We start from the raw sequence: 115,343 nt of genomic DNA, 5'->3' as shown, positions 1-115,343 counted from the left end.
GTACGCCCATCAACGCCACATGAAACGCCGGGTGATTGCCAATCCCCACCAGCACCACCGCGTTCGCCGTCGTCTGCTCGTGCAACCGCGCCGCCAGCGCCGCCGCCGCCTCAGCCCACTGCCCCCACGTCAACACCGCCTCCGCCGCGCCTTCGCCGGCGAGGCGCACAGCCACCGCATCAGGCCGACTGCGGGCATGCGATTGAAGTTGCCGGGCTAAAATGCTGGACATGGCACCAATTTAGTGTAGCCCGGAAAGGGTGTCTATCGACCGCCACTGCTCACGCCGTCGCAAGCCGCTGCCCCGCCGCGCCGCGCTGATTCATGCTCGCCAGCAGGCCCGGCCCGGTGACGGCTTCAACCTCCACCAGCAAGCAAGGCCGACACAGGTCCGCGTGGATCACTTCCATCCGCTTAAGCCCGGTCATCCGCGCCGCAAGTGCATCGATAATCCCCGCGCGATCCTCCTGCCGAACGACATACACCCGCACCTCTTCGATATGTCGCAGCACACGATCCTCCGCCGCCGCACCGCAGCCGGCCGCGAGCAGGTGGGCCATGTTCCGCAACGTCTCTTCCATCTGGCCGTCGATGTTGCCGAGGTGTTGGGTCTTTTCGCCCACAATGCTCGCCGTGCCGCCGATCAGCAGCGTGCCGCGCATGGCATCATGTTCCGCATGCCCCAACCCGGTCGCTCGCGCGAAGCAGGGCGGCAGCGGGCCGTAGCTTTCAGAATAGTTGTAAGCGGGAATCTGCCGCGGGTTTTCCAACGGTTGGCCCGGCCGCGTCGAGCCAAGCACCTGAACGACAAAGTCATCACCATGCGAACCCACGCCGCTCGCGGTCGCAAGCTGCCTGCCGAACTCGTTCGCGCCGTACCGCCGCTGCATCGCGGCATGTCGACCCGCATTGAAAACCATGTACCAGTCCAGGCCGTCGCCCGCATCGCGATTGATACCCGGCACGAAGTTCCACCACCGCACGGCATGCGACGCTCGGCAAGCCGACAGCGTCTCCAACGCCAGCTCATACGCCCGCTGCACCTCGCCGCGAAACACGTCAGGCGACATCGCCCGAGCGTTCGGCAAGACGATCTCCGTCAGGCTGAACGCGCCCCGCTCGACGCTGCTGGCGCGCAGCCCCGACACCTGCCAACGTCGGCTCGCGTCAGGCCGATCCATCAGCCGACGAACCCACATCGGCGTCTCAGACCGTTGGAGCTCGCAAATCTCCATGAAACGACTCCTCACCATATAGCCAGCAACTAAATTCTGACCATCACACCAAACCACACACACACGCCCCCCAGCCCGTACCGAGCACGCCGACGATTGCCCCAAAGCCCTATGGCTCTGCCCGGAAATCCCCGGCCGCCACTTCAACGCGACCGCCCACTCCTGTCAACAGGGAGCCTCAAGCAAAGCCGACCGCAAAACTGTCAAATACCTGCCGAAATCATGCCTCCGCCGTGAATCGGCGACATTGATAATATCATAATCGACCAAGAGTAACCTGCACATTCATTTTTCAACCACCCACCCAAAGCCCAAGGCTGAGCGACTTAAAATCGCTCAGCTCCCCCAAGCCCCTGCTCCTCCCCCAAGCCCCAAGCCTCACCGCTCAAGCCCCCTCTGCCTCCCCCACTGCCCGCCGAATCTTCCCGCTCGCTGTCCGCTGCAGCGCGTCGACAAACTGAAACTGCATCGGCCGTTTGTACGCCGCCAGCAACTGCCTGCAATGCGTCGACAGCGACGCCGCCGTCGGCGGCGAATCGATATCCATCGGCACCACCTCCGCCACCGGCACCGTCCCCACATGCGCGTGCCCCCGACCATACACCCGCGACTCGCGCACCTGCGGATGCGCGTTCAACACCGCTTCCACCTCTTCCGGAAAGCACTTCAGCCCCGCCACGTTGATCACCGTCTTCCCGCGCCCGACGAGAAACACATCCCCCTCCGCGTCCCGCCGTGCCAAGTCCCCCGTACGAAACCACCCCTCCGACAACGCCGCCCCCCCCGGCCGCCACGGCACAAGGTACGCATCCAGCATCCCCGGCCCCCGCACATACAACTCCCCCACCTCACCCGCTTCCACCGACGCCCCCGCCTCATCCCGCAACGCCAGCTCAAAGTCAGGCAGCACCTGCCCCACCGACTCAGGCTTCTCTCTCGCCCGTGCCACGTTCACCATCGGCAGCCCCACCTCAATCACCCCAAGCGCCTGCGACAGCGGCACACCAAACCGCCGATCAAACGCCGCCGCCGTCGCCGTCGGCAGCCCCGCCGCCGTCGACACCGCCAGCCGCAGCCCCGGCCACCCACGCCCCGACCCCTCCCCCGCCAACATCGCATGATGAAACGGCGCTGCATACAACACCGTCCCCCCATGCGCGTGCACCGCGTCGAGCACCTTCCCCGCCATCGGCTCACGCACAAGCACCGTCGTCGCCCCCTTCATCAAGTACAGCATCATCGACACCGCAAAATGGTGCGCCATCGGCAGCATCCACACCACCGAATCGCTCGCCCCGATCGCAAGCGCCTTGTTCGCCGCCTCGATCCGCTCATGCAATCGCTTATGCGAAAGCACAATCCCCTTACTCCCGCCCGTCGTCCCCGAGCTGAACCGAATAAACGCAGGCCGCATCGCCGCCAGCGCTTCCTCATCAAACGCTGCCCCCACCTCCTCCCCGCACACACCCACCCGACCTTCGCACGACACTTCCCCCGCTTCAATCGCCACCGCTTCGCCCGGCACGTCTGCCCACTTCGCACCGCGCCCGAGCACCAACCGATCCAACGCTGTCATCTCCACCAACTGCTTCCGCTCCACGCTCGACAGTTCCCCCGCGATCGGCACCACGCACGCCCCCGCCCGCAACAGCGCCAGGCACAGCAGCACATAGTCCGCCCCATCCGGACAAAGCAGCCCCACGCGCGTCGCCGGCGCATCGACCACACCCGCCCGCCGCAACGCCGCCGCCAGCCGATCGACGCAAGGCCCAAGCGCCCCATACGTCACCGTCCGCGGCGCATCACCCGCCTCAATCAACGCCGCCCGCCCCGGCGCGCGATCAACATGCTCAAAGATCAAATCAACACAGTTCATCCACCAACCTCACAAATGCCCCATACGCCTACCCTAATAAAGCCCACGGACATAGCGCAGCGATCCGTGGGACACCCCCCAACCAGAAACTAGAAACCAGAACCCCCCTCCCCCCACCGCTCACTCACAGGCAGCACCCACTGCTCCCGCGCCCGCCGCACCGCCGCTGCATCCACCGCCCCCACATCCGCCCACGTCGCCGACGCCAGGCCCGCCGCCTCGCCCGTCGCCAGGCAGGTGCCGATCACCCGCACCGACGCCTGCGCTTCGTGATCGCATGACATGCATCGCCCCGCCATGAACAGATTCGCCGCCCCTGCCGCATGCAGCGCCCGCAACGGCACATCGCAAGCTCGGCCGTTGCGCGGAAACCGCAGCCGTGCCCCCCGCGCCGTCTCCCGCAACTCACGAGGCCACGTCGCCACTGCCACACCATCGTCAAACGCCGCACCACATTCAAGATCCTCCGCCGTCAGGCAATACCGCCCCACCACCCGCCGACTCTCACGCACGCCCACGCGCGTCGGAAACGCGCTGATCGTGCTCCGCTCAAACCCCGCCGCCTCTGCCCGCAGGTAACCCGCCACCGCCGCCGCAAGCGACCTACCCACCACCTCCAACGCTGACAGACAACTCGGCTGCGTCGGGTCATATGCCCCATCAACATCGCCCGCCAGGTCGATCGTCACATACGCCTCCCCCCCGCGCCCCGTCCCCCGCACCGCCATGCCCAGCGCCCCCGTCGGCAGCCGTCCATCACGCACCGCCGCCGCCACCTGCCCCGCCAGCCGCAGCCTCGCCTCGCCCGTCACCCCTTCCGCCGCCACATCCTGCATCGCAAAGATAAACGCAGGCCGCTGCAACCGCTCGCCCCCCGCCTGCTCGAACGCCAACCCGCCCATCGCCGCCACCACCCCATCCCCGCTCGCATCCACCACCGCCTCCGCCTCGATCCGCCACCGTCGCCCGCGACAGCTCACCTCCACCGCCGCCACACGCTCACCCGCCCGCTCCACCGAGATCACTTCGCTATGCAGGCATACCGTCACCCCCGCCTCACCCACCATCGCATCCGCCACGCACGCCAGCGCCGGCGGATGCTGCATCAACACATCCACCCGCCCCATCCGCGTCGGCCCCCACGCGCCGCCCACCGCGATCAACCGCCCCGCCAACTCCGTCGCCAGCCCCACATTCGCATACGTCGGCCGCCCCGCCGTGCCCGACTCATCACGCAACAGATACAGCCCACAGATCGAATGCACCAGCGCCGCCGACGCCATCCCCCCCAGCGCGCCATGCCGTTCCACCAGCACCACTTTCGCCCCCGCGCGCGCCGCCGCCACCGCCGCCGCCAGCCCTGCGCTCCCCCCGCCGATCACCAGCACGTCACATCGCATCCCCCCAGCTTACCGCCACGTAACACAACCGTCAGCGGCCAGGGGAATGTGAGAGGTGGAATGTGAAATGTGTGCTCATCATCCAAGCCGAGGGATGAGGAACAAAGTGACGAATCCCCGGATCACCCACTCCCTCGAAGCCCACACCGTCACGGCGTGGGTTTCTTCCCTCCTCAAACCACAAAAGTCAAAACCAGTAACCAGAAACCAGAAACTAGAAACTAGAAACTAGAAACTAGAAACTAGAAACTAGAAACTAGAAACTAGAAACCGATTCAATCACCACCCGCCGTTCCACCTCAACCGCCTCCCCCACCAAATCCGCCACGAACTGTTCCACCATTGCCCCCCGCTCCGCCGCGTCGATCACATCACCTCGCCACGAAAGCGTCACATCCATCTCATCCCCCCACTCGCTGACAAACAGCCCCGTGCCCGGCGGCGTGCACACCGTCGGCAGGTGATAGCCATGCAACACCTTCGCACCCGCAAGCTCAACCAGCTGCGGCGCAAACGCCCCCGTATGCGAATGAAAAAACGACGCCACCTCGCCCCGCGCCTGCCAACGCAAAAACGCCATGTACAACCGCGGCGGCAGCCGACGCATCGCGTTCTGCACCGTCGAAAACGCCTGGTCCAACCGATGCCGCATCATCTCGCCAAACTGCGCCTGCACCGCCCGCGTCGCAACCGCCACCGTCTCCAGATCGCTCTGCTCCAACCGCACGAAAAACATCGACAAATGATTCTGAAACATCGGCCCCCTCCCACCCTTCGGCCGAGTCTGCACCGGCATCGTCACCACCTGCGGCTGCTCCAACCCACGCCCCCGAAACACCCGATCATGAGCCCGCGCCGCGCACGCCAGATAAAACGGCGCAGGCATCAACGGACTCGCAAGCTCACCCGCCCGCTCGCGCACGCGACCCGACGCCGCCGCCCCCAACGTCACCACCTCAAAGTTCGCCGCACCCGCTCGCGCCTCGCCGCGCCCCAAGCTCGTGAACGGCGTGCTCATCAACCCACGAAAATGCCGCAAAAACGCAATCCGCCGTTCCCGCCGCTGCACCACGCTCAACTTCACCGGCGATGCACTCGCCAGCGTCGCCGGCATCGGATCATCCACTTGCCCCGTCGCGAACCGCGCAAGCTCCGTCAGCAACAACTCCACACCCTTCCCATCCAACAGCAGATGCGACCACGTCACCACCACCGTCGCCCCGCCCCCCGCACACTGCACCACATCCAGCCGAACGTTCGGCAGCGCATCCTCACGCCCACCCGCCTCCGATCGCAAGTTCAACCGACGCACGCACAACGCCGCCACCGACGCCACCTCCCGCGCCCCATCCAGCCCCAACACGCCCGGCTCATGCCACAACTCCACCACCGGCACCGCCTCGGCATACACCTCATCCGGCACTTCCCATCGCGGCACCCGCCCCGGCAACCCCCGCCTCAACCGCCCCAGCACCAGCGGATACGCGCGCACGAATCGCTGCCACGCCACGCGCAACGCCGGCATCTCCGGCACACGATCCAACTCAATCAAAGTCCCCCCGTAATGCCCGCCCTGACCTGAGCGGCGCATCATCGCATCCATCGCGAGCATGAACCCATCACACGCAAGAATCGGCAACCGACGCGGCGATCCACCCTCACTCGCCATCGCCAACCGACCCCTCCCCCGCCGCCTGCTCGCCCAATCGCACCCGCAACAGCTTCGCGATATCGGTGGGCCGACCGAAGTGCTCCGTCGTCAAATCCGACGCAGGCAACATCACCCCATACCGCTGCTCAATCAACAGCAACAATTGCATCATCGCCATCGAATCCAGCCCCGCGGCAAACAGGTCCGACTCCGCATGCAACGGCTCGCTCGTCTCCAGCACCTGCGACTGGATCAACTCCGTCAACTCGCCCGCAAGCATTTCCTGGTCCGGTATCGTCATCCGCGCGATTGTAGCAACTCCGTCGGTCCGTCCCATCACCCCTGTCACCCTCACCATCGCCACCACCCCACCAAATTTAACCACCTTCCGCTCCCCCTCCGCTTTTGCCCTATCCTTCTTCTCGCTACACTGCCCCTCTTAACGCTTCACCGAGGGGCTCCGGGGGGCCACACGACCCCTACCCTACTTTCCATTAACGAGGTTGAACGGATGCAACGTATCGCTCTTCACGCATGGATCGCCATCGCCGCGCTCGCCATCGCCACATTCTCGCAGTCGGCCGACGCCTGCGAGTCCTGCAACAACTACCAGCTCTCACTCGCCGTCCAGCACGACGACCTCGACCACGCCGCCCGCGAGGCTCGGCACGAACAACGCCCCGCCCCCTTCACCGAAGGCTCGTGGACCCTCGACGCCGTCGGCTTCGCCACCTCCGACGTCAGCCCCGGCGCCAACGCAGACATCTACGGCACCGCCATCGGCGGCAGCTACTACTTCGCCGACGCACTCGCCATACGGCTCGAAACCATCGGACTCGCTTCATACCAGTCCGGCGACGACGCCTACGGCGGCGGGCTCGGCCTACACGGCCGATGGCACTTCCTCCAACGACAAAACTTCACGCTCTTCTTTGAAGGCGGCGGCGGCATGATCTACACCAACGTCAGCCTCCCCGACGGCGACCGCGCCCGTAACCGCGACGGCACACACTTCAACTTCACCGCAACCATGATCCTCGGACTCACCTACCAGCTCACCGAAAACCTCCACCTCAACACCGGCCTCCGATACATCCACATCTCCAACGCGCGACGCAACGGCAAAAAACGAAACCCCGCCACCGAAGCCGTAGGCGGACAACTCGGCCTCACCTGGTCCTTTTAAAACGAATCGCACATAAATCGCGCCCACCCTGAGAAGCCCACGGCTTAAAGCCGTGGGTCCCCCCTCACACCCCCACCACCCCAAACACCCTATACCGCCCCCCGCGCCACCACGCGGGGGGCTTATACTATCCCTCGTAACACGCCCCCACTAACGCACCCCATCACCACCGCCCATGCCCACCCGCGAAGTCAACTACGACGGCATCGTCGGACCGACCCACCACTATGGCGGACTCGCGCCCGGCAACCTCGCCTCACAACGACACGCACATCAAACCTCCAACCCACGCGACGCCGCACTCGAAGGCCTCGCCAAAATGAAACGCGTCCACGACCTCGGCATCCCCCAGGCCGTCCTCCCCCCACACGACCGCCCCGCCATCCACATCCTCCGCTCACTCGGCTTCCTCGGCGACGACGCCGCCGTCCTCGCCAAAGCCCGCCGCGAAGACCCCACCCTCCTCGCCGCCACCGCCAGCGCCTCGCCCATGTGGGCCGCCAACGCCGCCACCATCTCCCCCAGCGCCGACACCGCCGACCGCCGCATCCACATCACCCCCGCCAACCTCCTCCACGCCTTCCACCGCTCACTCGAACCCGACACCACCGCCACTCTGCTGCGAAAGCTCCTCCCCGACGAATCGCACTTCGCGCACCACCCTCCGCTGCCCCCTCACGCCCGCTATGCCGACGAAGGGGCCGCCAACCACATGCGCCTCGCCCCCGCCCACGATCAGCCCGGCCTCGAACTGTTCGTCTTCGGCCGAGCCTGCGACGACCCCATCGAACGCCAGCCCCGCCGACACCCCGCACGCCAATCGCAGCAGGCATCCCAGGCCATCGCCCGACGCCATCAACTCGCCCCCAACCGCGCCCTGCTGCTGCGCCAAAACCCCGACGCCATCGACGCCGGCGCGTTTCACAACGACGTCGTCGCCGTCAGCCACGAAAATGTATTGCTACATCACGAACGCGCCTTCGCTGAGACTGCCCTCGTCAGCGAACGCATCCGCGATGCCTACCGCGATCTCACAGGCAACGCCCCCGTCCGCATTGAGATCCTCCAGGACGAACTGCCCCTCGCCGCCGCCGTCGACAGCTACCTGTTCAACAGCCAGTTGCTCACCCGTCCCGACGGCAGCATCGTGCTCCTCGCGCCGATCGAATGTCACGAAGGCAACCGCGTGCGAGCGTGCATCGATCGCATCATCGCCGACGCAGCCAACCCAATCGCGGCCGTGCAATATGCAAACGTGCGTCAAAGCATGCACAACGGCGGCGGCCCCGCCTGCCTCCGCCTCCGCATTGTGATGACCGAAGCCGAGTACGCCGCCGCCCACCCTCACGTCATGTTCACCGCTTCGCTTTACGAACAGCTCACCACCTGGGTCGAGCACCACTACCGCGATCACCTCACCGCCGACGACCTCGCCGACCCCGCCCTCCTGCGCGAATCACGCGACGCCCTCGACGCCCTCACCCGCCTGCTCCATCTGGGCAACATCTACCCCTTCCAGCAATAAGCAAAACCCCGTCTCTTCCCCTCCCAACCAGAAACGAGAAACCCCAAACCAGAAACCCCGATTCCCCTCAACTCACTGCCGATCCGTACTCTGAAAAATCTTATCCGCCGACTTCGCCACAAACCCGTTGAACAGTTGCCCGTCCGCCTTCGCATACCGCCGCGCGAACTCGTAGTAGCAGCCTGGCACTTTCTGTTCCCCGTCGCTGAACGTCACCGTCACCGGCTCCGCCCGCGTTGACGACTGCTCCAGCAGCACCTCCGCCGAGCCCTTGATCTCACCACCCGCATCGTTGAGCTTGAACCCCTGCGTCTTGAGAAATTCGTTCAACTGTTCCAGGCTTTCAAACGTGTCCAGCGCGTTGACGAAAACCGTAAAGTGATTCGCACGAAACCCCATCGCCGCCAGCCAGCCCGCATACTCACTCTCCTCCGCCAGCGACTGGTACTGCTCGTAACTCAAATCCCATAGCCGACCCGCGACCGGAAAGTCCCACGCCTCCGTTCGGTCCACCGGCACCTGATCCACCAACTGCTTCACAGATCGGCGGAGCTCTTCGCTGAACCCCTCGGTCTTCAGCTCACTGATAAACACCCGCGGCCGATTCGCGTCCGGGTGCTCATAATGACGAGCGAACAGTTTTTTCTCGGGAAAGGTATAGCTGTCCGCCGGCGTATAGCCGTGCGCTTCAAACGCCGTCGCGAGCACGTTGATGCCAATCCGCGGATCGTCAAACGTGCGGAAAGCGATGTGGTCGTTCACCACTGTCTCCCCGCGCTCGCGCAGCAGGTTGCGTACACGCTGGGCGTGCGGGTTCAAATGCGTATAGTCGTCCCACAGTCGGCTAAGCAGATCATCGAGTGTCGGCATGGCTTTCTCCTTTTCGCGATTGTAGCGCGGCACAATCGCCAAAGCCGCTGCCGCCGCCTCACCCGCGAACTTTCTGCCACTGCTTCTCCAGTCGCTGCGGCGAGACCGAGATCGCCGTGCCAAGCTCCTGCGCATACAGCGACACGCGAAACTCCTCCAGCATCCACCGATACGCCGCCAGCTCCGGATCGAACACCCCCCGCTCGGCATGCTCCGCCGACTTCTGCCGATACCGCTGCCAGTACGGCCCGAACCCGGCCTGCAATCGCTGATCACGCTCCACGCCGCCGTTGCTCAGCTTCTGCAACCGCGACGTGATCGCCGCCAGGTATCGCGGATAGCTCGCCAACCACTCCCAAGGCGTACGCGTCAAAAACCCCTCGCCCGTCAGCAACCCCAATTGCGACCGCACGTCCGCCACCGCATACTGCCACGACGCATTCGCCGCCCGCTCCAGCAGCAGCGTCACATGGTGATAGTGCGCGAACAACTGCCCGACCTGTCGGCCCACCTGCTGCGTCACGTTCCCCATCTGATTCCACCCCACCTCAAGCTGCGCATCAAACGCGGCCCGCGTGCGGATGCGCGGGTTGTCACCGAGAAACGCCCGGTCGACAATCAACTCCGCCAACTGCCGCTTAAGTGTTTTGATATCCATCAACGTCGCCGCATGCAGCTGCATCTTGGCCAGCTCCGGCAAATGCTCCACCCGATACGCCACCTCCGGCTTCACCTGCAGGTAAAACAGCCGACGCAGGCCAAGGCGCGTTTCATGCCTCGCACGCTCCGCCGTGTCGAGCACGCGCACCGCCACGCTCTCACCTTCGTCCACCACCGCCGGGTGGCCTGTCATCGTCATGCCCCCCGCCCGCGCGACATCAACCTGCTTCGGCAGCTCATCAAAGTCCCAGTTCGTAAGCCCCGTGCGCGTCAGGCCGTCATCGCCCATCCCCGCGAACCGCTCCGTCGCCGCCGCGCCAAGCTCATGCCGCAACGCCTGCAAATCGCGCCCCTCCGCCAACGTCTTTCCCGCCTCGTCCAGCGCTCGCACGTTCACCCGCAGATGCGTCGGCAGCGTCTCCGGCTTGAACTCACGCACCGGCACCGTCACCCCCGTCAACCGCCCCAACGCGTCCGCTACCGCTTCCATCAACGAACCTTCACCGAAGCGGATCACCTTCAACACCTCGGCCGTGTAGTCCGGCGCGGGCACGAAGTTCCGCCGCAGCGACTTCGGCAGCGAGCGAATCAGCGCTAGCACCTTCTCGCGCAACAGCCCTGGCACCGCCCAATCGAGCTGCCGTTCATCCAACTGATTGAGCACCTCCAGCGGCGCCGCCAGTGTCACCCCGTCATCTTCCTCGCCCGGCTTCAGCTGATACGCCAACGGCAACGCCGCCCCGCCAACCTCCAACCGATCCGGGTACGCATCGGCCGTCACATCCTGCGCGTCGCCCGCGAGCAGATCGCGCTCCGACATGTAAAGCAACTTGGGGTCATCCCGCTCCGCCTGTTTCCGCCACTTCTCAAACTGCGGCAGGTTCGTCACATTCGTCGGCAGCCGCGCATCGTAAAACGCGAACCTCGCCTGCTCGTCCACCAGCAGATCCCGCCGCCGCGCCTTGGCTTCAAGCTGTTCCACCTCGGCTGCCAATTGCTGATTATGCCGAAAAAACGGGGCTTCCAGATGACAATCGCCCTCCACCAACGCGTGATGAATAAACAGTTCGCGCGACTTCACCGTGTCGATCGGCCCGTAGTGCACCTTCCGCCGGGGCACGATCGTCAGCCCCATCAACGACACTTTCTCATACGCCCCGACATGTCCCTGCTTCGGCTGCCAGTGCGGTTCGCTGTAAGACCGACTCAACAACTCCCCCGCGATCGGCTCGATCCAGTCCGGGTTGATCCGCGCCGCCGTCCGCGCGAAGAGTTGGCTGGTCTCGATGAGCTCCGCCGCCATCACCCACTTGGGCTTCTTCTTGAACAGCCCCGAGCCCGGCCAGAGGTACAACTTCTTCCCACCCGTCCCCGCATATTCAAAGCCCTTGCTCAACACCGCCACATGCGACAGCAGCCCGCTCAACAACGCCCGGTGCAGCGCGTCGTAATCGTCCCGCCGATCGCGCACCTTCAAGCCCGCCTCACGCGCCAGGTCGCGCAACTGCCGATGCACATCCACCCATTCACGCATGCGGTTATGCGAAAGGTAATTCTCCTGACATGCCAACCGCAGCCTGTTATGCGAAAGCTTGCGCTTGAGCTCATGATAAAAATCCCACACCTTGAGATAGCTCATGAAGTCCGAATGCTCGTCGGCGAATCGCGCGTGTGCCTCGTCCGCACGCTGCTGCTGGTCCGGCGGACGCAGCCTCGGCTCCTGCACCTCCAGCGCCGCCGCGATCACCAGCACCTCCGCCAGACAGTTCTCCTTCTCACCCGCCATCACCATCCGCCCGATGCGCGGGTCCACCGGCAGCTTCGCCAGCGTTCGGCCGACCGGCGTCAGCTTCTCCTGCTCATCAATCGCACCCAGTTCATGCAGCGTGCGATACCCCGCCCGGATCATCGCCGACTTCGGCGGATCAATAAACGCAAACGACTCGATCCGCCCCATCCCCATCGCCATCATCTGCAAAATCACCGCTGCCAGATTCGTCCGCAGAATCTCAGGCGGCGTAAACGCCTCCCTCGCCTCATAGTCATCCTCCCCATAAAGCCGAATGCAGATGCCCGGCGACGTCCGGCCACAACGCCCCTTCCGCTGGTCCGCCGACGCCTGTGACACCGGCTCGATCGGCAGCCGCTGCACCCCCGCCCGCGCGGAAAACCGGCTGATTCGCGCCACGCCCGTGTCAATCACATGTCGAATGCCCGGCACGGTCAGCGACGTCTCCGCCACGTTCGTCGCAAGGATCACCCGCCGACCACCATGCGGCTTGAAGATGCGGTTCTGCTCCGCCGGCGACAGCCGGGCGTACAACGGCAACACCTCCAACCCACCCTGCCCGCCGGCACCCCCGCTCGGCAACCGCTTACGCAGCGACTTGGCCGTCTCCCGAATGTCGCGCTCCGTCGGCAGAAACACAAGCACATCACCCGGGTCAGCTCGCATCAACTCATCCAGCGCGTCGGCAATGCCGTCGACCGTGTCGCGGTCTTCGACTTCAACGTCCTCCGTCGCCAACGGCCGATAGCGCACCTCCACCGGATACGTCCGCCCCGACACTTCAATCACCGGCGGCCGAACCCCCGCCTCGCCGCCACGCCCCGCCGACGCGAAATGCTCCGCAAAACGCTGCGGGTCGATCGTCGCCGACGTGATAATGATCTTCAGGTCCGGCCGACGCGGTTGCAGCTCGCGCAGATAACCCAGCAGAAAGTCGATGTTCAACGACCGCTCGTGCGCCTCATCAATGATCAACGTGTCATACGCATCGAGATATCGATCACCCTGCGTCTCGGCGAGCAAGATGCCATCGGTCATCAGCTTGATGTAGCCGTTGGGCGAAGTGGTGTCGTTAAACCGCACCTTGTAGCCGACATGCTCGCCCATCGGCGAGTTCAACTCGTCCGCCACGCGCGACGCCAGCGACCGCGCCGCGAGTCGCCGCGGCTGCGTATGCCCGATCAACCCGTGCACCCCGCGCCCGATGTCGAGGCAGAGCTTAGGCAACTGCGTGCTCTTGCCCGAGCCGGTCGCGCCGCAGACGATGACCACCTGGTGCTCGCGAATCGCAGCGGCAATCTCCTCCCGCGCCGCCACGATCGGCAGCGTTTCGTCGTAACTGACGCTCGGCCGACCTTCGCGACGCGCCCGCGCCATCTGCACCGACTGCTCCACCGCCTCGCGTACGCGAGCGAGGCCGTCGTCGGCCGAGTCACCGGCGCGCCCCGCGCGCAGCCGATCGCTCGCCCGGCGCAGCTGCTGCCGCAAGCGATGGCGGTCACGCACCATCGCCTCGTTCAACCGGGCCTGTAACTCGTCGATGGTCGGGTGCAAGACAGCAAGTTTACCCACGACGATCGTGCATGGCGAGATGGCCCCGCGCCACCAAAGTAAAAGCCCACACCCTCAGGGTGTGGGCTTCGATAAGGCATCACATGATCACTCAATCACCCCAACATCAAACGCTCGCCGACGCCGTGCCCGCGGCTGCGGCCTTGGCGGGCTCGTCCGTCGGATGCCAGCGGACGAAGCCTTCGATCGCTTCGTACTCAGCCAGGCCGAGCTGGTCGTACAACTTCGCGGTCGCCATGTTCCGGTCCTCCGCTCGCTGCCAGAACTCGCGCGGATCGATGCCGGGGAACAGCGCCTTGTCCTTCTGCGACTCGTGCTTGAAGATCGCCGTCCGCTTGCGCAGCATCTCCTGCGGGCTCAGCGGCACTGCCATCTCGATCTTCTCCGGCTCCCACTCCTGCCACGCCCCGCGATACAGCCAGACCTCGCACTGCTTCGCCCACGACTCACTGCTCGCCCGACGGACGGCTTCCATCACGGCGTTCAGGCAAGTGCGGTGCGTACCATGCGGGTCCGACAGATCGCCTGCCGCGTAAACCTGATGCGGCTTGATCCGGTTCAGCAGATCGAGCGTCAGCTTGATGTCATCTTCGCCCAACGGCTTCTTGCGAACCTTACCCGTTTCGTAGAACGGCAGGTCCATGAAGTGCAGGTTCTCAATCGGAACCCCACACGATCGGCCGGCGGCACGCGCCTCGCCGCGACGGATCAGCCCCTTCAGCCGCTGCACTTCGTTCGAGTCTACGTGGCCGGGCTTCTTGTTCTTCAGCGCCGTTTCGACGTGCTGCTCCAGTTCCGTGGAGCGCTTGTGGTCGATGCCGAACATCTCATTGAACTCGGCGGCAAAGTCAGCGAAGCGGATCGCGTCATCATCGAACACTGCAATGTTGCCCGACGTCTGATACGCCACGTGCACCTCATGCCCCTGATCGACAAGGCGGATGAGCGTGCCGCCCATCGAGATCACATCGTCGTCCGGATGTGGCGAGAAGATGAGCACGCGCTTGGGGTAGACGTCGTCCGCCGGTCGAAGCACGTCGCCAGGCTCGCGCGCGTCGCGCGGCTTGCCGCCGGGCCAGCCGGTAATGGTCTGCTGGAGTGTGCGGAAGACCTGGCGGTTAATGTCGTACGCCGGGCCGTGCTCAGCGATGAGCTCCTGCAAGCCGTGTTCGTTGTAGTCCTCGTCCGTGAGTTTGAGCACGGGCTTGTCGATGTCGCGTGCCAGCCAGATGACCGCCTGGCGAATGCGGGCGTCCGTCCAGTGCACCGGGCCAAGCAGCCACGGCCGCTTGAAGCGCGTCAGCTCCGCGGCGGCGGCTTCGTCAAGCCAGAACTCGGCCTGCGGATGTTCCTGCAGATAACTGGCAGGCAGGTTGGCCGAAATTTCACCTTCCACCGCGCGGGCGATGACCGGGGCCTTGCCTTCGCCGAACGCCATGAGGATGACGCGCTTGGCGGTGAAGATCGAGCCCACGCCCATCGTGATCGCCCGGCTGGGCACGTGTTCATAGCCGAAGAAATCACTCGCCGCGTCGAGGCGGGTCAGCTTGTCCAGCCAGATGAGGCGGGTCGGGCTGTCCTTAGGCGAGCCCGGCTCGTTGAAGCCGATGTGCCCCGTTCGCCCGATGCCGAGCAGTTGCAGATCCAGCCCGCCGGCCTCCTCGATCTTCCGCTCGTAGTCGGCGCAATACTGGGCAACCTCGTCCGCCGGCAGCGTGCCGTCGGGAATGTGCACGTTGGCCGGGTCGATGTCGACGTGGTCAAACAGGTGCTCCTGCATGAACCGCCGATAGCTCTGCAACGCTTCGGGCTGCATGGGAAAATATTCGTCAAGGTTGAACGTGACGACGTTCTTGAACGAAAGCCCCTCTTCGCGATGCAGGCGGATCAGTTCGTCATATACGCCCACCGGCGTCGAGCCGGTCGCCAGCCCGAGCACACAGGGCTTGCCCGTCTCGGCCCGCTCGCGAATCAGCTTGGCGATCGTGCCCGCCACGGCCCGGTTGACCTCCGCAGGTTGAGCATAAACATGCGCCGTCACGCGTTCACGTTGGCGGGTCGGGTCATAAGTCGACAGGGATCTGGGCATCACGGCCTCCACAAAAGCAAGAGGAGCAGCGGCGGGTGGGTTGGTCGAATCAACGACATAATAACGCGCCGGTTAATAATGAGCAAGCAGCAACCCCAACTCAAAGCGCAACCGCGAACCCACCCCAATACTGGATGTACGCCTCCCCCTTAAAGCCCACGGATATAGCGCAGCGAATCCGTGGGTTTCCCACCAGAAACCACAAACCCAAAACCAGAAACCAGCCTCCCCCCCAACCCCATCTACCGACAATCACCCCGGAACGGCAGCGGGCTTGGGAGCGTCCTCGGTCAGTGTGGGGAAGTAGTCCTGCAATGCGCGGACCTGCCACTGGCCGCTGCGCAGGGCGTCGATCGCCTGCACCGCCGCGGCCGCGCCGGTGACGGTCGTGATCATCGGTACGTTGAAACGCACCGCCGTCGCGCGAAGCTTGCCTTCGTCGGTCTTCAGCCCCTTGCGTGTGGGCGTGTTGATGATCAACGCCAGTTCGCCGTTCTTGATCAGGTCCACCGCGTTGGGCCGACCTTCGCTGATCTTCTGCAGGCGGGTGGTGACGATGCCGTGCTCGTTGAGCAGGCGATGCGTACCGCCGGTGGTGAGCACGTCGAAGCCCATCGCGACAAGCTTCTTCGCGATCGGCAGCACCGCCGGCTTATCACTCTCTCGCACGGACAGAAAGACCTTGCCTTCCTGCGGCAGCTTCACGCCGGCGGACATCTGGCTCTTGGCGAACGCGATGGGGAACGTCGGGTCGGCGCCCATGCACTCGCCCGTTGATCGCATCTCCGGGCCGAGGATCACGTCCACGCCGGGGAACTTCGCGAACGGGAAGACCGACTCTTTCACCGACGTATGCTTCGGCGTAACCTCTTCCGTCACGCCCAACTCGGTGAGCTGCTTTTCGATCATCACCTTCGCCGCGAGGCGGGCCCACGGCATGCCGGTCGCCTTGCTGACAAACGGCACGGTCCGCGACGCGCGCGGGTTGACTTCGAGCACGAACACTTCGTGTTTGCCGTTGGTCTTGCGGATGGCCCATTGCACGTTCATCAGGCCGTGCACCTTGAGGGCCGCAGCAAGCTTGCGTGACTGCTCCTTAAGCTGCTCAACCATCGCCGGCGGCAGCGAGTGTGGCGGAATCGCGCAGGCGGAGTCGCCCGAGTGAATGCCAGCCTCCTCGATATGTTCCATCACGCCGCAGACCAGCGCGGTGTTGCCGTCAGCAGAACCCGCGCGCCCATAGTCCGCCACCACGTCGACGTCGCATTCAATCGCGTCCGCGAGAAAATCGTCCACCAGGATCGGCTGATTCTCCAGATCACTCGCGCCCAGCGCGATCTGCATGTAGTGGCGAAGCTGGTCTTCGTCGAACACCGTCTCCATCGCCCGGCCGCCAAGCACGAAGCTCGGCCGAACGAGCACGGGGTACGCGATCTGCTCGGCCACCTTGACCGCTTCGTCCGCATTGAAGGCGATGCCGTGCTCCGGCTGCTCGATACCGAGCTTGCCGATGAGCTTGCCGAAGCGTTCGCGGTCTTCGGCAAGGTCGATCGAGTCGACACTCGTGCCGATGATCGGCACGCCCGCCTGCTCCAGCCCATGCGCGAGGTTCAACGGCGTCTGTCCGCCGAACTGCACGATCACGCCATGCAGGTTGCCCGGCTCGCCAAGCGGCGCACCGTTGAGCCGTTCGCAGATGTTCAGCACATCTTCAAGCGTCAACGGCTCGAAGAACAGCAGGTCGCTGGTGTCATAATCCGTCGACACGGTCTCCGGGTTGGAGTTGACCATGACCGACTCGTAGCCGAGTTCGTTCGCAGCGAAGGCGGCCTGCACACAGCAGTAATCAAACTCAATGCCCTGCCCGATCCGGTTGGGCCCGCCGCCGAGGATGATGACCTTCTTCTTGTCAGTGACCCGAATCTCATCATCAGCACTTAAAGCCCAGCCATGGCCATGGCTGGGCTTTGCCCCACCCGACTTTGCCTGCCCCGACTCCCCCCCACCATTCATCGTCCGAATCGGCCGTTCATACGTCGAATAATAGTAAGGCGTCGCCGCCTCAAACTCCGCCGCACACGTATCCACCAGCTTGTAAACCGGCTTCACGTCCAGTTCCAGTCGGCGGGCACGGACCTTGAGTATGTTGTTCGTCGTGATCGCGCCGAAGTAAAGGTTCGCAAGCTGCATGTCCGAGTAGCCATACTGCTTGGCCTTGAACAGTACATCCTGCGGCACGTCTTCGAGCTTTTCATATCGCGTGAGCACGTCTTCAAAGTCGACCAACTGCTTGATCTGATCGAGGAACCACGGGTCGATGTGCGTGTGGTCGTGTACGTGCTCGATGCTCCAGCCCATCTTGAACGCGTAGCGGACGTAATACATTCGACCCTGCGATGGCTGAATCAGCTTACGACGGAGCTTGCCGTGATCGATCGGCCACTCCACCCGCGAACCGTCCGCATTCTTCTTGTCCCGCTTGGCATTCAGCCACTTGTCATTCGCATCCAGGCCAAGCCCGAACCGCTTGACCTCCATCGAACGGATGCCCTTTTGCAATGACTCTTTGAACGTGCGCCCGATGCTCATCGCTTCGCCAACCGACTTCATCTGCGTCGTCAGCGTTTCGTCCGCTTCGGGGAATTTTTCAAACGTCCATCGCGGAATCTTCGTCACCACATAGTCGATCGTCGGCTCAAAGCACGCGACCGTCTTGCCCGTGATGTCGTTCGGCAGCTCCCACAGCGTATAGCCCACCGCCAGCTTCGCCGCGATCTTCGCGATCGCAAAGCCGGTCGCTTTCGACGCCAGCGCCGACGAACGCGACACGCGCGGGTTCATTTCGACCACGACCATCTCCCCGTCAGCCGGGTTGATCGCGAACTGAATATTGCACCCGCCGGTCTCGACGCCCACGGCGCGGATGATCGCCTGCGAAGCATCGCGCATCCGCTGATACTCTTTATCCGTCAGCGTCTGGGCCGGCGCGACCGTGATCGAATCGCCGGTGTGCACGCCCATCGCGTCGATGTTTTCAATCGAGCAGATGATGACGACGTTGTCGTCGTGGTCGCGCATGACTTCAAGTTCGTATTCCTTCCAGCCGATGAGCGACCGGTCGATGAGCACCTGCTTGGTCATCGACGCGTCGAGGCCGCGTCGGACGATGTCTTCGAACTCTTCGCGGTTGTAGGCAATGCCGCCGCCCGTGCCGCCGAGAGTGAAAGCCGGCCGAATGATCGCGGGCAGGCCCGTACGTTCGAGGACATCGTTGGCCTCAGCCATGGTGTTGGCCGTGCCCGCCGCGGGCATGGCGAGGCCGATGCCTTCGACGATATCCTTGAAAGCCTTGCGGTCTTCCGCGCGATAGATGACCTCGCGGGTCGCGCCGATCATTTCAATGCCGAACTTTTCAAGCGTCCCGTCGTCGTACATCTGGCAGGCGCAGTTCAGCGCGGTCTGTCCGCCGAGCGTGGGCAGCAGCGCGTCAATGTGGTACTGGCCGTTCTGCTCTTTTTCGATGATCTTCGTGACCGCCTCGGGCGTGATCGGCTCGATGTACGTGCGGTCGGAAAACTCCGGATCGGTCATGATCGTGGCCGGGTTGGAGTTGACGAGCACGACCTGGTAGCCCTCCTCGCGGAGTGCTTTGCAGGCCTGCGTGCCGGAGTAGTCGAACTCACAACCCTGGCCGATGACGATCGGGCCCGAGCCGATAATGAGGATGGTCTTGATGTCGTGACGTTTAGGCATGGTGTTATCGCGCTGGAAAGCGGTGAATGCGGCGGTTCTGGCTTCGCTGGGGCGATGGCCTTGGGTTGAAATTGTAACGTGGCCGAGCGGCGGTGAGGCCCGGCGCGGCGCAAAGTTGGGACAGTTTACTGCAATGGAGCGGGTTACGCGATTCGGCCAGACCGCGGCTCAAGTCGGCAATTCCCCCGTCTCCAAAGAAGCCGAGCGAACAATACGGTAGCCACATTCCGGACAATCCACCCGACTGCCAATTTCCATCAGGCTGTACCCGCATCGCAGACATCGCCCCGCCTGCACTCGCTTGCGATACCACCTTTCCATCCACAGCCACCACAACCAGCCGACCAGCAAGCCAACGGGCATAAAAATGACCAGATTGATGAAAAACCAGCGAAAGCCATAGGCGACAAGCTGGGCACCTTCCAACTGCTCGGCGTGCCCCTGACTGACCACTCTAATCTGAGATGCCGTCATGGCGAACGCCACGAGCAGCCCCCAGCACAAAGCCCATACAATCAGGACAAATCGCTGACCTCGCCTGCGCGTTCGATCCCAACGTGAAAGATCTCGCACAGGTTCCCCCTCTGCCTACTCGTGGATTTCCACAATCTCGGCCTGCATCGTCGCGAGGTCCAGCAGGGCGACGGTGCAGCGGTCGTTGACCCAGCCGCAGCATTCGCCGGGGTTCAGGTACAGCTTGCCGTCCTTGGTTTCGTTGACCACTTCGTGCGTGTGGCCGGTGATGATCACGTCCGCCCCGGCGATGTCGGCGGGCTTCAGCCAGTCGATGAAATGCTCCATCACGATCCGCCGACCGGCGAGCTCGACCTTCAGCGGGCCGTCCTGCAACTGCGGGAGCACACCCTTGAGCCCCTTGCGTTCGCCATCGTTATTGCCGTAGACCACATGGACCGGCACCTTCACCGCAGCGGGGGCGATGAGCTTGGCTGCGAAAGGGGCGATGAAGTCCCCTGCGTGAAAGATCGCCTCCACCTGCATCCGCTGGAACAGGCTCATCGCCCTGCGGAACGTGGTCAGACGGTCGTGCGTGTCGCTGATGACGCCGATTTTCATGTCGGCCAGTATCGCCCACCCGCCCGGCCGACACAACCGCCAAGGCGCGTTAACATGGGGGCATGATGCGATCAGGCCTAGCGGAATCGGTCTCCAGGCGGGCGTACTGGATCGGCGTGGGCACGCTGATGGTGCTCATGATCATCCTCTCCGCATGGACAGGCATGTACAGCTTCGAACGGCAGGAAGGCCGCGACGGCCCCGCCATCGAGAACGTCGACCCCGTGCTCCAGATGATGTACACACCGCTGGGCATGGCGATCGTGCTGCTGATTCTCCAGTTCCTTTTCGCCAACGTGCTGTTCTGGCTCGGCGCGTGGCTTTGGTACCTCGCAACGCGGCGCAGCGGCGAAGACACCGCCCCAAGGTAAGTCGCGGCCCGCTGAGGGGGTCGGGAGATTCTGCATTTCATTATTGCGTCCAAGGATGGCGGTGCACTACACTTGTATTCGCCTGGCGGTGACGCGGACCGCGAGGCACTGTATTGGGGGCGACGCAGGACAAGCCTGCTGACTTTCTCCCTCGTTTCAATTATCGCGTTCGGAAGGAATGTAGAGCATGTTTGGAAAGCAACTCTGGAGCATCGTTTTCGCATTGGGCCTGGCATTCGGCGGCGTGAGCCTCGTCGGTTGCGAGCAGGACGCTGGCGACCATCTGGACGACGCCGGCGACAACATCCAGGACGCCGGTGACGACGTCGGCGACGCCTTCGAGCAAGGTGCCGACGATGCCGGCGACGCGTTCGACTAATTCGAGCGCAGCCGGGCGTGATGCCCGGTGAACAATCAGATCAAGCTGTCGCGTCGACCCCGTCGGCCGACCTTTGGCTGTACAACCCCGCAAGCGGTCCCAATCCGCTTGCGGGGTTGTTGCGCGCCTGCATCGCAGCGCGGCACATTCCAAATCGAGGCGACCCAACCCAGCTGAAGGAAATTTTTCAGTTCGTGTAAAACCACCGCTCGCTCGCCGTGCCTTCTTCTTAGGGCGCGCTACTATGAGCCGTCATGCTATGCCCGGCGACGCCACCAAGGCGTCGGCGGTGCCGACCACGGATTGGTCGGCCGCACGAATCTCACAACCCACCCCGCCGCCAAGGGGCACGCAGGGCGCGTCGCGCACCAACGTGCACCCGTCACGGCAAGCGGGCCGCAAAGGACTGCAACGACCATGGGTATTCGAAGCGCACAACCCAGGACGGCCGAGCGATGTCGCGTATTGATCGTTGATGACCATCCAATCGTCCGCCGCGGGCTGGGCCAGTTGATCGACCGGGAATCCGACATGGAACTGATCGGCGAAGCCGACTCGCCCTCCTCCGCGCTCGATGCGGTGGAAGCGCTTTCGCCGCACGTCGTCGTCGCCGACCTCTCGTTCGAGGGGCTCGACGGCATTGAACTGATCAAAGACCTGCGCGCCCGCCACCCCGGCCTGCCCGTGCTCGTGCTCTCGATGCACGACGAATCGTTCTACGCCCAGCGCGTGCTCAAAGCCGGTGCGATGGGCTACCTCATGAAACAGGAAGGCGTCGAACAAGTGGTCGACGGCATCCGCTCCGTGCGCGAAGGGCGCGTGTTCCTGAGCAACCGCATGTCCCAGGCGCTGCTCTCACGCATGACCGGCGGCTCGAACCGCCCGCCAACCTACGGCGTTGAGTCGCTCACCGACCGCGAGTTGGAAGTGCTCCGACTCATCGGCCAGGGTCGCTCCACCCGCCAGATCGCCGAGCAACTGCACCTGAGCATCAAGACGATCGAAACACATCGCGAAAACATCAAGCAGAAGCTTCGCCTGGAGAACGCATCCCAGTTGATGCAGTATGCCGTCCGCTTTGCCATCGAACCCACATGAGGAAGTAGACGACCACGCAGTCCAAACCCCGAAGCCCACGGCGCGACGCCGTGGGCTTCCGTCCGTATAGACAGCGGCCCCCGGCAGTGTGCCGTCTCTTCCCCATCACCCTGCGCTCGTCGTCGGCTGAATCATCACTCCCCGCCCTCGCCGCGCCCAGTCCCATACGCGTTCGACCGGCAGGAACGCCATGTAGAGCACCATGAACTGCCAGAACGGCGCCGCCTGCAGCGCGAAGATGCCGATGTGCATGCCCAGCCCCATCACGAGAAACCACGGCACGAGTCGACGCCAGAAAAGCACCAGCGGAAACGCCACTTCAAACCCCACCGCGAAAAACGAGATCACCAACGCAAGCCACCACTGCTGCGCAACCCACAACCCCATCGGCCGATCCCAGCGGATCGCGTCCTGAAGCAGATGCATCTGCATCGTGTAGCCGTCAAACCACTGCAGGCCACCCATGTAGATCTTGCACACGCCCGCATTGAGATACGCCAGCGCCAGTAGACATTGAATGCACAGCAGCGGCCACAACGCGTTGCTCGACATTTGTCGTCGCTGCTGTGCGCCGAGATCTGCGGGCACGCCGTCCGCTCGCCTCCGCGCCGCTCGCCATGCATCGACCGACAGTACCGCTCCGCAAGGCGAAAACGCCATGACAAACAGCGCGATCGTGAACAATGCTTCGGGGTGATGCTGGACGCCGTAGGAAAACCCATGGGCCACCAAGGTCGCCGTACCCGCCGCGAGCACGAACAGGCTCGCTCGCGTGAACAGCCCCACCAGCGCCGCCACGCCTGCCAATAGTGTGATGATCCATATGAAAGTAATCATTTCGACCGTGCGGAACATCGACTCGGGCACGATTGCCACGATCATCGCGATCAACACCTGCGGGTCGATGAAACTTTCGTTGTGGCTGACCAGCCGCTGCTGCCTTGCCAGCGATGGGAAGAAAAAGATCAGGTGACAAGCCACGAAGACGATCCGCACCAGCGCCAACCGCATCAACGGTACGGGCTGAAACCACCACTCCCGCCACTCGGCCAGCGGCTGCGTCAGCCACAGCTTCCACGTCAACGGCTTGCTCGGCGGACGATCATTCATCAAGCCCCCCCTCTCCCGCCGCGCTGCTCAGATCGAAGGCGACCCCCTCCAACGTCTCGACCAGCCCCTCGTCGGGCAGGATGTTGTAGCGTGTGACATCGACGCGCATCGACCGCACGGTCACACCGTGCAGCGACGCGATCCGCTCCGCCGCCTCGCGAGCGACCTGCTCGTCGCCCGCCATCATCGGCCGTTCAAAGTTGCGATACCAGCCATGCCACGTCAGCCCCGCCGCCTCGCTGTCGATGCGCATCTCGCTGCCATCGTCCAGCATAGCCGTGACGCTGATCACCACCGTCGAAGGCGTGCCGTAGCTCACCTGCGTGTACATGCAGTAAGCCATGAATGGCCACACCCGCGTGCCCGTCACGAACGTGCTCGCCTGCATCGCCAGCACGCCAACCACGAACATCGAAATGCACCACTGCTTGCCCGTCACGATACGGTTTCCACCACACAGCCCGCCGCAACTTTACCCGCCACCACCCCCCAGGCAAGCAACAGACGATGATCCTTTTCACTCACGAAGCCCACGGCGTGACGCCGTGGGCTTCAACCGCACCTTTTCAAATGAAAAACACCCGCGCACAAACGTGCGCGGGCGCTGGTTGGATTCGATTGCGTCTATTCACTCGCTCAGCCGGTGAGTCCTTCGAACAGCGGCGTCGAGAGATAGCGCTCGCCGAAGCTTGGCGCGATGGTGACGATGGTCTTGCCCTTGTTTTCCGGTCGGGCGGCGACCTGGCAGGCGGCGCAGATGTTGGCACCCGTGCTGATGCCGCCGAAGATCGCCTCCTGGCTGGCAACCTTGCGCGCCCACTCAAACGCCTCGTCGTTCGAGACGACCACCGAGTCGGACACGACCGAGATATCGAGGTTCTTCGGCACAAAGCCCGCGCCGATGCCCTGGATCTTATGCGGGCCCGGCTTGACTTCCTGCTTCTCAAGCGTCTGCTTGATCACCGGCGAATCAGTCGGCTCAACGGTGATCGCGGTGAAGTCGCTCTTGCCCTTATCGCGGAAGTAGCGGGTCACGCCAGTGACCGTGCCGCCCGTACCGACGCCGGCGACGATCATGTCGGCCTTGCCGTTCGTGTCGTTCCAGATCTCCGCGCCCGTCGTCCGGTAGTGCACTTCCGGGTTGGCGGGGTTTTCAAACTGCTGAGGCATCCACGCGTTGTCCGTCGTGGTCACCATCTCGGCGGCCTTGGCAATCGCGCCCTTCATGCCATTGGCGGCCGGCGTGAGCACAAGCTCGGCCCCCAGCGCCCGCAGCAGCGCGCGCCGTTCCAGGCTCATCGACTCCGGCATCGTCAGCGTCAGCTTGTAACCCTTGGCCGCACACACAAACGCCAGTGCGATCCCCGTGTTGCCCGACGTCGGCTCGATGATGTGCGTATTCTTGTCGATCGTGCCCGCTTCCTCCGCGGCCTCGATCATCGCCCGCCCGATGCGGTCTTTCACGCTCGACATCGGGTTGAAGAACTCCAGCTTCACCAGCACCGTCGCGCCCTCCGGCGCCACCCGGTTCAGCTTGACCAACGGGGTGTTGTAGGTCGTTTCAATGGCATTGCTATACGTACGCCCGTGCAACAGACGGGTGTCCTGATCGGCGCTGGTGGTCATGGCTGAAGTCTCCTGAAGTAGCCGGAACGCTCGGCGTGTGGCGCGTTGAGCAACATGCACACAGCCGGGGAATGTCAAAAGGTATGGTAGGCAAGTGCACATGCAGCGCCAAGCCTGCGCAGGCCGAGCGGACGCGGAACGCCAACTTCACGCACCCGCTCGGCCGAGCACGGCCGCGAACGCCGACGGCACCTCCGCCTGCGCCCGCACCTGATCATCCACCGCCAGCCGACAGGCATGCAACATCAACCGCGGCGCAGCCGCCCCCACCTCGGCGTAAACCGCATCGCCCACCACCGCATGCCCCAGGTGCGCGAGCATCACCCGAATCTGGTGCAGAAACCCCGTATGCAGTTCAACTTCAAGCAGCGTCGCGTCAGCGAACCGCTCACGCACCTGCCACGCCAGCGAACAACGGCGGCTGTCGGCGTGCCCCCGCTCGACCACGCGCACGCGGGCCGGCCGGTGCTGGGTAATGGCCAGGTCCATCACCGCCTCGCCGTCGTCACCAACGCGGCCGTGCACGAGCGCGAGGTAGCGCTTCTCGATGCGATGCTCCGCAAACGCCTTGCGAAACTGCTGCCAACGTCCCTCCGTCAACGCCAGCAGCACCAGCCCCGACGTATCCACATCCAGCCGATGGGCCACCCCGCTCCGCAGCCCGCCCTCACCCACGCCATGCAGCCTCGGCCATCGCGCGATCACCGCATTGAGCAGCGTCCGCGTCTCGCTCGGCTCAAGCGGGTGCACCGGCATGCCGCTGGGCTTGTCCGCGATCACCCAGTCCCGCCCCGCCGCCGCCACCTTCAACGCCAACTGCGGATTCGCAATCGCCCGACGCGCCCCCGGCGGCACGGCCGACCCCACCATCACCCGCTGCCCGCCGCTGACCGCCCGCCCCTTGTCGCGCAGGCTCATCACCTGCCCATCGCATTGCACGCCCCCCTCGCGCAGCAGCCCCCACACCGCTCGGCGTGACAGGCCCAGCCGCCGCGCCAACACCCGGTCCAGCCGACCGCCCGCATCCGACGATTCCAGTTGAAGCTGTTGCCTTGCCATTGCTCACCGCATCATAAGGCCACATCAATTCTTGCGATCCACACCCCGCCAGCGATGCGCCATGCCCGCTGGGGATTGTTTCAGTGGATCCCCCACTACCCTTTCCCGCCGGGCACTGATTTCGCATCTTCCCTAAACGACCTACGCTGCTCGCAACCATGCCACGGACGGCTGGTTCATCACGCATGCCTCCCCATGCTCAACGTCGTATAAGGGATTTTATCTGTGAAACTCGTACGCCCCCATCGCGGGCAACGCTGCACCTTTCGGATCGACTGCAACGAAGCTCGCCAAGCCAGCCTGGTGATCGACATCTTCCCCGGCATGCCGCAGATTTTTCCGCTTCAGAACGTGGCCGAGGGTGTGTGGGAAACCGAGTTGCGCCTGCCGCCGGGGGATTACCGGTTCTGCTACCACCTCTACGACGGCCGGGCGTTGCAATACATCACGCCGACCGGCCTGGCAATGGACGGCCTTAAAGCCGTGCTCCACGTCGGCCCGTACACCGAAACCGACAATGACGACGATCCGTTGGCCCAACCGAACGACCCGCTGCGTCGGCGTCGGCTGACCAGCCCGCTGCCCACGCCCGCCGGCCGCGACCCGCTCACCGCCAACCTGTTCCGTCGCGCCGCCGGCTGAGCCGACTGATCCCACCACGCGGTTGACACATGCCCCCCATTTAGCCGCGGTGCTCGCACCCTGCTTTTCGCCTGACGGACCGGCACGCGCGGGCCGGGGCCCGCGGCTAAATGAGTGCACAGATCTCCCATTCCCGGCAAATTTGCGTACAATGGCGGTTTCGATTTTGCCTGGAGATATGCATCCATGACCGCTGTTGATACGCAACTGTCCGCTGAAGAAATCAAGCGATATAGCCGACACCTCATCCTCCCCGAGGTGACGCTCGAAGGCCAGAAGAAGCTCAAAGCCGCCAGCGTGCTGGTCATCGGCTCCGGCGGCCTCGGCGCACCCGTGTCGATGTACCTTGCCGCCGCCGGCATCGGCCGTATCGGCATGGTCGACTTCGACGTTGTCGACGAATCCAACCTCCAACGCCAGATCCTCTTCGACACGAAAGACGTCGGCACGCACAAGCTCACCGCCGCCCGCGATCGCCTGACCGCCATCAACCCCAACGTCCAGATCGACACGTACGAGGCCCGCTTCTCCAGCGACAACGCGCTGGACATCATCAAGCCCTACGACGTCGTCATCGACGGCACGGACAACTTCCCCACACGCTACTGCACCAACGACGCCTGCGTCATGCTCGGCAAGCCCAACGTGTATGGCTCGATCTTCCGCTTCGAAGGCCAAGCCACCGTCTTCGACCCCCGCGAAGGCGCCGACGGCAAACCCAAGGGCCCCTGCTATCGCTGCCTCTACCCCGAGCCCCCGCCGCCGGGCATGGCTCCCTCCTGTGCCGAAGGCGGCGTGCTGGGCATCCTCCCCGGCGTCGTCGGCTGCATCCAGGCGACCGAAGCCCTCAAGCTCATCCTCGGCATCGGCAAGCCGTTGACCAACCGTCTCGTCCGCTACAACGCGCTCGATATGCAGTTCCGCGAGTTCAAGCTCCGCCGCGACCCCGACTGCCCCATGTGCGGCGACAACCCGAGCATCACCGAGCTGATCGATTACGAACAGTTCTGTGGCATCCGCGGCGAAGAAAGCGACACCGTCATCCGCGACACGGAGATCCCCGAGATCGACGTCAACCAGCTCAAAGCCTTGATCGACGGCGATGAGGCGTTCGAACTGATCGACGTCCGCGAACCACACGAGTACGACATCGCCAGCATTCCAAAGGCCAAGCTCGTCCCGCTGAGGCAGATCCCCGCGAAACTGTCGCAGTTCGACAGCACGAAAAAGTACATCGTGCACTGCAAGATGGGCGGCCGATCCGCTCAAGCCGTCGAGCTCATGCGCGAAGCCGGCCTCGACGCCACCAACGTCGCTGGCGGCATCCTCGCCTGGTCCGCCAAAATCGACCCAAGCGTCCCGTCGTACTAAAAGCGGGCTGAATCCAGGTATCGCGTCGAGCCCCGCAAAGTATCGCGTTTAGACCCGCCGCCCACGGCGGGGCATCCGCGCGCTCACAACCAGAAACCAGAAACGATAAACCAGAAACCAGCCCCCCTACGCCGCGTCAGCCTCAACGTCGGTCGGCTCGGCGTCAACTTCCGTCGGCTCCACGCGCCCCTCATCGCCATCGCCACGCAGTTGCGACAGCCGGGCCTCCAACTGCTCGATCCGCTGCGAGATGCCCGAGTTCGGCGAAGCGCCGGTCAACCTGCGAATGCCCTCAACCAGTTGCTTGAGCGCATCAACATCGTCCGCCGCCGCCCGCTCGTCCGCCGCTGCGAACAGCAGATCCATCGGCGAGTCATTTTCACGCAACCCGCTCGCCGGGCCTTCCCCTCCGTCGGCCGCCTCATCATCCGTCTCATGATCCGCAGCGAGTCGCCCGTTGAGCATCGCCTCCGCCGTCTCGATCGCCCGATCAATCTGATGCAGATCGATGCGCGCTCGAATGATCCCGCGCTGCCGCTGCTCGTGCTGCGCGTCGGTCAGCTCCACCTCCAGCCGAGCGAGTCGATCGAAATCCGCAAGCGCCCCTTCCGGTTCGCCGGCCGCGATTCGCAGTCGGCCGCGTGCCAGCAACAGATCCACCCGCTGCCCGCTCGCATTCGACCGCGACGACGCTTCTACCTGCTCCAGCGCTGCCGCGAGCATCCGCCGACACAGTGACGACGACGCCCCCCGCCGTTCCAGATCACGCACCGCCCCGAGCACAACATCGCCCGACACTCGGCCGGCCATCGCCTCTAACGCCCGATGCCAACGCTCCGTCACCTGCTCGCCTTCAGGCTCGAACTGCACCAGCGCCTGAAACGTCACCGTACTTTGACCCCGCCGCGCCGCGGTGAGCAGCGCAATCGACTCAATCCGCGCATCATACGCCCGCTCGACCAGGGGCAGCAGCGGCCGATCCGAGTCAGCCCACGCCCGCGCCGCCGCCTGCTTCACCGCGTCATCTTCCGAATCCAGCCAGCTCTCGATCCGCCGCCAGTCCTGCTCGTCGCCCAACCGACCCAGCAGCAGCACGATCGAAGGCAGCGGCGGTTGGCCCGCGTCAAGCTGCCCGCGCACATGTCGCAACGCCCGCACACCCTGCTGATACGTAAGTCGATCCGCATCCACCGCCGCATTGATCGCCCCCGCTGCCTCATCGCGCAACGCCGGGCTGTTCAGCAACGCAAGCGACCGCTCCACCGCCTCGATCCGCGGCAAGCGTGACATCATCAACAGCTCCGCCCGCAGCACCGCCTCCACATCCTCCACCGCGTCCGCCAACCGACGCGCCACCCGGTCCGCCGCCGGCCCGTCCGCCAGATCGCGCAGCAGCAGCGTCGCCCGCTGCCGAATCGCAGGCGACGGGTCGTCCAGCCGTTTGCGAAGCGTCTCACGCAGCGGCTCGTCAAAGCCGCGATCGTCCACCAGCCGCTGCACCGCCAGGTCCATGCCGAGCTGCCGTACGACGTCCAGCGGATCTTCCAGCAGTCGGATCAACTGCCCCGGCCGATCCTCCGCCGACACCGCCCGGAACAGCGACCGATGGGCCTCCACCAGCCGCGACTCCAGCGTCTGCTGATACTGCCTCGTCTCCCGCCGCTGCTGGGCCAGCGACTCGAACAGATGCTGCCGCCACTGACTTTCCGACAACGGCTCGACCGCCGCCCACCACGCTTGCCACGCCTTCACGTCCCGGCCCATATCATCCCGACCCGTCAGCGTCGCCAGCGCCGCAAACGCCGACGCCCGCAACACCGGATCGTCACTCGTCACCGCCAGCTTCACCAGCGCCCCCGCCGCCTGCTGCTCCCGATGCCGGCCCAGCGCCGCCACCGCCCCCTGCCGCGTCGGCCGTGATGCCTCGCGGTCGTGAGCGATCTCGATCAGCGTTTGCACCAGTTCATCGCTGCCGCGCCGCGCCAGCCGTTCGCCCAGTTCCCGTCGGCCGGCCGAGTCCACCACGTCAAACAGCGGCAGCACCGCGGCGAGCACTTCCTGTGCGTCGGCCTCTTCATGATCCAGCAGCGTCACCGCCGCCGCCTTCCGCTCGGCCGTCGGCAGTTCATCATCGCCCACCATCGCAAGCAACTGCGCCGACTGCCCCGCCTCAGTCGCCTCACCCCCACCGTCCGCCCGCACACCCACCGCAAACAGCAGGCACAGCAACACCCCCGCCAGCCCCGCGCTCCTTAAAGCGATCGGCCAACCACACCACATCAGATTAAGGCGATTCCCGTACACAGGCGATGCCCCAGTATCTTCCCGCAAGCCTAGTATAACGCGACGGCGTAAACAGAGCCCGGCCAATACACTCTATCGGCACATCGGGCGCGAACCACAAGATAAACCGTCGTCGCCGCGCACCACGCCCGGCACGGGTGATATACATGCATACAACCACCGCAACCAGCCCCACGGGACCGACGCCATGAGCGAATGGTCGGACGCCGAGCGACACGCACAACGTGCTCAGCAATTCTACGAAACAGGCCAATGGAGCAAGGCGCTCGAAGAGCTCCGCCAGGCGCTCACCTACAACCCCTTCCAGAGCGAATGGCATTTCGGCCTCGGCCTCACCCTCGAAGCCCTCCAACGCTACGACGAAGCCGTCCGCGCCTACCAGCAAACACTCGACCTCCGCGGCGATGACATGGACGCCCTGCTCCACCTCGGCATCGTCCTCGTCCGCTGCGGCCATCCCCGACAAGCCATCCAGACCTTCGAACGCGCCCAACGCCTCGACCGCGAAATCGAAGCCTGCTACTGCCATCGCATCCACGCCTACAGCCAGCTCGGCGAACACGACAACGCCGAGACCATGTTCTACCTAGCCCGACAGCTCACCGACGAATGCCCCACCTGCTACGACGGCCTGGCCCACAGCCTCGCCGCCCGACGCGAAAACGAACGCGCAATCTGGTGCTGGCAGCAGGCCCTTCGCCTCGACCCGGCCTACCCCGATGTCCACGCCAACCTCGCCACCGCCCACTGGCGCCTCGGCCGACTCGAACGCGCCCGGCAGGACTTCATCCGCCAGCTCCGCCAACGGCCGCGCGACACCCGCGCCATGCTCGACCTCGGCCGACTGCTCATGGAACTCGACCGCGACGCCGAGGCGGGCGAAAAATTCCGACGTGTGCTCGAAATCGACCCCGCCGCCGCCGACGCCTACTACCACCTCGGCGAGCTCGCCCTCCTCGCCGGCCACCTCGACGCAGCCGAGGCACGCTTCATCCAGACCCGACGCCTTGACCCCACGCGGCCGGGCGTACAGCTCGGCCTCGCCCGCGTCGCCCGCGAGCGCGGCCAGCTCGAACGCGCACGCGTCTTCGCACGCGTTGAAACCCAACGCGCCGGCCAGTCACCTCAACAAGTCCTCGAACTCGCTCGACAGCTCATCGACCTGGGCATGCCCGACACTGCCGTCGAGCTGCTGCACACCACCATCCAGGGCCGATCCACCACGCAACTCGACACCGCCGCCCTGCTCGGCGCTGCTTGGGCTCTCCGTGGCACCGCCGAGTTCGCCCGCGGCCGACCCCGCGCGGGCATGTTCGCCTGCCGACGCGGACTCCGCTTCGCCCCCGCCAACATCGCCGCCATGCATCGCCTGATCGAAGCGCACCTCGCCGCGCGCGAGCTTCGCCGGGCCCGCGTCTGGCTCCGACGCGCCCGACACTACGCCCCCGGCAACCCTGTCACCCGCCGACTCACCTTCCGCCTCTGGTGGCGACGCCTGACCGGTGCATGACCAACGTCCCCTCGCCACCAAAACACCCGGCAACTCAATCGACGCCCCCCGCCGCATCATCACCGTCGCCGTTTCTTCCGCTGCTTGAACTTGGGCTTCTGCGCCTTCGTCGACCCCTTCGCACGCGGCATGCCGCCCCGCGCGCCCATGCCCGCGAGGTCCGATCCGCCCATCCCCGCCAGCGCCTTCATTCGCGAAACCCCGCCCATGCCCGACAACTGCTTGCTCATCGTGCCCACCATCTCGAAGCCCTTGACCAGTTGCGACACGTCGCGCTGGTCTGTCCCCGAGCCGCGAGCAATCCGCCGACGACGCGAGTTGGTCAGCTCATCCTCATTGCCCCGCTCTTCTTTCGTCATCGACTGGATGATCGCCTCCGTCCGGTCGATCTGCTTGTCGTCGATCGGCAGATCCTTCAGCTGATTGCCAATGCCCGGCAGCAACCCCAGCAACGACTTCATCGACCCCATCTTGCGGATGCGCTTGAGCTGGACGAGGAAGTCGTCCATCGTCATCTTGCCCTTGGCCATCTTCTCCTGAAGGGCCATCGCCTCCTCTTCACTCACCTGCTCCTGCGCCTTTTCCACCAGCGACACGACGTCGCCCATGCCCAGGATGCGCCCCGCGATTCGGCGGGCATGAAACTCTTCCAGCGCATCAATCCGCTCACCCGTGCCGATGAACTTGATCGGCTTGCCCGTGATCTGCTTCACGCTCAACGCCGCGCCGCCGCGCGTGTCCGAGTCGAACTTCGTGATGATCACGCCGTCCAACTCCAACTGCTCGTTAAACGCCTTGGCCGAGTTGACCGCGTCCTGCCCCGTCATCGCGTCGATCACCAGCATGATCTGATGCGGGTTCACCGCCGACGCAACCTGTCGCAGTTCGCCCATCAGCGAGTCGTTCACATGCAGTCGGCCGGCCGTGTCGAGAATCACCACATCCACCGCCGCCTTCCGACCGGCTTCCACCGCGTTCCGGCAGACCTTCACCGCCGCGCCCACCGCCTTGCCATACTCCGCCACCTTGTCCGGCTCGGAGTAGAACGACACGCGCCCGTTGCCCTCGACCTCATCCTCCACCTGCTTGCTGAGCACCTCAAGCTGATGCACCGCCGCCGGCCGCTGAAGGTCCGCCGCGACCAGCATCACCTTCTTGCCGCGCTTCTTCAGATACCCCGCCAGCTTGCCGCACGTCGTCGTCTTCCCCGACCCTTGCAGCCCCGACATCATGATCACCGTCGGCCCAGGATCGACGTACATCAGCGGCGGCTCCTCCGGCCGAACCGCGTCTTCCTTATCCACAATCGGCTGACCGCCGAACAGCGTCACCAACTCATCGTGCACAATCTTGATCATCTGCTCGCCCGGCTTCACCGCCGCGAGCACCTCCTGCCCCAACGCCTTCTGCTGCACGCTCTCAATGAACTGCTCAGCGACTTCATAATGCACGTCCGCCTCCAGCAAGGCCGTGCGGACGTCCTCCATCGCCTCGCGGACGTTGGATTCGCTGATCTTGCCCTGTCCGGAAAGCTTGCGCAGGGCCGACTCGAACTTGTCAGATAAATTGCCGAACATGGTGGTTCCGTCTTCGGGGTTCCGGGGCTTGTCGTGAAGCTTAAGCTACTATTGTAGGGTCTATGTCCTTCCCCGGCAGTACAGCTTAAGCTGTACTGCCGGAGTGTGGGTCAGTTGGAGAAAAGGAAGAGAACCGAATGACGTTTTCCATTGTTGCCCGCTGTCCGCGTACGAAGCAGGTCGGCATCGCCGCCGTCACCGCCGTGCCCGCCGTGGGCAAGCTGCTCACCTGGGCCTACCCGCGCACCGGCGCGATCGCGACCCAGGCCTGGATCAACCCATACCTCGGCCACGACGGCATCACCAAGCTACGCGAAGGCCTCGACGCCAAACAGGCCCTCGACGCCGTCGTCCTTCAGGACCCCGACCGCGACATCCGCCAGGTCGGCATCGTCGACGGCCAGGGCAACGTCGCCGGATGGACCGGCTCGAAGACCAGCAAATGGGCCGGCCACATCACCGGCCCCGGCTACTGCGTCCAGGGCAACCTCCTCGTCGGCCACGAACCGCTGCACGCCATGCGCGACGCCTTCGAAGCCGACGACGGCGCCCCCCTTGCCGAGCGACTGCTCACCGCCATCGAAGCCGGCGAAGCCACAGGCGGCGACCGCCGCGGCGCAAACTCCGCCACCGTCTACGTCATCGACACCGAAGTCTATCCCCTCTGGGACCTCCGCGTCGACGACCACAAACACCCACTCAAAGAGGTCCGCCGTCTCTATCACGTTTTCGAAGAACTGGTCGTCCCCCACATCGTCCGCCTCCCCAAACGCGACGACCCCCACGGCCAGCCCGAGCCCCAAGCCCTCGCCTGACCCCAAACTCCATTACCAGCCCCCCCGAAGCCCACGGATTCAATCCGTCGGCGTCCCCCCCCACAACCAGAAACTAGAAACTAGAAACTTCCCCTCCCCCTTCCCCACCAGCACGCTCATAAAATGTCACCTTCATCCCCCCATACTTATGCGACGTCGGCCCGACCCAGCCCTTGATCTCCGGCGATTCAACCGGCGTCGGCGTACGCACCACCATCACACCCCCCGCCTCCGCCGTCTCCGCCAACGCCTCAAGCAGCGGCATGAACCGCTCCCAACCGTCCGCCTCCGACATCATCGCGTAAGGCGGGTCCACAAACGCAATCCGCACCGGCTTACGCACCGCGTGCACAAGCCAGCCCGGCGACAGCGCATTCACCTTCAATACGTTCGCCCGATCGCTCAGCCGAAGGGCCGACAGGTTCTGCTCCAGCCCGTGCAGCGCATCACGGTCCATCTCCACAAACACGCACTTGCCCGCCCCCCGCGACAGCGACTCCAGCCCCAGGCTCCCCGTGCCCGCGAACAGGTCGAGCACCAGCCCCCGCTCGTCCGCAGGCTGCTCGTCCGCCTCCAGCGGGTCCTCCGGCAACACCCCCATCGCCCACAGCCGATCGAACAAGCTCTGTTTCACACGATCCGTGATCGGCCGCGTCGTCGTCGCATCCTTCGGCCCGACCAGCCGCCGCCCTCGATGTACACCTGCAATGATTCTCATCCACCCAGCATACCCCAACCAGAAACTCGAAACTCGAAACTAGAAACTAACCATTAACAATTTCTCCGCCGTTGACGTGCAGCACCTGCCCGGTGACGTATGAGCTGTCATCGCTGGCGAGGTACACATACGCCGGGGCGCACTCGCTGGGGTGGCCCGCTCGGCCCATCGGCGTGTCGCTGCCGAACTTCTCAACCTTCTCCTCCGGAAACGTCGACGGAATTAACGGCGTCCAGATCGGCCCCGGCGCGACCGCGTTCACCCGTACGCCTTCCTTCGCCAGGTTCGTCGCCAGCGAGCGCGTAAACGACACGATCGCGCCCTTCGTTGCGGAGTAGTCCACCAGCGAACCGCTGCCACGGTAAGCCGTCACGGAAGTCGTGTTGATGATCGCGCTGCCTTCCCGCCGCTTCAGCGCGCCCAGCGCAGCCCGCGTCGTGTAAAACATCGCGAAGATGTTCGTGCGAAACGTCGTCTCCAACTGCTTCGCGTCGATGTCTTCAAAGTTCGGCGTGGGAAACTGCATCGCCGCGTTGTTCACCAGCACATCCAGCCGACCCAGTTCGCTGACCGCTTCGTCCACGGCCCGCCGACAGAACGCTTCCTTCTGCACATCCCCGCGGATGACATAACACTCCTGCCCCTCGGCCTCGACCAGCCGTTCGGTCTGCATCGCGTCCTTGTCTTCTTCCAGGTACACGATGGCAACGTCCGCCCCTTCGCGCGCAAACGCCACCGCGACCGCTCGGCCGATGCCGCTGTCGCCGCCGGTGATCAGCGCCGTCCGCCCCTCCAGCTTGCCGCTGCCGCGATAGTCCGCCCGAATCACCTCCGGCTCAGGCGTCATCGCCGACTCACGCCCCGGCTGACGCTGCTGCTTCTGCTTCGGCTGTTTCTTCTCGCTCGTTTTCTTCTTGGACTTGTTCGCCATGGATCTGCCTTTCTCCCGTCTCCCGCTTTACTCCCCACCTGACTCTAGGCCCGGAATCGGCCAGGAACAACGCATGCCCGCACAGCGACTGCCCCTCACGCCAAACAAATAAAAAACCCGCGGATGCACATGGCACATCCGCGGGTCTAGTTGTGTCTCTGTTACTCGATGCCTGACGGATCAGTACGTGCCCGCCAGGTCTGCCGCGCCGGTGTTCTTCACCTCGCGCTTCTTGAACGTCGAGTTCTTGATCAGGTCCTGCAACACGCCTTCAAACGCGTTGCGATCGGTCGGCAGGTCCACCGGCTGATGCTTCAGACCCGACATCAACATCGCGTTGCCCAACTCCAACCCGAGGATGCCCTCGGCCGCCGGAGCGATCAGCTTCTCGCCATGCAGAATCGCGTTGATGAAGTTCTCCGTGATCCCACGATGGCCAGGGTCTTTTTCACCGGGCTCGATCGAGATCGTGTCCCTGCTCGGCGTCGCGAAGCGCTCGGGACTGGTGGCCAGGAACTCACGCGTCGGCGTGCCGTTGCGCAGCAGTCGCACCGGCTTGCCCGGCTCGGCGATGATCGTGCCGTTGTCGCCCACGATCTCCAGCCGATTGATGCCCGAGCATTCCGCCGTCGACGTGACAAACGTGCCCGTCGCGCCGTTTTCAAACTCAAGCAGCGCGTTGACCTCGTCTTCCACTTCGATGTGGTGATACTTGCCCAGGCCCACTTGCGCTGCGGTCACGCGCTTCGGCTGCCCGACGAACCAGCAGAACAGGTCCAGGTTGTGCGGGCACTGGTTGATCAGCACGCCGCCGCCTTCGCCTTTCCATGTCGCACGCCACCCGCCCGAGTCGTAGTACGCCTGCGTGCGGAACCAACCTTGGATCGTCCAGCCGACGCGGATCAACTCGCCGACCGCGCCTTCGTCGATGAGGCGTTTCACGGCCCGCCACGTCGGGCTGGTCCGCTGGTTGAACATCCCGCAGTAGATCAGCTCCGGATGCTTCTTGTGCGCCTCGATCGTCTCCTGCGCAGCCTTGGCGGTAACTGCGATGGGCTTTTCGCACAGCACGTGCAAGCCCTTCTCGAAAGCAGCCAGGGTCAGCGGCGGGTGGTCGTAGTGCGGCGTCGCGATGAGCACCGCATCGACCTCGCCGGAGTTGATCAGCTCGTACCCGTCCGTAAAGGCCTTCACGCCATGCTCTTTCACGAGCAGCTCGGTTTCCTTCGGGTCGGGGTCGGCGACCGCGGTGAACTTCAGGCCCTTGACCTGGTCAAAATACTTGACATGCGATCGGCCCATGTTCCCATAGCCGATGACACCCAGACGAACTTGATCCATGTCGATACGCTCCCTCGAGGGTTGAGTACACTGATTAAAACAGTTGGCTTGGCCGACGTTTCTACAACCCGTTTATACCAGTGCCGACCGCCCCGGGCAAAGCCCCGCGTTGCCCGCATGGCACGGGCCAGCTACGCTGTGCGGCTGATTTCCCCCCGCTGCAAGGACCCGACCGATGCAACTTTCCAGCCGTGTGCAGGCCATCAAGCCCTCCGCCACCCTCGCCGTCACCGCCAAGAGCAAAGCCATGAAAGCCGAGGGCATCGATGTCGTCGGCTTCGGCGCCGGCGAACCGGACTTCGACACGCCCGAGCACATCAAAGACGCCGCCAAAAAAGCCCTCGACGACGGCGTCACCAAGTACCAGCCCACCCCCGGCACGCCCGCCGCACGCAAGGCCGTCGCCGACTACATGAACCAACGCTTCGGCTACAGCTTCGGCCCCGAACACGTGCTCATCTCCGCCGGCGGCAAGCACGCGCTCTACCTCGCCTTCGAAGCCCTGATCAACCCCGGCGACGAAGTCATCCTCCCCGCACCCTACTGGGTCAGCTATCCCGAGCAGGCCCGGCTCGCAGGTGCCGTCGTCCGCGAAGTGCCCGGCTCGGTCGGCAACGACTTCAAAATCACACCCGACCAGCTCGCCGCCGCCATCAACGAACGCACGAAAATCGTCGTCATCACCAGCCCCTCCAACCCCACCGGCACGACCTACACCCGCGACGAGCTCGCCGCGCTGGCCGAAGTCATCGCCAAGCATCCGCAGGTCATCGTCTTCTCCGACGAGATCTACGAACGCCTCGTCTACGGCGACACCACCGCCACCAGCTTCGCCTCCCTCAACGAACAGCTCGCCAAGCGAACCGTCACCTTCAACTGCCTCAGCAAAACCTACTCGATGACCGGCTGGCGCATCGGCTTCACCATCGCCGACCCCGCCCTCATCAAAGCCATGGCCGCCATGCAGGGCCAAATGACCTCCAACATCACCAGCTTCTGCTACGCCGCGATCCCCGCCGCCCTCGCCGGCCCGCAGGACGAAGTCGAAAACATGCGCCAAGCCTTCGAGCAGCGCGGCACGCACATGCACCAGCGCATCAGTGAGCTGTCCGGCGTCCGCTGCCCCAAGCCGACCGGCGCGTTCTATGTCTTCCCCGATATCTCCGAAGCCGCGTTCGGCAAGACCGACCCGGCGGGCAAGGCGATCAACAGCGCCGCCGACTTCGCCGAGTCACTGCTGGAGCACGCCAAGGTCGCCGTCGTGCCAGGCGAAGACTTCGGCGCACCGAACCACGTCCGCCTCAGCTTCGCGACCAGCCTCGAACAGATCGACAAGGGGCTGGACCGGATCGCCGACTACCTGTCGAAACTGCGATAGAATAAACTGACGTTTCCCATTAAGCCCACGGATGGCCATCCGTGGGCTTTGGTTTCTCCTGACTTTTACGCCCTAACCGATTGAACGCCACCATGACTGACAGCCCGAACAATTCACCCCTCGCAGCGGAAGGCGTCGCCGACCTGCTTGAGGATCTCAAGGCACGGGTGTTAAGCATCCGTGACTCTCTTTGACTACGACAACAAGGCCAACCGGCGGGCCGAGCTCGAAAAGCAGATGGAGCAGCCGGAGTTCTGGAACGAGCCCGACGCGGCGAACAAGGTCGTCACCGAACTGAAATCGGTCAAGGCCCAGATCGAACCGTTGCGCAAGGCGCAGCAGAAGATCGACGATGCGCTGCTCATGTGGGAGATGGCCGAGGAAGCCGACGATGCCGACACGCGCAACGAAGTCGCCCAGCAGTTGCCCGAGTTGCAAAAAGAACTCGACCGACTCGAAACCGTCTCGCTGCTGTCGGGCAAGTATGACGCGCGCAACTGCTACCTGAGCATCTACGCCCGCGAAGGCGGCACGGAAGCCCAGGACTGGACCGAAATGCTCATGCGCATGTACCTCTACTACTGCGAACGCATGGGCTGGGACGTCACCGAAGTCGACAAAAGCCACGGCGAAGAGGCTGGTCTCAAAGACGTCACCCTCCACGTCAAAGGCCCGCTCGCCTACGGCTATCTCTCCACCGAACGCGGCACGCACCGCCTCGCCCGCGTCTCGCCGTTCAACGCCCAGGGCAAGCGACAAACCAGCTTCGCCAGCGTCGACGTGACCCCCGAGTTCGAAGACACCGGCGCGATCACACTGGACGAAAACGACCTGGAAATCACCGCCTTCGCCCGCAGCTCCGGCCCCGGCGGGCAGAACGTGAACAAGGTCGCCTCGGCGGTGCGAATCGTCCACAAGCCCACCAGCTTGCAGGTCGTCTGCTCGGTACACAAAAGCCAGCAGCAAAACCGCAACATGGCCATGGCCATCCTCCTCGCCAAGATCGAACTGCTCGAAGAGCAGAAACGCGAGGCCGCCCAACTCGAGGCCGCCGGCGGCAAACTCGACATGGGCTGGGGCACGCAAATCCGCAGCTACGTCTTCTACGACAACCGCGTGAAAGACCACCGCACCAGCCACGAGCAAGGCAACCCGCAGTCCGTCATGGACGGCGACATCCACGGCTTCATCGAAGCCGAGCTCAAACGCCGAACCCGCGAACGCGGCGCGAAAAAGTAACCCACCACCAACGACAACCCCACCAACCCGACAACCCCACCAACGACGAAGCCCACGGCGTGACGCCGTGGGCTTCTTTCGTCGAACCCAAGCCTATGTCGTATGACACCCACTCACGCCGCGATCGCCGCCAGCGCGGGCGTGCGTGGCGGGTCGATCGGCCGACTGAGGCAGGCCAGTTGATACAGCTCCGCGGTGGTCGCTTCAAGGCGTGACAACCGGGACTCGAACCAGTTGCGAACGTCTGCCATCCGCACGCTCTGGCGAAACGCCGCGTCGGCCGCGAGCAGCCAGAGCACGAACGCAGCGCTGCGTGCCCGGTCCGCATCGCTGCGGTCGTCCCCCGCCCGGAACAGGCCGTCGCCATCCTGCATCTCACTCAGCGCCGCCAGCGCCCGGTCATGGGCCTCGTCGACCTCCGGCCCCGCCGCGGTCGGGTGATCCCGCCGCACCATCGCCAGCGCCGACACCGCCGCCGCCGTCGCCAGCGGGTCCGGCCGATCGTCCGCCAGAAACGCCCCCGACGCCGACTGCTCCGCCAACAGCGCCGCGATCATCGCCCGGCTAAGCGGCCCCGGCCCATACGTCAGCTCCACCACCCGCCGCAGCCCCATCGCGATCGCCGTCGCCCGCCCCTGCGACAGCCGAACCCGCAACGGCAGCGGCAAACGCAAGCCGTTGTCGAGCACCTGCCGCAGCAGCCGTTCGTGTTCCCCGGCGTGAAATTGCTTTTCGATGCGGTGCAGACTGAGCATGACAACCTCCGTGTGAATGGGTTCCGTTAGGGCTATCATGTGCCGAACACACAAGGCTGTCAAGGTGTTTTTGACGGTAAATGTTCGGGTGTCGACCGCTCACTGACAGGGGGCTGTCAGCGAACGGCCTCATTCTTTAAACGCAGTGCCCCGTCCGGGTTGCGTCCACCCTCCTACTCTAAATCTTAATCCAGGTTCCCACTCTTAATCCAAACCAGATTAGGAACCTGGATTAGGATTAGGAGTAGGAGTGGGAAAGGTCTGGCTCGATGCCAACCGCTCTAGAATCGGCGGGTCGGGTTATGTGTGATGTTGTCGTGGCCGGGGATGATCACGTCCGCGATCTCGATCGCTTCGACCAGACTCTCCTGGGCCTGCTGCGTGTCGTACGCCCCGCGGAGCACGCGCCCTTGTTCGAGGTGCTCGATGGTCGCCACCGCGTCGCCTGCGATCAGCGTCGTCGACCGCGTCTGGCTCAGCAGCAGCCCGCAAGTGCCCGGCGTAAAGCCCGGCAAGGGGAACAGATCAACATGCTCCGCCACCTTGTCCGGCGCAGCCACGCATCGCTTGAGCAGCGCAATCTCCTGTTGCAGCATCTCCCGCGATTCGTCGTCGCTGGCCTGGCGAAACTGCTCGACCAGCGCCGCGCCCATCGCCTCCCGCTCGGCCTCAGACACGATCCACCGGGCCTTGGGAAACGCGAGCAGCCCCATCCGATGCGCCGGGCGGAAGTTGGTCAGAAAGACGTCGGACACATCCTCCGGCTCGATGCCGGCCCGCTCGGACAGCCGCGCTGCGATCACCTGCCCCGGCAGGCCGGGGTCGACGAGAATCGTGCGGTCGCCGCTGCGGATGAGCGTCGTCGTCGCGTGTGGCGTCCGGGCTGCCCCCTGCCGATTCCAGAGTTCGTGCACACTGAGCACGCCGATGCTGATGATGCGATAGTCCATTGATTGTTCGCTAATGCCTGCCTGACATCTGATGCCTGATGCCTGATGCCTGATGCCTGATGCCTCTAATCTTTCAAATGATCCACATGCGCCCAAGGCAGCGTCCCGCCATGCTCCTGCTTCTTCTGCTTCAACCGTTCGATCACCACCGCCGGCAGCAGTCTCCCGAGGCGGTCGATCTCGCCGCCGGCCGCGATCTGCTTGATCAGCGTTGAGCTGGCAAACGCATACGTCTCGCCGGTCATGATGAACACCGTCTCGATGTCCGCGATCGAACGGTTGGTCAGTGCAAGCTGAAACTCGAAGTTCAGATCGCTGACATTCCGCAACCCGCGCACGATGGCGGTCGCGTTAATGCTGCGAGCGAAGTCGACCGTCAACCCCTGGTACACCGCCACCTCGACATGATCGTCACACTCGGCCCGGATGATCTGTTCAATGATCGCCTGGCGTTCGTCCATGTCGAACAGCCGCCGCTTGGCCGGGTTGTGACCGATCGCCACGACCAGTCGATCAAACAGCGCCTGCCCCCGGCGGATCACGTCCAGATGCCCGTTGGTGATCGGATCAAAAGTGCCGGGGAACAGCCCGATTTTCTCACATTTCGACATGGCGGGAGTATAGCAACGTTGCGCGACGCTCTCGCCTGGCCCGATCAATCGTCACAGTCGGCGTGACCGACGCGCGGGGCGAGAAAACCTCCGCTGACCGCTTGCCCTCCTTGGCGATGAATGTGATGCTTGTCCCGGTGAATCGACAACCCGCCCGCGCAGCTGCGGCGGACCAATCTCCCCTTCCTGCCCTGGATCGGGTCTCGAACCGGATCGCCTCCCCGGTCGAGACCCTTTTTTATGCGCGTCGCACGTATTACCCTTTATTTTCGAGGGCTTAATGCGAATTCAGAGCGACCTGTTCTCAAAACGCAACCCTTGTGTCGCCCTACCACCCGAGCCCCATCGCATCGACTTCCTCGCCACGCTCCAGCCATAACAGGCCCAGCAGCAGGAAGCCTACGCCATCGACCGCGTCATAGCGGTCTTCTCCCGGGTGACTGCGGAACATGTTCTGGGCAAATAAAACCGTTACCGCTTCGTTCGCAATTCGATGAGCCAATTTCAGGTATGCCGGCTCATCGAATACGGTATGGCATCCCAGCAGGAAATGAAGACATCGGCCGTAGTGCTCAGCGTAACCGCCCTGGCCGTTACGGGCGGGTAGTTCGCGATCAATCATATCGTGCCAACGCTCGCATGCGGTTCGATAGGTCGGCTTGCTCGTCAGCTGATAAAGCGACAAAGCAGCCTCCGCGCATTGCATCGGGTAGTCGTGGGCGGGGAACAAGGGACGCCATAAGTCAGCGTGATTGCCAGGCTCGTAAGGCGTCTGCGGCGGATCGAAAATCGGCGTTCCATCGGCCACACGCAATCGGCCGTAATACCGGCCCGCATTTTCATCGTACCCCACCGCCAACCAGGCACTCAGCGCCGCGTCGGCCATGTCGATCCACGCCGGCTCGTTCGCAAGGCCGGCGGCACGCACCAGACAGCCGGCCCAAAGCCCTGCCTCAGTGGTCGAGGTCGTCTTGTCCCAACGGTCGACGGTCGGATTGTTTTCGAGTAACCCGGTATTCGGGTGGCGATGTTCGAAGCTGAATCGGGCCATCGCCCGGGCCGGCTCAAGCAGGGCAGGGTCGCCGGTCTTGGCGTACAGCCATGCGAGCGATTCGATCATGGTCGCACCGTGCTCGATAAATGCGCAGCCGGATGTTCGACCTGCGTGACGATCAAACTCGCCAGTATCCGCGTTGACCAGATGCCCCGCCGCCGCGGCGCGGATGGCTCGATCGGTGGCGTGTGGATCTACCCGCCAGAACGTCTCCCACGCCGGGACGATGGGGCGAATTTCGTGCAGTTCGCCGGACTCGCTTTCCGGATCGCAAGGGATCGGGTCTTCGCGGCTTTTGAAGCGCATCACCACGTCGCGGAAGGCATCGTAGTAATAATGATTGCCCCACAGAAAGATGCCGTTCGAGGCGACGCACCGCTTCAGGAAATCGCGCACATAGGCGTCCGCGGCCCGGACATAGCGTTCGTCGTTCACACATCGTGAAAGGGCATGCGCCGCGACGACGGCTGGCTGATCCCAGTACAACGAACAGCCTTTGGGAGCGTCGATGTTGCGGTACACCCGCTTGCCGATGTGCTCGGGGCGCGTGTCGTCAATGGGATACCGGCCGGTGGCGGTATCGAGACTCGCCATCCACATGGCGGTGTGGTCCGGCCCATAGCAATCCAGCCCACTGGCAAGCACTTTGTCGAAATGAGCCTGAACCAGAGCCGAGAGGGTGTCGCAACGGGCGGCATTCGAATGCATTTGGATGGATTCCTGAGCCCCGGTCAATCATGGCCTTCTAAACACACGTCGCGACCTACGTTGGCGCTTGCAGAGCACCCGTAGTCGTACAATCCCGCACCTGTATGGTATACAAAACATTTTTGTATGCATATCAAATCGCACATCGCCCAAGTCTACAATAATACTACGGCATTAATCGCGTTTTTGTTGCATATTATCCGAGAATGCCGTTGACGAAAGCATCACATTGTGTAATGTGTACATACATTATCTTTCGTATTGTAGGAGTCCCTTTGACGACGCTACCCCGCTATATCCAGATTGCCAACGACATGATCGCCAAGCGCCCGGGGCTGAAACGCCCGATGCGACTGCCGGACGAACACACGTTGGCGGCCGAGCACAAGGTCGCGCGAGATACGATTCGCCGGGCATTGAAGTTGTTGCAACAGCAAGAGGCCGTGGTCCGTCGGCCGAGCCGAGGCACGTACCTTCAGCCGTTGATCTCGACGGCGACGAATCTCAAGGGTAAAGCCATCGGGTTCGTTCCGCCATCGTGGGCTAACTCAACCACCCACTGGTACACGTCGACCGTTTTTGAAGGCATCTCGAAGTGGGCTGACGAACAGAATTGCCACATCAGCGTCCTGCACACCAACCCGTATCCCACCAACGAAGACCAATGGCTTGACCGGGTACGGGAGCGGGATCTGGCTGGGTTGATTTGGCTGCACCCGCAGAGTCAGCAGGTTCCGCTGGTGGTGCGCACCTCCAAGATTCTGCCGCTCGTGGTTGCCGGACGCGACGTGCCGAAACAGAACATCCACAGCGTCAAGCCCAATCTGATGCAAGCCGCCGAATTGATCGACCGGCGATTAACCGAAATGGGGCACATGTCCTACGGCGTGGTCGGCAGCGACATCCTCGGCGGCTACAGCCAGAACTGGATCGAAGCGTTTAACGCCGCCTACGCCAAGCGCGGATCGCGATTCGAGCCGACCTTCAACTTCCTCGATATCAAGACGCTCTATCGGCGAAAGCTCGGCTCGCTGCTGATGGAGTACTACGAGCCTTGCCACCCAGACATCAAAGCGTATGTGATGACGCATTCAACATTCATGGCCTATCTGTTCGCCGACCCGATCTTCCGGGAATCCATCGGCAAGCAGCGAAGCATCGTCACCGTGGACTACGGCGTATACCCAATGGCCTCGTATTGGACAGGCCACGAGATTGACCATGTCGTCTGCGACTGGCCGCAGATCGGACGCCGGTCGGCCGAGGTTCTCTCAAGCCTGGTTTCCGACGAAATCGTTCCGCAGGTCGCCACCTCACCTGTCACATTTGTGCAAGGTGAAACCGTCTCAGCCTACCCGTCGAACGAAACCGTCATCGACACAGCCCTGTCTCGATCTGACACGCAGGAACCCGTGTCGTGACAGTTGCTTTGCCATGATCGTGCATCACAACAGGTCACGACGATCAAATGAGTACAGCAGGCCTGCATCAGTCAGCATGAGACGAACATCGAGAGTAACAATCATGGCAACCACGATACATGCCGCCGCACAACCGCCCGCTCCCAGGACGACGTCTTCGAATTATGGCCACGGCGCTCACCGTGCACCAGCCTTCACACTCATCGAATTACTCGTTGTAATATCAATCATTATATTGCTGATTGCAATCCTCCTGCCGACTCTAAGTACGGCGAGGCAGACCGCCTACCGCATTCAGTGCGCTTCGAATCACCGCCAGACCGGTATCGCAGCACTGATGTATGTTGAAGATTTCAACCAGTACATGGCGCCGGTCAGGGCCGTTAGCGATGGAGGAAACTTCTGGTATGACCGCATGCACGTCTACATCGGCCGCGATCTCGGAACCGCCGGCCGATTTGAACGCGACGAGACAGGCCACGTCTGGCATTGCCCGGCGGATTTCGATGCCGATCTGAAGCGCGTCAGCCTGGCGGTCAGTCGTGGCGTTGGCTTTGGTGATGGTTCTGGCGATGACATCTTCGTCCGCTACGGCCAGATGTGGCGGTACGCCGCCAGCCCTTTCTCGGTCGAACCCCTGCTCGGCTCGTTATCGAATACGGGCTGGTTCGCCGATGTCGCACAGCAGACCTATATCCGCCACCCCCAAGCCTCCAACGGCGGCTTTTTTAACTGGGTGCATCCCAACGACACGATCAATGCGGTCTTCATGGACGGGCACGTTGAAAACATTCCGGACCCGGACTTTTTCACCAATCTCGATGCGCGATCCGATCCGTTCTGGGCAAACTTTTTCTCCATGCCCTAGTGGTTCGCCCCACGTGACGAAAATCCAGATCATGCCTCGCAAACAACGGCATTAACCCGGTCTCAATTCATTAGGCGTTTTAGACCATCACAGAAAGAAGGAACAACATGAGACTTCGCGCTTTCAGCGACAAGACTTTTATGACGATCGCCGCACTGGCGGTTCTGATCACCATGGGACCGATGTGGCAGACGTCCCTCCTGGCCGACTCGACCGACCTGACCGACCCGGCCAAGGTTCGGCTGGTGCGTGAGGGCAATCTGAATGACGCCAACGCCGGCTGGTGGGGCTTTAATGAAGAAGACGCAACACAATATCTTCATGCCGCCATTCATTCCGGCGCTGACGTATTGACCGTGCCCAATATGGGTCGGCCGTGGATCGTGGGCCCAATCCGATTGCCCAGCGATATCACGATCATCTTCGAACCGGGCACAATTGTTGAAGCGAAGGCGGGCGAGTTTCAAGGACGAAGTCACAACCTCTTCAGAGCGGACAACAAAGAAAACATCACGCTTCGCGGTCACGGGGCGACCCTGCGAATGCGAAAACATGATTACCAGGATGCCGAGCAATATGAGCCGGCCGAATGGCGCCACACGCTATCGTTCCTCAGTTGCCGAAACGTGACCATTGAAGGGCTACGCCTCGAAAACAGCGGAGGCGACGGGATCTACTTCGGCGTCAGCGGCGCAGTCCGTTTTCTCGGCACCGACCGGGCAAGCGAGGCAGCTAAGCCCTACAACGAAAATATCGTGATTCGAGACGTTATTGCCGACGGCCATCATCGCCAGGGCATGAGCGTCATCAGCGCCATCGACATGCTCGTCGAGGATTCGGTATTCAAGAATACGAGCGGCACGGCTCCGGCAGCGGGCATCGACTTCGAACCGAACGCGCCGACCGACCGGCTTGAAAACATCGTCGTCCGCAACACGGTGCTCGACAACAACGAAGGGCATGGCCTGCTGATCTACCTGAACAAGATGAGCCGTGACACGGAGCCGATCTCCATTCGCGTTGAAAATGTTCACGTGAAAAACAGCGGCACCTATGGCATTTCAATTGGCGCGTTGAAGGACGATGGACCAACCGGCACGATCGAGTTTGTCGATTGTCTGATCGAGCGCACCGCTAAGGCGGGAGCGTATATCTACGACAAAGCGGCGGAACGGATCGACTTGCGATTCATCAACTGCACCTGGCGTGATGTGGCGAGAGGCAACGTGATCAGCCCTCGCATTCGACCGGAACGAATGGCGCCATATCCGATCACCGTCCACCTGCCTCGGCCGGCCTTTCTGGCGGGTACTCACTACTACGGCGGCGTCACATTCGAAAACTGTGTTATCGAAGACAGTCGAGATCGACCGGCGGTAAGAGCATACGCCAACAGTGGCGACCTCGTTCCTTCGAACATTCAGGGCAATATCAAAGTGAATAACCGGTTTGGCGTTCGGTATGACGTCGCTGAGGGAGCGACAAACATCGACCTTGAACTGTCGGCTTCCGATTAACAGGAAACCATGTGGCATAGTTCTGCCTTACCACCAACTAAGTATATGTAGTCGGCCGAGGGATGTTGTTCGGCCAGCAATGCGCTATCACTTTAACAAAGGAGGATCTTATGCATTTGGAACATAACCGAGCCGTGTGTGCTTCGTTGGTAATCGGGCTCGCGATGGGCCTTGCCGTCCCACCGGATGCTGATGCGAGTTACTGGATTGAAGATTTTGAGCAGCCAACCTATACGCCCGGGAATATCGTCGGCCAGGATCAGTGGGATACAGATGCCAATCCCGGCCTTCGCGAGATCGTCACCGGCGGCACGAATGGGCACCCCGACGCTGCCACAGGCAATCAGATGATGATGCTGCAAACCACCGGCAGCACCGCCACGCGTGCCCATCGTCAATGGAGTCCCACGCAGATCACCGACCCGTTCCAGATCGAGGTTTCATTAGCGTATGACAATGCGGGTTCGAATGGGATCAGCGGCTTCGTTTATATTCAAAATGCGGTAGGGTTCAACGGCGTGATATTCGGTTTCTGGGAAGGCAACTTTGCCGGCCGTGATGGTAACGACTGGACGACGATCGATACGAATGGTGTAACGCCGACGGCCGGAACGTTCTATCGCTTCGTCGTCGACATCCGACCGGCTGACATGACCTGGGACCTGACTATTTATGACGATCAGGATCAGGTACTCGGCTCGGCATCCAACTTTGCTTCTCGAAATAGCGTAAATCAGTTCTCATGGATTCGCCCCTACCTCTCCGACCCCAGTGGACCGGAGGCACGGCTGTATGTCGACGGTATCAGCATTATTCCCGAACCGGCGTCGCTGGCGTTGTTCAGCATTGGGGGATTACTGTTTCTGCGTCGGCGTGCACGAACGCGCGTCTTCTAAAGAATGCAGTACAGGCAGAAATTCACGATGCATCTTACGTGTGCTTCGGGACGCGAACCTGGAGGCATGGGCTGAAGTCCAGCGCGCTTTGCTCGCCCCAAGGTCGCAGTGATGCGAATGCTGCCCCGGGCGCACGAAGCCTGCCCGGTGGGCGAACCTCGCATCTGTCACGAAGTCAGCCAAAGCAATCTTCGCCGTACGTTCCACGACACCTGCAAGCGGGCGGGATTAAGCCCTGGGCGAAACGGTGCCACACGCTGCGGAAAAACCGCGAGACCGATCTGGCACAGTGCTTCCCGCAGTATGCCGTGGCCGAGCGGATGGGCCACGGCATCAAGGTATCGGCCCGGCAGTACCTGCAAGTGCCCGAATCGCTCTACTCGGAAGCGTCGGGCGTGGCACAAAATGTGGCACAAAAAAAAGGACTCCCGATCAGGTGATGATCGTAAGTCCTTGTCAGATCAAATGACCGGGGTGGGGCTCGAACCCACGACCAGCGGCTTAAAAGGCCGATGCTCTACCAACTGAGCTACCCGGTCGGGTCTCTGAGGAACGAAGCGGCGAACGTTCGCTTGCAGGCAGGTCGCCGGGCACATCGGCCACGAGTCTGCCCGCACATCTTTCAACCTTCGTCGCCAATCCGCTCGTTCATCCTTGCAACTTCGCTTGGCAAGGTTCAGATCGGCTAGTTTATCGCCAAATCCGCTGGTATCAAATCCAAGGCAAGCGTCTGAGTCGCTCGGCCCCGGATAAGCCGACGCAAACGGTCGGCTGGACAACAGAAGCAGTCCACTAACCATCGATGCCCAGGATCACCTGGCGAGGCAGGTCGATCGTTTTTCGGTCGATATCGTCAGCATCATAGCACTGGCGGGCGACCTCCAGGCCTGCAATGCGGGACGCGAGCGTGTCGGGACGATGTGCGTCCATGGCGAGCAATTGATACCGCCCCTCAGCGAGAAACTGACGTATCCACTTCTCCGCCTGCGGGCCTTCCTCGCCGGTGAGGCAGCGGAAGTTGCCCTGCAGACGGACGCCGCGCGACTGGAGGCTGTCGAGGTGTCGGGGCAGATCGTCGAGGCCGAGCCGTTCAGGGTGGGCGAGGATCGGCTGGTAGTCCCGTTCGATCAGCCAGTCGAAGGCGTCGTCGATCCATCGGCTCCACTGCGACTCCCAGAAGTCGAGCAGCACGAAGCGCGAGCCTGCGAGCGTGGGGGGTTCGTTTTCTTCCAGCCAATCGATGACACCGTCGAACAGGCGCAGCTCGCCGCCGGGCCAAAGTTGATAGTCGAGGCCGACGTGGTCGAGGTGTTTCTGAAGTTGAGCGGTCCATTGTCGGATGCGCGGCATGTCGTTATCGGGGAACAGGTCGGGCCAGATATGGGGCGTACATATCGAGCCGGTATAGCCGACGCGCTGAAGCTGCCGGATACATTCACAGGTCTGTTCGGGCGTTTTGCAGCCGTCGTCCACGCCGGGGATGAGGTGGCAGTGGATGTCGATGCGGCCGACGCGATGCGGCGGGAGCGGATTTTGCGGGTCCGGCTCGGGTCGTGACGCGGATGAGCAGAATTGATGTAACATCAGCTTGAAGAGACCTGTTTGTGTAATTTGGCGTGGTTCCGGGGGTAGCGGCCAATTATAGGGGGGCCGGCCCGCACGCGTCAGTGAGGCGACATTCTGGCGTAATCCGCTTCCGGCCGAAGCAGCCCGATGTTTCCGACAGAAGTCGCCCGGTGTCCCATAAAACCCATACTTAGGAGCCAATACGGGTTGCCCTTATATACGGCCGACCCGGTGCTCAGTAATATGGCTCTACTGAATCGACCCGGCCACGCCCGGTTGATTCAGCAAACCCGGTCATTCGGATTGCTGACTCAGATTTCATTCTCGCCACAGCCAGGAGAGGGAGAGAACGAGAGCTGGCTGGCAAGCGGAAAGGCGCGGTTCGTACGGGCTGGACATGCGACTATAACTGGCAGAGGCAACTCTGCCAAGGTGCACGGCCACGCGAAGGCCGAATGGCCGAAGCCAAAGCAAGCCCCGATCAGACCCGCTGCCGCCCCGTCCCTACCCGAACGGGCGGAACGAAATGAGCGGAAAGAGAAAGCCGGGATTTTGGGGGTTCCGGGGGACGCTGGGGCAGCCCGGGGGGCTCTGGGGAAGCCCGGGGGCAAGGGGACGAGGGGGCGGGGGGCGAAGGGGGATGCAGGGCGAGGGAGATGGAGGGGGTAGAGGAGTCCGGGGGATGTACGGGGGATGCTCCTTGGAGGGGGCAGTGCGAGGGGAGAAATAAACGTCGCCGGGAAACCGGGGAAAGGGAGAGGAATTTAGTCATGGATGCAGGCGAAAAATGGCGATTCGAATTGCAGGACGCTCGAGCGGATCGGATCTTCCTGGTTAAAGAACGTGATGGCGGGTTCAGCTCGTGGATCGCGATGGACCAGGTAAAGGAAGGGCATTGGGAGGCGGTCACCGACCTGCCGCCAGGCCACTACCGCATGCGCTATTTCCGCGCAGAGGGCCAGACCTTCTTCAACGCGGGCTCTTCGGGGCTCGTCGGCGAGCGCATCGCCGGCGACGACCCGGCTGTTACACTCGATTCGCTCCGGCCACTTGTTGCGGTCTGACCCCCTATTCATCAATCAAAAACCCCAGCCACCCGCCACCACGCTGCGAAGGCAATGCCTGCCACCGCTGCGATGTGGCGGGTTGCTTTTTTGGTCCACGTCACGGGCCAAGCCCCTTCGACGTGACGCCTGCCTTGTGTCGCAATCGAAATAAATGCTTGGTCAACGGTGGCCCCGTCGATAGCATGGGCCTTTGATATACAGTTGGACTGACCGCAATTCATTCGTAGCGTTTAGCCCCGCTACCCACAGCAGGGCTCTGGATGCGCCCCCTGAACCGCCCCCCGCACGGGCCATGCCATGGGCTTACGACGATGATGAGCTGGACCGCATTGGCACAGGCAACCGGGTTGACCGGCGTATTCGCGTCGCGCGTTTTCATACCCATCTTTGCCGCGGCCATGCTGCTGCGCTTCGGGCCTGACGTCCCCGGCGTCAACCAGCTCGGCATGCTGATGGGCATCGATCCCGCCGCCGTGCCGACCTGGTTCACACACGACGTCACGCTCTGGATCCTCGGCTCGCTCGCGCTGCTCGAACTGCTCGCCCACAAGAATGCCGAAGCAAGACAACTGCTCAACGATATCGACCCGTACATTAAGCCCATCGCCGCCGGCGCCACTCTGCTCGGCATCGCGACGGTCACGGACATGCAGTTCGTCGAAGAGCTTATCGACCCGCAAGCGCTCGACATGCTCATGGTGCAACACGCAGGCGTCGGGCTTTACATCCTGACCGCCTTCGTCGTCGGCGGCACGTTCATCGTCGCCACCGCACACAACGCGCTCGTACGCAACTTCATCGACATCGACGAAAGCGACGACACCGGCCTGATGAAAATCTTCAGCTGGGGCCAGGATCTCTGGGCCGCCTTCGGCATCCTCTTTCTCATCCTCTTCCCGATCATCATGGCTGTGCTGATCCTGATCGGCATCGGCATCATCCTGCTGTTGCAGAAACGCGCTCAAATCCGCGAAGAGCGATCGAAAGTCCCCTGCCCCGCCTGCCAGGAGCCGATGTACCGCGTCGCCATCGCCTGCGGCAACTGCGGCCACGACAACCCCAACGTCTGCCAACTCACCTGGCTGGGCACGTCCACCGCCCTGCTCACGCACAACAAGCCGGAACATCCGCTGCACCTGATCTCGTTCCGCCGCTGCCGCAAGTGCGCCACCCGCCTGCATAAGCGAACGCCGCATCAACAATGCCCCGCCTGTCAGACGCGCCCGTTCAACGACCCGACGGTGCTCAGCGAATATGACCGTCTGATCTCAAGCCGACTCGGGCCGGTGATGATCATCGGCGCCTTGCTGAGCCTCATCCCGATCGTCGGCCTGATCCCCGGCGTGATCTACTACCGCCTGGCAGTGGTCGCCCCCTACCGCCGATACCTCGGCCGAGGCCGGGCGCTGCTGATGCGCTGGCTGGTGCGAATCCTCGCCTTCTTCCTGATCCTGCTCCAGGTCGTGCCCGGCGTGGGCATCATCACCGTGCCCACTCTCGCCTGGCTTAGCCACAGAGTCTATCGCGGTGCGTTCCTCAAACAGTTGCAAGCCGCGCCGAGCACACCCGTGCCCACCACGCCTGTACCAGCGGCCTAAGCTGCGACATGTCATCTCAACGCAACGGTCGCCAGCGCCCGACCATCTACTTCGACCACGCGGCGCCTCACTTGCACCATTTAGCCGCGGTGCTTGCACCGCGCTCTTCGGCGCCGCACCGCGCTACTCATCGCTACCGCCCTACTCATCCGCCGACTCGCGGTCCGGTAGTGGCGGCGTGATGCCTTCCCATTGCGGCTCCGGTTGGCGGAACACAAGCAGGCTGGCGGTGTGGCCATGCACGAAATTTTCCGCACCCAGCGGGCCCAGCTCGCCCGCGGCGAAGAAGCCGGCCATCGGCACATCGCCCAACGCCGTGCGGACCGTCTCCACATCGACGTTCGGCTGATCAAAAAGATTGCTCCCACGCGACGCACACGTAAACAACATCGCCCCTTCGCCGGGCCCGTACAACCGCTGTGCTTCGAGCAGCATGGCGAAGTCATCGCTCGCGGTCTTCTGATCGCGCACGTGAAACTGCACCGTCTGCCCCACGCGGACCTGCGGGTCGCCGATGGCGATATAGCCCTGCTTCGGATCGACACCCACGAGGCCGCGGATGAGGAAGTCGCCCCGCCCGAAGTGAGATTTGTATTCGTTGACCACGCGGCCGACGAGCAGGCCGGCTGTCTCGACAAGCTCCTGGTCGTGGCCGTCGAGTTCCTGCGCCATTTCCTGTATCACTTCCAGCGCGTTTCGGCCGGCGAGTTGCTGAACAACATGCCGCCTCGCTTTAGTGATCACCAGCGGTTTGCCCACCGGCCGACAGCCCTGGCTCACCGTGGTCTGCACCGCGACGTTGCCGCTGATGGCGACGCCGACCGCGCCTTCGTCGAGCACCGTGCCGTTGAGCAGCAGGCGGTTCTGCTTCGGCCGTTTGCCCCCGCTGGCCATGCCTCCCACCACCGGCACGCCGGGAAACGCATCATTGATCGCCGGCAGCAGCTTCACCAACGGCGTCGAAAACGGGTCCGCCAGCAGGATGATCGCCTTGGGCTCATGCTCCGCTTCGTGCAGGTTCAGCGACTCCCGCATCGCCGTCGGCGACGCGAGCGCCTTCGGCCAATCAAGCTGCTCGTAACTGAACGGCTGAATGTGCGCCTCCGGCAGCGTCGCCGCCAGCACCGACACCGCCGGCCCCGACTCCACCTCACGCGGGCCGCCCAGCACGCCGCCGGCCGTGCAGCCGATGAGCACGCGCGGCTTGAACGTCTGCTGAAGGCGGTCGTAAAGATTCGAAAGATGCTCGCGATGGTCCGGCGTGAGGTAGACCGTCATCAGATCGACCTCGCCCGTCATCTGTCGGCCGAGCGTCTCAACAATCTCATCGCCCGCAGCAAAGGTGTCAGCCGTGCTCGTAAGCGCGGACGCGAAGTGCATACCGGTATGGGACTGAGGCGTACTCATCTCGTGCTACCCATGATAGCCGCGTCGGGGCCGTATGTAGAGCGGGAGGGGCAAAACGCACACCCGCCCAACCCGGCCATCCCGGTCACGCAGCTCTGCCATGAGGTGGAGCGTTTTCAGGCGTGCTTACCATTGAGCCCCCCATCGGCTCCGCCGACGGCCCGCCGACCAGCCGAAGCTTGCGGCACCAGCGTTCGGACACGCCCATCGTTCGGGCCGTGCGATGCGCTGCATGGCGCGTGCGGTCCATCATCCGCCGAGCGAAGACAAACTCCGTCGCAAGAATGCCAAAGCCCGCAAAGATCGTCAACCAGCCCGGCCCGGGCAGCACAAGCAACGCCAGACCGAGCATGACCACCGCCGAGCCGACGATGCCGATGCCAACGCGTTTGAGAGTTCGTGTAGTCACAACGACCATTGTAGTCATGCCGATCGCGGTTGATGTGGCCGACCGGTAGATCCACCCGCTATGATGACATGTCATGCACGCACGCCCCGAACCAGACTGGCAGACCTACCGCGGCAACGACACGCCCCCGCCCCAGGCGGCCGAGCTGCTCGGCAATGACGTCACCAAACGCTTCGCCGACTACGCCCAAGGCAATGCCACCACCGAGCCGATCGCCCTCGCAGCGGTCGACGAGCAAGGCCGCTGGCTCGCCGCGATCCTGCTGCTGATCGAACCCATGCAAGACGCCGACGAAACCGTGGGCTCGATCCATCAGCTCATCGTCCCCCCCGCCAGCCGTGGCCAGGGGCTCGCCGGCCGACTCATCCGTCGCGCCATGACCACCGCCAAAGACGCCGGCGCCGCCCGCCTTCGCTCCACCGCCGGCTGGGGCTGCCCGGATCACCTGGCCATGTACGACCGCCTCCGGTTCGACCGCCTCAACGCCCGCGAGCTACCCTACCTCGTCAGCAAGCCGCTCGACCGCTGACCGCCCGTCGGCCCACCACCATCGCCGCCCCGCCAACGCACCGGCACCAGCCACAACGACAGCACCACCAGCCCGCCGAACAGCGTATACGCCAGCGTGAACACCCACGGCTCCGCGTTGAAAAAGATCAACGGCTGCGACCAGTCCGCCACGAAACCCTGCTCATACGGGTCCTGACCCGCAGCCCGACGAAGATGATTTTCCAGCACCGTCAACGGGCATGCCACCCCCAGCCACGCCTGCACCACCACGATGCCGATCGCCACCAGATGCGCCGCGCGAAACCACACATGCCGCACCCACCGCCAGCCGGCCACACCGCCCACCAACGTCAACACCAGCCCGAAGACCACAAAGCCCACGAACGCGACGTGCGTCACCAATGTGATGTCAGCCAGCACACGATAAATCATCCTTACAGCATAGTGGGCCAACCCACCCCTCGGCAGAACGCCGGACGCAATTAAGGGAAACCCGCAACTCGCACATCCCACCCGGCGTCGCCCCATCACGAGCCTATGCTTCCTTGCAGGGAGGTGCTCGCTCATCTCCCCGCGGGAGCCGCACGGATGCGATTGCTCGTGATCGAAGACAACCTCCATTTGGCGGTCGCCATCGAACAAGGCCTCGCCGAGCAGGGATTCACCGTCGACGTCTCACGCAGCGGCCACGATGGCGAAGAACTCGCCGCCATCGAATCATACGACGTCATCATCCTCGACCTCATGCTCCCCGACCACGACGGCGTCCGCCTCTGCCAGAACCTCCGACGGCGCGGCGTCGCCACACCCGTGCTCATCGTCACCGCCCTCGCCGACACACGCGACAAAGTGATCGGCCTCAACGCCGGCGCGGACGACTACCTCACCAAACCATTCGACTTCGACGAACTCATCGCACGCGTGCGAGCGCTCATGCGCCGCGGCGGACAGGACAGCGCCGCCCGCCTCGAATATGAAGACATCACGATGGATCTGATCCAGCATCGCGTCGAGCGGGCCGGCAAGCCGATCGAACTCACGCGCAAAGAATTCTCGCTGCTCGAATATTTCCTGCGCAACCCCCACCGCCTGCTCACCCGCGCCGCCATCGGCGAACATGTGTGGGACATGAACTTCGATCCGTTCAGCAATGTGATCGATGTATACGTGTCGATGCTTCGCCGCAAGATCGACAAACCTTACGAACACGCGCTGATCCACACGATCATCGGCATGGGCTACTACTTCGGTCTTCGCGCACCGAACGAACCCGAAAGCTGACAAGCGGATTGCCTGACACACGGGCCTCGCGACCCACAATACGCATGTACCCTTGGTAGCTGAAATCAGCAATGGGGAATCCCCCCATACTCACCGCGGCCATCACCCGACCGGCTACCCCTGCTTCACACGCGTGCAGGCGGTTCCCATGCAACACAGACAATCCAGACCCCCAACGTGTGCGTACACTTTGTGAGTCACGAGGCCAAAGTGATCGCGTTTGCCGGCCTTGATCCGCTGGCCAGACCCATGAATGGAGGGACGCGGCATGGAACAGATAATGAGTATTTTTTTACATCAGTTTAAGATTGCTTTCATAGCGCACGCCTACGCTCACAGGTAAGTGGGGATGCATGGTTGGTAATCGGTGCCCGGCCGGGCGAATGCGACAACATCCGAACCAACCATGCAGTCCGTAACACCGAGAGAGGCACAACCACGAACACTCTAGCGAGTCAACACACGGGCCGTTTGGATTTTTACACGAAACAGGATTTGGAAGGAGCTTCACCATGAAACGCACCACGACTACTTTCGCCGCGATGTTTGCCGTAGCCATGTTCGGCGCCCCGGCGCTGATGATGACCGGCTGTGAACCGGAAGACTGGGAACCGACGCAGGAAAGAGAACAGGACCGAACCACGCCTCAACAGCAGCCTGCGGACGACCCGATGACAACGCCTCAACAGGATCAGCCGCAGCAGCAACAGCAGCAGCAGGACCAGTTCGATCAGCCGGGCCAGCAGGACCAGCAGCAGTTCGATGATCAGGATCAGGAAGAGCTCGGCGGCGTTGACGACGCCGACCAGGATCAAGACCGGGATCAGGATCAGAACGACCTGTACTAACGTCCCAATGGTTCGCAACCAGGCCGACCGAAAGGTCCGCGATTTCGACTCCCGGCTCGGTTGACTTCAGCCGAGCCACAAGGAAACGTCACCCGTGCGAGGCGGGCCGGCTGGATTCAGTCGACCCGCCTTTTTCTTTGTCCACTTCTTCTGCCCCCTGTTCTTCAGCCCTTCGGATCACCCTCCCCCGAAGCCCACGGATTCCATCCGTGGGTCCCACCCCCGCTCGAAACGCACGAACAACCGACACACGCTCCTCCCACAAAAAACCTTGACATCCTCGACACAAAAAAAGCCCTCGAACCGAAGTTCGAGGGCTTTGTGTTTCGTGCGTTAAATTGTGGGTCCCGTCGCTTACTCGCTGCCGCCGCCTTCGAGCACGGCCTTGGCGATGTTGTCCGGCACGGGGCGGTAGTCCAGCGGCTCCATCGAGTAGCTGGCTCGGCCCTGCGTCATGCCGCGAAGCTGCGTCGCATAGCCGAACATCTCGCTCAGCGGACACTCGGACGTGATGATCCGCGTGTTGGCTCGCTGCTCGGTGTCCGCGATCAGGCCGCGGCGCTTGTTGATGTCGCCGCTGACGCTGCCGAAGAATTCCTCCGGCGTCGTCACGATCACCTTCATCACCGGCTCAAGCAGTTGCAGCTTCGCCTTACGGCAGCCTTCCTGGAACGCCAGTCGACCGGCCTGTTCGAACGCGACCTGCGACGAGTCGACCTCATGGTACGAACCGTCGAGCAACGTCACCTTCACGCCCACCAGCGGATAGCCCGCCAGCACGCCCGACTTCGCCGTCTCTCGGCAGCCGTACTCGACCGACGGGATGTATTCCTTGGGAATCGAACCGCCGACGACCTTGTTCTCAAACGCCACGCCGTCGACCAGCTTCAGCTCATCCGCCTCGGCCTGCTCAGCGGTGTAAGGCTCAACCGTGATCGTACAATCACCAAACTGACCACGACCACCGGTCTGCTTCTTGTGCGTCCCGCGGGCCTCGGCCTTCTTCGTGATCGACTCGCGATACGCCACGCGCGGCTTGCCGACGTTCACGCCGACCTTCATGTCACGCGTCAGCTTCGTCTTGATGATGTCCAGGTGCAGCTCGCCCATGCCGGCGATGATCGTCTGTCCCGTTTCGTCGTCGTAGTGGCTGCGGAAGCTCGGGTCCTCGCGGCGGATCGTCGCCAACGCGTTGGACAGCTTTTCCTTGTCCGCCTGCGACGCCGGCTCGATCGACATCGAAATCACCGGCTCGGGGAACTCCATCCGCTCAAGCACGATTGGGGCATCCGCCGCACACAGCGTGTCGCCCGTGCCCGAGTTCTTCAGGCCCACCAGCGCCACGATCTCCCCCGCCCAAGCCTGGTCACGGCTGATCCGGTCCTTCGCGTGCATTTCAAAGATTCGGCTGACGATCTCACGCTTGCCGTTGGCCGAGTTCAGCACACGGCTGCCCTTCTCCAACGTGCCGGAGTACACCCGGGCATACGTCAGGTCGCCGTGCGTATCGGAAACGACCTTGAACACCAGCGCCGAGAAAGGCGCTTCGTGGTCGTGCGGCCGCGTGATCTTCTTTTCCTTGTCGTCAACCGCCGTGCCCTGCACTTCAGGCACCTGCTGCGGGTTGGGCAGATAGTTGATCACACCGTCGAGCAGCCGCTGCACACCGATGTACTTCAGTGCCGAGCCGCAGAACACCGGCTGAACCTTACGCTCCAGCGTGCCCTTACGCAGCGCCGCCATGATCTCATCAGGGGAGATCTCTTCTTCCATGATGAACTTTTCAGTCAGCCCCTCGTCCAGCTCCGCGGCCTTTTCGACCAGAGCATGACGCCACTTCTCGACTTCGTCCTTCAGGTCGTCGGGAATTTCTTTCTCTTCAACCTTCGCGCCGAGTTCCTCAGCGGAGAAGAAGTAGGCCTTCCGCGTCAACAAGTCGATGATGCCCTTGAAGTCGTCGCTCGCGCCAATGGGAATCTGCACCGCGACGGGGTTCGCACCGAGGCGTTCGATGATCGTGCCGAACGCGTAGTTGAAGTCCGCGCCCATCTTGTCCATCTTGTTGACGAAGCAGATACGCGGCACGCGGTAACGCTCGGCCTGACGCCAGACGGTTTCGGACTGGGCTTCAACGCCCTCCTTACCGTCGAAGACAACCACCGCACCGTCGAGCACGCGCATCGAGCGTTCGACTTCAATGGTGAAGTCGACGTGGCCGGGCGTGTCGATCAGGTTGCAGATGTAGTCCACGCCATCCTTCGGCCACGGGCAGGTCGTCGCCGCCGACTGGATGGTGATGCCGCGGGTCTGTTCGTCTTCGAGGAAGTCCATCGTGGCCGTGCCTTCGTGGACTTCACCCATCTTGTAGGTCTTGCCCGTGTAGTACAGCACACGCTCGGTGACGGTGGTCTTGCCGGCGTCGATGTGGGCGCAGATGCCGAAGTTACGGGTGCGCTCGATCCGGGATAGCTTTTTGCCTTCGCCGGCGGATGTGGTCGCGGTGCTCATGATGGTTTCTCGTAGGGCGTGGGCATGGCAGCGGTAACAAGGTCGCTGCCGGGCCGAGGTCCGTTCAATCCAATTACAGCGTGAGTAGGTCGTCTTTATATAGTCGGCGTCGGGGATTCCAAGCCGACTCGGCCGTCGTCCGCGGCCACTTCCCGTCGATGCCCTGGCTGGCAAACCAGCAGACTTGCGGTGATTCGTTCTCCCCGCCAGTCGGCCGCAGGCGCGCAGTGCCCGACTCCTCCCGCCGGGGCGGGAAAGACCTGAAAGCATAGCCGATTTACCCGATCCGTCAAGTAGTCAGACACCGCGAAACAGGGCCTCGCGGACACAGGCTTTCCAGGGCGGAGCGACTTAAGTTGCTCCGCCTCAAACCGCTTCACCAAATAACGCCCACCCGCGCGAACCGCCGCCGCCTGCGTGTGGTATCTTTCCCCGTCTATGGCATTACTCGGCATCAGCAACCTGTCGCTGCACTTCGGGCAGCGGGCGATCCTCGACGGCGTAAACCTCACCCTCGAAGCGGGCGAACACATGGGCCTCGTCGGCCGCAACGGCTGCGGCAAGAGCACGCTCATGAAGCTCGTCGCCGGCCTTGAAGCGCAAAAGCCCGACACCGGCCAGATCCAGCTCGCACGCACCGCGACCGTCGGCTATCTCCGGCAGGACCCCAAGTTCGACCCCACTCACACCCTCCGCCAGGAGGCCGCCACCGCCTTCGCCGAGCTTTTCAGCCTCCACGAACAACTCGAAAAAGTCTCGCACGACATGGCCGACGCCGCCGGCGATGAGCTCGACAAGCTCATGAAACGCTACGAGCGCATCGAGCACGAAATCGAAGCCGCAGGCGGCTATGCCGTCGACCACCGCATCGACGAAACCCTCCACGGCCTCGGCCTGACGGACGAATTCTTCAACGTCCCCGTCACCGGACTCTCCGGCGGACAGAAGGGCAGACTCGCCCTCGCCAAGCTGCTGCTGTCCGAACCCGACGTGCTGCTGCTCGACGAACCCACCAACCACCTCGACATCGCCGGTCGGCAATGGCTCGAACAGTTCCTCGCCGGCTATCGCGGCGCGGTCATCCTCGTCAGCCACGACCGCTGGCTGCTGAACCGCTGCGTCGACAAGATCTGCGAACTGGAAGCCGGCGAGCTGGTCGAGTACCCCGGCAACTACGACAAGTACCGCGTGCTGCGAGCCGAGCGATACGTTGCCCAGCAGCGGATGTACGAAAAGCAGCAGACGAAGATCAAGCAGGAGCAGGCGTTCATCGACCGTTACCGCGCCGGCCAGCGCGCCCGCCAGGCGCAGGGACGTGAAAAACGCCTCGAACGTTTCGTCTCCGGCAACCTCATCGAACGGCCGATGGAACTGGACTCGATGAACCTGCGCTTCGCCCCCGCCACCCGCTGCGGCGACATGGTCGCCGAGGCGAACAAGCTCACGATGCGCTACGACGGCAAGACGCTGTTCGAAGACTTCGACTTCAAACTCGAACGCGGCGACCGCATCGGCATCATCGGCGCCAACGGCATGGGCAAGTCCACGCTCATCCGCTGTCTGCTCGGCGAGCAGCCCCCCACCGCGGGCACGACCCGCCTCGGCGCACAGGTCGACGTCGGCCACTACCACCAGACCCACGAGCATCTGCCGCTGCAAACGACCGTGGTCGACTACCTCCGCAAATTCGTGCCCAACCAGGCGGAGCAGCCCGCGCGCGACCTCGCCGGCGCGTTTCTGTTCAGCGGACTGGAGCAGGACAAACCGTTGGGCACACTCAGCGGCGGCGAGCGCAGCCGGGCCGTGCTCGCCGGGCTGATGTCCGGCGGCCACAACGTGCTCGTCCTCGACGAACCGACCAACCACCTCGACATCCCCAGCGCCGAACGCCTCGAAGAAGCGATCGCCCAGTTCACCTCGCCGCCGTCCAGCTATTCCGGGGGCACGCAGCAGAAAAGCAGCGACGGCACACTGCTGCTGATCAGCCACGACCGCATGCTGCTGGAAAACATGGTCGACCAGCTGCTCGTATTCGAAGGCGACGGCACGATCCGCCACTTCCCCGGCCGATACAGCGAGTACATCGAATACCAACAGACCCAGCGCAACACCCAGGCCGACGCAGCCAAACCCAAGCCCGCCGCGAAAGCCAAGCCCAAAGCCGCCGACCCCAAGCCCGCGTCTGCGAAGAAGAGCAATAACAAGTCATCGCGCTTCGGCCACATGAATCAGCAGAAGCTCGAAGCGCGCATTGAAAAACTTGAGTCACGCTTGCGCAAGATCGACGCCGAGCTTTCCGACTCGGCCGTCGTGCGTGACGGCGAGCGAATCAAGTCGCTGCAAAGCGAACGCGAAACCGTGCAGGCCGAGCTCACCCCCCTCGAAGAAGAATGGGCCTCCCGCGCCGAAGAATGATGATCCCCCACAAATTCGATTCCCCCCACAAAGCCCACGGATAGCATCCGTGGGTCCCCCGCTCCCCACCCACCCCACTCCCCCGAATAAAAAATCACCCCGCAGGCTCACCCGCCGCCGCATCAAGCTTCTCAAGCAGCTCGTGAATCTTCACCGGCTTGGCCGCGGACATCAGTTGCTTGCCACCCTTGTCCAGCAGGATCAGCGCGAACCGGTCCGCCTCGACTTCCAACACCTCGCGCAGCTGAACGACGTCCGCTCGGCTCATCGGCATGCTGTCGAGATAGCCCTCGTCTTCACCAATAATGGTCGCAAGCCGAACGTCCCGCTTCGCCAGCGCACCGTGATTCGCTGACACAGCCTGCTGCTGCCACTGCAAACTGCCCGTCTCGCGAAACGGCGAAACGATCAGCAGCAAGCGATGCTCGCGCGTCAGGTCATCAAGGCTCAACGGTGAAGCGGCAGCGGAATCAGTCATCTCAGGCTCCAGCGAACAGGGCAAACGTCATGCGGAAGGAGAAAGTGCATCAACAATGGTACATCGCTCAGCCAACTCGGTCACGCGCTGACGATCAAACCCCGCCACCCCCGCGAGCGCCGCGTTCGACGTCGCGGTCGCAATGCCCCACCGCAGCACGTCCTCCGGCCCCTTGCCCGCCGCCTGCGCATCGAGCATGCCCGCCATCATGCAGTCGCCGCAGCCGACCGTGTTCACCACCTCGTCCGACGACAGCTCGCAATGCCCCCGCCACACATGGCCCTGGTGAAACAACAGCGCCCCCTCCGCGCCCAAAGTCACTACCACCCACGCCACCCGCCGCGCCATCCGCCGACCCGCGTCGATCACCGCCGCCTCATCCTTCAACGCGTCCGCCGGCTGCCCCAACGCCTCCGCCAACTCCGCACGATTGGGCTTGACCATCCACAACATCTTCGAGCCACCCGTGCCCCCCACCGGCTCGGGCTCTACATTCGCCAGCCCCGACATGTCCAGGCTCGTCGAGTCGGCCAGCAGCTTCCCGCCAACGTCCAGCACCACCTTCGCCCCGCCGCCGATGCACACATACAGCAGCGTGTCGAAGTCCGCCATATCCAGCCCCGGCGGAAGCGAACCGGTGAACACCACCATCGACCCCTGCCTTGCCAGCAGACCCAGCTTGCTCACCATCCGCTGCACATCCCGGCGCGTCAGCTCGTAGCCCGTCGTGCGAACGTGCGTGTCCGTGTGGTTTTTCGGATCGAGAATCGTGATGTTCTCACGTGTCGCCCCCCGCGCCGCGAGCAGTTGGCACATCGCTCTGCCGGGCCCGGTCTCACTGAACAGATGATCGAACTCCAGCATCTCCGCCTGCCCCACAAAGCCGGTGGCGATGTTGTCCCGGCCGATCCGCGCCAACGCCCGCGAGACGTTGATCCCCTTCCCCGCCGGGTAACGCATCGCCTCGCGCGCCAGCACGTGCTCGCCGATGTGGAAGTCGTGTACCTCCAGCACGCGGTCGATGGCGGTGTTCAGCGTGACCGTAATAATCGACGTCGGTTGGGGCATGCCGACCTTTCCTGGGGTAAGCGGCGCGTAAAATCGTGCAAAACCGCGCCATCCTGCTTAAGCGTCAACCTCAGACTAACCGATACAACTGTATCCGCCCATCGCCTGCATGAGCGTAAAAGATTTCAGGAGAATCGCCATGCCCGAAGTTGCCACCGAACGACGAGCCGACCGACGCATCCGCACCGCCTGCCCGGTGAAGCTGCGCTGCGATCGCACGGGCGTCCGCTACATCGCCGGCTGGAGCCGCGATGTCTCGGCCGGCGGAACCCTGATCGAGCTCGCCTCCTCCGTCTCGCTCAAGCCAGGCGATCGCGTCTCGCTAGGCCTCGCCCTCACCCCACGCCAGGCGCTCATCCGCTCCGGCCAGGTGGTCGAAGCCGTTGTCGTGCGAAGCCTCCGCCACGAAGCCCGCCAGCACCTCGCCCTTCGTTTCACCCAGCGTCAGCGCCTCGCCCGCGCGGGGTGATCCGGGGTGATCGGCGCCTCCGCGTCACGCCAGCGTCCCAACCGATACGCCTCCACCGCCGCGACCCAATCGCGCAGCGGCATGCCGACGCCTGCCGCACGGTGATATTGCCGGGCGAACCGTAGCCGTTCGCGCAGCGTGCAGCAGGTCACTGCCGTGCGGTCGAGGGTCGCCAGGTCTTTGATCATCTTCCGCTGCCCCAGCCACCGCAGGCCGAACCGTCCGCCGCGCGGGCAGTCGATCCACACCAGTCTTGGCTGGCCGTCGTCCTCAAGCCGAACCAGCACGTTCCGCCAGTGCAGGTCATTGTGCGCAAAGCCCCCGCGATGAATGCACGCCACCTGCTCGGCGAGTTGGTCGATAATCTGCCGACGCAGCCGAGCGTGCGCCGGGTTGCCCGCATCATCACAATGCGTCGGCAGAAACTGATCCATCGGCGGCGCGTCCGGCACGGCCCGCGTCACGATAAACGCCAAGCGAAGCCGACCCAGCACATCCCGCCGCTCGCCACACGCCACCGGCTCGGCACACGTCACCCCCAGCCGAATGATGGTCTGAAGATTGCGAAACTCCCGCCGAGCCTTCGACGCCCGCCCCCAGAACCGCCAACTCGGTTTCGCAAAACGATACTCCTTGTAAAACGTTCGCACCGCCCCCGGACGATCCGGCCCCAGCGTGCCCACGTGAATCCGAACGCTCGGCTCTTCAGAAAACGTCGGCTGCTGCGCAAAGTGCTCGCGCACCGCCACATCATCACGCAACCCAACCTCCCCGAGCGTCTCGCGGTACTGCGGAGCAGCAATGAGCATCAAAAGTTCCCTTCCAGAAACCGAGGCATCGTCCTTGAACGACATGATCTTAATACGACCACGCCGTTTCACACGTGACACATTTAGCCGCGGTGCTCGCACCGCGCTCTTCGCCCCACCACCCATACGCCACCAGCTCACGCCCCCAACTCCCTGATTCCCCACAACTTCGCGACCCGGACTTGGCTTTCGCGCCGCCCTGGTGTAACATCTATCGATCCGGATGAATGGATAGCCCTTCCCGGTCGGCACGGTTGCCGATCGCAGGGTGGCGTATTACGACAACAAGGGTGGTTTCAACCATGAGCAGTAAGTTTCTCAAACAACTCGAGAAGCGTGTGCTTTTCTTCGACGGTGCCATGGGCACGTCGATTCACGAGCAGACGGACCTCGACCTCGACCGCGATTACCTCGGCAAAGAAAACTGCACGGAGGTTCTCGTGCAGACTCGGCCGGAGGTGATTCAGAAGATTCACGAATCATTCCTCGAAGCCGGCGCGGACGGCGTCGAAACCGACACGTTCGGCGCGAACAAGCTCGTCTTCGCCGAGTTTGACCTTGTCGAGCAGACCTATGAGCTGAACAAGATCGCCGCCGAGGTCGCCCGCCGTGCCTGCGACAACTACGAAACCCCCGACAAGCCGCGATTCGTCGTCGGCTCGCTCGGCCCGGGCACGAAGCTGCTCACCCTCGGACACACCGACTGGGACACGCTGCGCGAAAGCTACGTCGAGCAATGCCGCGGCCTGATCGACGGCGGCATCGACGTCTTCCTCATCGAAACCTGCCAGGACATCCTCCAGGTCAAGTGCGCCATCAACGCCTGCCTCGACGCACTCAAGGAAAAAGGCAAGACCGTCAACGACATTCCGATCATGGCCCAGGTCACGATCGAAACCACGGGCACGATGCTCGTCGGCACGGAGATCGCCGCCGCCGCGATGGCGCTCCAGGAGTTCCCCATCGCTTCGCTTGGCATGAACTGCGCCACCGGCCCCGACGAGATGGCCGAACACGTGCAATGGCTCAGCGACCACTGGCCGCACCGCATCAGCCTGCTGCCCAACGCCGGCCTGCCGGAGCTCAAAGACGGCCAGACCGTCTACCCGCTTGAGCCCAAGCCGTTCGCAAAGAAAGTCGCCGACTTCGTCGACAAGTTCGGCCTGAACATCGTCGGCGGCTGCTGCGGCACCACCCCCGAGCACATCCGCGAACTCGTCAAAGCCGTCGGCGATCGCGCCCCCAAACAGCGCAAGCTCAAGCCCCTGCCCGCCGGCTGTACGTCACTCTACGGCACGGTCGACTACCGCCAGGACAACTCGCTGCTGAACGTCGGCGAACGCACCAACGCCTCCGGCTCGCGAAAGTTCAAGCGCCTGCTCGAAGAAGAAAACTGGGACGAGATGGTCAGCCTCGCCCGCGAGCAGACGAAGGAAGGCTCGCACGTCATCGACGTCAACGTCGACTACGCCGGCCGCGACAACGCCAAGGACATGGCCGAGGTCGTCCACCGCTTTGTCCGCCAGGTCAACGCGCCGCTGATGCTCGACTCGACCCAGCCGGCGACCATTGAAGCGGGCTTGAAAAACGCCGGCGGCAAATGCCTCATCAACTCCGCCAACCTCGAAGAAGGCGAAGAAAAGTTCGCCGAGATGTGCGCCCTCGCCACCCGCTACGGCGCGGGCCTGGTCATGGGCTGCATCGACGAAGATGAAGAAGAGGCCATGGCCCGCACCGCCGACCGCAAGGTCGAAATCGCGAGCCGTATGTTCAAGCTCGCCACCGAGAAGTACGGCCTCAAGGCCGAGGACATCATGTTCGACCCGCTCGTGCTGCCCATCTCCACCGGCATGGAGAAGGACCGCCGCAGCGCCCTCGAACTCGTCGAAGGCACGAAGCGCATCGCCGAAGCGTTCCCCGACTGTCAGATCACCTGTGGGCTGAGTAACGTCAGCTTCGGCCTGAACCCCGCCGCGCGGCAAGTGCTCAACAGCGTCATGCTCCACGAGCTGACCAAAGCCGGCATGACCAGCGCGATCGTGCACGTGTCGAAAATCCTCCCGCAGAACAAGATCGACCAGAAGCAGTGGGACGCCGCGCTGAACGTCATCTACGACCGCAAGCCTGACGAACCGGTCAAGCTCGAAGACGGCTCGAAGACGCAAGACCCGCTACAGATCTTCATCGACCTGTTCCACGGCGCGGAAGCGATCTCCACCAAGGAAGACATCGCCACGTTGCCGTTGGAAGAACGCCTGCAACGCCACATCATCGACGGCGAAAAGAAGGGCATTCACGAAACGCTCGAAGAAGCGATGGAAAAGTATGAGCCCCTGCTCATCATTAACGACCACCTGCTCGGCGGGATGAAGGTCGTCGGCGAACTGTTCGGCAGCGGACAGATGCAGCTGCCGTTCGTGCTTCAGTCGGCTGAGGTGATGAAGATGGCGGTCGCCCACCTCGAACCGCACATGGAGAAAAAGGAAGGCGACACGAAAGGCACGATCACGCTCGCGACCGTGAAGGGCGACGTCCACGACATCGGCAAAAATCTCGTGGACATCATCCTCTCCAACAACGGCTACACCGTGCACAACATCGGCATCAAGCAGCCGATCTCCGCCATCCTCGAAAACTACAAAGCCAAAAAGTCCGACGCGATCGGGCTCTCCGGCCTGCTGGTCAAAAGCGTGCAGGTCATGGAAGAAAACATCAAGGAAATGAACGAACAGGGCATCACCGCCCCGGTCATCCTTGGCGGCGCGGCGCTGAGCCGACACCACTGCGAACACAACCTCCGCTCGCTTTATGAAGGCAATGTGTTCTACGGCCTCGACGCGTTCGAAGGCCTGCGCATCATGGACCGCATCATGGCGGGCGAGACCGAAGAGCTGAACAACGACATCGACGAACGCCTCGAAAAACGCGCCAACGTCGAAGCCACCATCGCCAAGCGCGACGCCGCCCGCAAGGAAGCGAGCAACGCCGACGGCAGCGTCGCGATCGCCGAAAAAACGCGCAGCGATGTCGCGACCGATATCGACGTCCCCACGCCGCCGTTCTTCGGCACGAAGGTCGTCGAAGACATCGAGCTCGACAAGGTCTATGAACACATCAACACCATCGCCCTGTTCCGCGGGCAATGGCAGTTCAAGAAGGGCAAGCTCAGCAAGGAAGACTACGAAAAGCTGCTGACAAACGAAGTCGAGCCCATCTTCCAGCGACTGCAAAAACAGTGCAAGGATGAAAACATCCTGCATCCCAAGCTGGTCTATGGCTACTTCCCCGTGCAAAGCGACGGCAACGACCTGATCGTCTTCGACCCCGAAGACCACGACAAGGAAGTCGAACGCTTCACCTTCCCGCGACAGAGCGGCAAGAAAAGCTACTGCATCAGCGACTTCTTCCGCAGCACGGACAGCGGCGAGAAAGACGTGCTCGGCATGAGCTGCGTCACCATGGGCCAACAAGTCAGCACCGTTGCAAACAAGCTCTTCGAAAACAACAACTATTCGGAGTACCTCTACATGCACGGCTTCGGCGTCGAGTCCGCGGAGGGCCTCGCCGAGTACTGGCATCGCGTGATGCGGAAGGAACTGGGCATCGACGGCGACGACGCCGACGACGTCCGCAAGCTCTTCACACAGAAATACCGCGGCAGCCGATACAGCTTCGGCTATCCCGCCTGCCCGGAGATGAGCGACCAGGACAAGCTCTGGCGACTGCTCGACCCCGAACGCATCGGCTGTGTGCTCACCGAAAACTGGCAGATCGACCCCGAACAGTCGACCAGCGCCATCATCGTGCACCACCCCGAAGCGAAGTACTTCAACGTGTAAAAGTTCACCACGGGACGCTGCGGCCCCTCTCCCTCGCGGACGAGGGGCCGCACACCCCCCGCCCAAGCCTCAAGCCCCACCAATGCCCCCCAGCCCCCGCCGCTTGTCAGGGTGTGCAAAGGGTCTTATCTTCATGGGCTGGTTAGCCACGCACGGATGCTCGATTTTGCCTGTCAGGGTACGACCCACATGAGGTGCTCAGAGATGAACCGTATTGTTTTCCGCCACAAGTTCGCCCTCGCCGCCGCGGTGTTGCTGCTGCCCGTTGTGCTGATGAGCACGGGCTGCGAGACGCAGTCAATGATCCGCGAGAAGGGTGAGGTCGCTTACTACGGGGGCAACTATGCGCAAGCGCGTGCCGAGTATGCGCGTGCCGTGGACAATCAGCCCAGCGACTACCGGGCTCACTACCATCTGGGGCTTTCCTACCTTGAGTTGGATCAGCCCGGCCGGGCGCAGCGGTCGTTCGAGCAGGCGTTGACGCTTCGCGGGCGTGATCCGGAGTGGCGGCCGCGCATTCTCGACGGGTTGGCCGAGGCGTTGTATCGGCAGGACCGCCTCGAGCGGTTGCAGGCGATGCTGGAAGACGCCGTGCGTGAAGGCAACACGACGCACGACCGCCTTCGCCAGGCCGACTACCTGATGAAAATCGGCGACCCGGACGGCGCTCGCAACGCGTACCGCACCGCCGCCTACTTCGCCGAGGGCCGCGACCCGCGTCCCTACGTGGCGGTGGCGGACTTTTATGAACAAATCAACGACGAGATGAACGCCGTGCGGGCGCTGCGGTGGGCCTACTACGTCGACCATGGCAACCCGGAGATCGCCGAGCGTTTGCGCGGCTACGGCATCGTGCCCGGCCCCACCGTCGCCGAAGCCCCGCCGAAGCCTGAGATGCTTCGCTGACGTGCCCGCGGCCGCGGATCGACCACGGCCAAGACCGCGCGAACTCAAAAACGCAATATCAAAGATAAGGCCCACGGATATACTCCGCGGGCCTTTTTCTTTTGAGTGGGTTTCAAATCAACATACCGTACGGATTGGACATGAAACTCGGGTGCGATCGAAGCCCACGGCGTCACCCCGTGGGCGTCAGCTCAAACACAAAACCCAAGTTTGATGGGTAACCCAATCACCCCTTACCGTCGCCCGACGCGCCCGCCGGGGCTTCCGCCTCGTCGTCGGTGTCGAGCTCGACACGGCCGGTCGTGTGGCCCGCGCGGTGCACCTTCTCCAGCAACTGGCTGGGGTTCTTGCCCTTGTCGATCATGTCCTCAGCCGAGATCATGCCCTTCTCGAACAGTGACCAGAGGTGGTCGTCGAGCAACTGCATGCCGAACTTCTTGCCGGTCTGAATCGCCGAGTCAATACGGAACGTCTTGTTCTCACGAATCAGGTTCGCGATCGCCGGCGTCACCAGCAGGAACTCGTAACTGGCGACCATCCCCTTCTTGTCGATTCGGCTAAGCAACTGCTGACTGAGCACCGCCTTCAACGACGTCGAAAGCTGCACGCGAATCTGCGCCTGCTGGTTCACCGGGAACGCGTCGATAATACGGTTGATCGTGCCCGACGCACCGGTGGTGTGCAGCGTGCCGAACACAAGGTGACCCGTCTCAGCGGCGCGAATGGCGGCTTCGATCGTCTCAAGGTCTCGCATTTCGCCGACGAGAATGATGTCCGGGTCCTGTCGCAGCGCTCGGCGGAGCGCCTCGGCGAAGCTCGGCACGTCGTTGCCCACTTCACGCTGGTTCACCACGCTCTTTTTATGCGGCTGGTAATACTCGATCGGGTCTTCCACCGTGATGATGTGACGGTCCAGCGTCATGTTCACATCGTTGATCATCGACGCGAGCGTCGTCGTCTTACCCGAACCGGTCGGCCCGGTGACGAGGAACAGGCCCTGCGGCCGACGAATAAGGTCGCGAACAACCGTCGGCAGGCCGATCTTGTCCAGGTCCATCAGCTTATTGGGAATCCGCCGCAGCACGAGCGCGACGTGCCCCTTCTGCTTGAAGATCGACACACGGAAGCGGGCGCTGTTTTCTTCGTCGGACTGGTCGCCGTACGCGAAGCCGTAGTCGGAGCCGCCTTCTTCCTGAAGCTCGTTCTGCGAGCGTTCAGGCGTGATGGATTTCATCAGCTCAACGGTGTCGGCAGGTTCGAGAATCTTGGTCTTCAACTCGATGAGTCGGCCGCGCATGCGAACCGTCGGCGGCTTGCCCACGGTCAGGTGCAGGTCGGATGCTTCCTGGCGGATGACGGTGTCAAGCAGGCGGTCAATGTGGATGGTCGACATTATTTTCTCTGAATGCGGGTAGTGAATTCGCGCCGCGCATGTCCCGGCGGGCTGGCGGGGTACGTCGGCCCGCCAATCAAGTACGCGGCGGCGGGCCAACTGGCTTCATTTTACATCATGCTGCCGCATGTTCATCACTTTCGTCTCGTTCATCTTCAACGATGCCTTCAACCTGCGTGATGCGCGAGATTTCTTCCAGCGTCGTCTTGCCGTCGAGAACCTTCAGCCGACCGTCGCCAACCAGGTTGCGCATGCCCGCCTGCTCCGCCGCCCGGCGGATCTTGGTCAGCGGCGCACGGTTAAACGCCAGCTCGCGAAGCTCGCTGTTCATCACCATCAGTTCGTAGATACCTCGCCGACCGCGATAGCCCGAATTACCGCAACGCTTGCAGCCGACGGCTTTGTAGATCGTCTTCCCTTCCAGGTCGGCGGCCTTGAAGCCGCAAAGCCCCATCAGTCGACGGTTCGGCTCGGTGTCCGGCTCTTTGCAGTGTTCACAGAGCACACGCACCAGCCGCTGCGCGAGCACCGCCTGAATCGAGCTGGCCACGAGGAACGGCTTAAGCCCCATGTCGGTCAATCGCGTCATCGCCGACGGCGCGTCGTTGGTGTGCAACGTGGAGAACACGAGGTGGCCGGTGAGGGCAGCCTGAATCGCCACCTCGCCGACCTCTTTGTCACGAATTTCACCGACGAGAATCACGTTGGGCGCCTGTCGCAGCATCGCGCGGAGAATTCTGGAAAAGCTCAGCCCGATCTGCTCATTCACCTGACATTGGTTGATGCCTTTGAAGTTGTATTCGATCGGGTCTTCCGCGGTGATGATCTTGCGGTCCGGCCGATTGAGCACGTCCAACGCGGTGTAAAGCGTCGTCGTCTTACCCGAACCGGTCGGCCCGGTGACGAGGAAGATGCCGTTCGGCCGTTTGATAATATTGTTGAACGTCTCCAGCGTGTCCGGCCGCATACCCAGGTTTTCCAGGCCGATGCGCGCCGACTCCGGACGAAGAATACGCAGCACGACCGACTCGCCGTGGTACGCCGGGCAGGCGGACACGCGGAAGTCGATCGGGTCGCCGGAGATTTTCATCTTGATGCGGCCGTCCTGCGGCACGCGCTTCTCCTCGACCTTCATGCCCGCGAGAATTTTCAAACGCGCGATCACCGAGCCCTGCGTCCGCTTGGGAATGCGGTCGCGTTCGTGGCAGACGCCGTCGATGCGGTACCGCAGTCGGACGCGGTCTTCGAACGGCTCGATGTGAATATCGCTCGCCCGTGTGATCACCGCCTCGCCGATGATCTGATTCACCAGGCGAATGATCGCCGAGTTTTGTGCATCGTCGCCGTCCTCTTCGTCTTCCTTGCCCGCCACGTCCAGCGAAGACCCACGGTCCAGCGACATGTCCACCGACGTGTCGACACTGAGGTCCTGCGTGAGCTGGTCGATGCTCGCCTGCGTTTCCGAGAAGGCTTTCTCGATGTACTCCTTGATTTTACTGCGAGCCCCCAACGCCAGTTCAAGCTCCGCACCAAGGCGGAAGCGCAGGTCGTCGATCAGCGCCAGGTCCATCGGGTCGTGGACGAGCACTTTGATCTTGCCGTTCTCTTTGCCCAGCGGGAGAACGTGGTAGCGTTTGATGATGTCCTGGGGGATGAGCGGCAGGTGTTCTTTGTTGATGACGTTGGGCTGGTCCAGATCGATGAATTTCATCTCGAACTGGGCGGCGAGCGCCTTGGCCACGTCGTTCTCGCTGGCGTAGCCCAGGCCGACGATCGCTTCACCAACGCGTTTCGCCGAGCCTTCAGCGACTTTCGTCGCCTCTTCCAGTTGCTGGTCGTTGACCAGATTCCAGCGTTTGAGAATGTCACCGATGGGGCGTCGCTTTTGTGCCATACAGACTTCACCACCTTGCCTGAGCGCGGTCGAATGGAAGTTCAACAATGAGCCGGATTATGCGGGGCCGCAGGCGTCGAGGCAAATGCCGCCAGCCTTTTTACGGCCGATTCCCGCGCCGTCACACAGCGCGACACCCCCATGCTCGTCATTTTCGGTTAAACGTCGTCAAATCACAACTTGCACGACAGATTTTTTATACGCACCGCCCCATTCGCCCGCCAACCGCTCTGACCGCCGCCACGCCAGCCGCTACACTTCCCCGCATGAACACCCAAGCAAATGAGACCGCAACGCCCGGCCAGACCATGCCCACGCGCGGGCCCCTGGCGGTGATCGCGTGGGCGTGCTTCCTCGGCTGCTCGTGGACATGGGTGATCGGCATGCTCTGGCCGATCCTGCTCGTGGCCGACTTCGGCGCGTGGGGTTGGCTGGTCTTCGCGGTGCCCAACGTCATCGGCGCAGCCGCGATGGGCTTTGTCATCGCCCGGCCGCAAGCCAGCGTTGAAGTCGTCAGCGCACACCCGCAAGCCTGCTACCGCTTTTCCGAGATCACGGTCGCCTTCCATGTCTTCGCGGTCGGGTGGGTTGGCTTTTTTCTATTGGGCACGTGGGGGCTGCTCGCCGCGGCGGGCGTCGCCATCGTCGGCGTCATGCTCGCTGCAAAACGCACGACCGCACTCTCCGCCACCGCCGCCGTCACGCTCGCCTCGCTCGCCTGCCTGCTGGCCTGGCTCATCATGGGTGGACCGGAATCGCCTCACGCGGCCGCCGGCACCCAGCGCACCATGGGCGACCTCCTGCTGCTCACGCCCAGCGTCGTGCTCGGCTTCCTGCTCTGCCCTTACCTCGACCTCACGTTTCACCGGGCAAGGCAGGCGCTCGATCCCGCAGCCGGCCGGTGGGCGTTCGCCCTGGGCTTCGGCGTGGTGTTCCTCACCATGATCATCTTCACGCTGCTCTACGCCGTCGCGATGCGCCCGGCGTTCACGCAGCCGACCGAGCTCGGCACCGCCATGCCCACCTCCCTCGTCTGGGTGCTCGGCATTCACTTCACGCTGCAAGCCGGCCTCACCGTCGCCCTCCACCTGCACGAACTGATCAAGCATCGCGGCCACGGCGGAGCCCATCGCGTTGCCATGCTCGCCATTGCAGGCGGCGCGCTCGCCTTCTGGGCTGTCAGCGAACCCACACTCGACGCCGGCCGTGTCACCGGCGAGCTCGTCTATCGCGGCTTCCTGCTCTTCTACGGCCTCGCGTTCCCCGCGTACGTCTGGCTTTGCATGATCCCCACCTTCGTCCCCACCGTCGCCCCCCAAGCCAGGCTCGCCGTCTACGCCGTCACCCTGCTGGCCACGCTGCCGATGGCCTACTTCGGCTTCATCGAAGGCGAAACATGGTGGCTGCTGGCCTGCGTCATCGTCCTCGCCTTCGCGCGCGTGGTCGTCGAACGCCTGCCCGCCAACCGAACGATCGACTGACTGACTGAACTCGCCCCCCATTTAGCCGCGGTGCTTGCACCGCGCTTTTCCCCCGTTTCACTTGACCGCGTCCGAACGTGCTATAAAAAGCCCCATGCAACCCGAGTCAAAGTCCACCCCCGCGCCCGCCGGCACCCCCGGAAGCCCCGGCACCCCCGGCACCCCTGCTGTCCCTGCCGTCCCTGCCGCCGCCAGTCTCGCCCGCCTCGCGGCGCCGCTGCTGGCCGTGCGAGCCGCGCTCGGCGGGTTTCTCATGGGGCTCGCCAACCTCGTGCCCGGCATCAGCGGCGGCACGATGCTCGTCGCCGCCGGCATCTATCCGCAATTCGTCCAGGCCATCGCCAACGCCACCCGCCTGCGCTTCACCCGCCACAGCCTGCTCGTGCTCATCATCGTCGCCTTCGCCGCCGTCGTCGGCATCGTCGGCCTCGCCGGACTGCTGGGCCAACTCGTCGTCGAGCAAACCTGGATCATGTACAGCCTCTTCATCGGCCTCACCCTCGGCGGCGTGCCCGTCGTCTGGGCGATGTCACCCAAACGCGACGGCCCGTTCTGGATCGGCGCAGCAGCGGGCTTCGCCGCCATGGCAGCGCTCGCCTTCGTGCAGATGATGCGCGTCGGCGAAGACGGCCCCGACAGCAGCGGTTTCATCCTCATGTTCATCGCCGGCACGGTCGGCGCCGGCGCGATGATCCTCCCCGGACTCAGCGGCGGATACCTCCTGCTCGTGCTCGGCGTCTACGTCACCATCCTCAACGCCATCGACCAGACACGACAGGCCGTGCAAGCCGCCGACTGGGCCGCCCTCCGCGAACCGGTGCTAAGCGTCGTCCTCCCCGTCGCACTCGGCGTCTTCATCGGCATCGTCGTCATCGCCAACGCCCTCAAATTCGTCCTCGACCGCTTCCCACGCATCACCCTCGGCGTCCTGCTCGGCCTGCTGCTCGGCGCGGTCGTCGGCCTATGGCCCTTCCAACACGGCGTGCCCCCCGAAGCCGGCGAAATGCTCAAGGGCCAACCCGTCGTCCTCGTCGACGATCAACTTTTCTTCGAAAACACCGGCCGACCCGTCGAGCCCAAAGACTACCCACGCCAGTTCTTCGAGCCCGACGCCGCCCAGGTCATCGGATCCCTGACGCTCACCGTCGTCGGCCTCGCCATCACCGGCCTCGTCGCCCGCCTCGGCCGCAAGCGCTAGCCGCGAAGCGCGCCCCGCGCCCACCTCCCCCACGGCCGCTAAACTACCCCCACGTCAGTCACTCGTTTCACTTGAGGGGATCGCGCTTATGAACGTGTTGGTCACAGGCGGTGCCGGCTACATCGGCTCACACGCAGTCAAACATCTACGCGAGCAGGGCCACCACGTCGTCGTGCTCGACAACCTCCACCGAGGCCACCGCGCCGCACTCGACGCCATCGAACAGGCCAGCGGCAAGCACGTACCCTTCGAAGAGCTCGACCTTCGCCACACCGAAGCCGTAACCAGCGCGCTCGTTCACCACAAGATCGACTGCGTCATGCACTTCGCAGCGCTCGCCTACGTCGGCGAGTCCGTCACCGAGCCGCTGACCTACTACGACAACAACACCGCAGGCACGCTCAGCCTCCTCCAGGCCATGCACGACGCCGGCGTCCGCAGACTCGTCTTCAGCTCCACCTGCGCAACCTATGGCGAACCGGCCTCCATGCCCATCGTCGAAACCATGCCCCAAAGCCCCATCAACCCCTACGGCTGGTCAAAGCTCTTCGTCGAACGCATCCTCATCGACTACGCCAACGCCAACAAAGACTTCGCCTTCGCCGCCCTCCGCTACTTCAACGTCGCAGGCTCCGCCGCGGACGGAACCATCGGCGAAGACCACGAGCCCGAAACACACCTCATCCCCATCATCCTCGAAGTCGCGCTCGGCCAACGCGAACACGTCACCATCTTCGGCGAAGACTACGACACGCCCGACGGCACGTGCATCCGCGACTACATCCACGTCGAAGACCTCGTCGCCGCACACAGCATGGTCATGCAGAAACTCAATCCCGCCGACCAGCGCTTCTACAACCTCGGCATCGGCCAGGGCTACAGCGTCAAGCAGATCGTCGACGCCGCCCGCGAAGTCACCGGCCGCGACATCCCCGCCCAAATGGGCCCCCGCCGCCCCGGCGATCCGCCAAGCCTCTACGCCAACGCCGACAAACTCCGCACCGAAGTCGGCTGGACACCCAGCTACACCGACATCCATCGCGTCATCGAAACCGCATGGCGCTGGTATCGCAATCACCCCGACGGATACGCCCAGCCATGACCGAACCTGACCCACATTACGACGACAACGACGCGCCCTTCGTCCCGAGAAAGCGCCCGTTCCGCAAGCTGTTCGCCTGGCTGATCCTCATCGGCTTCGGCCTCACCCTGCTCGCGATGATCCTCATCGTCATCTTCGATTAACCCGCCCCCGCAAGGCAGTGCAGCTTAAGCTGCACTGCCCCACCCCTCCCCCAACCAGAAACCAGAAACCAAAAACCAGAAACCCCAATCCCCCCCCCGGCTTGGCCTCGCGTGCCTCGGTCGATATGATCCACGAACCATGAAGATCCACGAATACCAGTCGCGTGAATTGATGCAGCAGTTCGGTATCGCCGTCCCCGGCGGCGTTGTCATCGACAACGCTAGCGAAGCCGCCAAGGCCTACGAGCAAGTCTGCAAGGAAGAAAACGTCACCCTCGCTGTCGTCAAGGCACAGGTCCACGCCGGCGGCCGCGGCAAGGGCGGCGGCGTCAAGCTCGTCCGCTCTGCCGACGAAGCGAAGCAGGCTGCCGAGGCCATCCTCAGCAAGCCGCTCATCACGCCGCAGACCGGCCCCGAAGGCGTCGTGGTGCAAAAGCTGCTCATCGCCGCCGGCGTCGACATCGAAAAAGAGTACTACCTCGGCATGGCTGTCGACCGCAAGACCGGCTTGCCCGTGCTCATCGCCTCGTCGGAAGGCGGCGTCGAGATCGAAGAGGTCGCGAAGCACACCCCCGACGCCATCATCCGCGAATCCATCGACCCCCAGGCCGGCCTCCACGGCTACCAGGCCCGCAAGGTCGCCTTCCAGGTCGGCTTCAAGGGACAGCAGATCAAGCAGGCCAGCAAGATCATGGCCCAGCTCGTCCGCCTCTTCATCGAAACCGACGCCAGCCTCGCCGAGATCAACCCCCTCGTCGTCACCCCCGCCGACAGCGACAACCCCGACGGCCGCGTGCTCGCCATCGACGCCAAGATCAGCTTCGATGACAACGCCATGTTCCGTCAGAAGCAGATCCAGGAATACCACGACCCCACCGAGGAAGACGCCCGCGAACTCCAGGCCAACAAGTTCGCCCTCAACTACATCGCACTCGACGGCAACATCGGCTGCCTCGTCAACGGCGCAGGCCTCGCCATGGCCACCATGGACATCGTCAAGCTCCACGGCGGCGAGCCCGCCAACTTCCTCGACGTCGGCGGCTCCGCCAGCGAAGAAGCCGTCACCGAAGCATTCCGCATCATCCTCAGCGATGACAAAGTCCAGGGCGTGCTCGTCAACATCTTCGGCGGCATCATGCAATGCGACCGCATCGCACGCGCCATCGTCGCCAGTGCCAAGTCCGTCGGCTTCAAGGTCCCGCTCGTCGTCCGACTCGAAGGCACGAACGTCGAGGAAGCACGCAAAATCCTCGAAGCTGCCAAGGGCGACATCCCCACCATGCAGATCGGCACGGACCTCACCGAGGCCGCCAAAAAGATCACCGCCGCCGTGGGCGCCCCCCAACCCGCGTAACCCAACCGCAGGGTCGATACCATGATCATCCATTAGCCACGAAGCGCAGCGGAGTGTCCCTCATGATCCTGCGCGTCGGCCCGTTCCTCTACCGCGTCCGCTTCGTCGATGGCTACATCGACCACGAAGGCGAACCCTGCCTCGGCCTCTGCGATAACGACGCCCACGAACTGCTCGTCTCCACCACCGTCAACGAAGCCCAGCAGATTCAAGTCATCTGTCTCGAATACATGGAGATGTGTTGTCGGTTTGTCCAATAAGCCGAGCAACCTCCTCCGGTACAATATGGCATAGAATGCTCGGAATCCTCCTAGGCTTAGTGTTAGGGGAGATTGTATGGACCCCGCATGGCTGATGGTGATATTGGGGGGAAAGCTGTGCATGCTTTCCGCTGCGTTTGCGTTGATTCTAATATTCACCGCTGCACTCATGCGGTGGTGGCTGGTCTCAATGTTGATAGTCGGGATTGCATCGCTGTGGGTGTTTGGGTTGACGATGGCGACAGGGCTAACATTGGGGAGTGCGATCGTTTTTCTGTCCGATTCGTGGCAACGGACGGGTTTGTTCGGCAGCACTCCGTTGTTGTTACTTATCGCAGCCATCGTCCGCTTTACGTGGGGGCTCTCGTCGGGAACTGAACGGATTACGAATGGCCTGTGTATCGTCTGCGGTTACGACCTGATGGGCACTCTAGATGCGAATCGAACTACATGCCCCGAGTGTGGAGCCAACATTTCTGATGACAAGAACAACTGCGACGGAGCCCATCCATGATTCTCCGTGTCGGCCCATTCCTCTACCGTGTCCGCTTCGTTGACAGCTACATCGAGCACGAGGGAGAGAAATGTCTCGGGCTCTGCGACAATGATGCCCACGAGTTGCTAGTTTCAACGGTGGTGACCGAAGCCCAGCAAATCCAAGTCATATCCCATGAGTACATGGAGGCCTGGCTCTTCCACTTCGGCGAAAACGTGGCCGACAAGGAAGACTACTGCGACCTGTTCGGCATGGCCATGACACAGTTCGTCCTCGACCTCACCCGCCAACTCCAGCAGCCCGCCACGCAAGACACGCCCGACGCCTCCGCCGACGCGCTTCGACATTGCCTCGACCAGGCCGTGCACACCCACACCGATGCCGACAACGCGTCACCCACGCCGACGCCAACCCGCCACATCGCCACCAAGCTCGCCCGCCACGCCGCAAAGGTTGGCCTGAAAGTCCGCCACGTCTACGACGGCAAAAACAACATCGAACCCTGACCGCTCACACCGATCAGACATGCATCCCCATCGCGCTCAAAGCCCACGGCTTGCAGCCGTGGGTCTGAACGCTTGCGGGTCTTAACGATCCTGCACCCCAAACCCCCGCCCTACTCCCCACCCCACTACTCGCCCTGCGTCGGCAAAATCCGCCCCACCGCCTTCTTCCCCGGCCGAGCCTTCTTCGCCGCCTTCGCCAGTTGCAGCGGTTCGTCCGCAGGCGTTTTCGCAGGCGATGCCGCAGGCGTTTCGCGCTGGTTGATGCGTTCGAGTTGTTCCTGCTTCGCTCGATGGATCATCGAATCCACACCGGCGCGGACATCCGAAATCAGAATTCGCTCCAGCGATTCGCCCTGTTCCGCCGGGTCTGCTTCCAGGAACATCAGGATCGCCGCGCTGAGCACGAGCCCCTTCTGCTTCGCGTGGCCGTAGTGCCGACACACCTCGTTGAACTCTTCCAGCAGAGGTTCGGGGATCGCCAGGTTGATCGTCTTTTTGCGGGGCATGGAGGCATTACACCGTTGACAACCACGCAACGTCAATCGTGATATTAACGTTGACGGGTCGTATTTTGATTGTTACCCTCACCCCACTTTTAAGATGATGTAATATCTTGCTGTGGGATGAGTGACCGCCCCGCGTTAGATGAGCAATATACAAATCACGCTTATGTTTGGGCGGATGCCGTCGGGGGCATTCGCCCTTTTTTTACATTCACGCATTGCCCCGTCCGCATAATTGATTCAGCTTCACGCCGACGGCCGTCCACAGTCAGCAGACCTCACCAACTGCCCCTATCCTATGGCCCGATCATGGGACTGCTTCTCCTACTACTGCTCGCCTTGCTGCTCATCTTAACTGCCGGGGCCTTCGCCATCGCCTGCCGATTGCGCCGTCCGCCACGCAAGACCTACGCAGTTGCCCTCGCGCGTGGATTGCCCACCGACCCGGAACAAATCGGCAGACCTTCCACCGAACTCACCCTCCGCCTCGCCAACGGCCACGACAGCCCCGCCTGGCTCATCCCCGGCGATCAACCCCAAGGCCCTGTCGTCATCCTCATCCACGGCTTCGGCGATTCACGCCTCGGCCAACTCACCTGGGCCCATCTCTTCACACCCCACGCCAGCCAACTGCTCCTCTTCGACCTCCCCGGACACGGCGAAGCGGACGGCACCTGTCAACTCGGCACGCGCGAGGCCGACGACATCATCAACATCCTCGACCAGATCGACACCACCCAGGGCGTCGTCCTCTTCGGCTACTCCATGGGCGCCGGCATCGCCATCGCCGCCGCCGCCTCACAAGACCCGCGCATCAAAGCCGTCATCGCCGACGGCCCCTACCCGCGATGGCATCAGCCGGTCGCCAATTTCCTCCGCGCCCGCCGCTGGCCGGTCGTCCTCCTGCTGCCGCTTACCGCCGTCGCCCTCCGCCTGCTCAACCCCCGCTGGCAGCCTTACGACCGCGTCGAGCAGGCCCGCCACCTTTCATGCCCCCTGCTCGTCCTCCACGGCCGACACGACCCCATCTGCCACTACGACGACGCCGTCACCATCGCCAGCGCCGCCCCGCAAGGCCAGCTCATCGAATTCCCCGACAGCAGCCATCTCGATCTGGCCCACCGCGACGAAACCCGCTACCGTACCGCCCTCAAGAACCTCTTCGACAATCTGAACTGACCCCCACCCGAAGCCCAAGGCGTGACGCCGTGGGCTTCTCCTCCCCCCACAAACCAGAAACCACCCCATGACCCTCGCCGCCACCATCGACCACACCAACCTCAAGCCCGAAGCCACCCTCGCCGACATCGACCGCCTCTGCGACGAGGCCCTCGCCCACGGCTTCGCCAGCGTCTGCGTCAACGGCCACTACGCCGCACACGTCGCCAACCGCCTCAAAGCCAGCCCCGTCAAAGCCTGCGTCGTCGTCGGCTTCCCCCTCGGCGCGATGAAAGCCATGATCAAAGCCATCGAAGCCACCAGCGCCTGCAAAGAAGGCGCCCAGGAAATCGACTTCGTCGCACACCTGCCCCACCTGCTCGCCGAAGACAGCCAGGCCGCCGAGCGCGAGTACCTTGAGCTCACCCGAGCCGTACGCTCCGTCAACCCCGACGTGGTGGTCAAGCTCATCATCGAGTCTGCCGCACTGATGAAAGATGTGGATGATGAAACAGCCGAGCGCCGCATCGCCGTCGCCTGCCGCGCCGCGCAGAACGCCGGCTGCGACTTCGTCAAAACCTCCACCGGCTTCCACCCCGCCGGCGGCGCAACCGCCGAAGCCGTCCGCCTCATGAAACAACACGCCGGCCCGATGCAGGTCAAAGCCTCTGGCGGCATCCGCAACGCCGACGACGCCCACACCATGCTCAACGCCGGCGCCACCCGCCTCGGCTGCTCCGCCGGCGTCGCCATCGTCCAGGGCCAACCCACCCCCGACACCGGCTACTGACCTGCAGCTCTGCGCAACCGCCCCCACCTCGCTACACTTGTCCCCCGGACGCCCCGGCCGCGCAGCAACAACACCCGGCGCCGTAGCCCAATTGGCAGAGGCAGGCGACTTAAAATCGCTCCAGTGTGGGTTCGAGTCCCACCGGCGCCATTCTCAGAAAATCATACGCATCGGACATAAATCGCCAGTGCGATGGAAACCCACGGATTCAATCCGTGGGCGTCAGCATAGAAATGCCGTGAGCAAAGATGGAGACCAAATCACCCATCCCTCTCACCGACGAACCACCATCAAACGAAGCTCCGTCATCGCTTCCATCGCATAACGCGGACCCTCTCGGCCGATGCCCGAATCCTTCACGCCGCCATACGGCATGTGGTCCGCTCGCCACGACGGTATCTCGCCAATTAACACCGCGCCAACCTCAAGCTCATCCCACGCCTGATGCGCCTTAACCATGTCGCGCGTAAACACACCCGCCTGCAAGCCGAATCGGCTGCGGTTCACCTCCGCCAGCGCATGCTTGAACTCACGAAATCGCGACAGCACCGCCACCGGCCCGAACGCCTCTTCGCTCACCAGCTCGCACGCCTCCGGCACGGCCTCCAGCACCGTCGGCTCAAACATCGCACCCTTGCGACCCCCGCCACACAACACCCGCCCCCCCTGCTCCACCGCCGCGTTCACGCGCGATTCCAACCGCTCCGCCGCCTGCTCGGAAATCATCGGCCCGATGATCGTCTCTTCCTCGCGCGGGTCGCCCATCTTCAGCCGACGCGCTCCTTCCACGAAGCGATGGCGAAAATGCTCATACACATCATCATGCACGATGATCCGCTGCACACTGATGCAGCTTTGCCCCGACTGGTAAAACGCCCCGAACGTAATCCGCTCCAGCGCGTCCGCCATGTCCCAGTCCCGGTCAACGATCACCGCCGCATTGCCCCCAAGCTCCAGCACCACCTTCTTCTTCGCCGCCTTCGCCTTCAACTGCCAGCCCACCAGGTCCGACCCGGTAAACGACAGCAGCCGAATCCGGTCGTCCTCCACCAGCGCCGCCGCGTCTTCGTTCGAACACGTCACGATCGACCACGAGCCCGGCGGCAACGCCGTCTCCCGCAACATCTGCCCCAGCGCAATCGCACACAACGGCGTCTGAGGTGATGGCTTGAGCACAAACGGACAACCCGCCGCGATCGCCGGCGCAACCTTGTGCACCACCAGGTTCAGCGGAAAGTTGAACGGCGTGATCAACGCGCAAGGCCCCACCGGCACCCGCATCGTCATCCCCACATGCTGCGACCCCCGCTCCGTCAGATCCATCGGCAGCACCTCGCCCGACACCTGGCCGCACGCCTCCGCCGCCGACTTGAACGTGTCCACCGCCCGCTGCACTTCCGCCCGCGCCACCACGATCGGCTTGCCCGCCTCCACGCAGATCAGCTCCGCCAACTCCTCCCGCCGCTGCTTCACCAGCGACGCAAGCTTTCGCAAGATCGACTGCCTTTGATACACGTCCAGCGCCCGCATCTCCTGCGCCGCCGCTGCCGCTCGGCAGATCGCCTGGCTCACCGCCTTCGCGTCCGCCCGCGCCACCCGCGTCACCGGCACCCCGCGATATTTGTCCAGCACCGCCATCCCCCGGTTCGGCGTCAGCGGTTCACCACCAATGAAATACGGATGTGTCGTATCCAGATCGAGCAAAACCGCTCCCTTGTCACCACGGACGTACAGACGACAGACGTACAGATATTGATCCCCCAAGCCCCAAAGTACGCCCCACCCCCCAAACCGGATGCATCCCCTCCATTAAAGCCCACGGATATAGCGCAGCGAATCCGTGGGTCCCCCCCCAACTCAAAAACTCGAAACCAGAAACCACAAACCACAAACCAGAAACCCACTCCCCCTCCCCCCCCTGCTAAAATCCTACCATGCCCACCCCCGACCGCTTCCAGCTTGTCAGCGAATACCAGCCCACCGGCGACCAGCCCGCCGCCATCGACGCCCTCACACAAGGCCTCAACGAAGGCAGGCCCCACCAGACCCTCCTCGGCGCCACCGGCACGGGCAAGACCTTCACGATGGCCAACGTCATCGAACGCGTCAACAAGCCCACCCTCGTCATCAGCCACAACAAAACCCTCGCCGCCCAGCTCTACGAAGAGTTCAAAGAGCTCTTCCCCCACAACGCCGTCTCCTACTTCGTCAGCTACTACGACTACTACCAGCCCGAAGCCTACATCCCCCAACGCGACATCTACATCGAAAAAGACGCCTCCCGCAACGACGACCTCGACCGTCTCCGCCTCGCCGCCACCAGCAGCCTCGTCTCGCGCAATGACGTACTCGTCGTCGCCTCCGTCTCCTGCATCTTCGGCCTCGGCTCGCCCGAAGAATACAAGCAACGCGTCGTCTCCCTCCGCGTCGGCCAGACCATCAACCGCCGCGACATGCTCCGCGCTCTCGCAGACCTCCAATACAGCCGAAGCGAATACGAGCTCGCCCGCGGCAAGTTCCGCGTCCGCGGCGACGTCGTCGAAATCTTCCCTGCCGCAGAAGAATTCGCCTACCGCGTCGAACTCTTCGGCGACGAAATCGAGTCCCTCGCCGCCATCCACCCGACCTCCGGCGAACTGCTCGCCGACGAAAAAGCCGTCTTCATCTACCCCGCCGTCCACTACGTCATGCCCGAAAACCAGCTCGACCAGGCCGTCGACTCCATCACGCAGGAACTCGAATACCAGACCGGCAAGCTCCGCAGCCAGGGCAAACTCCTCGAAGCCCAACGCCTCCAGGCCCGCACCAAATACGACCTCGAAATGATTCAGGAAGTCGGCTACTGCTCCGGCATCGAAAACTACTCCCGCCACCTCGACGGCCGCCCCCCCGGATCACGCCCCTACACCCTCCTCGACTACTTCATGCTCGACCGCCACGGATCAAACAATCCGAAATCCGAAATCCAAAATTCGAAATTCTCCGACTGGCTGCTATTGATCGACGAATCCCACGTCACCATCCCCCAGCTCCACGCCATGTACCACGGCGACAAGCAGCGCAAACAAGTCCTCGTCGACCACGGCTTCCGCCTGCCCTCCGCCATGGACAACCGCCCGCTCACCTTCGAAGAAATCGAAAAGCTCTGGCCGCAAACCATCTTCGTCTCCGCCACCCCCGCGAAGTACGAACTCGAAAAATGCCACGGCGAAATCGTCGAGCAGATCATCCGACCCACCGGCCTCGTCGACCCCATCATCGAAGTCCGACCCGCCGCCACGCAAGTGCCCGACCTCATCGAACTATGCAAGGCCCGCACCGCCAACGGCCAACGCGTCCTCGTCACCACCCTCACCAAGCGCATGGCCGAGGACCTCACCCGCTACCTCGACGAAGCCGACATCAAATGCCGCTACCTCCATAGCGACGTCGAAACGCTCGACCGCGTGCAGATCCTCCGCGAGCTGCGCGAAGGCGAATACGACGTCCTCGTCGGCGTCAACCTGCTGCGCGAAGGCCTCGACCTGCCGGAGGTTTCCGCCGTCGCCATTCTCGACGCCGACAAATCGGGTTTTCTGCGCAGCCCGACCAGTCTCATCCAGCAGATCGGCCGCGCCGCCCGCAACGTCGACGCCTTCGTCGTCCTCTACGCCGACGAAGTCACGCCCGGCATGCAGATGGCCATCGACGAAACCAACCGCCGCCGCGACAAGCAGCTCGCCTACAACGCCGAGCACAACATCACGCCACAGACGATCAAGAAAGCCATCCGCATGGGCATCGAGCTCGAACTCCGCGCCCGCAAGACAGCTCGCGAAGCCATCGGTGCGGAATCGGAAGAGGAGTATGACCGCGAACAGGTCATCGCCGAGATCGAAGCGCAAATGCTCGAAGCCGCCCAGATGCTCGAATTCGAAAAAGCCGCCGCCCTTCGCGACAAGCTCAAGCAGGTCAAAGACTCACCCGACATGGGCAAGATCAAAGTAAGCCGCAACGGCGAACCCAAAGCCAAGCCCGGCTCGCCAGGATCAAAGGCCGGCAAGCCACGGAAAAAGAAACGCAGCACCCAATAAAGTGTGCCACCAGTGGCACCCGGCGATAAGGGGGTAAGTCACGCGATGTCCGAATTCCATATCACCATTCCTGAGGAACGCCATGTGCTTGTGGAGTTCCAGCAAGACAACATGCCCGGCTTGGCAACAATCAACGGATCACTCTCCCGCTTCGAACCTAAAGCGGTCTTCGCTTGGCACCTGTCGTTGATGATTCAGTTGAAGCACCTCGCCGATCGTAGCATGCCATCGATAGCCGAGCAGGAGGAGATGTACGCCTTTGGCGACACTTTGGATACCGTGTTTAAAGGCAGTGACCAGGACAAGCCCAATGCACTTTTTCTCGCGAGAATCACATGGAATGGAACACATGAGTTGATCTACCGGGTTTACGACCCGGAGCTGCCGAACGCCTATCTGATCGAGCTTGCCAAGCAGGACGAATCTCCACGTCCGTTCGACTACCGTATCGACAACGATCCTGCATGGGAGTTGGCACGCTGGCACATGGAGTCCGCCGAGCACCGGGCTCCGCCTCCAATGGAAACGTAAGAAAAAAACGCAGCACGCACTGACTGCACTATCCTTAGGGGGCGTCACATGAACTGGCTCGACCCGTTCTTCCTGACGATTGGTTCATCGGCATTGATCTTTCTCATTGTCGGCCTGCTGCAGAAACGTTTCCCGCCGGCAAAGATCAATCCGTACTATGGCTACCGCACCCCATCGTCGATGCGATCACAGGAGCGATGGCACTTCGCTCAGCGATATTCCGCTTCCGTCATGATCCGAATGGGCGCAACGGTGGCACCGTTCGCGATTGTGGGACTGTTTATGACATGGCCACCTGTGACCTCAGCGATCGTCGCCTTGGCTGTGGTGGGAGCGATGGTGGCCATCCTGCTCGTCGGCACCGAGCGGGCCATTCGCCATCGCTTCGAGGTTTGATCGCTGCATAGGCACACGGCATGACAATTCGCCACATTATCCTGTTGCTTTGCTTACTGGTGCTTCTGACAAGCGCAGGCGCGTTCATCGACGTCACCGTGCTGCGAGCAGATCATTATTCCCCAGGCAATTATGAAACAGCCTTCCAGATTATGATTTTCGCGACCGGAGCCAGCCTGCTCGCGATCATTACCGCGACACTCACGATCCTGATTGGCGTGATCAAGGAAAGAGATTCCAGTGACGCAGTCGAGAAATAGTTTGCTGCTTCCAGTCGCCATCACAATGCTTTCGTTGCATTTAATGGTGCCATTCCTAGCAAATCAGATTCGATCGCATCATTATGACCTCGCTTATGTGTTGGATGCCGCAGCCTTGTTGTTTCTTGTCGGCATGGCTGTTTTATTGATCTGGAGCGTCTCGCTTCTGGGCAAACCGTACTGGCGACATTTTTTGTTGCCTCCACTTATCGTCGCTGGCAGCTTCCTTCTTTACGCATTGCCCTATACGACCACTTACCCTGGCTCCGATTGGTACGTGCCAAATTACATGGGCCTCACCTTCATTGCCGGGGGAGTGATTTTTGCCGTTGGATGCTGGCTTATTATTTTGAAATCGAGCAAGTAAAGCAGGGCTCACCTCCGCGCCCATCAATCCTTCTCCACCTCAATCTGAACCTCATACTCAAACTCGCTCGTCGCATCCGTCCCGCGATACCGGCCGTCCGACGGCGCTGCGTTGACCGCGTCCGCAGCGACCGCCAGCGCGATATGCTGCTCAGCCGTCGCGACGCCTGCCGTCGGGTCGTACCCGCGCCAACCAGCGCCCGGCAGGTACACCTCCGCCCAGGCATGCAGCTCATGCGTCTGCCCCAACGACTCGATCGTGCAGTACCCGCTGACGAATCGCGCCGCCATCCCCATCGCTCGGCAAAGCTCCATGAACAGCAACGTCAGATCGCGACACGACCCCTCACCCCGCACAAGCGTTTCGCTTGCAGGCCAGGGCGCACCCACGTCGCGATGCACCTGCTGGCAATGATCGGGAATATGCGTCACCAGTTGACGCAGATATTCCAGCGTCTGCCCGCCTGCCTTTTGTTGCAGCTCGCGGGCCAGCGCGTCAATCGCCTCGGCCGTGTCGCTGCGCTGACGATACACCGCCAGCACCGGCGCACTGTCAGGCGAATACGCCACCGGCAGCCGATCCGCCTCCGGATGCGTCAACAGAAACGCGAACGGGTTGTATGGCCGAATCTTGACGCACGCCTTGCTCTGCAACCACAACTGCTCGTGCATGTCGTTGAACCAGATCACCGACGCTCGGTTGTCGTGTGCATCGAGGATCGACGTCATCCCCGCCGGCGTCGGCTTGACCTCGACGTCAAACGACAGCAGTTCCTGAATATGGTCATGCCGCGGACAGACCCGCACGACCGTCGGCTCAAAGAAGACCGGCCGATCGTAGCGATAACACAGTTGATGAGTGATTAGATAACGCATGCCTTGATCCTAGCCGCAATATCCCGCCCACGTCACAATCGAAAGGTACCGCCCGCCGAAAACAAGGGCTTGAAGTACGACAATGCAGGCTCTCATTTAGCCGCGGGCCTTGGCCCGCGCGTTCGGCCCCGTGGCCAAAGAAGGCGGCGTAAGCTCCAGCCATCACACCACACCCGTGCGCAGCCGACTGCCACTGCCTCAGCCAAATTCCGCCCACCCCCGCCGTTCGCGAAAGGCCCATCCCGCTCGGCATCGCCGCGATCTTTGCTATATCCACCATCTCGCCTCCCGCGCACGCGGGTGACGCGTCGGCCCCCTATCGGATGGCCGTCCACATCGGCCTTCCACGATGCTCGGCTCGAAACGGTCGCTGCGACAACCCGACGCGTGAACGGAAGATGGGCAGGCTCGCGTCAGGTTCACCGCAAGCGAATCGCTCGGCCGACCACGACGGGATGTGGCGACGCCCCCGCGCCGCTGCGCTTGCGTGTTGAGCCTGCCTGCCCGGGCAACAGTACACCACGACCCCACGATCTCCCGCAACGGTCAGCAACCCGCAGCATCGCTCGCTCGCATGTGGCTATTGTTTCACCCAACACCCGTCGAACCCGCCCGCCTTGCGCGTGCGAGTCGGCGGGTGTTTTTCAATCGCGGCAATCAAATCTGCAACGATTATTCGAAATGCGCCCCACACACGCGCTACGATGGCAACGGAGCATCACCCAAGCGAGAGGAGCCTTGCCATGAACCTGCCCCCCAGCGCCCACCGCGTACCCCAGAACACCCCCGACGATCTCAACCAGCGTATCCGCCACACGACCCAGGCCAACATCGACTACTACGCTCACCATCCCGACCAGATCGACGATCGGCTGAGCGAACTCGACGAGGAATGGGACATCGAACGCGTGCTGGAAACCAACGCCGCCACGCTCGCTTTGACCGCCACGATCTTTGGCCTGCTCTTCGGCCGACGATGGCTGATTCTCGCCGCACTGGTCACCGGCTTCCTGCTTCAGCACGGCCTTCAGGGCTGGTGCCCGCCCATCCGTCTGTTCCGTCGGCTGGGCTTCCGCACCCCGCGCGAGATCGAAGCGGAACGCTATGCCCTCAAAGCCGTTCGCGGCGATTTCAAAGATGTCCCGCAAGGCATGGAAGGCGCCGAACCCGCCATGCGCGCCACCGGCCGACTCGGGGCATAGCGTCGGCCCTACGCTTTCCGCCGCCCCGTTCGAACCGTACCGCCGACCACGATCGCCCCGCTGATGATCAACAGATTCTTAATCACATACTGCCCCGCAAGCGTCGGCCACCAGGGCGCCTCGACCCACGTCGCCTCCGGCACGAGTACCAGCGACAAAAACGTCCCGCCCATCTGCCCCGCCAGCAGCAGGATCGCCAACCGAATCAAAGGCCGAAACAGCAGGCAGACCCCGATCGCCACCTCCCACACACCCAGCACCGGAATGAACCACGCCGGGTCGACCGCCCAGTACACCGTCGCTTCAATCAACGCGTTCGCCTCGCTTAAACCGAACGGCTTGAGGATGCCGAACCAGATGAAAATCACCGCCAGCGACCAGCGCAACAGGTCATGCCCCCAATGGCGCATCCAGGCGGCAATCAGCGGATCGTAACGATGGAACAGCTCATGCAGACGGCGAACCATGGCGAAGCTCCCAGGCAGGATGGTCGGGCGGAAGGTCGAGTCGCGGGGGGAGAACGCAATTGTAGCAACCCGCCACTTTCACAGCCGCGAACGCAGACTCGCATCGGCGATTCGGTGTAAGATATAGCCGGTCTGCCGCGCCGCAGGGAAGGCGCAGACGGTGAAAGATTTTGCCTGCGATTGAGAAGGATTCGACGCTCATGGCGACTGCAACAACCCCGAATGTCAAACTCCCGGCCGAAGTCGAAGCGCTGCTGCAAGGCTGCCGTTCAGTGACCTACGCCGAGTCCGCCAAGCAACTCGTCGAGTTGGCCGTACCCTCCACCGACGAGCGTGGCTACTACCAGGTCGCCTACGACGTGCCCGGCAAGGGCATGTACGTCGAAGCGAACGTCTGTCGCGTCCGCAACGGCATCAGCGCCAACTACACCGAAGCCTACATGCGCCGCCGCGACCCCGACTGCATGGTCATCGGCGACGAAAAGCCCACCAACAAAGAACGCTATCGCGAACGCTTCGGCAAACCCTTTGACGAACTGCGCACGCAAACCTTCGACTGGTTGAAGCAGCAGGACCTCGCCGTCTTCTATTTCAACTCCGGCGTCGATGAACACGGCCTGCCGAGCATGGCAATCTGCCCCGCCAACGCGGGCTTCTTCGCACTCGGCCTCGCGATGTTGCAAGGCATCCTCAGCTTCGACGAAATTGAAGACGACTTCGAACCGCACGCGATCCTCTACGTCGCGCCTCCCTTCCGGCATACACACTTCGACGGCAAGCAGGTCGTCGTGCACAACCGCACAGACACCGCTCACGAACTGTTCAGCTACAACCTCTACCCCGGGCCCAGCGCCAAAAAAGGCGTCTACGGCATGCTGCTGAACCTCGGCGAAGAGGAAGGCTGGGTCACCGCACACTGCGCCACCGTGCAAGTCGTCACCCCCTACGACAATGTCACCACCATCATGCACGAAGGTGCGTCAGGCGGCGGCAAGAGTGAAATGCTCGAACACGTTCACCGCGAGACCGACGGCCGACTCCGCCTCGGTACGAACGTCGTCTCCGGTGAATCACGCTACCTCACCCTCCCGCGCGGCTGTGAACTGCATCCGGTGACGGACGACATGGCCCTTTGCCATCCGTCATACCAGAAAGACGGCTCGAAGAAGCTCCGCCTCATGGACGCCGAGCATTCGTGGTTCCTCCGCGTCAATCACATTGACCACTATGGCACGGACCCGCACATGGAGCGCATGGTCGTCGAGCCCAGCGAGCCGTTGCTGTTTTTGAACATCGACGCCGTGCCCGACAGCCGCGCACTGATCTGGGAGCACATCGAAGATGAACCGGGCAAGCGATGCCCCAACCCGCGCGTCGTCGTGCCGCGCGACATCGTGCCCAACATCGTGCACCACCCCGTGACGGTCGACATCCGCAGCTTCGGCGTACGCTGCCCTCCGTGCACAGCCGAGAACCCGACCTACGGCATCGTGGGTCTGTTCCACGTGCTCCCGCCGGCGCTCGCGTGGCTGTGGCGGCTCGTCGCGCCGCGCGGCCACGGCAACCCGTCGATCGTCAGCCAGGAAGGTTTGCAATCCGAAGGCGTCGGGTCGTACTGGCCCTTCGCGACCGGCCGCAAGGTCGATCAGGCCAACCTCATCCTCAACCAGATTCTCGACACCACCAACACGCTGTTCATCCTCACGCCCAACCAGCACGTCGGCGCATGGGAGACCAGCTTCGCACCGCAGTGGATCACCCGCGAATACCTCGCCCGCCGCGGCCACGCACCGTTCCGGTCCGACCGTCTCGTCAAAGCGCGCTGCCCACTGCTTGGCTACACCGTCAAGACCATGCAAGTCGAAGGTCAGGTCATCGGCCACTGGTTCTTGCAGGTCGAAACGCAGCCGGAAGTCGGCGAGCAAGGCTACGACGCCGGCGCGGAAATCCTCCGCGAATTCTTCCACAAGCAGATCCAGAGCTTCGTCGAAGACGACCTGCATCCGACCGGCAAGAAGATCATCGAATGCTGCCTGAACGGCGGCACGGTCGAGGACTACCAGGCATTCACCCCCAACGCGAACGCGTGACGCTTACATGAATCGTGATCGAATGCCATGGGATGCCGCGACCGACGACCCGATGGGCGTCGCACCACGCACCACCGACGCCCCGCGTCGCGCGGCCGTGGCTGTGTGGACCACCGCGGCGGCGCAGCTGATCTTCTTCGGCTGCTGTGCCATGATGCTCTCCGCCGCGGGCCTCATCCCCGAAAACATGCTCCGCGAAGAGCTCGGCGACCAGGTCCCCGAACAGCAGCTTGACCAGTTGGTGCAGGCGCAGCCCGCGTTGCTCATCAGCGCGCTCGTGTTGTTGCTGGTGATGTTTCTGCCGGCGTTCGCCCTGCTGCTGCTGGGCTTTGCAGTGCGTCGGCTGAGCATGCCCGCCATCCAGACCGCGCGGGCGATCCTGTTCATTCAGGCCGGCATGATCGTCGTCATGCTCGCGTTGCACGTGCTCGGCGGCCTCGCTGCGGGCGACATCCTCGCCGCCTTCCTCGGCGGGCTGCTGCTCGGCGGAACGCTTGTGCTGATCATCTGGTCACTCAAAGCACTTCGCGCCGCGTCGCGCGAAAACGACCATCGCCAGGGCTACAGCAATGAGCCCTGGAACGACCCGATGACGTGAGCCGTGCCTTACATCTGACGCACCCCGCCCGGCAAGCGCGCCTGCCTATAATGGACCGAACTTGCCGCTACTCCACGGAGCGTTTTTCATGTCCCAGCACTTCCGCACGGTCGTCTTTCTGTTCTGCTCGATGATCGTGTCGATGAGCTTCGCACCGCCAGCGCTCGCACTGGACGACGACCATTGGCGGAAAGCCAACGATGCGATCGAACGTGGCATCGCATACCTGCGCGATGCTCAAGAAGATGACGGCAGTTGGTCGGCCGAGCCCGCCGGCCCCGCGGTGACCGCCATGATCGTCGCCGCGATGCTCGAGCGTCCCAACATTTCCGCTGACGATCCACAGGTCAGCAAGGCCATCGACTTCATCCTCAGCTACGTGCAGGACGACGGCGGCATATACGACAATATCCTCGCCAACTACAACACCGCCATCGCGCTGACCGCGCTGGCCAAAGTCAGCCACCGCCCCGACGTCGCCGAGGCGATCGCCAACGCGCAAAACTTCATCCGAGGCATCCAGTGGCAGGAAGGCGACCTCGACCCGCAGGGCAACCCCATCGACGAAGACCACCCCTTCTACGGCGGCATCGGCTACGGCAATCACGGCAGGCCCGACCTCTCCAACGTGCAACTCGCCCTGCAAGGCCTCTACGACTCCGGCGTCGACTGCGAAGACGAAGTCTTCCAACGCGCCCTCGTCTTCCTCACCCGACTGCAAGGCACGGACGAAAACGACATGTTCGATGCAGACATGATCGAACGCGACGGCGGGTTCATCTACGCCACCAGCATCGACTCGGACAACATCGGCACACCGCAGTCGATGGCCAACCCCGACATGGTCGACGCCGGCCGCGAAGGTCGCGCCGTGTCCGGCCTGCGAACGTATGGCTCGATGACGTACGCCGGCTTCAAAAGCTACATCTACGCCGACCTCGACCGCGACGACCCGCGCGTCGAAGCCGCGCGGGACTGGATCGCCCACAACTACACGCTTCAGCAGAACCCCGGCATGCCGGAGAACATGAAGCATCATGGCCTGTACTACTACTATCACACGTTCGCCCGCGCGATGAGCGCCTGGGGCACGAGTACGATCACCACCGCCGAGGGCGAAAGCCGCGACTGGGCCAACGACCTCGTCGCCACGCTCGTCGACTTGCAGCACGACGATGGCTCATGGGCCAACGACGCCGACCGCTGGATGGAAGCGGATGTGAACCTCGTCACAGCGTACGCGGTGCTGGCGCTGACGCACGCGGTGCGGTGAAGGGTCTAGGGTAGGCCCTGTCAAGTGAAGTCGAGGCCGATGTCCCCGGGCTCACCTAACCAGCGTTCAACAGTGGAGGATCAATGTACGGGCCAAGCCCAACGAACAAACACCCGATGGCTGGGTTTCCTCAGGTCTGCTTTATCAAAAATACGGTTAGCAACCCGAACATTATCGTCGGCGACTACACCTACTACGACGATCCAGAGGATTCAGAGAACTTCGAACGCAATGTCCTCTACCACTTTCCGTTTGTCGGTGACAAGCTGATCATTGGGAAATTCTGCGCGATAGCCCGCGCGGTGAAGTTCATTATGAACGGGGCCAACCACAAACTCTCCGGTATCTCGACGTACCCGTTCCAGATTTTTGGCAATGGCTGGGAGAAGGTTGCACCAACATTGGGCGAATTGCCATATAAGGGCGACACTATTGTCGAAAATGACGTCTGGATCGGCTACGACGCACTGATCATGCCGGGTGTAAGAATTGGCAACGGGGCTATCGTGTCATCAGGCGCGGTCGTGACCAGCGATGTCTCTGCTTACACGGTCGTCGGCGGCAATCCGGCCAGGCCCATCAAACAGAGGTTTTCACCGGAAGCTATTGAAATGCTGGAGGGAATTGCTTGGTGGAACTGGCCGATTGAGAAGATAACGCGTCATTTGCCGATGATTGTTTCGGGAGATGTCGAGGCCCTGCTCGCCTGTGAAGCAACCTGATTATCAAGCTGGCGGGCGGTCCGAAGTAAATGCCGGATGCCGCTGGTGGCTTGTCCACCAGTGCGATCCGCGACCAGTGTGCCACTGGTGGGCAAGCCACCAGTGGCACACTCGCCTGCGTTTGTTTCGCAATGCGTATGACTACGCCCCGAGCAGTCGGCGGAGGTTGTCCTGGCCGATCTGGATGCCGCGGATGGTGTCTTCCATGCCTTCGAATTCAATCGAGACGACGCCATCGTAGTTGTTGCGTTTGAGGACCTGGACGCATTGCAGCAGCGGCACGTCGCCGTGGCCGATGATCGAGCCGCGCCAGAAGTTGCCGCCGCGCGAGAGGTTCCAGCCTTCGCCGGGCGGGAAGCTCGTGCCGGGCTTGAGGTGGAAGTCTTTGAAGTGCACGTGGAAGGTGTGCGGCATCACTCGGCCGAGCGCGGTGCCGGGGTTTTCATCGACGCAGATGAAGTTGCCCACGTCCGCGAGTATACCGAAGTTCGGATGATCGACGGTGCAGACGAGTTTCTCAACGCGGTCGCTGTCCTGGCAGAAAAAGCCATGGTTTTCCACCATGGTTCGGATGCCGAGGTCGGCGGCATATTCGGTGATCGCACGGCAGCCTTCGACAAGGCGGGGCAGCGCGGCGTCGAACGACTTGGGGCCTTTGTGCTCGGGCGTGAAGCCGCGGGTCGCGTCGTGTCGCATGCCTTTAACGCCGAGGATTTGAGCAACGTCGACCTGGCGTTTGACGCGTTCGACTTCGGCATTGAGATCGCCGTCGCTGCCGTTGATCAGGTCGGCGCCGATGGTGTAGTTGACGATCGGCAGGCCGACGGACTCGGCTTTGGCCCGCAGCTTTTCGGCGTACTTGGGCAGGCTCTCGCCTTCGGGCAGCGGGATGGTGGAGAATTCGAGGACGTCGAAGCCCATTTCCTTGGTCTTGACGATGACATCCTCGGCCGACATTTCGCCGGTGCGGGTAAGACGACTGAAGCTGTATGAGCTGACACCGATCTGCATGGTAGCCGAGTCCTTTCTGATTGGATCGCCGCCGCGTGTTGCTCGCTGGCTATGGGCGGTGTTGTCTGTTGCCAAGCCCTAATGTAGCATTGAGCCGTAACGTGAGCGAATGACGAATTCGATCATGACGCCAGGCGCGGAATGCGTCGATGTGTGAAGCGCATCGTCACGGCGTGTCTACATTTTCCGGACCATTTCCAATCGGCGCGTGTTGACAGCACCACGGAGCAGCATGACTGACCAACCCCAACGTGACAGACCTTTGGCGGATTTCGAACGGCTTGCGCTATGGCCGACACTGGTCTGGGTGGGCATTTTGATCTTGAGTGTGCTGGGCACGTTTACGCTCTGGCGATATGACGAGAACACGATGGACGAGCATCATGTTGTAGAGACGACGCAGGCATTTCTGCTGTTGATGGCGTACCTGGTGCACAGCCTTCGCGCGGTTCGACGGGAGTATCGTTTTGATGCGTGGTACCGGGCGGGGTTGGCGATCCTCTGCCTGTCGTTTGCGGTGCGCGAGTTGCAGATTGATGAGTTTGGGCCTGCACCGTTCTGGCCGAGCATCGAACTGGCGATTCGCGGGCTGGTGGTGGTGGCGTGGGTGGTGTTCATCGGGCTGCTCGTGCCGCGCATCGACTGGCTGCGCGGGTATGTACGGCAGGCATTCTTAAGCCCATGTGCGTTGTTCACGCTGGCGGGGTGTGTCTTTTATGTTATGTCGTGGCCGTTCGACAAAGAAAAGTTTCCGATTGATCCGAGCACGTCGCAGTACATCGAAGAGATGGTCGAGTTGCTGGCGACAATCTGCCTGTTCGCCGCGGCGACGACGACGCCGGCGGTGCGTAAGGCTGAGGATGAACGGTTGCGGTGAGGGGGATGTGCACGGTGGGGTTGGGGCGCGCGAAGGGAGCCCGGGGATTGCCATCCCCGGGCTTTGTGGGGTGGGTGTTGTGTTATGGGTGGGTGGGGTCGGGCATGGTGGACTTGCGCGCGATGGACTGCCGACGTAGCAGGCGGGCGTCGGGCAGTCGAGACTGGTGGGGTTGGCCACACGATTCGCAGGCGCTCATTTCGTCGAGCTTGCTGAGGTACTGCATGACAGTGGAGACGACGGTGGCGTGACTCCATGTCAGCGGTGAGACGGACAGCGGCGCGTTGGTTTCAGGGTGCACCTGCTCAGCGAGCACGCCGGAGGGCAGCGCGCGGTTGGCGACCCACTCCATGATGGGCAACGCTTTGTTGAGTTGATCGACGTCTTGAGCGCGGGCGATGTAGTAGTCGGCCAACCAGAGCGTGCAGATGAACCACGGGTTGCCGGGCACGTTTTCCGTGTCTCGCGTGACCTGGTGGTAGTAGTCATCTTCGTAGCGGGCGACGCCGCCGACGTCGGTCTTGATCCAGAGTCGTTTTTCGATGGCGTCCATGGTGGCGGTGACACGTTTGTCGTCGACCGGCAGCAGGCCGAGGCCGAAGATGGCGTACATCGAAGCGTCGAGCGTTTCGTCGACTTCGAACTTGTGATCGTCGCCGTTGCCGTTTTTCGCGGTGTCGGTTGCCCCGTTGAGATCGACGTGGCTGGCGGTGGGATCGCGGCCGGCCATGACCTCTGCCATGAGGCCGGCGGTGCGGTCGTGGTCGAGCGGGACGATACGGCGGAGGAATCGGCCGTGCTTTTCCGACCACAGATGCTTGCAGAACGCGGAGCGGACCTGCTCGGCGGCCTGCGAATAGCGCGACGCCCGCGCGTGATCGCCGAAGCAGACGGCGAACTGCCACGCCGCCTTGAGCCCGGCATAAACAGTCGCGACGGTGAATGCGTGCACGCCCCACCGCTCTTCCCACAAGTCCCAACTGGGCAGGGGCAGGTGCGTTTCGGGATCGCGGAAGCGGACAAGGAAATCGCCCGCCGGCTGAATGAGGCGAATCCACAGCGGACGCATGAACTCGATATCGCGATAGCGGACGTAGTGTCGCCAGGCGGCCCAGAGTACGAGCGCGGTTTCGTCTTCCTGAATGGGCAGTTGCGGTCGGCCGTTGGACACCCACGGATGCCAACTCGACGCGAGCGAGCCGTCGGGGTTGTATTTGTGAAGGAAGTAGCCTTGATCGTTAATGATCTTGGCGCAGAGCGAGAGGAAGCTTCGCGAGACGTTGGGGAAGCCGGCGGCGTCCATCGCGTCGGCAACGTATGCGCCGTCGCGCGGCCAGAGGTAGGAATAGGTATCGCGCGAAAACTGCATGATGTCCGAGTCGTTCGCGGCGATGATCGCACCGGTGTTGTCGATCTGCGTGCGGACCACGAGCAGCGAGCGTTTGAATAGGTCGACGACTTTCTTCGACAGGCCGCGCTCGGTGTAGTCGTCGAGGTCGGTGCGTGTCGCGGCGAGCCAGAGTCGCCAGTAGCTGACCGTGCGATCGACGACGCCTTGCGGTGTTTCGCGATGGAGGAAGCGGTGCAGTTGTTCGAGGTCGTCGTACTTGTGGCCGCAGCCGATGACGAGGTAGACGACGCGCATGCCGTTGGCGGGCAGTTGGACGCGAACCATCATGGTGGAGTCGACAGCGCCCTGGGCGATGGAGTTCATGCCGAGGTGGCCGTCTTCGGCGTCGCGGTAAGTGCCCTCCGCGCCGCCGAAGCCTGCGTTGCCAGTGGCGTACTCGTCGATCTGCTGCTCCCCGTCGAGGTAGAAGCAGGTCATGATGTAGCGTGCACGTCGATAGTGGATGAGGCTGCGGAGTTGGGGGTCGTAGTAGGCGGTATCGCCGACTTTCGTGCCGTACATCTGGAAGTCGTGCTGGTGGAAGAGTCGGACTTCGCGTTCCTGATCGGTAAGGTTGGCGACTTCGATGCGCCGGACCATGACGGGGCGATGGAAGTCAGCGACGTCGGAGCAGCGCAGCTCGAGCTGGAAGGCGTCGTGGCGCATGCGGACGTCGGTGGCGAGCGTTTCAGGGCGGTAGCCGAGGTTGATGTCCCAGCCTTCGTCGGACCAGTAGAGGCGTTTGCGTCGTCGCTCGTCTTTGCGGTCGGGGTTTTCGGGGATGTCTGCCCAGACGCCGAAGCGACAGGGTGAGCCGCCGGCGTGGTTTTCCTGGCCGACGTGTGGGTAGTAGAGGTCGCGCACGCGGTAGTGCTGATCGAAGGTGACCAGCATCTGTCCGTTGCCGACGGGGATATTGCGAGGCATGGGTAGCTCCCTGGCCGGGGTTGACGGCCGGGTATGTTATCGACCATTCGCAGCGGTACGTCCAATGCGAGGGGTTAAGGGAGAGGTTTCTGGTTTGTGGTTTCTGGTTTCTGGTTTTGGGAAAGAAGTCGCGCAATGTGGGGCGGGAGTTGATAGGATCATCGTTGTGAGGGTGTGGTGGGCGATTCGGTTGCGTGTTTCGTGTGAATGGTCTGCAAAATGCAGACGGCTAGTCAGGGGAGTTGAACGATGACGATGGAACGAGCGTTGCGGCTGGCGTGGATCTGGTGGACCGTGTTTCTACTGACCCCGGCAGCGCTGTTCGTGGTGGTGATGTGGTCGCTGGTGTTCGGCGAAGGAACGACGCGCCCCATGCTTGGACAGGTGTTTTTCCTTGTCTCGCTGGCGTGGCTGCTGCTGGCGACGCCGGGGGCGTTTTTGCTGCGGCATCATGTGTATCGCTCGTACTGGGAAGGACGTTCGGTCGATCCGGAGAGTTACCTGAAAGGGATGATCACGATCTGGATCGCGCCGGAAGTCGGCGGGATCATCGCGCTGGTGGGCGTGCTGTTTAGCGGAACGCTGCTGCCGAACCTTTTGCCAGCGGCGGTGGCGTTCATGTTATTTGCACCTTTCTGGCCCACCGGCCGGGCAATGGTCGATACAGTAGGGGCCGCGGACGACGACGAAGTGTTCCGGCATCCGCGTTGAGCAGGCGGGGGATGGGGGAAACGACGGGGCGCTGAGGTGTCCTGTTTTGGCGAGGGGGCGGCCTGTCTGGGGGGATCTCCGCGGGGCTGAGCGGGGCTGATGAGCGGCGGGTCAATTTGTGGAGAACCCGGCGACTTTGTCAGCAGCGTGATTGGTCGCTATCTTTTGTGTCTTATTCAAGCTTCGGCCGCAACATGCGGTCCTTTTTTGACCTCCGCTTGATTCGACTTAGAATCACGGCTTCGAGCAGTGGTATCGACGCATGGCCAACAAAGCAGCTTCAAGCCGATTCGTTTTCCCGCGATGGGTGAACTACCTGTTGCCGCTGGCAGTGCTCGGCGCGGTGGGTGGCGGCCTGTACGTGCCTGTGCTGGTGGGCTTCGGCCTGTCGGCGGACACGTTGAGCGTGGGCTACGCCCCGCAGCAGCCCGTACCCTTCAGTCACGCAATGCACGTCGGTGAGTTGGGGATGGACTGCCGGTACTGCCACACGACCGTGGAGCAGACCGACTTCGCCGCGATTCCGTCGACGCAGGTGTGCATTTCGTGTCACGCGCCCGGCGATGCGGCGGGGATCAAGAAAGACAGCGCGGCGCTTCGGCCGGTGCATGAAAGTTACGAGACGGGTCAACCGATCGAATGGATCAAGGTTCACGACTCGCCGGACTTCGTGTATTTCAATCACTCGGCTCACGTGAACCGTGGTGTGTCGTGTGTGGACTGCCACGGCCGAGTGGACACGATGGAAGTCGTGTACCGGGCGGAGTCGTTGAGCATGGCGTGGTGCCTGGACTGCCACCGCGAGCCGGAGAAGGCGTTGCGGCCGGCGGAGTATGTGACACAACTGGATTGGGATCCGCGTGAGCATTTGCTTGCTCATGTGGAAGAGTATGAAGCGCACATGGACGAGGCTCAGCGCGATCGCGTGGACGAGTTGAGCCGTGACGAAGCGCAACTGGTGATCGGCACTGCCGTGAAGCAGAAATACAGCATTCACGACACAATGTACATGGTGAGCTGCTCGACTTGTCATCGCTAACACCAAACATCTACGGCCGGGACTATTGGCGCAGCCTCGAAGAGTACGCGGACTCAACCGAGTTTCGCGAGTGGCAAGCCAAAGCGGGCGAACCGATTGATGCGGAGCAGATGAAGCTCTCGCGCCGACGGTTCATGCAGATCATGGCGGCGTCGATGTCGCTGGCGGGCTTGACGCTGACAGGTTGTCGGCGTTGGCCGGAGGAACTGCTCGTTCCTTACGCGAACCGACCTGAAGGTCGCGCGCCGGGCACGACGGTCTACTACGCCAGTCAGACGACGCGCGGCGGCGTGGCGACGGGCTTGCTCGTCGAGGCGTTCGACGGTCGGCCGATCAAGATCGAAGGCCACCCCGACCACCCCTACTCGCAGGGCGCGACCGACGCGTGGACGCAAGCAAGCATCCTTAATATGTACGATCCGGATCGCTCGCGGCGGGTGTTCCGTGGCTGGCGCGAGGCTCAGGGGGATGAGCAGCAGCGGCAGCGTGTGGCGGGCACGTGGGACGCGTTCCAGGTGTTTGCCCGCGAGCATTTTGAGGGGCGTGCGGGCGAGGCGTCGGGCACGGTGGCGGTGCTGGCCGAGCCGAGCGACAGCCCGTCGGTGATGGCGATGCGTGCTCGCTTCATGGAGCAGTATCCGCAAGCGCAGTGGTACGAGTGGGAGCCGATCAACCGTGACAACGAGTTGGCAGGCGCGCGGTTGGCGTTCAATCAGAGCGTTCGGCCGAAGTATCACTTTGAGCAGGCGATGGTGATAGCGGCGTTCGATGCGGACCCGCTGTTCAGCCACCCTGCGGCGGTGCGACATGCTCGCGACTGGGGCAAGTTGCGTCAGCAGGTGGATGATGATTTCCGCATGAGCCGTGTGTACGCCGCCGAGCCGACATTCTCGCTGATCGGCAGCGTGGCGGACGAACGGCTGGCGACGCGGGCGAGCAACATTCCGTCGCTGGTGCGCGGGCTTGCGGCCCGGCTTGGCGTGAGTGGTGCGGGTGATGTCGAGCTTAACGGTTCGAGCGACTTCATTAATAAGCTCGCGGCCGACTTGCAGGACCATGCGGGCGAAAGCCTGGTCATCGTCGGCCCGGATCAGCCTGCCGAGACGCATGCGCTGGCGTGGGCGATCAACGAACAACTGAACAACCTCGGCCAGACGATTACGCTCGTCGAAGAGCCGGGCGGTCGTGAGCGTACGCAGCTTGATCAGATCACTGAACTCACCGAGCGGATGAACGGCGGCGAGATCGACACGCTGATCGTGCTCGGCGGCAACCCGGCGTACGACGCGCCGGCTGACCTTGCGTTTGCCGACGCGATGCGGCAGGTCGAAACGACGATTCGGCTGGGCGACTATCACGACGAAACGTCGCAGGTGTGTGAATGGCATTTGCCTGCGTCGCATTACCTTGAGGCGTGGGGCGACGGCCGAGCGTGGGACGGCACGATCAGCGTGCAGCAGCCGTTGATTCTGCCGCTGTTCGGCGGGCGGTCGGCGATTGAAGTGCTCGCGACTGTGCTGGGTGATGATGAGACGTCCGGCTACGACATCGTGCGGCGCGTGGCGGGCGAACTGTACCTTGCCGACGCGGGCGATGACTTCGAGCGGGCCTGGCGACGACTGCTGCACGAAGGCGTGATCGAAGGGTCGGCGTATGGTGAGATCGACACGCCGAACGTGAACGTCGTGGCCGACGACGCGACGCCGGATGCGGCCGAGGGTGAATATGAAATCGCCTTCCGCCTCGACCCGAACGTGTACGACGGCCGATGGGCGAACAACGGCTGGTTGCAGGAACTGCCCGGCCCGCTGACGAAGCTGACGTGGGACAACGCAGCGCTGGTGTCGGTCGCGGACGCGGAAGCGAACGGTTGGCGGCAGGAAGATGTGATCCAACTCACGGTCGCGGGCGAGTCGATGGAACTGCCCGTGTTCATCATGCCGGGGCAGGCCCGCGGCGCGATCGTGGTGCACCTGGGTTATGGCCGTACGGCGTCGGGCCACGTCGGCAATGAGGTTGGCCACAACACCTACGCCCTTCGCACGAGCAACGCGATGCACGTCGCGGCGGTGGAGGTGGAGCGCGGCCGAGGTCGATATCGCCTCGCGACGACGCAAAACCATCATTTGATCGACAACACCGGCCAGTGGGCCGTGAACAAGCGCATCGGCGAGCAGGCGGGCGAAGGCGGCTATCTGATCAAGGATGTGCCGCTGTCGGATTACGCCGAGAACCCGCAGGCGATGCGTCGCGGCAGGAACGGCGATCTTCCGTTGCAGCTTTACCAGCCGCCTTACGGCACGCCGCCGAAGCGTGAAGGCGGGCCGGTGGCGTTCAACAACCCGCATGCGTGGGGCATGTCGATCGACATGAACTCGTGCATCGGCTGCAACGCGTGCGTCGTGGCTTGCCAGGCGGAAAACAACGTACCGGTGGTGGGCAAAGACCAGGTGCTCATGAGCCGGGAGATGCACTGGATTCGCATCGACCGCTACTTCAAGGGCGATCCGAAAAACGAGCAGAGCCGAACCGCCGTGGTGCATCAGCCGATGATGTGCGTGCACTGCGAGAACGCGCCTTGCGAGCAGGTCTGCCCGGTCAACGCGGCGATTCACGACACGGAAGGGTTGAACCTCCAGGTCTACAACCGCTGCGTGGGCACGCGATATTGTGCGAACAACTGCCCGTACAAGGTTCGTCGGTTCAACTATCTCGACTATCACGCGCAGGACGTTCGCAACACGCGATTCCCCAAGCCGTGGCTTGGCATTCCGGACGATCAGCAGCGGCAGGACCGCTCGGGCACGGACTACGACCGCATTCGTGCGATGCAGTTCAACCCGGACGTGACGGTCCGCATGCGTGGCGTGATGGAGAAGTGCACGTACTGCATGCAGCGGCTTTCGCGGGCGAAGATCGACGCGAAGAACCAATGGTCCAAGGGCCAACGGGACGAGCCGCTGGTGCAGGAAGGCGAAGTGCAGACGGCTTGTCAGCAGTCGTGCCCGACGCGGGCGATCGTGTTCGGCGACCTGAACAAGGAAGACAGCGCCGTCACCCGCGAGCAGGACAAACCGCGCTCCTATGGCGTGCTGAACCCGGAACTGAACACCCGGCCACGCACACGGTACCTGGCGAAATTGAGAAACCCGACTGAGGCGTAGTTTCGAGTCGCGAGTTTCGAGTTTCGAGTTGCCCAGGCGACCCGGACTCGACTCGTCACCCGAAGCGTAAAACTCGAAACTCGAAACCTGAAACTCGAAACTGACCATGGCGACGATTCGCAGCGACAGCCTGATTGACGTGCCGGCCCAGAACACCGGTGATGACCCGCGCGAGCGGGCCGCGCTGGTTGTGGGCGCGAACGATTTCAGCACGGTGACCGAGAAGGTCAGCCGTATTGCTGAAACCCGTCCGCAGTTCTGGTGGTGGATCGCCCTGCTGATCTCACTGAGTCTGGTGGGCCTGCTGAAAGGCTGCCTGCTTTACCTGGTGACCACGGGCGTTGGGGTGTGGGGCAATAACCAGCCGGTCGGCTGGGCGTTCGACATCATCAACTTCGTGTTCTGGGTGGGCATCGGCCACGCGGGCACGCTGATCTCCGCCATTTTGTTCCTGTTCCGGCAGAACTGGCGAACGAGCATCAACCGTTTCGCCGAGGCGATGACGATCTTCGCGGTCACGTGTGCGGGCCTGTTCCCGGCGGTGCATATCGGTCGGCCGTGGCTTGCGTACTGGCTGTTCCCGATTCCGAACCAGATGGACATGTGGCCGCAGTTCCGCAGCCCGCTGCTGTGGGACGTGTTCGCGGTGAGCACTTACGCAACCGTGTCGGCGCTGTTCTGGTACGTGGGCATGATTCCCGACCTTGCGACGCTTCGCGACCGTGCGAAAAACCGCATCGCGCAGATGGCGTACGGCGCTGCGAGCCTGGGGTGGACCGGGTCGATGCGGCAGTGGCATCGTTATGAGAAGGCGTACCTGCTGCTGGCAGCGCTGGCGACGCCGCTGGTGCTTTCGGTGCACTCGGTCGTGTCGTTCGACTTCGCGGTGTCGCAGCTTCCGGGTTGGCATACGACGATCTTCCCGCCTTACTTTGTCGCGGGTGCGATCTTCGGCGGGTTTGCGATGGTGATCACGCTCGCGTTGCCGGCGCGTCACCTGTTCGGGCTTGAGGATTTCATCACGGCCAGGCATATGGAGAACATGGCCAAGGTCATGCTCGGCACGGGGATGATCGTCGCGTACGCGTACGCTGTGGAGTTCTTTGTCGCCTGGTATTCGGGGCATCATTTTGAGCAGTACGCGTTTTTGAATCGTCCGTTCGGGCCTTATGCGTGGGCGTTCTGGACGATGATTTTCTGCAATATCGTGGGTCCGCAGATTCTGTGGTTCAAGTGGTGTCGTTTGAATCCGTGGACGCTGCTGTTCGCGGCGATGTGCGTGAACGTGGGCATGTGGTTCGAGCGGTTCGTGATCATCGTGACCAGCCTGCACCGCGACTTCCTGCCGTCGAGCTGGGCGATGTACTGGCCGACGTGGGTTGACATGGGCATGCTGCTGGGCAGCTTCGGTCTGTTCTTCACGCTGTTCCTGCTGTTCTGCAAGTTCCTGCCGATGGTGGCGATGGCGGAAGTGAAGACGGTGATGCCGCAGGCCCACGCCAACGGTCATGCCGACTATCGTGCGACGCTCGGTGATGAAGCGACCGGCCGCGAGGACGAGTGACAAAGATGACGCAAGCCAATATCCATACCCTCGAAACGCCTGAGACTGGCGAACTGGAGCAGGAGGAGGTTTACGCCCTGCTCGCGGAGTTCGAAGATGTCGACGGTGTGAAGTCTGCCGCTCATGCACTGAAGGGCGAAGGCTATCGGTTGTTCGACGTGCACAGTCCGTTTCCGATTCACGGACTGGACCACGATCTGAACATCACGCCGACGATTCTGCCTTGGATCGTGCTCGGCGGCGGTCTGACGGGGATGGCGGCGGGCCTTGTGCTGACGATCTGGACGCAGTCGATTGACTACCCGTTCCTGGTGTCGGGCAAGCCGTTGAACTCGATGCCTGCGTGGATTCCGATTGTGTTTGAGTTGACGATTCTGCTGTCGGCGTTCGGCGCGGTGTTCGGCATGCTGGTGTTGAACAAGCTGCCGCTGCTGAGTCAGCCGTTGTTGCAAAACGAGCGGTTCCGCCGCGCGACGGACGACCGTTTTTTCATCACCGTGCTGACGACGGACAAGCATTACGACCGTCAGGGCACGGCCGAGTTCCTCGAAAAGCAAGGCGCCGCCGCGGTGGAAGCGGTGACGTTCTGATTGCAAGGGTTCCGACCCGAGGGGACAGGGCACTGTTTCCCGAACCCCGCACCGCGAACCCCGAACCCCAGTGAACAGCTATGGCACGAGACGTGAACAACCCCAACGACGCATCGAACGGCAAGCAGGCTCGCCTGCCGTCGGTGATCGACAAGAGCTTTCACCTGCCGCGGCCGCCGTTCTGGCTGATCGCGTTGCTGTTGATCAGCGTGGTGGCGTCGTGGATTCCGCTGTCGTTGATTGCGCTGTCGCGGGTGACGTTGTCCGAGCGTCGGCCGATTGAGTTGTTTCAGGGAATGGGCGATCAGCCGAGCTATCGGGCGCAGTCGGTGAACCCGCTGTTTGAAGATAACCGTGCGATGCGTCCGCCCGTGCCGGGCACGGTGGGCTACGGCCGAACGATCGGTCGGCCGGACCCGGACGAGCTTCGCGAAAGCGATCACTACTACCGCGGCTATCAGCTCGTGCAAAATGGTGATGGCGAATGGGAGCCGGAGTTTTTCGAAGGGCTTCCGCCGGAGATTGAAGTGAACGCCGGGCTGATGCAGCGCGGGCGTGAACGGTATGACATTTACTGCTATCCGTGTCACGGCATGGACGGCGCGGGCGACGGGCCGATCAACGAGCGGGCGCAGCGGCTGATGGCGGCGGGGCCTGCGCAGTCGGCGGGGACGAGCTGGGCCCCGGCGTCGGACCTGCATGCTCGCGATGAGAATACGGGTGGCCTTCAGTTCGGGCCGGAGCTGTTTCCGGATGGCGAGTTGTTCAGCGTGATCACGCATGGCATACGCAACATGCCGGGTTACGCGCAGCAGATTGACGTGGCGGACCGGTGGGCGATTGTGGCGTACGTACGTGCGTTGCAGCTCAGCCAGGACGTGCCCGCGGATGAATTGACGCCGGAGCAGCTCGAACGGCTGCGGGCGGGGGAATGAGTTTCGAGTTTCTAGTTCTGAGTTTCCAGTTGATGGGTTCCGAGGCTTAACTCGAAACTCGAAACTGGAAACTGGAAACGAACGGAGTAGACGGTGGCACATAACGGACCGATACAACTTTCCGAGAGCGAGACACGGCCGCTGGGTGACCGCGCGTGGCCGGTGTATAGCCTCGGTTTCCTGCTCGGGCTGGGCGGGCTGCTGCTGGCGGTGCTGGTGGCGTTTTTCCTGCCCGACGGCGGCCGACGGTTCGCGTTCGCGTACCTGGTGAGCTATTCGTTCGTGCTGGCGATTACGCTGGGTTGCCTGTTTTTCGTGCTGATCACGCACCTGTTCCGTGCGGGGTGGTCGGTGCTTGTGCGTCGGCCTGCGGAGGCGATCGCGGCGAACATGCCGGTGGTGGCGGTGCTGTCGGCGCCGATTCTGCTGTTCGCGTTGCTCGGCGATGGTCAGCTTTATCCGTGGGCGCATTGGGACATGGAGTCGGCCCAGGCGGCGCATGCCGAGGCGGCGGCGGAGGCAGAAGCGGTGGCGATGGAGATCTCCGCTGCTCAGCAAGGCGTGGAGTTGCCCGCGTCGACACGGCGGATGGAGTTGAACCCGTACGATCAGGCGGCTGTCGATGGCGAAGTCGTGCCGGGCATGCACTATGTCATGGGCAAGCGGGCGTGGCTGAACATTCCGTTCTTCGGCCTGCGGTGGATCTTCTACATGGTGGTCCTGTCGGGGATCGCGATCTGGTACTGGCGGACGTCGGTCAAGCAGGATGTGACGGCGGACGCGGCGCTGACGCGAAAGATGGAAATCTTCGCAGCGCCGGCGATCGTGATCTACGGCGTGGTGATCACGTTCCTCTCGTTTGACCTGATCATGTCGCTGGACCCGTTGTGGTACTCGACCGTGTTCGGCGTGTACTACTTCTCAGGCGGGATGCTCGCGGCGCTGTCGGTGATGATCCTCACGCTGATCGGTTTGCAGAAGTGGGGCTGGCTGACGCATGTGACGACGGAGCATTTTCACGACCTGGGCAAGCTGCTTTTTGCGTTTGTGTTTTTCTGGGGCTACATCGCGTTCAGCCAGTACATGCTGCTGTGGTACGCGTCGCTGCCGGACACGGCGTACTGGTTTGAGATGCGCGGCGCGTCGACCGTCGTCGGCCGAGGCAACGCGTGGACAGTGATTGTGCTGGCGTTGTTGTTCGGCCACCTGCTGATTCCGTTCGCCGGGCTGCTTTCGCGACACGCGAAGCGGAACCGGGCGGTGCTGGCGTTCTGGTGCGTCTGGCTTCTGGTGTTCTGCTGGCTGGACCTGTACTGGGTGATCATGCCGATGTTTGAACATCGCACGATTCCCGTGCCGGTGGTGGAACTGCTTTGCCTCGTGGGTATCGTGGGCATCACGCTGGCCGGTGCGGTGCGGACGGCGGCGGGGCATAGCCTCGTGCCTTCGGGCGACCCGCGATTGGGCGAGTCGGTGGCGTTTCACAATATTTAAGTTCGCATAGGCAAGCTTCAGGCAAAGTTCGCATCGCGGTTGAAGCCGTGAGCGTCGGACAGAAGAAACGGAAGGTCATCGAACGATGGCAGGTAACGGCAATAACGAAAGTCGCATGCAGGATGTGAACGTGCCGCTGATCCTTACGATCGGCGTGATCTCTTCGATTCTGCTGATCGTGATCGTTGTCGGCATTCAGGCATGGTTTCACTTTGAAGCGATGCAGGAACGCGAACGCAAGGTTTACGAAGTGCACGACCGCGAGCTTGTTGAGCTGAACACGCGGCAGCGCAACCGGATGGAAACGTATCGGTGGGTTGACGACGAACAGCAACGCGCCGCGGTGCCGATCGATCAGGGGATCGAGATGTATCTCCAGCGGCATGGGCAGTAGGCATGGCCAGCGCGGGGACGGGGGCAGGTTCCGGGGCTAAGATGTGAGACTACACCTGTTGTGCGGGTGTGGGTGCTGGACTGGGGGAGGGAGACCCGCGGATTGAATCCGGCCTTCGAGGGGAGTGGTCGGAGCTTTGGAGCGGGGGCGATGTGGGAATGGATGGGGGCTTGCCCGGGTTGAGTATTTGCCATGATTAAATGCAGGACACGACAATCTGACGATCGCTTCGGCGGGCTGCTGGTGTGGCTTACGGCGGTGGTTGTGGTGTTTGCTGTGGGATCGGGGGCGTGGGCACAGATGGTGCCGGCGCCGCCGAAGCTGGACCTGGAAGGCGGCGGTCGTGGGACGGCCGAGGCGGAGACGCGCGATCTGGACCTGGTGGAGAAGCTGGGCGACCGCGTGCCGCTGGACGCGACGCTGGTGGATGAGACCGGGCAGACGGTTCGGCTGGGCGACTATTTTGACGCCGATCGGCCGGTGATTCTGAACCTGGCGTACTACGGCTGCCCGATGCTTTGCGGTCAGATGATTCGCGGGCTGGGCACGTCGCTGCGTGAGTTGGAAAATCGCGACGGCTGGGTGCCGGGGCAGGACTACGAGGTCGTGACGATCAGTTTTGATCCGACCGAGAGTTCGGCGATGGCGGCCGAGGCGAAGAAGCAGGCGATGCGCATGCTCAATGATGAGCAGGCGGCGGCGGGCTGGCATTTCCTCACGGGCGAAGACGCGGACGTGCGTGCGATCGCCGAGGCGGTGGGCTTTCCGTATCGCTGGTCGGAGCGGGCGCAGCAGTATGTGCACCCGGCTGCGATCATGTTGCTAACGCCGGACGGCCGGGTGTCGCGATACCTGTACGGCGTTTCGTATCCGACGACGACGCTTCGGCTTTCGCTGGTGGAAAGCTCGGAGGGCAAGGTTGGCTCGACGATGGACCGCGTGTTGCTGTACTGCTTCGCGTTTGACGAATCGCGCGGCGAGTACACGCTGGTGGCGATGAACCTGATGCGGCTGGCGGGCGCGATGACGGTGGTCGTGCTGCTGATCGCGATTGGCGTGATGACGGTGCGCGGCATGCAGCGCCAAGCACAGTTTGATAAACCGACAGACAACGACGAACACGGATAAACATGGACCCCCGGGCCCCCCGGATACCCCGGAGCAGGTTGGATCGTGAGCTGGTGTGGAGCGCCCCTTTGGGGCAGCCGCTGAACGCTGACGCTTTAGACCTGATCCCTGACACCCTGGACTAGATGATGCTCGCCATCCTGGCTCAATCACAAGACCCTTCGTTTTACCTGCCGGCGCAGGACTCGACCTTCGCGGCCGAGTATGACTGGACGTGGTATTTCATTTACTACATCAGCGCGTTTTTTACCGTGGGCATTTCGCTCGCGGCGATCTACTTCGCGGTGAAGTATCGGCGAACCGACAAACGGCTGGAAGGCGAGCACACGCATACGCATCACACGGCGTTGGAGATGACGTGGACGATCATCCCGCTGATCCTGGTGCTGGCGATTTTCTGGTTCGGCTTCCAGGGGTTTATGGACAAGGCGACCCCGCCACGCGATACGTATGACATCACGGTGAATTCGAATCGCTGGAGCTGGACGTTTATCTATCCCAATGGTGCGATCACGAACACGCTTTACGTGCCCGCCGATCGGCCGGTGAAGTTGACGCTGACGAGTGAGGATGTGATTCACAGCGTGTTCATTCCGGCGTTTCGCGTGAAGATGGACGCGGTGCCGGGGCGGTATAACCAGATGTGGTTCCAGGCGAACTACGATCCGGGCGACCGCCGAGTGCAGCCGGTGCTGGACGAGTTGGAAGGCGAGTTCAACGGCATTGTGCATCCGCTGTACTGTGCGGAGTATTGCGGGCGTCGGCACTCTGTGATGGAGGCGGACGTGGTGGTGCTGCCGATGGATCAGTTCCGTTCGGCGATCGCTCAGTTGGCCGAGCCGACCGGTACGCCGGCGGAGATTGGTCAGCGGCTGACGCAGATTCATGGCTGCGTGCAGTGTCACGCGTTTGATGAGGATGCGACGGTGGCGACGGGGCCGGCGTTGTATGATTTTTACGGGATGCCGGACGGTCGGCCGCAGACGGACGGCAGCACGCCGGCGGCGGATGCGGAATACATTCGCGAGTCGATCCTGTACCCCGGCAGGCGGATCACGCAGGGCTATCGCAACGAGATGCCGTCGTTCGCGGGTCGGCTGAGCGACAACGAGATCCTCGCGATCACGGAGTATCTCAAGTCGATCAGCACGCATTACGACGGTGAGTTGATGGAGTACCTGCCCGGCCAGGAGCCGGACGAAGAAGCCAACGACGAGCCGGCTGTGGATGAGCCGGTAGAAGAAGCCAATGGCGACGTCGAAGACGACGCTGATGATCAAGACGCCGACGTTGAGGCGGACGACGAAGACAGCAACGAAGTCGAAGCAGACAGCGAAGAAGAAATGGTGGAAACGGCAGCGTGACCGGGGCGATATGGCCCTTCGTCGCGTTGCTCCTCAGGGCTCGGCTTGGTCGAATGTGAACTGAGTAAACAGTGGCCTGCTGCCGAAACCTGCACCCTAATAAAGCCCCTTTGGATTGAACGATGTCATCGATTCCCAACAACGTGCCGACGGATGTCTACGGCCGCGAGGTGAAGCGCCAGCCCGGCGACCACTATCTCAATCACGGCAAGGGCATCAAGTCGTGGCTGCTGACGCTGGACCATAAGCGTATCGGCATCATGTACATGATTGTCGTGCTCACGGCGTTTCTGCTGGGCGGCATTTTCGCGCTGCTGTTGCGGACGGAGCTGATCTCGCCGGGCCTGACGCTCGGGCCGGTGCTGGGCCTGAACGAGGACGAGACGTTCGACTTCTACAACCACATGTTCACGCTGCATGGTGCGGTGATGGTGTTTTTGTTCATCATCCCGGCGGTGCCTGCGATCCTTGGTAACTTTGTGCTGCCGTTGATGCTGGGAGCCAAAGACGTGGCGTTCCCGCGGTTGAACCTGCTCAGCTGGTACTTCTACATGGCGGGGCTGGTGTTCTTCGTGTGGGTGCTGTTGTCGGGTGTGCTGTCGAGCGCGGGGTTGATCCCGGACAGTTGGGGGTTCGGCCTGGATACGGGCTGGACGTTCTACACCCCCTACTCGACGGACACGAACACGGCCGTGACCGCCGCGGTGATGGGCGCGTTCATCCTGGGCTTCAGCTCGATCCTGACGGGTGTGAACTTCATCGCGTCGATCCACATGCTGCGAGCGCCGGGGCTGACATGGTTCCGCTTGCCGCTGTTTTTGTGGGCGTTGTATGCGACGAGCATCATTCAGATTCTCGCGACGCCGGTGCTGGCGATCACGCTGCTGTTGCTGATTGCCGAGCGTCTGTTGCAGGTGGGCATTTTTGATCCGGCGCTGGGCGGCGACCCGGTGTTGTACCAGCACTTTTTCTGGTTCTACAGCCACCCGGCGGTGTACATCATGATTCTGCCGGCGTTCGGCATCATCAGCGAAGTGATCGCGGCGTTCAGCCGAAAGCATATTTTCGGCTACAAGTTCATCGCGTTCAGCTCGGTGGCGATCGCGTTGCTGGGCTTCATCGTGTGGGGCCACCACATGTTCGTGTCGGGCCAGTCGCCGGTGGCGAACGCGATCTTCTCGCTGCTGACGTTCTCGGTGGCGGTGCCGTCGGCGATCAAGGTGTTCAACTGGGTGACGACGATGTACAAGGGGGCGATTCGGCTGGACACGCCGATGCTCTACGCGATCGGCTTCCTGGGCATGTTCCTGATCGGCGGGCTGACGGGGTTGTTCCTCGGCTCGCTGGGGACGGACGTTCACCTGCACGACACGTATTTTGTTGTGGCGCACTTTCACTTCGTGATGGTGGGCTCGATGATGTTCGCGTTCCTTGCGGGGATGTACTTCTGGTGGCCGAAGATTTTCGGCAAGATGTATTGCGAGTGGGCCGGCCGACTGGGTGCGGTGGTGGTGTTCATCGGCTTTATCGCGACGTTCTACATTCAGTTCGTCGCGGGCAGCCAGGGGATGCCGCGTCGTTATGCGACGTATCCGGACATGTTCTGGACGCACCATTTCGTGTCGACGCTGGGTGCGTACCTGCTGGGCCTCGGTTTGTTCTGGGTACTGGGCACGTGGATTCACTCGCTGGTGAAGGGCAAGGCAGCGCCGGCGAACCCGTGGGGTCATAATTCGTTGGAGTGGCATACCGTTTCGCCGCCGCCGCATGAGAACTTTGCGGTGACGCCGCGCGGGTCGGACCCGTACCACTTTGACGACTGGCATTACGACAAGGATCTGGACACGTACGTGCTCGATCTGAAGGAAGAGAAGCCCGCGCCTGCGTCGGACGCGCCGCATACGCCGACGACGACTGGATGATGAGAGTAAGGCTGGGGGGCACACGGATTCGCGTTGCTACATCCGTGGGCTTTATGGGGGAGCGTATTGGGATGAAGATGATTGAAGAGGCCAATGGCAGCATCAATAACCGGACTGACCGCCGATGAGTGATACCGCAAACCACGACCACCACGACCACCCGCCGCATTTGGCGCACCATTTCGACAACCCTCGACAGCAGTTCGAGTCGGGGAAGCTCGGGATGTGGGTGTTTCTGGCGACTGAGATTCTGATGTTCGGCGGGCTGTTCTGTGCCTACGCCGTGTACCGGGCGAACAACCCGGACGTGTTCCTGTATGCCCATGAATCGTTGAACACGTTCTGGGGCACGGTGAACACGGTGATCCTGCTGGCCAGTTCGTTCACGATGGCGTGGGGCGTGCGGGCGGCGCAGCTGGGGCAGAAGCAGTTGCTGGTGACGCTGCTGTGCCTGACGTTGCTCGGCGGCACGGGGTTCATGATCATCAAAGGCATTGAGTACACGGAGAAGTGGGAAGACGCGAAGTGGGTGGGGACGTGGAACCAGTACCACCCCGGTTTCGGTCAGCCGGAGGACGAAGCGCCGGCCGACTTTGGTGCGGGGGTGGAGCCGGAGGCGGGCGTGGTGCCGGAGGACTCGCCGCGCGTGGAGGATGCCGAAGCGGAAGCCGCGCCGGGGACGATCGACACGGCCCCTGCTGCGTCGGGCTTTGCAAGGCCGCGGCTTGCCGACGATCGCGTGTCGATGATTCGGCCGGCGGCGGCAGCTTCGGCGGGCGTTCGGCCGGAGGTGATTGAAGGCGACGACATCCCAACAGTTCGGCCGGGCTACCCGACGCGCGAGCAGATGGGCCCGCTGGACCGGGACCGAACGCATATTTTCTATCAGATCTACTACCTGATGACGGGTCTGCACGGCATTCACGTGCTGATCGGCATGGGGCTGATCGGGTGGATCGCGGTGCGTGCGGTGTTCGGCCACTTCGGGCCGGCATACTACACGCCGGTCGATCTGGTCGGGTTGTACTGGCACTTGGTTGACCTGATCTGGATCTTCCTGTTCCCGCTGCTGTACCTGATTCACTGATCGATCGTGCAGTTGGCAGACGAATATATGACGCAAAGCCAGGGGCGACGACGACAAGCCCCGGCTCAACGAAGCGAGCTTGAATGATGGAAAACCGCGACCCCGACAACATCGACCACAGCCAGGTTCCGCAGGCCAGCAGCACGACCGAGCTTCGCGCGCCCGGCATTGCGGCGGATGAGCCGCATGATGAGCACATCCACGTCGTGCCGATGTCGCTGCTGGTTGGCATCTTCGTCGCGCTGCTGGTGCTGACGGTGGTGACGGTGCTGGCAATCTATATTGAAGCGGGCGATCTGAACGTGTGGATCGCGCTGGCGATCGCGGTGGTGAAGGCGGCGCTGGTGGCGTTGTACTTCATGCACCTTCGCTGGGATTCGATGTTCAACGGCATGGTGCTGATCGCGTCGCTGCTGTTCGTGGCGATCTTCATCGGGTTTGCGATTACGGACTCGACGGAATATCGCCGAAACCTGACGCCGCCGCCGGGTGTTCAGGCGCCGCAGT

At 62.8% G+C, this 115,343-nt stretch carries 99 protein-coding genes and 2 tRNA genes (1 of these 101 running past the window's edge); 58 read left to right on the top strand and 43 right to left on the bottom strand.

The window, feature by feature from the left end; genetic code table 11:
- The 6 genes from ACERK3_05145 to ACERK3_05120 form a co-directional block, all read right to left on the bottom strand.
- Positions 1-232, bottom strand: the start of a protein-coding gene (locus ACERK3_05145; GenBank protein ID MFA9477677.1) for a class I adenylate-forming enzyme family protein. Its footprint begins 1,247 nt before the window's first position; 232 of the gene's 1,479 nt are visible here — the first part of the coding sequence; its start codon is at positions 230-232; its stop codon lies off the left edge, out of view.
- A gap of 49 nt (positions 233-281) precedes the next feature.
- Complete coding sequence (locus ACERK3_05140) at positions 282-1,235, bottom strand: hypothetical protein (protein MFA9477676.1); 954 nt, start codon at positions 1,233-1,235, stop codon at positions 282-284.
- Positions 1,236-1,620: 385 nt separating this feature from the next.
- The gene (locus tag ACERK3_05135; protein MFA9477675.1) at positions 1,621-3,111 is read right to left on the bottom strand and encodes a class I adenylate-forming enzyme family protein; all 1,491 of its coding nucleotides are present in this window, start codon (positions 3,109-3,111) and stop codon (positions 1,621-1,623) included.
- An 89-nt stretch (positions 3,112-3,200) separates the two neighbouring features.
- Complete coding sequence (locus tag ACERK3_05130) at positions 3,201-4,511, bottom strand: FAD-dependent oxidoreductase (protein MFA9477674.1); 1,311 nt, start codon at positions 4,509-4,511, stop codon at positions 3,201-3,203.
- Between the two features lie 256 nt (positions 4,512-4,767).
- A complete protein-coding gene (locus ACERK3_05125; protein ID MFA9477673.1) occupies positions 4,768-6,186 on the bottom strand; it encodes a hypothetical protein in 1,419 nt (472 codons plus the stop codon).
- Entirely contained in the window at positions 6,170-6,463 is a 294-nt protein-coding gene (locus tag ACERK3_05120) for an acyl carrier protein (GenBank protein ID MFA9477672.1), read from the bottom strand. Before ACERK3_05120 ends, ACERK3_05125 begins: the two co-directional genes overlap by 17 nt.
- A 210-nt stretch (positions 6,464-6,673) precedes the next feature.
- Here ACERK3_05120 and ACERK3_05115 point away from each other — a divergent pair, with 210 nt between their 5' ends.
- Positions 6,674-7,348 carry an acyloxyacyl hydrolase gene (locus ACERK3_05115; protein MFA9477671.1) on the top strand — a complete coding sequence of 225 codons (675 nt, stop codon included), beginning with the start codon at positions 6,674-6,676 and terminating at the stop codon, positions 7,346-7,348.
- A gap of 175 nt (positions 7,349-7,523) precedes the next feature.
- Positions 7,524-8,873, top strand: coding sequence for an N-succinylarginine dihydrolase (gene astB / locus ACERK3_05110; GenBank protein MFA9477670.1), 1,350 nt, complete (start codon positions 7,524-7,526; stop codon positions 8,871-8,873).
- A 72-nt stretch (positions 8,874-8,945) separates the two neighbouring features.
- On the opposite strand, the gene ACERK3_05105 is transcribed toward astB, so the two are convergent.
- From ACERK3_05105 to ACERK3_05080, 6 genes are all read right to left on the bottom strand, one after another.
- Positions 8,946-9,743 carry a DUF1338 domain-containing protein gene (locus ACERK3_05105; GenBank protein ID MFA9477669.1) on the bottom strand — a complete coding sequence of 266 codons (798 nt, stop codon included), beginning with the start codon at positions 9,741-9,743 and terminating at the stop codon, positions 8,946-8,948.
- Between the two features lie 58 nt (positions 9,744-9,801).
- Positions 9,802-13,746 carry an ATP-dependent RNA helicase HrpA gene (gene hrpA / locus ACERK3_05100; GenBank protein MFA9477668.1) on the bottom strand — a complete coding sequence of 1,315 codons (3,945 nt, stop codon included), beginning with the start codon at positions 13,744-13,746 and terminating at the stop codon, positions 9,802-9,804.
- Between the two features lie 124 nt (positions 13,747-13,870).
- Positions 13,871-15,853: a glucosamine-6-phosphate deaminase gene (gene nagB / locus ACERK3_05095; GenBank protein ID MFA9477667.1), complete on the bottom strand. Its 1,983-nt coding sequence runs from the start codon at positions 15,851-15,853 to the stop codon at positions 13,871-13,873.
- A gap of 252 nt (positions 15,854-16,105) precedes the next feature.
- Positions 16,106-19,606, bottom strand: coding sequence for a carbamoyl-phosphate synthase large subunit (gene carB / locus ACERK3_05090; protein MFA9477666.1), 3,501 nt, complete (start codon positions 19,604-19,606; stop codon positions 16,106-16,108).
- 168 nt (positions 19,607-19,774) lie between these two features.
- Positions 19,775-20,080, bottom strand: a complete 306-nt coding sequence (locus ACERK3_05085; GenBank protein MFA9477665.1) for a hypothetical protein — start codon at positions 20,078-20,080, stop codon at positions 19,775-19,777.
- Positions 20,081-20,194: 114 nt separating this feature from the next.
- Entirely contained in the window at positions 20,195-20,680 is a 486-nt protein-coding gene (locus tag ACERK3_05080; protein MFA9477664.1) for a metallophosphoesterase, read from the bottom strand.
- Positions 20,681-20,742: 62 nt separating this feature from the next.
- Here ACERK3_05080 and ACERK3_05075 point away from each other — a divergent pair, with 62 nt between their 5' ends.
- The 3 genes from ACERK3_05075 (at position 20,743) to ACERK3_05065 (ending at position 22,528) form a co-directional block, all read left to right on the top strand.
- Positions 20,743-21,051 (top strand): hypothetical protein, encoded by a 309-nt coding sequence (locus tag ACERK3_05075; GenBank protein MFA9477663.1) that lies wholly within the window; start codon positions 20,743-20,745, stop codon positions 21,049-21,051.
- Between the two features lie 187 nt (positions 21,052-21,238).
- On the top strand, positions 21,239-21,430 hold the full coding sequence (locus ACERK3_05070) for a hypothetical protein (protein MFA9477662.1): 192 nt from the start codon (positions 21,239-21,241) through the stop codon (positions 21,428-21,430).
- 417 nt (positions 21,431-21,847) lie between these two features.
- Positions 21,848-22,528: a response regulator gene (locus tag ACERK3_05065; protein ID MFA9477661.1), complete on the top strand. Its 681-nt coding sequence runs from the start codon at positions 21,848-21,850 to the stop codon at positions 22,526-22,528.
- A 105-nt stretch (positions 22,529-22,633) separates the two neighbouring features.
- Here ACERK3_05065 and ACERK3_05060 read toward each other — a convergent pair whose 3' ends face one another.
- The 4 genes from ACERK3_05060 to ACERK3_05045 all read right to left on the bottom strand — a co-directional run bounded on the left by ACERK3_05060 (position 22,634) and on the right by ACERK3_05045 (position 26,323).
- Positions 22,634-23,638 carry an HTTM domain-containing protein gene (locus ACERK3_05060; GenBank protein ID MFA9477660.1) on the bottom strand — a complete coding sequence of 335 codons (1,005 nt, stop codon included), beginning with the start codon at positions 23,636-23,638 and terminating at the stop codon, positions 22,634-22,636.
- Positions 23,631-24,077 (bottom strand): hypothetical protein, encoded by a 447-nt coding sequence (locus ACERK3_05055; GenBank protein ID MFA9477659.1) that lies wholly within the window; start codon positions 24,075-24,077, stop codon positions 23,631-23,633. The genes ACERK3_05060 and ACERK3_05055 overlap by 8 nt, the downstream gene beginning before the upstream one ends.
- 197 nt (positions 24,078-24,274) lie before the next feature.
- Positions 24,275-25,264: a cysteine synthase A gene (gene cysK / locus ACERK3_05050; GenBank protein MFA9477658.1), complete on the bottom strand. Its 990-nt coding sequence runs from the start codon at positions 25,262-25,264 to the stop codon at positions 24,275-24,277.
- Positions 25,265-25,411: 147 nt separating this feature from the next.
- Positions 25,412-26,323: an RluA family pseudouridine synthase gene (locus ACERK3_05045; protein MFA9477657.1), complete on the bottom strand. Its 912-nt coding sequence runs from the start codon at positions 26,321-26,323 to the stop codon at positions 25,412-25,414.
- Positions 26,324-26,548: 225 nt separating this feature from the next.
- Between ACERK3_05045 and ACERK3_05040 the strand changes: the two genes are divergently transcribed.
- Both ACERK3_05040 and moeB read left to right on the top strand, forming a co-directional pair.
- On the top strand, positions 26,549-26,965 hold the full coding sequence (locus ACERK3_05040; GenBank protein ID MFA9477656.1) for a hypothetical protein: 417 nt from the start codon (positions 26,549-26,551) through the stop codon (positions 26,963-26,965).
- 186 nt (positions 26,966-27,151) lie between these two features.
- Positions 27,152-28,336: a molybdopterin-synthase adenylyltransferase MoeB gene (gene moeB / locus ACERK3_05035; protein MFA9477655.1), complete on the top strand. Its 1,185-nt coding sequence runs from the start codon at positions 27,152-27,154 to the stop codon at positions 28,334-28,336.
- Positions 28,337-28,462: 126 nt separating this feature from the next.
- On the opposite strand, the gene ACERK3_05030 is transcribed toward moeB, so the two are convergent.
- Entirely contained in the window at positions 28,463-30,640 is a 2,178-nt protein-coding gene (locus tag ACERK3_05030) for a HEAT repeat domain-containing protein (GenBank protein MFA9477654.1), read from the bottom strand.
- Positions 30,641-30,827: 187 nt separating this feature from the next.
- On the opposite strand from ACERK3_05030, the gene ACERK3_05025 reads away from it, so the two are divergent.
- Positions 30,828-32,150 (top strand): tetratricopeptide repeat protein, encoded by a 1,323-nt coding sequence (locus ACERK3_05025; protein MFA9477653.1) that lies wholly within the window; start codon positions 30,828-30,830, stop codon positions 32,148-32,150.
- Between the two features lie 59 nt (positions 32,151-32,209).
- Here ACERK3_05025 and ffh read toward each other — a convergent pair whose 3' ends face one another.
- Positions 32,210-33,727 carry a signal recognition particle protein gene (gene ffh / locus ACERK3_05020; protein ID MFA9477652.1) on the bottom strand — a complete coding sequence of 506 codons (1,518 nt, stop codon included), beginning with the start codon at positions 33,725-33,727 and terminating at the stop codon, positions 32,210-32,212.
- A gap of 137 nt (positions 33,728-33,864) precedes the next feature.
- On the opposite strand from ffh, the gene ACERK3_05015 reads away from it, so the two are divergent.
- Positions 33,865-34,542: a DUF1028 domain-containing protein gene (locus tag ACERK3_05015; protein MFA9477651.1), complete on the top strand. Its 678-nt coding sequence runs from the start codon at positions 33,865-33,867 to the stop codon at positions 34,540-34,542.
- A gap of 73 nt (positions 34,543-34,615) precedes the next feature.
- On the opposite strand, the gene ACERK3_05010 is transcribed toward ACERK3_05015, so the two are convergent.
- The 3 genes from ACERK3_05010 to ACERK3_05000 form a co-directional block, all read right to left on the bottom strand.
- Positions 34,616-35,260, bottom strand: coding sequence for an RsmD family RNA methyltransferase (locus ACERK3_05010; protein ID MFA9477650.1), 645 nt, complete (start codon positions 35,258-35,260; stop codon positions 34,616-34,618).
- A gap of 46 nt (positions 35,261-35,306) precedes the next feature.
- Positions 35,307-36,191 carry an SDR family oxidoreductase gene (locus ACERK3_05005; protein ID MFA9477649.1) on the bottom strand — a complete coding sequence of 295 codons (885 nt, stop codon included), beginning with the start codon at positions 36,189-36,191 and terminating at the stop codon, positions 35,307-35,309.
- A gap of 180 nt (positions 36,192-36,371) precedes the next feature.
- Positions 36,372-37,532 carry a Gfo/Idh/MocA family protein gene (locus ACERK3_05000; protein MFA9477648.1) on the bottom strand — a complete coding sequence of 387 codons (1,161 nt, stop codon included), beginning with the start codon at positions 37,530-37,532 and terminating at the stop codon, positions 36,372-36,374.
- Positions 37,533-37,707: 175 nt separating this feature from the next.
- On the opposite strand from ACERK3_05000, the gene ACERK3_04995 reads away from it, so the two are divergent.
- Positions 37,708-38,910: a pyridoxal phosphate-dependent aminotransferase gene (locus tag ACERK3_04995; protein MFA9477647.1), complete on the top strand. Its 1,203-nt coding sequence runs from the start codon at positions 37,708-37,710 to the stop codon at positions 38,908-38,910.
- 92 nt (positions 38,911-39,002) lie between these two features.
- A protein-coding gene (gene prfB, locus ACERK3_04990; GenBank protein ID MFA9477646.1) for a peptide chain release factor 2 occupies positions 39,003-40,149 on the top strand; the annotation gives its coding sequence in 2 pieces (ribosomal slippage) (positions 39,003-39,101 and positions 39,103-40,149; 1,146 coding nt in all).
- Positions 40,150-40,262: 113 nt separating this feature from the next.
- On the opposite strand, the gene ACERK3_04985 is transcribed toward prfB, so the two are convergent.
- From ACERK3_04985 to ACERK3_04970, 4 genes are all read right to left on the bottom strand, one after another.
- Positions 40,263-40,904, bottom strand: coding sequence for a hypothetical protein (locus ACERK3_04985; GenBank protein MFA9477645.1), 642 nt, complete (start codon positions 40,902-40,904; stop codon positions 40,263-40,265).
- A 281-nt stretch (positions 40,905-41,185) separates the two neighbouring features.
- A complete protein-coding gene (locus ACERK3_04980; protein ID MFA9477644.1) occupies positions 41,186-41,854 on the bottom strand; it encodes an MBL fold metallo-hydrolase in 669 nt (222 codons plus the stop codon).
- A gap of 65 nt (positions 41,855-41,919) precedes the next feature.
- A complete protein-coding gene (gene coaD / locus ACERK3_04975) occupies positions 41,920-42,465 on the bottom strand; it encodes a pantetheine-phosphate adenylyltransferase (protein MFA9477643.1) in 546 nt (181 codons plus the stop codon).
- A 328-nt stretch (positions 42,466-42,793) separates the two neighbouring features.
- Positions 42,794-44,227 carry a hypothetical protein gene (locus tag ACERK3_04970; protein ID MFA9477642.1) on the bottom strand — a complete coding sequence of 478 codons (1,434 nt, stop codon included), beginning with the start codon at positions 44,225-44,227 and terminating at the stop codon, positions 42,794-42,796.
- A 275-nt stretch (positions 44,228-44,502) separates the two neighbouring features.
- Between ACERK3_04970 and ACERK3_04965 the strand changes: the two genes are divergently transcribed.
- Together ACERK3_04965 and ACERK3_04960 are read left to right on the top strand one after the other, a co-directional pair.
- Complete coding sequence (locus ACERK3_04965; protein ID MFA9477641.1) at positions 44,503-45,648, top strand: GntR family transcriptional regulator; 1,146 nt, start codon at positions 44,503-44,505, stop codon at positions 45,646-45,648.
- Positions 45,649-45,883: 235 nt separating this feature from the next.
- Positions 45,884-46,516, top strand: a complete 633-nt coding sequence (locus tag ACERK3_04960) for a hypothetical protein (protein ID MFA9477640.1) — start codon at positions 45,884-45,886, stop codon at positions 46,514-46,516.
- A gap of 62 nt (positions 46,517-46,578) precedes the next feature.
- On the opposite strand, the gene ACERK3_04955 is transcribed toward ACERK3_04960, so the two are convergent.
- The gene (locus ACERK3_04955) at positions 46,579-47,115 is read right to left on the bottom strand and encodes a hypothetical protein (protein ID MFA9477639.1); all 537 of its coding nucleotides are present in this window, start codon (positions 47,113-47,115) and stop codon (positions 46,579-46,581) included.
- Here ACERK3_04955 and ACERK3_04950 point away from each other — a divergent pair.
- Complete coding sequence (locus ACERK3_04950) at positions 47,059-48,033, top strand: right-handed parallel beta-helix repeat-containing protein (protein ID MFA9477638.1); 975 nt, start codon at positions 47,059-47,061, stop codon at positions 48,031-48,033. The genes ACERK3_04955 and ACERK3_04950 overlap by 57 nt on opposite strands.
- A 110-nt stretch (positions 48,034-48,143) precedes the next feature.
- Positions 48,144-48,929, top strand: coding sequence for a PEP-CTERM sorting domain-containing protein (locus ACERK3_04945; GenBank protein ID MFA9477637.1), 786 nt, complete (start codon positions 48,144-48,146; stop codon positions 48,927-48,929).
- 466 nt (positions 48,930-49,395) lie between these two features.
- On the opposite strand, the gene ACERK3_04940 is transcribed toward ACERK3_04945, so the two are convergent.
- Together ACERK3_04940 and ACERK3_04935 are read right to left on the bottom strand one after the other, a co-directional pair.
- Positions 49,396-49,468: transfer RNA gene (locus ACERK3_04940), tRNA-Lys, on the bottom strand.
- 253 nt (positions 49,469-49,721) lie between these two features.
- Positions 49,722-50,513, bottom strand: coding sequence for a tyrosine-protein phosphatase (locus ACERK3_04935; GenBank protein MFA9477636.1), 792 nt, complete (start codon positions 50,511-50,513; stop codon positions 49,722-49,724).
- Between the two features lie 752 nt (positions 50,514-51,265).
- Here ACERK3_04935 and ACERK3_04930 point away from each other — a divergent pair.
- Entirely contained in the window at positions 51,266-51,559 is a 294-nt protein-coding gene (locus tag ACERK3_04930; GenBank protein MFA9477635.1) for a hypothetical protein, read from the top strand.
- Between the two features lie 332 nt (positions 51,560-51,891).
- Positions 51,892-53,160, top strand: a complete 1,269-nt coding sequence (locus ACERK3_04925; GenBank protein ID MFA9477634.1) for a hypothetical protein — start codon at positions 51,892-51,894, stop codon at positions 53,158-53,160.
- 141 nt (positions 53,161-53,301) lie between these two features.
- Here ACERK3_04925 and ACERK3_04920 read toward each other — a convergent pair whose 3' ends face one another.
- Positions 53,302-54,567 (bottom strand): FIST N-terminal domain-containing protein, encoded by a 1,266-nt coding sequence (locus ACERK3_04920; GenBank protein MFA9477633.1) that lies wholly within the window; start codon positions 54,565-54,567, stop codon positions 53,302-53,304.
- 85 nt (positions 54,568-54,652) lie between these two features.
- A complete protein-coding gene (locus ACERK3_04915) occupies positions 54,653-54,976 on the bottom strand; it encodes a PGPGW domain-containing protein (protein ID MFA9477632.1) in 324 nt (107 codons plus the stop codon).
- 73 nt (positions 54,977-55,049) lie between these two features.
- Here ACERK3_04915 and ACERK3_04910 point away from each other — a divergent pair, with 73 nt between their 5' ends.
- Entirely contained in the window at positions 55,050-55,505 is a 456-nt protein-coding gene (locus tag ACERK3_04910) for a GNAT family N-acetyltransferase (GenBank protein ID MFA9477631.1), read from the top strand.
- Here ACERK3_04910 and ACERK3_04905 read toward each other — a convergent pair.
- On the bottom strand, positions 55,475-55,918 hold the full coding sequence (locus ACERK3_04905; protein MFA9477630.1) for a DUF2784 domain-containing protein: 444 nt from the start codon (positions 55,916-55,918) through the stop codon (positions 55,475-55,477). The two genes, ACERK3_04910 and ACERK3_04905, sit on opposite strands and share 31 nt — an antisense overlap.
- A gap of 156 nt (positions 55,919-56,074) precedes the next feature.
- Between ACERK3_04905 and ACERK3_04900 the strand changes: the two genes are divergently transcribed.
- Both ACERK3_04900 and ACERK3_04895 read left to right on the top strand, forming a co-directional pair.
- Entirely contained in the window at positions 56,075-56,767 is a 693-nt protein-coding gene (locus ACERK3_04900; GenBank protein ID MFA9477629.1) for a response regulator, read from the top strand.
- Positions 56,768-57,279: 512 nt separating this feature from the next.
- Positions 57,280-57,615, top strand: coding sequence for a hypothetical protein (locus tag ACERK3_04895; protein MFA9477628.1), 336 nt, complete (start codon positions 57,280-57,282; stop codon positions 57,613-57,615).
- Positions 57,616-57,969: 354 nt separating this feature from the next.
- Here ACERK3_04895 and fusA read toward each other — a convergent pair whose 3' ends face one another.
- Entirely contained in the window at positions 57,970-60,123 is a 2,154-nt protein-coding gene (gene fusA, locus ACERK3_04890; protein MFA9477627.1) for an elongation factor G, read from the bottom strand.
- Positions 60,124-60,561: 438 nt separating this feature from the next.
- Here fusA and ACERK3_04885 point away from each other — a divergent pair, with 438 nt between their 5' ends.
- On the top strand, positions 60,562-62,538 hold the full coding sequence (locus ACERK3_04885) for an ABC-F family ATP-binding cassette domain-containing protein (protein MFA9477626.1): 1,977 nt from the start codon (positions 60,562-60,564) through the stop codon (positions 62,536-62,538).
- A 94-nt stretch (positions 62,539-62,632) separates the two neighbouring features.
- Here the strand turns inward: ACERK3_04885 and ACERK3_04880 are convergent, their stop codons facing one another.
- Positions 62,633-63,016: a DUF4174 domain-containing protein gene (locus ACERK3_04880; protein ID MFA9477625.1), complete on the bottom strand. Its 384-nt coding sequence runs from the start codon at positions 63,014-63,016 to the stop codon at positions 62,633-62,635.
- 27 nt (positions 63,017-63,043) lie between these two features.
- Entirely contained in the window at positions 63,044-64,084 is a 1,041-nt protein-coding gene (locus tag ACERK3_04875; GenBank protein ID MFA9477624.1) for a 1-phosphofructokinase family hexose kinase, read from the bottom strand.
- Positions 64,085-64,223: 139 nt separating this feature from the next.
- Here ACERK3_04875 and ACERK3_04870 point away from each other — a divergent pair, with 139 nt between their 5' ends.
- Positions 64,224-64,553, top strand: a complete 330-nt coding sequence (locus ACERK3_04870; protein ID MFA9477623.1) for a PilZ domain-containing protein — start codon at positions 64,224-64,226, stop codon at positions 64,551-64,553.
- Here ACERK3_04870 and ACERK3_04865 read toward each other — a convergent pair.
- A complete protein-coding gene (locus tag ACERK3_04865; GenBank protein MFA9477622.1) occupies positions 64,529-65,362 on the bottom strand; it encodes a lipopolysaccharide kinase InaA family protein in 834 nt (277 codons plus the stop codon). The two genes, ACERK3_04870 and ACERK3_04865, sit on opposite strands and share 25 nt — an antisense overlap.
- A 302-nt stretch (positions 65,363-65,664) precedes the next feature.
- Between ACERK3_04865 and metH the strand changes: the two genes are divergently transcribed.
- Entirely contained in the window at positions 65,665-69,201 is a 3,537-nt protein-coding gene (gene metH, locus ACERK3_04860; protein MFA9477621.1) for a methionine synthase, read from the top strand.
- 204 nt (positions 69,202-69,405) lie between these two features.
- Positions 69,406-70,107, top strand: coding sequence for a tetratricopeptide repeat protein (locus ACERK3_04855; protein ID MFA9477620.1), 702 nt, complete (start codon positions 69,406-69,408; stop codon positions 70,105-70,107).
- 226 nt (positions 70,108-70,333) lie between these two features.
- Here ACERK3_04855 and ACERK3_04850 read toward each other — a convergent pair whose 3' ends face one another.
- Together ACERK3_04850 and ACERK3_04845 are read right to left on the bottom strand one after the other, a co-directional pair.
- A complete protein-coding gene (locus ACERK3_04850) occupies positions 70,334-71,500 on the bottom strand; it encodes a type IV pilus twitching motility protein PilT (protein ID MFA9477619.1) in 1,167 nt (388 codons plus the stop codon).
- A gap of 115 nt (positions 71,501-71,615) precedes the next feature.
- The gene (locus ACERK3_04845; protein MFA9477618.1) at positions 71,616-73,394 is read right to left on the bottom strand and encodes a GspE/PulE family protein; all 1,779 of its coding nucleotides are present in this window, start codon (positions 73,392-73,394) and stop codon (positions 71,616-71,618) included.
- A 266-nt stretch (positions 73,395-73,660) separates the two neighbouring features.
- On the opposite strand from ACERK3_04845, the gene ACERK3_04840 reads away from it, so the two are divergent.
- The 7 genes from ACERK3_04840 (at position 73,661) to ACERK3_04810 (ending at position 79,934) form a co-directional block, all read left to right on the top strand.
- Positions 73,661-74,875 carry a hypothetical protein gene (locus ACERK3_04840; GenBank protein MFA9477617.1) on the top strand — a complete coding sequence of 405 codons (1,215 nt, stop codon included), beginning with the start codon at positions 73,661-73,663 and terminating at the stop codon, positions 74,873-74,875.
- Between the two features lie 94 nt (positions 74,876-74,969).
- Positions 74,970-76,073 (top strand): DUF368 domain-containing protein, encoded by a 1,104-nt coding sequence (locus ACERK3_04835; protein MFA9477616.1) that lies wholly within the window; start codon positions 74,970-74,972, stop codon positions 76,071-76,073.
- An 88-nt stretch (positions 76,074-76,161) separates the two neighbouring features.
- The gene (gene galE / locus ACERK3_04830) at positions 76,162-77,175 is read left to right on the top strand and encodes a UDP-glucose 4-epimerase GalE (GenBank protein ID MFA9477615.1); all 1,014 of its coding nucleotides are present in this window, start codon (positions 76,162-76,164) and stop codon (positions 77,173-77,175) included.
- Positions 77,172-77,318: a hypothetical protein gene (locus tag ACERK3_04825; protein ID MFA9477614.1), complete on the top strand. Its 147-nt coding sequence runs from the start codon at positions 77,172-77,174 to the stop codon at positions 77,316-77,318. Before galE ends, ACERK3_04825 begins: the two co-directional genes overlap by 4 nt.
- A 139-nt stretch (positions 77,319-77,457) precedes the next feature.
- Positions 77,458-78,672 (top strand): ADP-forming succinate--CoA ligase subunit beta, encoded by a 1,215-nt coding sequence (sucC, locus tag ACERK3_04820; protein ID MFA9477613.1) that lies wholly within the window; start codon positions 77,458-77,460, stop codon positions 78,670-78,672.
- Positions 78,673-78,725: 53 nt separating this feature from the next.
- Positions 78,726-78,932, top strand: coding sequence for a hypothetical protein (locus ACERK3_04815; GenBank protein ID MFA9477612.1), 207 nt, complete (start codon positions 78,726-78,728; stop codon positions 78,930-78,932).
- A 510-nt stretch (positions 78,933-79,442) separates the two neighbouring features.
- Positions 79,443-79,934: a hypothetical protein gene (locus tag ACERK3_04810; GenBank protein MFA9477611.1), complete on the top strand. Its 492-nt coding sequence runs from the start codon at positions 79,443-79,445 to the stop codon at positions 79,932-79,934.
- A gap of 125 nt (positions 79,935-80,059) precedes the next feature.
- On the opposite strand, the gene ACERK3_04805 is transcribed toward ACERK3_04810, so the two are convergent.
- The gene (locus tag ACERK3_04805) at positions 80,060-80,440 is read right to left on the bottom strand and encodes a hypothetical protein (GenBank protein ID MFA9477610.1); all 381 of its coding nucleotides are present in this window, start codon (positions 80,438-80,440) and stop codon (positions 80,060-80,062) included.
- A gap of 306 nt (positions 80,441-80,746) precedes the next feature.
- Between ACERK3_04805 and ACERK3_04800 the strand changes: the two genes are divergently transcribed.
- From ACERK3_04800 to ACERK3_04790, 3 genes are all read left to right on the top strand, one after another.
- On the top strand, positions 80,747-81,616 hold the full coding sequence (locus tag ACERK3_04800; protein ID MFA9477609.1) for an alpha/beta hydrolase: 870 nt from the start codon (positions 80,747-80,749) through the stop codon (positions 81,614-81,616).
- Positions 81,617-81,683: 67 nt separating this feature from the next.
- The gene (gene deoC, locus ACERK3_04795) at positions 81,684-82,385 is read left to right on the top strand and encodes a deoxyribose-phosphate aldolase (protein ID MFA9477608.1); all 702 of its coding nucleotides are present in this window, start codon (positions 81,684-81,686) and stop codon (positions 82,383-82,385) included.
- A 76-nt stretch (positions 82,386-82,461) separates the two neighbouring features.
- A tRNA-Leu gene (locus tag ACERK3_04790) sits at positions 82,462-82,535 on the top strand.
- Between the two features lie 123 nt (positions 82,536-82,658).
- Here ACERK3_04790 and ACERK3_04785 read toward each other — a convergent pair.
- Positions 82,659-84,089 carry an aldehyde dehydrogenase family protein gene (locus ACERK3_04785; protein MFA9477607.1) on the bottom strand — a complete coding sequence of 477 codons (1,431 nt, stop codon included), beginning with the start codon at positions 84,087-84,089 and terminating at the stop codon, positions 82,659-82,661.
- 230 nt (positions 84,090-84,319) lie between these two features.
- Here ACERK3_04785 and uvrB point away from each other — a divergent pair, with 230 nt between their 5' ends.
- Genes uvrB through ACERK3_04760 form a run of 5 tightly spaced genes read left to right on the top strand, consistent with a single transcriptional unit; the run spans position 84,320 to position 88,012 of the window.
- Positions 84,320-86,458 carry an excinuclease ABC subunit UvrB gene (gene uvrB / locus ACERK3_04780; GenBank protein MFA9477606.1) on the top strand — a complete coding sequence of 713 codons (2,139 nt, stop codon included), beginning with the start codon at positions 84,320-84,322 and terminating at the stop codon, positions 86,456-86,458.
- Between the two features lie 45 nt (positions 86,459-86,503).
- Complete coding sequence (locus ACERK3_04775) at positions 86,504-86,989, top strand: DUF695 domain-containing protein (protein ID MFA9477605.1); 486 nt, start codon at positions 86,504-86,506, stop codon at positions 86,987-86,989.
- Between the two features lie 48 nt (positions 86,990-87,037).
- Positions 87,038-87,385 carry an SdpI family protein gene (locus ACERK3_04770; protein MFA9477604.1) on the top strand — a complete coding sequence of 116 codons (348 nt, stop codon included), beginning with the start codon at positions 87,038-87,040 and terminating at the stop codon, positions 87,383-87,385.
- A 20-nt stretch (positions 87,386-87,405) separates the two neighbouring features.
- Positions 87,406-87,645 carry a hypothetical protein gene (locus ACERK3_04765; GenBank protein MFA9477603.1) on the top strand — a complete coding sequence of 80 codons (240 nt, stop codon included), beginning with the start codon at positions 87,406-87,408 and terminating at the stop codon, positions 87,643-87,645.
- A 1-nt stretch (position 87,646) separates the two neighbouring features.
- Positions 87,647-88,012, top strand: coding sequence for a hypothetical protein (locus ACERK3_04760; GenBank protein ID MFA9477602.1), 366 nt, complete (start codon positions 87,647-87,649; stop codon positions 88,010-88,012).
- Between the two features lie 23 nt (positions 88,013-88,035).
- Here the strand turns inward: ACERK3_04760 and ACERK3_04755 are convergent, their stop codons facing one another.
- Positions 88,036-88,887, bottom strand: coding sequence for a transglutaminase N-terminal domain-containing protein (locus ACERK3_04755; protein ID MFA9477601.1), 852 nt, complete (start codon positions 88,885-88,887; stop codon positions 88,036-88,038).
- Between the two features lie 743 nt (positions 88,888-89,630).
- Here ACERK3_04755 and ACERK3_04750 point away from each other — a divergent pair.
- Entirely contained in the window at positions 89,631-90,089 is a 459-nt protein-coding gene (locus ACERK3_04750; GenBank protein ID MFA9477600.1) for a hypothetical protein, read from the top strand.
- 8 nt (positions 90,090-90,097) lie between these two features.
- Here ACERK3_04750 and ACERK3_04745 read toward each other — a convergent pair whose 3' ends face one another.
- On the bottom strand, positions 90,098-90,556 hold the full coding sequence (locus ACERK3_04745) for a hypothetical protein (protein ID MFA9477599.1): 459 nt from the start codon (positions 90,554-90,556) through the stop codon (positions 90,098-90,100).
- Between the two features lie 200 nt (positions 90,557-90,756).
- On the opposite strand from ACERK3_04745, the gene ACERK3_04740 reads away from it, so the two are divergent.
- The 4 genes from ACERK3_04740 (at position 90,757) to ACERK3_04725 (ending at position 95,239) form a co-directional block, all read left to right on the top strand.
- Positions 90,757-92,646: a DUF4914 family protein gene (locus tag ACERK3_04740; protein MFA9477598.1), complete on the top strand. Its 1,890-nt coding sequence runs from the start codon at positions 90,757-90,759 to the stop codon at positions 92,644-92,646.
- 22 nt (positions 92,647-92,668) lie between these two features.
- Positions 92,669-93,244: a hypothetical protein gene (locus tag ACERK3_04735; GenBank protein ID MFA9477597.1), complete on the top strand. Its 576-nt coding sequence runs from the start codon at positions 92,669-92,671 to the stop codon at positions 93,242-93,244.
- 88 nt (positions 93,245-93,332) lie between these two features.
- Positions 93,333-94,517: a prenyltransferase/squalene oxidase repeat-containing protein gene (locus ACERK3_04730; GenBank protein MFA9477596.1), complete on the top strand. Its 1,185-nt coding sequence runs from the start codon at positions 93,333-93,335 to the stop codon at positions 94,515-94,517.
- 83 nt (positions 94,518-94,600) lie between these two features.
- Positions 94,601-95,239, top strand: coding sequence for a Vat family streptogramin A O-acetyltransferase (locus ACERK3_04725; protein MFA9477595.1), 639 nt, complete (start codon positions 94,601-94,603; stop codon positions 95,237-95,239).
- Between the two features lie 141 nt (positions 95,240-95,380).
- Here the strand turns inward: ACERK3_04725 and ACERK3_04720 are convergent, their stop codons facing one another.
- Positions 95,381-96,250: a sugar phosphate isomerase/epimerase family protein gene (locus ACERK3_04720; protein ID MFA9477594.1), complete on the bottom strand. Its 870-nt coding sequence runs from the start codon at positions 96,248-96,250 to the stop codon at positions 95,381-95,383.
- A 232-nt stretch (positions 96,251-96,482) separates the two neighbouring features.
- Between ACERK3_04720 and ACERK3_04715 the strand changes: the two genes are divergently transcribed.
- Entirely contained in the window at positions 96,483-97,127 is a 645-nt protein-coding gene (locus ACERK3_04715) for a hypothetical protein (protein ID MFA9477593.1), read from the top strand.
- Between the two features lie 82 nt (positions 97,128-97,209).
- On the opposite strand, the gene ACERK3_04710 is transcribed toward ACERK3_04715, so the two are convergent.
- Complete coding sequence (locus tag ACERK3_04710; protein ID MFA9477592.1) at positions 97,210-99,444, bottom strand: glycoside hydrolase family 15 protein; 2,235 nt, start codon at positions 99,442-99,444, stop codon at positions 97,210-97,212.
- 249 nt (positions 99,445-99,693) lie between these two features.
- On the opposite strand from ACERK3_04710, the gene ACERK3_04705 reads away from it, so the two are divergent.
- The 13 genes from ACERK3_04705 to ACERK3_04645 all read left to right on the top strand — a co-directional run.
- Positions 99,694-100,155 carry a hypothetical protein gene (locus ACERK3_04705; GenBank protein MFA9477591.1) on the top strand — a complete coding sequence of 154 codons (462 nt, stop codon included), beginning with the start codon at positions 99,694-99,696 and terminating at the stop codon, positions 100,153-100,155.
- Between the two features lie 262 nt (positions 100,156-100,417).
- Positions 100,418-101,194 carry a cytochrome c3 family protein gene (locus ACERK3_04700; GenBank protein ID MFA9477590.1) on the top strand — a complete coding sequence of 259 codons (777 nt, stop codon included), beginning with the start codon at positions 100,418-100,420 and terminating at the stop codon, positions 101,192-101,194.
- Positions 101,182-104,358, top strand: a complete 3,177-nt coding sequence (locus ACERK3_04695) for a TAT-variant-translocated molybdopterin oxidoreductase (protein MFA9477589.1) — start codon at positions 101,182-101,184, stop codon at positions 104,356-104,358. Before ACERK3_04700 ends, ACERK3_04695 begins: the two co-directional genes overlap by 13 nt.
- A 106-nt stretch (positions 104,359-104,464) precedes the next feature.
- Positions 104,465-105,922 (top strand): NrfD/PsrC family molybdoenzyme membrane anchor subunit, encoded by a 1,458-nt coding sequence (gene nrfD, locus ACERK3_04690; GenBank protein MFA9477588.1) that lies wholly within the window; start codon positions 104,465-104,467, stop codon positions 105,920-105,922.
- 5 nt (positions 105,923-105,927) lie between these two features.
- Entirely contained in the window at positions 105,928-106,512 is a 585-nt protein-coding gene (locus ACERK3_04685) for a DUF3341 domain-containing protein (GenBank protein MFA9477587.1), read from the top strand.
- 80 nt (positions 106,513-106,592) lie between these two features.
- Positions 106,593-107,447, top strand: coding sequence for a cytochrome c (locus ACERK3_04680; GenBank protein ID MFA9477586.1), 855 nt, complete (start codon positions 106,593-106,595; stop codon positions 107,445-107,447).
- A gap of 93 nt (positions 107,448-107,540) precedes the next feature.
- Positions 107,541-108,941, top strand: a complete 1,401-nt coding sequence (locus ACERK3_04675) for a hypothetical protein (GenBank protein MFA9477585.1) — start codon at positions 107,541-107,543, stop codon at positions 108,939-108,941.
- 115 nt (positions 108,942-109,056) lie between these two features.
- Entirely contained in the window at positions 109,057-109,335 is a 279-nt protein-coding gene (locus tag ACERK3_04670; GenBank protein MFA9477584.1) for a hypothetical protein, read from the top strand.
- Positions 109,336-109,527: 192 nt separating this feature from the next.
- On the top strand, positions 109,528-110,463 hold the full coding sequence (locus ACERK3_04665; protein MFA9477583.1) for an SCO family protein: 936 nt from the start codon (positions 109,528-109,530) through the stop codon (positions 110,461-110,463).
- Positions 110,464-110,588: 125 nt separating this feature from the next.
- Positions 110,589-111,827: a cytochrome c oxidase subunit II gene (locus tag ACERK3_04660; protein MFA9477582.1), complete on the top strand. Its 1,239-nt coding sequence runs from the start codon at positions 110,589-110,591 to the stop codon at positions 111,825-111,827.
- A gap of 122 nt (positions 111,828-111,949) precedes the next feature.
- Entirely contained in the window at positions 111,950-113,749 is a 1,800-nt protein-coding gene (locus ACERK3_04655) for a cbb3-type cytochrome c oxidase subunit I (protein ID MFA9477581.1), read from the top strand.
- 124 nt (positions 113,750-113,873) lie between these two features.
- Positions 113,874-114,836 carry a cytochrome c oxidase subunit 3 gene (locus ACERK3_04650; protein MFA9477580.1) on the top strand — a complete coding sequence of 321 codons (963 nt, stop codon included), beginning with the start codon at positions 113,874-113,876 and terminating at the stop codon, positions 114,834-114,836.
- Between the two features lie 83 nt (positions 114,837-114,919).
- Positions 114,920-115,343 (top strand): cytochrome C oxidase subunit IV family protein (locus ACERK3_04645; protein MFA9477579.1); only part of this gene is annotated, 424 nt, incomplete at its 3' end.

Source organism: Phycisphaerales bacterium AB-hyl4, from assembly GCA_041821185.1.
GTDB lineage: Bacteria > Planctomycetota > Phycisphaerae > Phycisphaerales > Phycisphaeraceae > Natronomicrosphaera > Natronomicrosphaera hydrolytica.
Note: the sequence above shows the minus strand (reverse complement) of the source record. Positions and strands in the feature narration are given on the sequence as shown.

Bases quoted from the DNA above. Each gene is read 5' to 3' on its own strand.
- cysK (MFA9477658.1), bottom strand. From the start codon at position 25,264: ATGACCACCAGCGCCGATCAGGACACCCGTCTGTTGCACGGGCGTACG.
- ACERK3_04875 (MFA9477624.1), bottom strand. From the start codon at position 64,084: ATGCCCCAACCGACGTCGATTATTACGGTCACGCTGAACACCGCCATC.
- ACERK3_04825 (MFA9477614.1), top strand. From the start codon at position 77,172: ATGACCGAACCTGACCCACATTACGACGACAACGACGCGCCCTTCGTC.
- ACERK3_05015 (MFA9477651.1), top strand. From the start codon at position 33,865: ATGACGTTTTCCATTGTTGCCCGCTGTCCGCGTACGAAGCAGGTCGGC.
- ACERK3_04970 (MFA9477642.1), bottom strand. From the start codon at position 44,227: ATGCATTCGAATGCCGCCCGTTGCGACACCCTCTCGGCTCTGGTTCAG.
- ACERK3_04980 (MFA9477644.1), bottom strand. From the start codon at position 41,854: ATGGACTATCGCATCATCAGCATCGGCGTGCTCAGTGTGCACGAACTC.
- carB (MFA9477666.1), bottom strand. From the start codon at position 19,606: ATGCCTAAACGTCACGACATCAAGACCATCCTCATTATCGGCTCGGGC.
- ACERK3_05000 (MFA9477648.1), bottom strand. From the start codon at position 37,532: ATGGATCAAGTTCGTCTGGGTGTCATCGGCTATGGGAACATGGGCCGA.
- ACERK3_04730 (MFA9477596.1), top strand. From the start codon at position 93,333: ATGTCCCAGCACTTCCGCACGGTCGTCTTTCTGTTCTGCTCGATGATC.
- uvrB (MFA9477606.1), top strand. From the start codon at position 84,320: ATGCCCACCCCCGACCGCTTCCAGCTTGTCAGCGAATACCAGCCCACC.
- ACERK3_04810 (MFA9477611.1), top strand. From the start codon at position 79,443: ATGATTCTCCGTGTCGGCCCATTCCTCTACCGTGTCCGCTTCGTTGAC.
- ACERK3_05025 (MFA9477653.1), top strand. From the start codon at position 30,828: ATGAGCGAATGGTCGGACGCCGAGCGACACGCACAACGTGCTCAGCAA.
- moeB (MFA9477655.1), top strand. From the start codon at position 27,152: ATGACCGCTGTTGATACGCAACTGTCCGCTGAAGAAATCAAGCGATAT.
- astB (MFA9477670.1), top strand. From the start codon at position 7,524: ATGCCCACCCGCGAAGTCAACTACGACGGCATCGTCGGACCGACCCAC.
- ACERK3_04700 (MFA9477590.1), top strand. From the start codon at position 100,418: ATGGCCAACAAAGCAGCTTCAAGCCGATTCGTTTTCCCGCGATGGGTG.
- ACERK3_04835 (MFA9477616.1), top strand. From the start codon at position 74,970: ATGCAACCCGAGTCAAAGTCCACCCCCGCGCCCGCCGGCACCCCCGGA.
- ACERK3_04650 (MFA9477580.1), top strand. From the start codon at position 113,874: ATGAGTGATACCGCAAACCACGACCACCACGACCACCCGCCGCATTTG.
- ACERK3_04850 (MFA9477619.1), bottom strand. From the start codon at position 71,500: ATGTCGACCATCCACATTGACCGCCTGCTTGACACCGTCATCCGCCAG.
- ACERK3_05105 (MFA9477669.1), bottom strand. From the start codon at position 9,743: ATGCCGACACTCGATGATCTGCTTAGCCGACTGTGGGACGACTATACG.
- ACERK3_05130 (MFA9477674.1), bottom strand. From the start codon at position 4,511: ATGCGATGTGACGTGCTGGTGATCGGCGGGGGGAGCGCAGGGCTGGCG.
- ACERK3_04945 (MFA9477637.1), top strand. From the start codon at position 48,144: ATGCATTTGGAACATAACCGAGCCGTGTGTGCTTCGTTGGTAATCGGG.
- ACERK3_04880 (MFA9477625.1), bottom strand. From the start codon at position 63,016: ATGACTGATTCCGCTGCCGCTTCACCGTTGAGCCTTGATGACCTGACG.
- ACERK3_04920 (MFA9477633.1), bottom strand. From the start codon at position 54,567: ATGAGTACGCCTCAGTCCCATACCGGTATGCACTTCGCGTCCGCGCTT.
- ACERK3_04740 (MFA9477598.1), top strand. From the start codon at position 90,757: ATGGCGACTGCAACAACCCCGAATGTCAAACTCCCGGCCGAAGTCGAA.
- ACERK3_05115 (MFA9477671.1), top strand. From the start codon at position 6,674: ATGCAACGTATCGCTCTTCACGCATGGATCGCCATCGCCGCGCTCGCC.
- ACERK3_05045 (MFA9477657.1), bottom strand. From the start codon at position 26,323: ATGGCAAGGCAACAGCTTCAACTGGAATCGTCGGATGCGGGCGGTCGG.
- ACERK3_05135 (MFA9477675.1), bottom strand. From the start codon at position 3,111: ATGAACTGTGTTGATTTGATCTTTGAGCATGTTGATCGCGCGCCGGGG.
- ACERK3_04745 (MFA9477599.1), bottom strand. From the start codon at position 90,556: ATGGTTCGCCGTCTGCATGAGCTGTTCCATCGTTACGATCCGCTGATT.
- ACERK3_04655 (MFA9477581.1), top strand. From the start codon at position 111,950: ATGTCATCGATTCCCAACAACGTGCCGACGGATGTCTACGGCCGCGAG.
- ACERK3_05010 (MFA9477650.1), bottom strand. From the start codon at position 35,260: ATGAGAATCATTGCAGGTGTACATCGAGGGCGGCGGCTGGTCGGGCCG.
- ACERK3_04950 (MFA9477638.1), top strand. From the start codon at position 47,059: ATGCGAAAACATGATTACCAGGATGCCGAGCAATATGAGCCGGCCGAA.
- sucC (MFA9477613.1), top strand. From the start codon at position 77,458: ATGAAGATCCACGAATACCAGTCGCGTGAATTGATGCAGCAGTTCGGT.
- ACERK3_04775 (MFA9477605.1), top strand. From the start codon at position 86,504: ATGTCCGAATTCCATATCACCATTCCTGAGGAACGCCATGTGCTTGTG.
- ACERK3_04755 (MFA9477601.1), bottom strand. From the start codon at position 88,887: ATGCGTTATCTAATCACTCATCAACTGTGTTATCGCTACGATCGGCCG.
- ACERK3_05120 (MFA9477672.1), bottom strand. From the start codon at position 6,463: ATGACGATACCGGACCAGGAAATGCTTGCGGGCGAGTTGACGGAGTTG.
- ACERK3_04750 (MFA9477600.1), top strand. From the start codon at position 89,631: ATGAACCTGCCCCCCAGCGCCCACCGCGTACCCCAGAACACCCCCGAC.
- nagB (MFA9477667.1), bottom strand. From the start codon at position 15,853: ATGCCCAGATCCCTGTCGACTTATGACCCGACCCGCCAACGTGAACGC.
- ACERK3_04670 (MFA9477584.1), top strand. From the start codon at position 109,057: ATGCAGGATGTGAACGTGCCGCTGATCCTTACGATCGGCGTGATCTCT.
- ACERK3_04910 (MFA9477631.1), top strand. From the start codon at position 55,050: ATGCACGCACGCCCCGAACCAGACTGGCAGACCTACCGCGGCAACGAC.
- coaD (MFA9477643.1), bottom strand. From the start codon at position 42,465: ATGTCGAAATGTGAGAAAATCGGGCTGTTCCCCGGCACTTTTGATCCG.
- ACERK3_04840 (MFA9477617.1), top strand. From the start codon at position 73,661: ATGAACACCCAAGCAAATGAGACCGCAACGCCCGGCCAGACCATGCCC.
- fusA (MFA9477627.1), bottom strand. From the start codon at position 60,123: ATGAGCACCGCGACCACATCCGCCGGCGAAGGCAAAAAGCTATCCCGG.
- nrfD (MFA9477588.1), top strand. From the start codon at position 104,465: ATGGCGACGATTCGCAGCGACAGCCTGATTGACGTGCCGGCCCAGAAC.
- ACERK3_04720 (MFA9477594.1), bottom strand. From the start codon at position 96,250: ATGCAGATCGGTGTCAGCTCATACAGCTTCAGTCGTCTTACCCGCACC.
- ACERK3_04800 (MFA9477609.1), top strand. From the start codon at position 80,747: ATGGGACTGCTTCTCCTACTACTGCTCGCCTTGCTGCTCATCTTAACT.
- ACERK3_05075 (MFA9477663.1), top strand. From the start codon at position 20,743: ATGATGCGATCAGGCCTAGCGGAATCGGTCTCCAGGCGGGCGTACTGG.
- deoC (MFA9477608.1), top strand. From the start codon at position 81,684: ATGACCCTCGCCGCCACCATCGACCACACCAACCTCAAGCCCGAAGCC.
- ACERK3_04895 (MFA9477628.1), top strand. From the start codon at position 57,280: ATGAAACGCACCACGACTACTTTCGCCGCGATGTTTGCCGTAGCCATG.
- ACERK3_05140 (MFA9477676.1), bottom strand. From the start codon at position 1,235: ATGGAGATTTGCGAGCTCCAACGGTCTGAGACGCCGATGTGGGTTCGT.
- ACERK3_04770 (MFA9477604.1), top strand. From the start codon at position 87,038: ATGAACTGGCTCGACCCGTTCTTCCTGACGATTGGTTCATCGGCATTG.
- ACERK3_04680 (MFA9477586.1), top strand. From the start codon at position 106,593: ATGGCACGAGACGTGAACAACCCCAACGACGCATCGAACGGCAAGCAG.
- ACERK3_04735 (MFA9477597.1), top strand. From the start codon at position 92,669: ATGCCATGGGATGCCGCGACCGACGACCCGATGGGCGTCGCACCACGC.
- ACERK3_04865 (MFA9477622.1), bottom strand. From the start codon at position 65,362: ATGCTCATTGCTGCTCCGCAGTACCGCGAGACGCTCGGGGAGGTTGGG.
- ACERK3_04685 (MFA9477587.1), top strand. From the start codon at position 105,928: ATGACGCAAGCCAATATCCATACCCTCGAAACGCCTGAGACTGGCGAA.
- ACERK3_04665 (MFA9477583.1), top strand. From the start codon at position 109,528: ATGATTAAATGCAGGACACGACAATCTGACGATCGCTTCGGCGGGCTG.
- ACERK3_04660 (MFA9477582.1), top strand. From the start codon at position 110,589: ATGATGCTCGCCATCCTGGCTCAATCACAAGACCCTTCGTTTTACCTG.
- ACERK3_05005 (MFA9477649.1), bottom strand. From the start codon at position 36,191: ATGGCGAACAAGTCCAAGAAGAAAACGAGCGAGAAGAAACAGCCGAAG.
- ACERK3_04935 (MFA9477636.1), bottom strand. From the start codon at position 50,513: ATGTTACATCAATTCTGCTCATCCGCGTCACGACCCGAGCCGGACCCG.
- ACERK3_04885 (MFA9477626.1), top strand. From the start codon at position 60,562: ATGGCATTACTCGGCATCAGCAACCTGTCGCTGCACTTCGGGCAGCGG.
- ffh (MFA9477652.1), bottom strand. From the start codon at position 33,727: ATGTTCGGCAATTTATCTGACAAGTTCGAGTCGGCCCTGCGCAAGCTT.
- ACERK3_04905 (MFA9477630.1), bottom strand. From the start codon at position 55,918: ATGATTTATCGTGTGCTGGCTGACATCACATTGGTGACGCACGTCGCG.
- ACERK3_05085 (MFA9477665.1), bottom strand. From the start codon at position 20,080: ATGACGGCATCTCAGATTAGAGTGGTCAGTCAGGGGCACGCCGAGCAG.
- metH (MFA9477621.1), top strand. From the start codon at position 65,665: ATGAGCAGTAAGTTTCTCAAACAACTCGAGAAGCGTGTGCTTTTCTTC.
- ACERK3_04715 (MFA9477593.1), top strand. From the start codon at position 96,483: ATGACTGACCAACCCCAACGTGACAGACCTTTGGCGGATTTCGAACGG.
- ACERK3_04705 (MFA9477591.1), top strand. From the start codon at position 99,694: ATGACGATGGAACGAGCGTTGCGGCTGGCGTGGATCTGGTGGACCGTG.
- ACERK3_04855 (MFA9477620.1), top strand. From the start codon at position 69,406: ATGAACCGTATTGTTTTCCGCCACAAGTTCGCCCTCGCCGCCGCGGTG.
- ACERK3_04930 (MFA9477635.1), top strand. From the start codon at position 51,266: ATGGATGCAGGCGAAAAATGGCGATTCGAATTGCAGGACGCTCGAGCG.
- ACERK3_04725 (MFA9477595.1), top strand. From the start codon at position 94,601: ATGTACGGGCCAAGCCCAACGAACAAACACCCGATGGCTGGGTTTCCT.
- ACERK3_04805 (MFA9477610.1), bottom strand. From the start codon at position 80,440: ATGCCCCGCAAAAAGACGATCAACCTGGCGATCCCCGAACCTCTGCTG.
- ACERK3_04900 (MFA9477629.1), top strand. From the start codon at position 56,075: ATGCGATTGCTCGTGATCGAAGACAACCTCCATTTGGCGGTCGCCATC.
- ACERK3_04765 (MFA9477603.1), top strand. From the start codon at position 87,406: ATGACAATTCGCCACATTATCCTGTTGCTTTGCTTACTGGTGCTTCTG.
- ACERK3_05080 (MFA9477664.1), bottom strand. From the start codon at position 20,680: ATGAAAATCGGCGTCATCAGCGACACGCACGACCGTCTGACCACGTTC.
- ACERK3_05060 (MFA9477660.1), bottom strand. From the start codon at position 23,638: ATGAATGATCGTCCGCCGAGCAAGCCGTTGACGTGGAAGCTGTGGCTG.
- ACERK3_05070 (MFA9477662.1), top strand. From the start codon at position 21,239: ATGTTTGGAAAGCAACTCTGGAGCATCGTTTTCGCATTGGGCCTGGCA.
- ACERK3_04845 (MFA9477618.1), bottom strand. From the start codon at position 73,394: ATGGCACAAAAGCGACGCCCCATCGGTGACATTCTCAAACGCTGGAAT.
- ACERK3_04985 (MFA9477645.1), bottom strand. From the start codon at position 40,904: ATGCTCAGTCTGCACCGCATCGAAAAGCAATTTCACGCCGGGGAACAC.
- ACERK3_04995 (MFA9477647.1), top strand. From the start codon at position 37,708: ATGCAACTTTCCAGCCGTGTGCAGGCCATCAAGCCCTCCGCCACCCTC.
- ACERK3_05065 (MFA9477661.1), top strand. From the start codon at position 21,848: ATGGGTATTCGAAGCGCACAACCCAGGACGGCCGAGCGATGTCGCGTA.
- galE (MFA9477615.1), top strand. From the start codon at position 76,162: ATGAACGTGTTGGTCACAGGCGGTGCCGGCTACATCGGCTCACACGCA.
- ACERK3_04870 (MFA9477623.1), top strand. From the start codon at position 64,224: ATGCCCGAAGTTGCCACCGAACGACGAGCCGACCGACGCATCCGCACC.
- ACERK3_04710 (MFA9477592.1), bottom strand. From the start codon at position 99,444: ATGCCTCGCAATATCCCCGTCGGCAACGGACAGATGCTGGTCACCTTC.